Here is a 112,671-nt window from a genome sequence, read left to right on the forward strand (position 1 = left end):
AAGGCGCTCAGCTCGTTCATTTCCTCGATGGACATGTCGCCGAAGGCCGTCTCGACGAAGGCGGTGCGCCGGGGCAGCGTGCGCGCCACCAGGGCGCGGCCGGCGGCGGTGAGCGCGACATTGGTCAGCCGGTTGTCGGCCGCGTCGGTATGGCGCTCGACCCAGCCTTCCTGCTCGATGGTCTTGATCTGGCGCGTGAGCGCGGCCGGATCCATGCGCAGGTCGCGCGCCAGCTGCTTCTGCGAGCGCTCCCCCGACTGGTGCAGGTTCAGCAGTATGCGCCAGCGCGGCATGGACAAGCCTATTCTGGCCTCGAAGGCGGCCATCAGCGCGCGGTAGGTCCGCCCCAGCTGCTGTATGGCGCGGAGCTGCGGGATCTCGTTCATGTCTTGGCGAGCGGCGCGCCGGACTCGGCGGACTGCCGCTGGGCAAGCCGTATGGCCGGCACCCGGTAGACCAGGACCATTCCCAGGCATGCCGCCACCAGGGCCGACGCCAGGCCCATGTGCACGGCCGCCACCAGGGATTCCCTGGCCTGTTCGATCAGGTTGTCGGCGGCCAGGCCCAGCTGCTGCGCGCGCAGGGAGAACTGCGCCTGCGTGGCGCTGTTCATCAGGACCTGCGGGTCTTGCAGATCGGCGAGCCAGGCGGTGCCCGCGTCCCGCGCAAAGCGGGCCCGCACGGCGTAGGCATAATGATGGTTCACCAGCATGCCCATGATGGCGGTGCCCAGCATCCCGCCTATCATGCGCACCGAATGCATGAGCGCGGTGGAGATCCCCAGCAAGGTGCGCCCCGCGGTTTCCTGGGCGAACACCGTCAGGTTGGGCATGAGGCAGCCCATGCCGGAGCCGGCCAGCACCATCCACAGCAGCATCAGCCAGCGCGAGGTGTGCCGGTCCATCAGGACGAAGCCCAGGCAGGCGGCGACCAGCAGCACGAAGCCCACATACAGCATGTGGTTGGGGCGGGACAGGCGCACGACGACGCGCCCGTTGATGATGCTGCCCACCGTGATGCACACCACCATGGGCGTGATCAGCAGGCCGACCGATTGCGGATCCAGGCCGAAACCGCCTTGCAGCAGCAAGGGGATGTAGAACAGCAGGCCGAACATGACGAAGCCCAGGCACAACCCCAGCACGAACATGGCGGTCAGCGCCTTGTTGCGGAACATGTCGGGCGGCAGCAGCGGCTGTTCGCTGCGGCGCTCCCAGTAGACCAGCGCGGGCAGGAGCAGCAGCACGCCCGCCGCCATCAGGAGGGCGGCCAGGCCGGCGCCCCGCATCGGCGCCAGCTGCACGGCGAGCTGCATTGCGGTCAGCACGCCGACCAGCAGCAAGGCGCCCAGCCAGTCCAGGCGCACCGGCCGGCCCGGCATCTGCCGTATGCGCGGCAGGAAGCGCCACACGCAATACAGGCTCATCAGGCCGAGCGGGACGTTGATGAAGAACACGGCGCGCCAGCCCAGGTGCTGGGTCATGAAGCCGCCCAGCGTGGGCCCGAAGGCATTGGCGACCCCGAACGCCGAGCTGAGCAGTATCTGCCAGCGGAACCGGGCGTGCGTGTCGGGGAACAAGTCCGGGACCGAGGCGAAGGCCGTGCCGATGAGCATGCCGCCCCCGATGCCCTGCAAGGCCCGCGCCAGCACGACCTGCTGCATGCTGTCGGCCAGGCCGCAAAGCGCGGACGCGGAGGTGAAGATGACGATGGAGGCGATGACGAAGGGCTTCCTGCCGTAGTAGTCGCCCAGCCGGCCGAAGATGGGGATGGTGATGACCGACATGAGCAGGTAGGCCGTGGCCACCCAGGCGTAGAATTCGAAGCCGTTCAGTTCGGCGGCGATGGTGGGCAGCGCCGTGCCGACGACGGTCTGGTCGATGGCGACCATCATGACCACGAAACAGATGCCCAGCATGGCGAGCAGGGACTGCCTGACCGTAAGAACGCGCCCTGCCCCGTCTGCTGGATTCTGCTTCGCCGCCGTCATGTGATTCCTTGGACCTATCAATCATTGATAGATCAATTATTTTATCCGAGCGGCGGCCGGCGATCAAGCGAGGCGGGCGCAAAGCCGGGCCCCGACAGCAAAACAGGCACTCCGGAGAGTGCCTGCGCCAAGCCCGCCGGAAGCCGGGCCCCGCAAGAGGCCCGGCCCCGGGCCGGAATCAGCCGCGGTTGTCGGGGACGTCGCGCGTTTGCGCGCCCGAGTACAGCTGGCGGGGACGGCCGATCTTGTAGTCGGGATCGGACAGCATTTCGCTCCATTGGGCGATCCAGCCCACCGTGCGGGCCAGCGCGAAGATGGCGGTGAACAGCGAGGTGGGGATGCCGATGGCGCGTTGCACGATGCCGGAGTAGAAATCGACGTTGGGGTACAGCTTGCGGTCGACGAAATACTGGTCTTCGAGCGCGATGCGCTCCAGTTCCATGGCGAGCTTGAACAGCGGGTCGTTTTCCAGACCGAGCGCGGACAGGACTTCCTTGCAGGTCTCCTGCATGAGCTTGGCGCGCGGGTCGTAGTTCTTGTAGACGCGATGGCCGAAGCCCATCAGGCGCACGCCGGAATTCTTGTCCTTGACCTTTTCCATGAACTCGCCGACCTTGGCGATGCCGCCGTTGGCTTGCAGGTCTTCGAGCATCTGCAGGCAGGCCTCGTTGGCGCCGCCGTGCGCCGGGCCCCACAGGCAGCCCACGCCGGCCGCGATGGCCGCGAAGGGATTGGTGCCCGACGAGCCGCAAAGGCGGACGGTGGAGGTGGAGGCGTTCTGTTCGTGATCGGCATGCAGGATGAAGATGCGGTCGAGCGCGCGCTCGACGACTTCATTGACCTGGTATTCCTCGCAAGGCGTGGCGAACATCATGCGCAGGAAGTTGCCCGTGTAGGACAGGTTGTTCTGCGGGTAGATGAACGGCTGGCCCTGCGAATACTTGTACGCCATCGCGACCATGGTCGGCATCTTGGCGATCAGGCGCATCGCCGACACGTGGCGGTGATGCGGATTGGTGATGTCGGTGGAGTCGTGATAGAACGCGGACATGGCGCCCACCAGCCCGGTCAGCACGGCCATGGGATGCGCGTCGCGGCGGAAGCCGCGCAGGAAATACTGCATCTGGTCGTGCACCATGGTGTGGTGCGTGATGGTGTAGTCGAATTCGGCCTTCTGCGCCTGGTTGGGCAGCTCGCCGTTCAGGATCAGGTAGCAGATATCCAGGAAGTCGCACTTGCGCGCGAGCTGCTCGATGGGATAGCCGCGATAAAGGAGCTCGCCCTTGTCGCCATCGATGTAAGTGATGCCGGATTCGCAGGACGCCGTGGACAGAAAGCCCGGGTCGTAGGTGAACATGCCGCTCTGGCCGTAGAGCTTGCGGATATCGATGACATCAGGACCGACGGTCCCCTGGTACACCGGGAACTCGATCGAAGGGCTACCGTCCGAGAACGATAGCGTTGCTTTTTTATCTGACAGTTGCATCACAATTTTCCTTAAAAATTACAGCTTTCGCATTTGCGCGACCAGCCTGCGAATGTCGGGCGTGTCGTACACGCCCGAGGGCTCGCTTCGTGCCAGCAAAACATCAAGCAAGTCGTTATCGCCCATTTCAAACAGCAGAGACAAGGCGGAAACATCCACGTCGGTTAATTCGGCTTCGTATTGATCCAGGAACCTGGTGATGATCAGGTCATTTTCGAGCAGCCCGCGCCGCGCACGCCAACGCAGGCGGGCACGCTCCAGTTCTGACAGCTTTCTCATCCACGGGATCCTATACGGTGCGGCGCACCAGCAGTTCCTTGATCTTGCCGATCGCGAGCGACGGATTCAGCCCCTTGGGACAGACATCCGTACAGTTCATGATGGTGTGGCAGCGGAACAGGCGATAGGGATCTTCCAGGTTGTCCAGGCGCGCGCCCGTGGCTTCGTCGCGGCTGTCGGCGATGAAGCGGTAGGCCTGCAGCAGGCCGGCCGGGCCGACGAACTTGTCGGGGTTCCACCAGAAGGACGGGCAGGACGTCGAGCAGCAGGCGCACAGAATGCATTCGTACAGGCCGTCCAGCTCCTCGCGGGCCTCGGGGGTCTGCAGGCGCTCTTTCTCGGGCGGCGGCTGGTCGTTGATCAGGTAGGGCTTGACCGAATGGTATTGGTTGAAGAAGTGCGTCATGTCGACGATGAGATCGCGCACCACGGGCAGGCCGGGCAGCGGCCGCAGGACGATGGGCTCTTTCAGGTCGAGCAGGTTGGTCGTGCAGGCCAGGCCGTTCTTGCCGTTGATGTTCATGGCGTCGGAACCGCACACGCCTTCGCGGCAGGAGCGGCGGATCGCCAGGCTGTCGTCGACGTCGTTCTTGATGCGCAGGATGGCGTCCAGCAGCATCTTGTCGGTCGGCTGGAGCTCGACCTCGAGCTTCTGCATGTAGGGACGCTCGTCCTTGTCGGGGTCGTAGCGGTAGATTTCAAACTTGACGATACGTTTTTGAGTCATTTCGATATCCTGCTTAGAAAGTCCGCGCTTTGGGCGGGAAGCTTTCTACGGTCAAAGGCTTCATGGTCACGGGCTTGTACTCGAGGCGGCTGCCTTCCGAGAACCACAAGGTATGGCGCAGCCAGTTCTCGTCGTCGCGCTCGGGGTGGTCGCTGAGCGCATGCGCGCCGCGGCTCTCGGTGCGGTTGGCCGCCGACTTGGTGGTCGCGCGGGCGACTTCGATCATGTTGGAGATTTCCAGCGCCTCGATGCGGGCCGTGTTGAATACCTTGGACTTGTCCTTGAAATAGATGTGATCGACTTGCGGCGCGATGCTTTCGATGGCGTCCACGCCCTTGGCGAGGAGGTCCAGCGTGCGGAATACGCCGCAGTGGTGCTGCATGGCCACGCGAATGGCGTTGCCGACGTCTTGCGCCTTTTCGCCCGAAGTACGGGATTCCAGGCGATTGACGCGGTCGAGCGAGAAGTCGATGGCCGATTCCGGAATGGGCTGGTGCGCGTGCTGGCGTTCGGGGTGGGCGTTGACGATGAAGTTGCCCGCCGAACGGCCGAAGACGATGAGATCGAGCAGCGAGTTCGTGCCCAGGCGGTTGGCGCCGTGGACCGAGGTGGCCGCGCATTCGCCGATGGCGAACAGCCCGTTGACGATCTTGCTTTCGCCGCCCTTGGTGCTGATGACCTGGCCGTACACGTTGGTGGGGACGCCGCCCATCTGGTAGTGGATGGTGGGCACGACCGGGATCGGATCCTTGATGGGATCGACGTTGGCGAACTTGATGGCGATTTCGCGGATGGACGGCAGGCGCTTCTGGATGGTTTCCGCGCCCAGGTGGTCGAGCTTGAGCACCACGTAGCTGCCGTCGCCGCAACCGCGGCCTTCCTTGATTTCCTGGTCCATGGAGCGCGAGACGAAGTCGCGCGGCGCCAGGTCCTTCAGGGTGGGGGCGTAGCGTTCCATGAAGCGCTCGCCGTCCTTGTTCAGCAGGATGCCGCCCTCGCCGCGCACGCCCTCGGTGATGAGCACGCCCGCGCCGGCCACGCCGGTGGGGTGGAATTGCCAGAATTCCATGTCTTGCAGCGGAATGCCGGCGCGCGCGGCCATGCCCAGGCCGTCGCCGGTGTTGATGAAGGCGTTGGTGGACGCGGCCCAGATGCGGCCCGCCCCGCCGGTGGCCAGCACGGTCTGCTTGGCTTCCAGGACGTAGATTTCGCCCGTTTCCATTTCGAGGGCCGTCACGCCCAGGACGTCGCCGGCTTCGTTGCGCAGCAGGTCGAGCGCCATCCATTCGACGAAGAATTGCGTGCGGGCGGCGACGTTGCGCTGGTAGAGCGTGTGCAGCATGGCATGGCCGGTGCGGTCGGCCGCGGCACAGGCGCGCTGCACGGGCTTTTCGCCGAAATTGGCGGTGTGGCCGCCAAAGGGACGCTGGTAGATGGTGCCGTCGGGGTTGCGGTCGAAGGGCATGCCGAAGTGTTCGAGCTCGTACACGGCGTTGGGCGCTTCGCGGCACATGAATTCGATGGCGTCCTGGTCGCCCAGCCAGTCGGAACCCTTGACGGTGTCATACATGTGCCAGTACCAGTTGTCTTCGCTCATGTTGCCCAGCGATGCGCTGACGCCGCCCTGGGCGGCCACGGTATGCGAGCGGGTCGGGAAGACTTTGGACAGCACGGCGACCGACAGGCCGGCCTGGGCGAGTTGCAGCGAGCAACGCATGCCGGCTCCGCCGGCGCCTACGACCACCACATCGAACTGGCGGCGCGGTATGGAATTTTTGACAGCAGCCACGGCTTATAAGCTCCAGAGAATTTTTGCGAAATAGACGACGGTGGCCACCAGCCACAGGATGGTCAGTACCTGGAGGAAGAGCCGCAGGCCGACACTGTGGATGTAGTCCATCCAGATGTCGCGGACGCCGATCCAGGCATGCCACACCAGCGAGAAGAAGGCCAGCGTAGCCAGCATCTGCCCCACGGGAAGCCCCACCCACGTGAAGGTGAACAGGCGGCGCCAGCTGTCGAAGTTGATTTCGGACGTGAACAGGATGCCGACCAGCAGCACGATGGTGTAGACGGCCATGATGATCGCGGTGACGCGCTGCACGATGAAATCGACCGTGCCATAGTGCGCGCCCACAACCAGACGCTTGGTACCGATACGCTCTTGAGTCGACATTACCACACCCCAAACAGTTTAAGACCAAAAACCACGGTCAGAGCCAGGCTGACCCCCAGCACGATGCCGGCCGACTTCTGGGCGGAGTGCTTGTCCATGCCGATGTGCAGGTCCAGGACCAGATAGCGGATGCCGGCACAGAAATGATGCAGATAGCCCCAGATGAGCGCCAGCAGCACCAGCTTGCACAAGGGATTCGACACCCAGGCCTGTATGCCGGCGTAGGTTTCGGCCGAGGTCACGCTGAGCGCGAACAGCGGCACGATGACCAGCGGCAGACAGAGGAACAGTAGCGCGCCGCTGATGCGATGCAGAATGGAGGTTTTGCCGGCGAGCGGCAGGCGGTAGCTGAGGATCTGCGGTACGCTGATATTGCGAAACTGCGGACGCGGCTTTGAAGCTGAATCGGACATGATGGCCTCGAGTTAAAACAAAATAATTTATTGCAAAGCGCTACGCGCATTTTCGCCGATTTGATGCGCATGTATCAAATCGGCGAAAAGCCGAGCTAATTCAAGCTGTTTCGATAGTGGAAGCGTTCTGTTACATAGACTCCCCTGCGCACTTCCATGGGCCGATCGCCATAGGTGAAGGACACGCGCTCGACCTGCAGCAGCGCGCTTCCGGTTTCAACCTGCAACAATTCGGCCTGTTCCGGCGAGGCCGGCACCGCCTTGATTTTTTCGTCGGCGCGCACCATGCTGACCCCGAATTCGGTCTCGAACAGGGCGTACAGCGGCCCCCGGTAGCGCGCCAGGGATTCCGCCGTCAGGCCCCGGAAGACGGCGCCGGGCAGCCAGATGTCGTCGAGTATGGTCGGGGCCTGGTCGAAGGACAGCACGCGGCGCAGGTTCACGACGGCTTCGGCGCTGCGCAGTTCGAGCAGCGCGGCGACGTCGGCCGGCGCCTTGACGCGGCGGCAGTCCAGGATGCGGCTGCCCGAGGCCACCGGCTTGCCGTCGTCGGGCGTCAGGCGCAGGAAACGGAAGCGGACCTTGGCCTCGTGGTGGGTGGCGACGAACGTGCCCTTGCCCTGGCGCCGGATCAGCAGGTTTTCGGCGGCGAGTTCGTCGATGGCCTTGCGCACCGTGCCCTGGCTGACCTGGAAGCGCGCCGCCAGTTCGAGCTCGCTGGGTATGGCTTCGCCCGGCTTCCATTCGCCGCGGTCCAGGCTCTGCAGGAGCAACCCCTTGATCTGCTGGTACAACGGGCTGAACGCCGCGCTGCCGGCAGAACGATCAGGCAGGGCGCCACGATCAGTTGAAGGGGTATCAGACATATCGGTAGGGTTATGGCCAGGCTGTAAATCGCGTAAACCCCCCATTTTCGCACGCTTGGGCGCTTCTGTCTAACACTCTTCTGTCTTATATAAGATATAAGACAATTGACTTCGAGGCCGTTTTTCGCTACTCTTTGCGGCTATGTCCGCATGGCATTTGGCTGCGCCAAACCCAGGGCGGTCCACACGGGCCGGCGCCGCGTCCACGCGGCGCGCGCGCATCGGCGCAAAGGCGTCAAAAGAGAATTACACTGTTTGTCGTAGCTATTCACACGACACCGGATCCGGTGTCCATCCGTTTATTCAAAACCCTGGAGATTGTTCATGTCCAAACCCGCCATGCGTGTCGCTGTCACCGGCGCAGCCGGCCAAATCGGTTATGCCTTGCTGTTTCGCATCGCCTCCGGCGAAATGCTGGGCAAAGACCAGCCCGTCATCCTGCAACTGCTTGAAATCCCCGACGAAAAAGCGCAAAAAGCGCTCAAGGGCGTGATGATGGAGCTCGACGACTGCGCCTTCCCGCTGCTGGCCGGCATGACGGCGCACAGCGACCCGCGCGACGCCTTCAAGGATGCGGACGTCGCCCTGCTGGTCGGCGCCCGCCCCCGCGGCCCCGGCATGGAACGCAAGGATCTCCTGCACGTCAACGCCCAGATCTTCACGGCCCAGGGCAAGGCGCTGAACGACGTCGCCAGCCGCAACGTGAAGGTGCTGGTGGTCGGCAACCCCGCCAACACCAACGCCTACATCGCCATGAAGTCGGCGCCCGACCTGCCCGCCAAGAACTTCACCGCCATGCTGCGCCTGGACCACAACCGCGCCCTGTCCCAGCTGGCCGCCAAGTCGGGCAAGCCGGTGGCCGACATCGAGAAACTCATCGTCTGGGGCAACCATTCCCCCACCATGTACCCCGACATCCGCTTCGCGACGGTCGGCGGTGAAAGCCTGGCCGGCCTGATCAACGACGACGCCTGGAACCGCGACACCTTCATCCCGACCGTCGGCAAGCGCGGCGCCGCCATCATCGAAGCGCGCGGCCTGTCGTCGGCGGCCTCCGCCGCCAATGCGGCCATCGACCACGTCCGCGACTGGGTGCTGGGCTCCAACGGCAAGTGGGTCACCATGGGCGTGCCCTCCGACGGCTCCTACGGCATCCCCGAAGGCATCCTCTACGGCGTGCCCGTCATCACGGAAAACGGCGAGTACAAGCGCGTCGAAGGCCTGGAAATCGACGCCTTCTCGCGCGAGCGCATGGACTTCACCCTGAAAGAGCTCCTGGAAGAGCGCGACGGCGTGAAGGACCTTTTGAAGTAAACCAGCAGCCGCATGCAAGCAAGGCCCTCCAAAGGGCCTTGCTTTTGACCCGTACCCAGCAGGAGCCCCCATGACCCGTCCCGCATCCCCCGGCGCCTTGTTCCGCCAGGCCCTGAAAGAAGAACAACCCTTGCAAATCGTCGGCGCCATCAACGCCAACCACGCCCTGCTCGCCAAGCGCGCCGGGTATCGCGCCATCTATCTGTCGGGCGGCGGCGTGGCGGCGGGCTCGCTCGGCCTGCCGGACCTGGGCATCAATACGCTCGACGACGTCCTCACCGACATCCGCCGCATCACCGACGTCTGCGACGTGCCCCTGGTGGTCGACATCGACACCGGCTTCGGGCCCTCCGCCTTCAACATCGCCCGCACGATCAAAAGCCTGATCAAGTTCGGCGCGGCCGCCTGCCACATCGAGGACCAGGTCGGCGCCAAGCGCTGCGGCCACCGTCCGGGCAAGGAAATCGTCACGGCCGGCGAAATGGTCGACCGCGTCAAGGCCGCGGCCGACGCGCGCACCGACAGCGACTTCTTCATCATCGCCCGCACCGACGCGATCGCCGTGGAAGGCGTGGACGCCGCCCTGGAACGCGCGGCCGCCTGCGTGGCAGCGGGCGCCGACGCCGTCTTCCCGGAAGCCTCGTACGACCTCGCCACCTACGAGCGCTTCACCAAGGCCCTGAACGTGCCTATCCTCGCCAACATCACCGAATTCGGCAAGACGCCCCTGTTCTCGGTCCAGGAACTGGGCGGCGCGGGCGTGGGCATGGTGCTCTATCCGCTGTCCGCTTTCCGCGCCATGAACAAGGCCGCCGAAACCGTGTACCAGGCCATACGCCGGGACGGCCACCAGAAGAACGTGGTCGACCTGATGCAAACCCGGGACGAGCTGTACGACCGGATCGGCTACCATGAATTCGAGTCCCGGCTCGACGCGCTGTTCCAGCAAGGCAAGGCTAAGTAAACCACCTTTTTCAGGAGTAGAGACATGGCCACACGCACGCCAAAAGCAAGCAAGACCGAAGCAAGCCAGACCGACGCGAGCCAGACCGCGAGCGCGGCGGCGCCCAAGCCCAAGAAATCCGTCGCGCTGTCGGGCGTGGTGGCGGGCAACACCGCCCTGTGCACGGTCGGCCGCAGCGGCAACGACCTGCACTACCGCGGCTACGACATCCTCGACATCGCCGACACCTGCGAATTCGAGGAAGTCGCGCACCTGCTCGTCCATGGCAAGCTGCCGAACAAGTCCGAGCTGGCCGCGTACAAGGAAAAGCTGCGCCGCTTGCGCGGCCTGCCCGCGCAGCTGCAGGCCGCGCTCGAGGCCCTGCCCGCCGCGAGCCACCCCATGGACGTCATGCGGACCGCGGTTTCCGTGCTGGGCTGCGTCCTTCCCGAGAAAGACGACCACAACATCCCCGACGCCCGCGACATCGCCGACCGCCTGATGGCCAATCTGGGCTCGGCCCTGCTGTACTGGTACCACTACAGCCACAACGGGCACTACATCGACGTCCAGACCGACGACGACAGCATAGGCGGCCACTTCCTGCACCTGCTGCACGGCCAGAAGCCCAGCGACGACTGGGTGCGCGCCATGCACACCTCGCTCATCCTGTACGCCGAGCACGAGTTCAATGCGTCCACCTTCGCCTGCCGCGTCATCGCCGGCACGGGCTCCGACATGTACTCGGCCATCGCGGGGGGCATAGGCGCCTTGCGCGGGCCCAAGCACGGCGGCGCCAACGAGGTCGCCTTCGAAGTGCAGAAGCGCTACGACACGCCCGACCAGGCCGAGGCCGACATCCGCCGCCGCGTCGAGAACAAGGAGGTCGTCATCGGCTTCGGGCATCCGGTGTACACGGTCTCCGACCCGCGCAACAAGGTCATCAAGGAAGTCGCCCGCAAGCTGTCCAAGAAGCAGGGCAGCATGAAGATGTTCGACATCGCCGAACGGCTGGAAGCCGTCATGTGGGACGCCAAGAAAATGTTCCCCAACCTGGACTGGTTCTCGGCCGTGTCCTACCACATGATGGGCGTGCCCACCGCCATGTTCACGCCGCTGTTCGTCATCGCGCGCACGGCCGGCTGGTCGGCGCACATCATCGAGCAGCGCATCGACAACAAGATCATCCGGCCCACCGCCAACTACGTCGGCCCGGAAGACCAGAAGTTCGTCCCGCTGTCCAAGCGCTGATCTTTTTTTCTTTCCCGGATGCCATGAACACTGCACACCGCAAACCCCTGCCCGGCACCCGTCTGGACTACTTCGACGCCCGCGAGGCGGTCGACGCCATCCAGCCGGGCGCCTATGCCAAGCTGCCCTATACGTCGCGCGTCCTGGCCGAGAACCTGGTGCGCCGCTGCGAGCCCGCCATACTGGCCGATTCGCTGCGGCAGCTGATCGAGCGCAAGCGCGAACTGGACTTCCCCTGGTTCCCGGCGCGGGTGGTGTGCCACGACATCCTGGGCCAGACGGCGCTGGTCGACCTGGCGGGCCTGCGCGACGCCATCGCCGCCAAGGGCGGCGACCCCGCCAAGGTCAACCCGGTGGTCCCCACCCAGCTCATCGTCGACCACTCCCTGGCGGTGGAGTACGGGGGCTACGACAAGGACGCCTTCGCCAAGAACCGGGCCATCGAAGACCGCCGCAACGATGACCGCTTCCATTTCATCGACTGGACCAAAAAGGCGTTCGAGAACGTCGACGTCATTCCGCCCGGCAACGGCATCATGCACCAGATCAACCTGGAGCGGATGTCGCCCGTGGTCCACGCCATCGACGGCGTGGCCTTCCCCGACACGCTGGTCGGCACCGACAGCCACACGCCGCACGTCGACGCGCTGGGCGTCATCGCCGTCGGCGTGGGCGGCCTGGAAGCCGAAAGCGTCATGCTGGGCCGCGCCTCCTGGATGCGGCTGCCCGACATCATCGGCGTGGAGCTCACCGGCAGGCTGCGGCCGGGCGTCACCGCCACCGACCTGGTGCTGGCCCTGACCGAATTCCTGCGCAACGAAAAAGTCGTTTCGTCCTATCTGGAGTTCTACGGCGAAGGCGCGGCGCGCCTGACGCTGGGCGACCGCGCCACCATCTCGAACATGACGCCCGAATACGGCGCGACGGCGGCCATGTTCTACATCGACCGGCAGACCATCGACTACCTGAAGCTCACCGGGCGGGACGACGAACAGGTCAAGCTGGTGGAAACCTACGCCAGAACGGCGGGCCTGTGGGCCGACAGCCTGCAGACGGCCGAATACGAGCGCGTGCTGAAGTTCGATCTTTCCACCGTGGTGCGCAACATCGCCGGCCCGTCCAACCCGCATCGCCGGGTGCCGACCAGCGAACTGGCCGCGCGCGGCATATCGGGCGAGGTCCAGAACGAAGCCGGGCTCATGCCCGACGGCGCGGTCATCATCGCCGCCATCACCAGCTGTACCAACACCAGCAACCCGCGCAACGTCATCGCCGCGGGATTGCTGGCGCGCAACGCCAACGCCCGCGGGCTGGCGCGCAAGCCCTGGGTCAAGACCTCCCTGGCGCCCGGCTCCAAGGCCGTGCAGCTCTACCTCGAAGACGCCAGACTGCTGCCGGAACTCGAAGCCCTGGGCTTTGGCATCGTCGGCTTCGCCTGCACCACCTGCAACGGCATGAGCGGCGCGCTGGATCCCGCCATCCAGAAGGAAATCATCGACCGCGACCTGTACGCCACCGCCGTGCTGTCCGGCAACCGGAACTTCGACGGGCGCATCCACCCCTATGCCAAGCAGGCCTTCCTGGCTTCGCCGCCCCTGGTGGTGGCCTACGCCATCGCCGGCACCATCCGTTTCGACATCGAGAAAGACGTCCTGGGCACCGACCGGCAGGGCAATCCCGTCACGCTGAAGGACATCTGGCCCACCGACGAGGAAATCGACGCCATCGTCGCCGCCAGCGTCAAGCCCGAACAGTTCCGCAGCGTCTACGAACCCATGTTCGCCCCCTCCAAGGGCGGCGGCGCGCCGATCAGTCCGCTCTACGACTGGCGCCCCATGAGCACCTACATCCGCCGCCCGCCCTACTGGGAAGGCGCGCTGGCCGGCGAACGCGCGCTCAAGGGCATGCGCCCCCTGGCCATATTGGGCGACAACATCACGACCGACCACCTCTCGCCCTCGAACGCCATCCTGCCCGACAGCGCGGCGGGCGAATACCTGGCCAGGATGGGCCTGCCCGAAGAGGACTTCAACTCCTACGCCACGCACCGCGGCGACCACCTGACGGCGCAGCGCGCCACCTTCGCCAACCCCAAGCTGCTGAACGAGATGGTGCGCGAGAACGGCCGGGTGAAGCAGGGCTCGCTGGCCCGCATCGAACCCGAAGGCAAGGTCGCGCGCATGTGGGAGGCCATCGAAACCTACATGGAACGCAAGCAGCCGCTGATCATCGTGGCGGGCGCCGACTACGGCCAGGGCTCCTCGCGCGATTGGGCGGCCAAGGGCGTGCGCCTGGCGGGGGTGGAGGCCATCGTGGCCGAGGGCTTCGAGCGCATCCACCGCACCAACCTCGTGGGCATGGGCGTGCTGCCGCTGGAGTTCCAGCCCGGCACCGACCGCAAGACCCTGGCGCTGGACGGCACCGAGACCTACGACGTCATCGGCAAGCCCACGCCGCGCGCCACGCTCACCCTGGTCATCAACCGCCGCAGCGGCGAACGCGTCGAGGTCCCCGTGACCTGTCGACTGGACACCGCCGAGGAAGTCTCCATCTACGATGCGGGCGGCGTGCTGCAGCGCTTCGCCCAGGACTTCCTCGAATCGGCGAACGCCGTCTGAAGCACAGGAGCATCCATGGCCCACTTACCGCAGATCAAGATCCCCGCCACCTACATGCGGGGCGGCACGAGCAAAGGCGTGTTCTTCCACCTGCCCGACCTCCCGGCCGCCGCGCAGGCGCCGGGCCCGGCCCGCGACGCCCTGCTGCTGAGGGTGATCGGCAGCCCCGACCCCTACGGCAAGCAGACCGACGGCATGGGCGGGGCCACGTCCAGCACCAGCAAGACCGTGATCATCGCCAAGAGCAGCCGGCCGGACCACGACGTCGACTACCTTTTCGGCCAGGTGTCCATCGACCAGCCCTTCGTCGACTGGAGCGGCAATTGCGGCAACCTGACGGCCGCCGTGGGCCCCTTCGCCATCAGCCATGGCCTGATCGACGCCGCGCGCATCCCGGAAAACGGCATCGCCACCATCCGGATCTGGCAGGCGAACATCGGCAAGACCATCGTCGCCCACGTGCCCGTCACGCAGGGCGCCGTGCAGGAAACCGGCGATTTCGAGCTGGACGGCGTCACCTTTCCGGCCGCCGAGATCCAGGTCGAATTCATGGACCCGGCGGCCGATGAAGACGGCGGCGGCGGGTCCATGTTCCCCACCGGCAACCTGGTCGACGAGCTGGACGTTCCCGGCGTCGGCCGCCTGAAGGCCACCCTGATCAACGCCGGCATCCCCACGATCTTCGTCGACGCGGCCGCCATCGGCTACGACGGCACCGAACTCCAGGACGCCATCAACGGCGACGCCAAGGCGCTCGCCATGTTCGAGGCCATCCGCGCGCACGGCGCGCTGCGCATGGGCCTCATCCAGCACCTCGGCGAGGCCGCCCAGCGCCAGCACACGCCCAAAGTGGCGTTCGTGGCGCCGCCCGCCGGCTACGTCGCCTCCAGCGGCAAGCAAGTCGCCCAGGGCGACGTCGACCTGCTGGTGCGGGCGCTGTCCATGGGCAAGCTGCACCACGCCATGATGGGCACGGCGGCGGTGGCCATCGGCACGGCGGCCGCGATTCCCGGCACGCTGGTCAACCAGGCCGCCGGCGGCGGCGAACGGCGGTCCGTGCGTTTCGGCCACCCTTCCGGCACCCTGCGGGTCGGCGCCGAGGCCCGGCTCGAGAACGGCGAATGGGTCGTCACCAAGGCCATCATGAGCCGCAGCGCCCGCGTGCTGATGGAAGGATGGGTGCGGGTGCCGGGCGGGTCGTTCTAGGAATGCCGCCCATGTTCGACGCCTTTCTGTTTTACGCCCTGCCCTTCTCCTTCACGCTGCTGGTGGCCTGCGCGCTGGCCTCCATCGTTTCGCTGGCCGTGCTGGTGCTGTTCCGGCTGCGCGAAACCAACCAGGCGCTGCGGCACCCCTATCTGGACCAGCGGCCCTGGGAACGCTATCCGCTTTCCATCAAGGCCGCCATCTTGCTGGACTATTTCCTGCGCCTGGCTTTCCCGAAAAGCGGTTTCTGGATCGCCGGCCAGGCCAATCATCTGCTGCGCCACGTGCGGCCGGCCGACGTCCCCACCCGCATCAAGTGGCCGCTCGTCGGCCTGTGGGCGGGCTGCTTCGTCGGGCTCGCGGCCATGGTGGTCTTGTGGATCATCGTGTTGATCACCCTGGAGTAATGCCTTCATGAGCCGCGCAATACAGCACAATACCGCCGAACGGCGCTTCGAATGGCAGGAAGACGGCACACTGAGCGTGCTGGACTACGAACTGCAAAACGGCGTGATGACCATCACCCACACCGGCGTGCCGGAGTCCGTGGGCGGGCGCGGGATCGCCGGCGACCTGACCCGGGCGGCGCTGGACACGGCCCGCGCGAACGGATGGCTGGTGCGCCCCGTCTGCTCCTACGCCGCCGCCTACATCGGCAGGCATGAAAAATACCAGGACCTGCTGGCCTGATGCCCGGTTTCTGATTGTCTGATTTAAGTCTTATATAAGATATAAGACATTTGCCTCCGAGAGCGCTCCCGACTACAATGGAGCCATACACTCCTCTTTACCCAAACTAGACCCAAGGGCAAGCAAAATGCTGGATACCTATCGCCAACACGTTGCCGAGCGCGCTGCGTCCGGCATCCCTCCCCTTCCGCTGTCCGCGCAGCAAACGGCCGATCTCATCGAACTGATCAAGGCGCCGCCCGCGGGCGAGGAAGCCTTCCTGCTCGAATTGCTCACCCACCGGGTCCCCGCCGGCGTCGACGACGCCGCCAAGGTCAAGGCCTCCTACCTGGCCGCCGTCGCCCACGGCAAGGAAACCTGTGTCCTCATCGACCGCAAGCGCGCCACCGAGCTGCTCGGCACCATGCTGGGCGGCTACAACATCGGCCCCCTGATCGAACTGCTGGACGACGCGGAACTGGGCCCCGTCGCGGCCGACGCCCTCAAGAACACGCTGCTCGTCTTCGACGCCTTCCACGACATCAAGGAAAAGTCCGACAAGGGCAACGCCAACGCGCGGGCCATCCTGCAAAGCTGGGCCGACGCCGAATGGTTCACCAGCCGCCCCGAAGTGCCCGCCAGCATGGTGCTGACGGTGTTCAAGGTCACCGGCGAAACCAACACCGACGACCTCTCGCCCGCGCCCGACGCCTGGAGCCGCCCCGACATCCCCCTGCACGCGCTGGCCATGCTCAAGAACCCGCGCGAGGGCATCGAACCCGACGAGCCCGGCAAGATCGGCCCCATCAAGTTCATCGAGCGCCTGAAGGAAAAAGGCCATCTGGTGGCCTACGTCGGCGACGTGGTCGGCACCGGCTCCTCGCGCAAGTCCGCCACCAATTCGGTGCTCTGGCACACCGGCGAAGACATCCCCTACGTGCCCAACAAGCGCTTCGGCGGCGTCTGCCTGGGCGGCAAGATCGCCCCCATCTTCTACAACACCATGGAAGACGCCGGCGCCCTGCCCATCGAGCTCGACGTCTCGCAAATGGACATGGGCGACGTCATCGAACTGCGCCCCTACGAAGGCAAGGCCCTGAAAGACGGCAAGGTCATCGCCGAATTCCAGGTCAAGTCCGACGTGCTGTTCGACGAAGCCCGCGCCGGCGGCCGCATCCCGCTGATCATCGGCCGCGGCCTCACGGCCAAGGCGCGCGAAGCGCTGGGGCTGCCGCCCTCCACGCAGTTCCGCCTGCCGCAGAACCCCGCCGACTCGGGCAAGGGCTACACCCTGGCCCAGAAGATGGTCGGCCGCGCCTGCGGCCTGCCCGAAGGCAAGGGCGTGCGCCCGGGCACCTACTGCGAACCGCGCATGACCTCCGTGGGCAGCCAGGACACCACCGGCCCCATGACGCGCGACGAACTCAAAGACCTGGCCTGCCTGGGCTTCTCGGCCGACCTGGTCATGCAGTCGTTCTGCCACACGGCCGCCTATCCCAAGCCCGTGGACGTCAAGACCCACCACACGCTGCCTGAGTTCATCAGCACACGCGGCGGCATCTCGCTGCGCCCCGGCGACGGCGTGATCCACAGCTGGCTCAACCGCATGCTGCTGCCGGACACGGTCGGCACGGGCGGGGATTCCCACACGCGCTTCCCCATCGGCATCAGCTTCCCCGCCGGCTCCGGCCTGGTCGCCTTCGCCGCGGCCACCGGCGTCATGCCGCTCGACATGCCCGAATCGGTGCTGGTGCGCTTCAAGGGCAAGCTGCAGCCCGGCGTCACCCTGCGCGACCTGGTCAACGCCATCCCGCTGTACGCCATCAAGCAAGGCCTGCTCACGGTCGAAAAGCAGGGCAAGAAGAACGTGTTCTCGGGCCGCATCCTTGAAATCGAAGGCCTGCCCGATCTCAAGGTCGAACAGGCTTTCGAACTGTCCGACGCCTCCGCCGAACGCTCGGCGGCCGGCTGCACGGTGCGCTTGAACAAAGAGCCCATCATCGAATACATCAACAGCAACATCGTGATGCTGAAGTGGATGATCGCCAACGGCTACGAAGACGAGCGCTCGCTGGCCCGCCGCATCAAGGCCATGGAAGCCTGGCTGGCCGATCCCAAGCTGCTGGAGCCGGACGCCGACGCCGAATACGCGGCCGTCATCGAAATCGACCTGGCCGACATCCACGAACCCATCGTGGCCTGCCCGAACGACCCCGACGACGTCAAGACGCTGTCCGACGTGGCCGGCGTCAAGATCGACGAAGTCTTCATCGGCAGCTGCATGACCAACATCGGCCACTTCCGCGCCGCGTCCAAGCTGCTCGAAGGCAAGCGCGACATTCCCGCCAAGCTCTGGGTGGCGCCGCCCACCAAGATGGACGCCCGCCAGCTGACCGAGGAAGGCCACTACGGCGTGTTCGGCACCGCCGGCGCGCGCACGGAAATGCCCGGCTGCTCGCTGTGCATGGGCAACCAGGCGCAGGTCCGCGAAGGCGCGACGGTCATGTCGACCAGCACCCGCAACTTCCCCAACCGCCTTGGCAAGAACACCAATGTGTACCTGGGTTCCGCCGAGCTGGCGGCCATCTGCTCACGGCTGGGCCGCATCCCCACCCGCGAGGAATACATGGCCGACATGGGCGTCATCAACCAGAGCGGCGATCAAATCTATCAGTACCTGAACTTCGACCAGATCGAGGAATACAAGGAAATCGCGGACTCCGTCGGCGTCTGACCCTTCCTTCGCAGCAACAAGAATCCCGGCAGCGCCGGGATTTTTGTTGCGTGGCATGCCCATGGGCCGATTGCACTCCCGCGCCCGGGGCCGGGAATCAGAAGCTATAGCTGACGCCTACGTAAAGGCTGGGGAACACGCGCAGCTTCTTGGCCTTGTCGTGGATGTCGTCGTATTGCTTGTCGATGGCTTGCTGGGCATCGGGGCCCAGCTTGGCGCGCACCGAGTCGCTGACGTCGAAGGAAGTCTTGGGCTTGCCCAGGTACACCCCGGCATCGACAACGAAGCCCCAGGGGATCCTGGAGGGGCGCAAGGAAGGGCGCGCAGAAGGGTTTCAAGAAGGCCGTCAGGAGGGGCGCCAAGAAGGCTTCTGGGAAGGCCGTCAGGAAGGCATTGCTCAGGGCTTGCGACAAGGCGAACTGTCTGGCCGAGCGGCGCGGCGGCATCCATCTGGTATTTCGGGGCGGGACGGCTACGGCGGCCGGCAGGACCGTGCCGCCAATCGACTCATGGGCTCCCGCGCGAACAGCCTGACGCTTTTCTCCCCCCATCGCCCCGGAAACAGTCCTAAAATAGGCTCAGACACGCCATGGCCGCTCAGCGCCGGCGCCCGCGCAACCATTTTCTGGAGCTCATATGACGCACAATACGTTCAATAGCCTGCAACAGTTCAAGGTGGGGCGCAAGACGGCCCGGTTCTACTCCCTGCCCGCTTTGGGCGCTGCGCTGGGCGTCGACGTGCAGCGGCTCCCCGTCTCGATCCGCATCGTGCTCGAATCCGTATTGCGCAACTACGATGGCAAAAAGATCACCGAGAAGCACATCAAGCAGCTGGCCGGCTGGAAGCCGCGGGCCAAGCGCAACAGCGAGATCCCCTTCGTGGTCGCGCGTGTCGTGCTGCAAGACTTCACGGGCGTTCCCCTGCTGGCCGACATCGCCGCCATGCGCTCGGTAGCCGGCAAGATGGGCAAGGATCCCAAGCGCATCGAGCCCCTGGTGCCGGTGGATCTGGTGGTGGACCACTCCGTGATGGTCGACTACTTCGGCAGCAACGAAGCGCTGGGCCTGAACATGAAGCTCGAATTCCAGCGCAACCAGGAACGCTACCAATTCATGAAATGGGGCATGCAGGCCTTCGATACCTTCGGCGTGGTCCCGCCGGGCTTCGGCATCGTCCACCAGGTCAATCTCGAGCACCTTGCGCGCGGCGTGCACTATGACGCGGCCAACAACCTCTATTACCCCGACACCCTGGTCGGCACCGACAGCCACACCACCATGATCAACGGCATCGGCGTGGTCGGCTGGGGCGTGGGCGGCATCGAAGCGGAAGCGGGCATGCTGGGCCAGCCGGTGTACATCCTGACGCCCGACGTCGTGGGCGTCGAGCTCAAGGGGGAATTGCGGGGCGGCGTCACCGCCACCGACCTGGTGCTGACGCTGACCGAGCTGCTGCGCAAGAACAAGGTCGTGGGCAAGTTCGTCGAATTCTGCGGGCCGGGCACGTCCAGCCTGTCGGTCACCGACCGCGCCACCATCGGCAACATGGCGCCGGAATACGGCGCCACCATGGGCTTCTTCCCGGTCGACGACCGCACCATCGAATACTTCCAGGGCACCGGCCGCTCGGAAGCCGAAATCGCCGCGCTGAAATCCTATTTCAAGGCTCAGGGCATGTACGGCATTCCCAACGCCGGCGACATCAGCTACTCGCAGCTGATCACCCTGGACCTGTCCTCGGTCACGCCTTCCCTGGCCGGCCCCAAGCGCCCCCAGGACCGCATCGAACTCGGCGAGGTCAAGGCCACCTTCACCCGACTGTTCTCCGAGCAGTCCACGTCCGGCTTCAACCAGCCGCCCGAAAAACTCCGGCAAACCTTCACGACCAGCGCGGGCACGCCCGTGCGCAACGGCGACATCCTCATCGCCGCCATCACCTCCTGCACCAACACGTCCAACCCCAGCGTCCTGCTGGCGGCCGGCCTGATGGCCAAGAAAGCGGTCCAGGCCGGCCTGACCGTGCCCAAGCACATCAAGACCTCGCTGGCGCCGGGGTCGCGCGTCGTCACCAACTATCTCGCCAAGACGGGACTGCTGCCGTATCTCGAACAACTGGGATTCAACGTGGCGGCCTATGGCTGTACGACTTGCATCGGCAACGCCGGCGACCTGACGCCCGACCTGAACGAAGCCATCATCCAGAACGGGCTGGTCTGCGCGGCCGTGCTGTCCGGCAACCGCAACTTCGAGGCGCGCATCCACCCCAACATCAAGGCCAACTTCCTGGCCTCGCCGCCCCTGGTGCTGGCCTACGCGCTGGCGGGCACCGTGCTGCGCGACCTCATGACCGAGCCCGTCGGCCGCGGCAAGGACGGCGACGTCTGGCTGGGCGACATCTGGCCCAGCAACGCCGAGGTGCGGGCGCTCATGCACGAAGCCATGGACCCTGAAACCTTCCGCCGCAACTACGCCGAAATCAAGACCAATCCCGGCGAACTGTGGAACAACATCACGGGCGTCCAGGGCGACGTCTATACCTGGCCGCCGTCCACCTACATTGCCGAACCGCCCTTCTTCGAGGGCTTCGACATGCATCCGGCCCCCATGCCGATGGTGCGCGGCGCCCGCGCGCTGGCCATATTCGGCGACTCGGTCACCACCGACCACATATCCCCCGCGGGCTCCATCAAGGAAAGCTCGCCGGCCGGCCAGTGGCTCAAGGCGCACGGGGTCATGAAACAGGATTTCAACAGCTACGGCTCGCGCCGCGGCAACCACGAGATCATGATGCGCGGCACCTTCGCCAACGTGCGCATCAAGAACCTGATGATTCCGCCGCTGCCCGACGGCAGCCGCTACGAGGGCGGCGAGACCCTGCTCCAGCCCACCGGCGAAAGGCTCTCGATCTACGATGCCGCCATGCGCTACATTGCCCAGGGCGTGCCCACCATCGTCTTCGCCGGCGAGGAATACGGCACGGGCTCTTCGCGCGACTGGGCGGCCAAGGGCACGCAGCTGCTCGGCGTCAAGGCCGTGGTCGCGCGCAGCTTCGAGCGCATCCACCGCAGCAACCTGGTGGGCATGGGCGTGCTGCCCCTGCAGTTCAAGGGCGCCGACAGCGTCGAGACCCTGGGCATCACCGGCGAGGAAACCTACGACATCTCCGGCATCGAGAACAGCATCCGGCCGCAGCAGGACATCACCCTGACCATACATCGCAAGGACGGCAGTTCGCAGCAGGTCACCATGCTGCTGCGCATCGACACCGCCACCGAGGTCGATTACTACCGCCACGGCGGCATCCTGCCGTACGTGCTGCGCGAGCTGCTTGCCGCCTGACGAGCCATAAAACCGCCGGGGCGGTACACTAGGGCCTGCGGGCGCCGAATGGTGGCCATCCACCTTCCGGCGCCAGCGGGCTCTAGTCGTATCAGCCCCGGCCGTATCATTGACTGTTTCACTTCGTATTATTCATATGCCCGATTCAACGCCCTCACGTCTGCCACGCGATGCTCAACGCCTACTGGCCCTTGCCGAAGGGCTCGCCCGTTCCGGCAGCCAGATGGAGGACAGCTATTGGCAAAACCTTCTAGGCAACCAGCTCAAGAAAATCCTGCTGGGCAAAAAGAACCGGTCGATAGAAACCGCCCTGGATACCGTGCTGGACGGCGACATCGACGTCTATGAAACCCTGGTCGAACACGCGGAAACCCATTCGGAATCCCTGGTGATCGAAGCCGACGGCGCCGAGTACGACGTATTGCTGTTCACGGCCCCCATCGTGGCCTGGACACGCTATCAATTGCCCGGCGGCAAGCTCACGCCCAAGCAGCGGCGCGCGCTCGTCGAACAGCTGCTGCGGCACATCGCCGCCCCCGGCGCGCAGATCGCCGTGGCGCCGGCGCTGGCCAGCTTCGACCAACTGCCGCAATCCTTCCAGGAAACCCGGCAATGGACGCAACAGCTGGCCAGGCAGGCGCTCGGCCTGGCGTCCGACACTCTCAGCGTGCGCAAACCCGCGGACACCGACAACATCCTGGCGGACGTCCGCTTCCTGGCCGGCGCGCTCGTCGTGCCCAAGGGCGCCCCGCTGTTCCGCTGGCAAACCATGCACGACGACGGCGCCTTCATCAGCCGCGATGAATGCCACCGCGACTGGCTGGCCGGCTGCGCCGACATCCTTGCCGACATGTTCACGGGCTGCCAGACCGAATACCTGCTTCCCGACGCGTTCTACATCAATTGCCGCGAAGCCGACAAACGCATCCGGCCCTACGCGCTCAGGGCGGCGGTCACCTGGCTCCAGACGGCCGCCCACATTCCGCCGCAGGAACTGCGGGCCGTCATCGTGGGCTGCGGCGAACGCAACACCGAAGAATACCGCATAGGCTTCAGCTCCAAACGCGACGACGAGGTCATCTACGGCTGCATCTGGCCCGTGCTGAGCAAAGAAGAAGCCACGATCGAAAGCGCCGACGTCGAGCACGTCGACCTCCCCGGCGAAATCGTCGCCCTGCTGAAGGAAATGGGCGTCTCCGACATCCGGCGGCTGGCCGGCATCTACCCGGTCGACTTCTGCGACGATTGCGGCGCCCCGTATTTTCCCAATTCCCTGGGCTCCATGATGCACCCCGAACTCCCCGAGGAAACCGACCTGAGTCCGCAGCACTTCCATTGATGCGGGCGTTTTCCTTCGACATTTTCTGCCGCGTCGTCGACAACTTCGGCGACATCGGCGTGTGCTGGCGGCTGGCGCGGCGGCTGGCCGGCATGCCGGCCGGGCATCGCGTCCGCCTGTGGGTGGACGACCTGGCCGGCTTCGCCCGCATCCAGCCGGGCGTGGACGCCGGCGCCGCCGGCCAGCGCATCGGCCGGGTGGAAATCGTTCACTGGACCGCGGCGCCGCCCGCGCTCGCGCCGGGAGAGGTCGTCATCGAGGCATTCGCCTGCCACCCGCCGCCGGCCTTCGTGGCGCGCATGGCGCAGCGCGGCAGCCTGTGGATCAACCTGGAATACCTGAGCGCGGAGAGCTGGGTCGAATCCTGCCACACCGTGCCCTCGCCCCAGCCCACGGGCGTGCGCAAGGTGTTTTTCTTTCCCGGCTTTACGCCGGGCACAGGGGGCTTGCTGCGGGAAAGCGGCTTGCTCGAAACGCGGGACGATTGGCTGGCGGACCCCGGCCGGCGCCGGGAGCTGCTGCGCGCCCTGGGCGTGCCGGCGGAATTCCGGGAACGCATCGGGCAAGGCGCCCGGCAGGTGCTGCTGTTCAGCTATCCCGATGCGCCCGCGCTCGGCTTGGTCCAGAGCCTGGGCGCCCTGGAAACACAGTCGCTCGTCCTGGTCCCGTCCGGAGTCTGCCCGGGCTTGCGCCGCGCCTGGCACGGCAAGGTCCTGGTCCATGAATTCCCCTTCCTGGACCAGGACGGATTCGACCGCGTGCTGTGGAGCAGCGACCTGAATTGCGTGCGCGGCGAAGACTCCCTGGTGCGCGCGCTCTGGGCCGGCAAGCCCTTGCTTTGGCACATCTACCCGCAAGCGGACGGCGCCCATCTGGCCAAGCTGGACGCCTTTCTGGAACGCTCACCCTTTGCGGCCGTGGTCAAGCGCTGCCATCGGGCCTGGAACCAGCCGGACCCCGGCATCGCGGCCGACGCGCTGGCGCTCGCCCTGCAGCCGGAGAATTTCTCCGCATGGGCCCGGTCAAGCGCGCAGTGGTGCCGCTCGCTGGCGCGGCAAGCCGATCTGGCGGAGTCTTTGGCGGCATTCTGCGAACGGGAGCTAGGCTGACCGCAACGCCGGCGCCGGCGCCGGCGGCACGCCTCAGCGAGGGTCTTGCGAAAAGGTTAAAATAGCAGGCTTTGTAAGTCATGCTCCGGCCCGGCAGTGGCGCATCTGGCGGAGCACCTAGAACCCCCCGGAGTTTTTTATCTATGAAAACCGCACAAGAATTGCGTGTCGGCAACGTTGTCATGGTCGGCAACGACCCCCTGGTAGTCCAGAAAGCTGAATACAACAAGTCCGGCCGCAATGCCGCCGTCGTCAAGCTGAAGTTCAAGAACCTGCTCACCGCCTCCGGCAGCGAAGCCGTATACAAGGCCGATGAGAAGTTCGAAGTCGTCATGCTCGACAACAAGGAATGCACTTATTCCTATTTCGCCGACCCCATGTATGTCTTCATGGATGAAGAGTACAACCAGTACGAAGTCGAAGCCGAAAGCATGGGCGACGCCTTGAACTATCTGGAAGAAGGCATGACGGTCGAGGTCGTGTTCTACGAAGGGCGCGCCATCTCGGTCGCCCTGCCGACCATCGTCGTGCGCGAAATCACCTACACCGAACCCGCCGTCAAGGGCGATACTTCGGGCAAGGTGCTCAAGCCGGCGAAGATCAACACCGGCATGGAAGTCGCGGTGCCCCTGTTCTGCAACATCGGCGACAAGATCGAGATCGACACCCGCACCGGCGAATACCGCAGCCGGGTGATGTAAGCCTGCGGCCGCATGTAAAAAACCTGCCTGCGCCGACACACGGCGCAGGCAGGTTTTTTTTGGCGTGGAATCGCCGGGTGGCCGGCCGCCGCGCCGGCCAAGGGACGCTATTGCAGCCTGTCGTCGTCCAGGAATTCGGGTATGGGCATGACGGCGATGCCTTCGTTGGCCAGCGCTTCGCGCTCGGCGGGGGTGGCCGTGCCGCGGATGGGACGTTCGTCGGCTTCGCCTTCGTGCATGCGGCGCGCTTCTTCGGCAAAGCGCACGCCGACGTTTTCGGTGTTGCGTATCATTTCCCGCATTTGCCGCAAGATTTCGGCCTGCAGCTTGGCCATCCGGGCCAGGGCGGGCGCGGCCACCGGCGCGGCGCCGGGCTGGGCCGGTGCGGCGGTGGGGGCGGTGTCGGCGGCCCGGATATGGCTGACGTTGAGCCTGGGCGCCGACAGCTTCTTGCTGATGGCGGTGCTGTTGCACACGGGACAGCTCAGCAGGCCGCCGGCCCGCTGGGAGTCGTAGCTTTCGGCGGAGCTGAACCAGCCTTCAAAGACGTGGTCCCGCTCGCATTGGAGGTCGAAGACTTTGAGTGACATAACTGCACTATGGGGGCTTTCGGCGGGAATTTCAATGGCCGCGGGTGTTGTTTGATTGCTTGCGTGGCTGGTCGATGGTCGTCGCCTGGTACTTAGACTCTAAAACGGACTGTTTGTTGCGTTGTCGGGTCGTTTTATGGGTTCTGGAGTGGCCTGGTTGTTGTGCCGTTGCTGCTGAGTTCTTGACGCGGCCTGCCAGTCCTCCACCCTTATTCCAGCCTCGGAACGGCATCCAGCAAGCGGCGGGTCTCGGCCCGCCGCGGCGACATCAGCACCGTCTCCGCGAGCCCTTCCTCGATGATCGCCCCTCCATGCATGATGGCGATGCGATCCGCCAGATACTCGACCACGCCGAAATTGTGCGTGATGAAAAGATAGGCGATGTTCAGCTCCCTCTGGAGGTCCTGCAGCAAATCCAGGATCTGCGCCTGCACGGACACGTCCAGCGCCGACGTCGGCTCGTCGCAAATCAGCACCGAGGGCTCCACCGCCAGTGCGCGAGCGATCGCCACGCGCTGGCGCTGGCCGCCCGAGAACTCGTGCGGATAGCGCTCCACCGTGTTGGCGGGCAGGCCCACCCGATCGATCAAGGAACGGATCAGATTCCTTCGCTGCGTGCGCGAGCGCTCGGGCCGCAACGCCGCCACCCCCTCCTCCAGGATGTCGCCCACCATCATCCGCGGATCCAGCGAGGCATAGGGGTCCTGGAAGACGATTTGCATCGAGCGCCGGATGCGGCGCAAGCGCGCGCCCCGGGCGGACAGTACGTCCTCGCCCTCCAGCGTGGCCCGTCCGCCCACGACCGCCTGCTTGCCCAGCAGCCGGATCAAGGCCTTGGCCGTCGTCGTCTTGCCGCAGCCCGATTCGCCCAGCAAGGCCAGGGTTTCGCCCGCGCGCAGGTCGAAGGATACGTCCCGGACGATGGGGACCGGTTCGGCCGGCCGGCGCAACAGCCCTTTCCTGGCCGAATAGGCGACCGACAGCCCTTGCACCGACAGTATCGGGGCGCCGCCGGAACGCGCCGGGCGCGGCGCCGGCGCGTCGGCCTGGACGCCGGGACGCGCCGCCGTCAGCGGCCGGCCGCGCTTGGCGAATGTCGGTATGGCGGCCAGCAGCTGGCGCGCATAGGGATGCCGCGGCGCGGCGAAGAAGCCGGCGGCGTCCTGGGTTTCGACGATCTCGCCGGCTTTCATCAAGGCGACGTAGTCGGCCACGTTCTTCACCACGGCCAGGTCGTGGGTGATCAGCATGACGGCCAGGCCCATCTCCTTCTGGATGTCGGCCAGCAGCGTCAGGATCTGCGCCTGCACCGTGACGTCCAGGGCCGTGGTCGGCTCGTCCGCGATGAGCAGCTTCGGCCCGGCCGCCAGGGCGATGGCGATCATGATGCGCTGCTTCTGGCCGCCCGAGAACTGGAAGGGATAGTCGCCCAGCCGCTTCTCGGCATCGGCGATGCCCACCCGCCGCAGCCACCAGGCCGCCTTCTCGTCCAGCTCCCTGCCGCGAACGCCGGTGTGCGCCCGGATCACTTCAGTCAGCTGCCGGCCCACCGTCATGACCGGATTCAGGCTGGTGGAAGGCTCCTGGAAAATGATGCCGACCTGCCCGCCCCGCACGCTGCGCATGCCCCGCTCGGTCAGGCCGTTCAATTCAGTCCCGCCCAGGAACACGCGCCCCGAGGCGATGCTGCCCGCATCCGGAAGCAGGCGCAGCAGCGCCAGCGCGGTCATGCTCTTGCCGCAGCCCGACTCCCCGACCAGCGCGAAAGTCCGGCCGCGCTCTATGGCCAGGGCCAGCGACTTGACGGCGAGGCTCACGCTCGCCTCGCCGGCTATCCTGACCGACAGGTCTTCGACCCTGAGCACGGTGTCCCCCTGCGCCGCGACGCCGCCGTATGCCGTCATGATCCGGACTCCTTGCCGGCGCCCGCGGCCTGCGCCGCGGCCGTCCGCTTCATGAGGTTCACCGGACGGAAGCGCCGGCTGCGGGGATCGAAGGCGTTCTGCACGGCATCCGCGAAAATATTGGCCGACAGCACCAGCGCCAGCAGGAAGACGAAAGCGCCCAGCAGATTCCACCAGATCATGGGGTCGCGCGACATTTCCAGGCGCGCCGCATCGATCATGGTGCCGAAGGAAGGCGTGCTGGGGTCCACGCCTATGCCCAGATAGGACAGCACGGCCTCGTACAGCACCAGGCCCGAAAATTCGAGCACCAGGGTGATGAGGACGATGTGCATGACATTGGGCAGCAGGTGGCGGCGCATGATGCGCCAGTGCCCCACGCCGAACGCCTGGGCCGCCTGCACGTACTCGAGCTCGCGTAGCTTCAGGGTTTCGGCCCGCAGCAGCCGGCACAGCCCGGCCCAGCCGGTCAGGCCCAGTATCAGGCAAAGCATGAACAGCCTGAGGTCGGCGCGCGCTGCAACGGTGGAGAACAGGTCGGGATTGTTGTCGATGAACACCTGCATCATCAATACGCAGGCCGCGATCAGCAGCACGCCGGGGATCGACGTCAGCGTGGTGTAGACATACTGTATGGCGTCGTCCACCCAGCCCTTGAAATAGCCCGCCGCGATGCCGAAAATCAAGGCGGGCGGCAGCATGGCGACCGTCGTCAGCGAACCGATCACCATGGCCGTCCGTATGCTCTTGAGGCACTGGCGCAGGACGTCGTTGCCCGTGCGGTCGGTGCCCAGCACATGGTAGTCGCCCCCGACCGACAAGGCCACGCAGGCCAGCACGGCCAGCAGGCTGAAGGTCAGCCACATGGGCCTCCAAGGCATCTCGGTCCGCCCCGTCCACCACGCGCGCGCGGCCTCGCCCCACCCGGCCCGCCCCGGCCGCTGGAACGCCGTCAGCAGCAATGCGGCGGCCAGCGCCAGCCCGGCGCCGGCCGCGCCGCCCTTCAGCGACCGCGCCAGGATGTCGGCCGGCCGGTCGGATTCGTCAGCCAGGGACCGGCCCGCGTGCTTCAGCCGGGGAAAATCGCGCACCGGCTCGCCGTCGACCAATATGGTCTCCTTGGAGAACTGCCTCAGGGCCAGCGGCGCGGAATAGGTGTTCTCGCGCTGGGAGAACTGGGTCAGCGCCAGCAGATCGTCCAGCGCCGAGCGCAGGACGGGGGAATAGACCGGGCCCTGGGCCTGCGCAACGGCGGCGCCCGGCATGGGCGGCAGCAAAGGGCGATAGTGCACCGAGTCCAGCAGCGCGACCAGCACGAAAAAGCACAGCAGGACGGCCGCGCACATCGCCGACGGAGTGCGCGCGATGCTTTTCCAGGTCTGGCGCAGCGAGGCCGAGCGCCGCACCCGCCAGACGTAGGCCAGCACCGCCGCCAGCAGCCCGAAAAGAAAGAGATCGGTCCAGAGGAAGACGAATTCAGGCATGGCAGACCCTAATCAAACCGGACCCGCGGGTCCGCCAGCGTGTAGGAGATATCGGCCAGTATCAGCCCGACGATATACAGCGCCGACCCCAGGAAGACCATGGCGCGCACGATGGAGAAGTCCTGCGCGTTGATCGCGTCTATCGTGTAGCTGCCCAGGCCCGGGATGCCGAAGAAGGACTCCGAGATCAGGCTGCCCATGAACAGCAGCGGAATGGCCGAAACCGTGCCCGTGAGAATGGGCAGCATGGCGTTGCGCAATACGTGGCGGAACAGCACCACGCGTTCGGCCAGCCCCTTGGCCCGGGCGGTCCGCACGTAGTCCTTCCCGGCCTCTTCCAGAAACAGCGTGCGATAGAAACGCGCCTGCGCGCCCAGGCCCGAAATGATGCCGACCGCCACGGGCAGCGCCAGGAAGCGCACGCTGCTCCAGCCCTCGATGTAGCCCGAATACGGCACCCAGCGCAGCATCTTGGCGAACAGCCACTGGCCGGCGATGATGTAGAACAGGCTGGAAATGGACAGCAGCACCACGCACAGCACCACGCCGGCGAAATCCAGGCGGCTTCCCTTGAAGAACACCAGCAGCAGGGAAAACGCGATGCTCACCGACAGGCCCAGAACGAAGGTGGGCAGCGCCAGCGCCAGGCTGGGCCCCATGCGCGCAGCGATTTCGTGCCCGATGTCGCGCCCCTCGTCGGAGAACCCGAAATCGAAGCGCAGCAGCGGAACCGACCTGGCGTAGAAGATCGTGTCGGTCCAGACCCGCGGGCCTTCCGCCTCGGTGTTGACGAACAAAGGCCTGTCGTAGCCGCGTTCCGCCTTCCAGCGCTCGATGGCGGCTTCGCTTACGCGCTGCCCGCCTATCGACAGCCTGGCCATGTCGTCGGGCGTGTTCACGGCGAAAAAAAGCACGAAGGTCAGGAGATTCACCCCGATCAGTATCAGCACGCCGTACAGCAGGCGGCGGATGATGTAGCGCGTCATGCCCTTCCCCCTTCATCGGCCCGCGCCAGCGCGGTGGCCCGGTCGCGGCGCCGCGCCGCGCGCCAGGCCGCCGCCGCGCCGGCCGCCAGCGCCAGCCCGGCCAGCCACAAAGGCCACCACCCGGGCGCGTTCCATTCCTGTATTTTCGCGGCCCGCAATTGCGGATCGATACGGTAGTACTGCAATGTGTTGCGCACCATCTGGGTGGGCTTGGCATTGCCGACCCAGGCCTGGTACGCGCCCCCCGATTTCGGGAAATAGCCGAACATCCATGGGGCGTCGGCCTGGACGAGGGCGACCATTTCGTGGATCAACGCTTCCTTTTCCGGGCCGTCGTCGAGATAGCGCATTTTCTCGAACAGGCGGTCGAACTCCGGATTCCGGTAGTTGGACGCGTTCTCCCCGCCATTCACGGCCTTGGCGTTCGGGCCATACAGCAGGAACAGGAAGTTTTCCGCATCGGGGTAGTCGGCGACCCAGCCCCACATGTACATCTGGGCGCTGCCATTGCGCATCTTGTCCTGGAAGCGGTTGTAGTCGGTGGCGCGCACCTCGAGCTGGACGTCGATCGCGGCCAGCTGGCGCCGCATCCAGTCCAGCATGGCGCTGGACCCCATGCCTCCCGCCGAATCGAAGTACAGGATCAGCGGATTGCCGGTGCGCGCATCCCGGCCGTCGGGATAGCCGGCTTCCCGCAGCAGCCGGCGGGCGTCGTCGAGCGGCTTGCGCGCGACGCGCCCGTCCTCGATCGAATAGATGTGGGGGTTGTATCCCTCGGGAGGCTCCCGATAGCCCAACACCCCCGGCGGCACGGGCCCGTACGCCACCTGCGCCTCGTCGTTCTGGAAGATCGATACGAACTGCTCCCAGTCGAAGGCGATGCTCAGCGCGAGCCTGAGCTTGCGGTTCTTTTCCTGCTGTTCGGGCGTATCGCCCTTCCCCACCACCGGATCCAGCCAATTGAAGCCCAGATAGAACATCTGCGCCTCGGTGGCGCTGCGTATCTGCAGGCCGTGATCCTGGTACAGCGCGGCTTTTTCGGCCGAATCGCCGGCGGCGACCCGCATGGCCACGCCGTAGTCGCCCCGGTCCACTTGCGGGATGTCGTAATAGCCCTGCAGGAACTTGCCCATCAGCGGCACGCTTTCCTTTTCCAGCGTGAATTCGATGCGGTCGATGAAAGGCGTCGGCTTGCCGCAGTCGTCGAGCAGGCCCATCCGGCGGTCCTCCGGGCTGCCTTCGCAAGGATAGGGCTCGCCCCGGAAATAAGGGTTGCGCTGCAAGACGTGCCTGCGATTCTTGATGGACTCCACGAGCATGTACGGCCCGGTGCCCACCGGCCAGGTGTTCAGGGACAGATCGTGCTCGGCCATGCCGGGCTGGTGGTAGAAGCGGTCGGCTTCCCAGGGCACGGGCGCGGTGAAGGTCATGGCCAGCCAGTACTTGAACTGAGGGTATTTGCCGATGACCTTGATGCGCAAAGTGTGCGGATCCAGTGCCTGGACGCCTTCGAGATCATGCGGGCGCAAATCCAGCCACGGCCGGAAGGCGCCCGGCGGGCCATCGTTTTCCGCCTTGTCGAGCGCTTTGAGGCGGTCGCCGAATTCCTTCATGCCGACCACGTGCTCGGCCATGATGCCATAGATGGGCGACACCACCCGCGGGCTGGCCAGGCGCTTGAAGGCGTAGACGTAGTCGGCGGCCTGCAGTTCCCGCGTACCGGTGTGCTCGAAGCTGCCGATATCGAATTTGCCTTTCAAGGCGTCGGCGCCGATGGGCCAGTAGACGTGCCTGCCTTCGCCGTCGAGCGCAAAAGCCGGATGGGGCTGGAACCGGATGCCCGGCCGGATGCGGATGTCGTACACGCTGTAGGCCACCTGCTCGCCCGCCACGTCGTCGGGCAGGCGCCGGCCGTCGCGGTCGAAATAGGCGGGAGGATCCAGGCCGGCCGCGGCGCGCGGGATGAGGCGGTATGGGCGGGCCAGGTAGTGGTAGCCGTACAGCGGTTCGTAGATGGAATAGGTGAACGGCGTTTCATCGCCCGAGTACGAACTGGCGGGGTCGAGATATTTGGGAGACCTTTGCGTAAAGGCCGTGTACAAGGTGTTTTCGGTCTCGCCGCCCCGCGCGTAGGGGCTGTTCACCGGATCGCGCGAGCAGCCCGCAAGCATGCCGAGCGCCAGCAGGCCGGCAAGCCCCAGGCCGCGCAGGGCGCGGGCGGTCAGCACTTTTGCTTCTGCCAGCATTGGTAGCGCCAGACCCAGGGGGCGACGGGGTCGGAATCCTTCCACAATCCGATGCGGCTGCGCCTGGCCTGTTCCTGGAGCGCCGGCAATTCGGGGTCGCGCATGAATTTTTGCCGGCCCTCCATATTGGCCCATGCCATGCCGCCGGCCACTTGCCGCCGGTTGGCCGTCATGCCGTCGCCGGTGGGGACGTCGCATACGTGGCGTTCATAGCGGTCTTTCTCGAAGCAGTGCAGGGTGAGGGTCTTGCCGGCGATGAGAGCCGCCAGCGCGTCTTTGGAGGCCTGGGCGAACGGCTGGCCAGGCCGCTGCCGGTCTTTGGTGACTTCGGGCGCGTCGATGCTCGCCATGCGGATGCGGCGCTGTTTGCCGTCCACCAGGATGGTGAAGGTGTCGCCGTCGGCCACCTGGACGACGCGCCCGGTGAGGGTGTGGGCTTGCTCGTTCGAGGCGTTTTGGGTGGCGGAGCGCGCTTCGACCCGGGGGTCGAGCGCGTCCAGGGACGCGAGGCCGGCGGCCAGCAGGACGCCGGCCGCGAGCAGCCAGCGGCCGAGGCGCCGCGACATGGCGGCATCGATCAGGCTGCGTAGCGCGACGTTCAAGGCTCTGTTCACGTGCCCCCCCATAAAATCAGGCTCAGGCGCTGATTATAGGGGCAGGCCGCGGCCAGGTGAATGAGCGCGGAATGCCCGGGCCCTCGCCGGGAGGCGACGCCCCCTTAGGAATCGCCGCCCCAGGCGCGCTCGAACATGCTGTTCAGCGCATTGGGCCCGGAAACCAGCCCATACACGCGCCCGCTCCCGCTGAACCGGCTTTGCACGAAGGCCTCGGCCAGGGTCTCCGGCGAATGCCGACGCATCAGCCCGGCCTGTACCAGCAGCACGATTTCTTCGGCGACATGCCTGGCGGCGGCTTCCAGATCGATCCGGGACGCGCCCAGCAGGACCCGCAAAGCCTGCAGCCGCGACCGCAGCGGATCGTCTTGCGCGCATGCCGCTTCCAGATCGCCGAAAAACAGCGCCGCCGATTCCGGCTCGCGCCGGATGGCGCGCAGGACATCGAGGCACATGACATTGCCCGAGCCTTCCCAGATCGAATTGACCGGCGCCTCGCGGTAGAGCCGGGCCAGCGGACCTTCTTCCATGTAGCCGTTCCCGCCCAGGACTTCCATGCACTCGGCAATGGCTTCCACGCCGCGCTTGCAGACCCAGAATTTCGCGGCCGGCGTCAGTATTCGCCGGTAGGCCTGTTCCAGCGGATCGTCCGCGCCGTCGCAAGCCTGCGCCAGCCGCAGCGCCAGCAGCGTCGCGGCTTCGCTTTCCAGGCACAGATCCATCAGGACGCTCTGCATCAAGGGCTGGCCGATGAGCGTCTGGCCGAAGGCGACACGATGGCGCGCATGGCGCATGGCCCGCACCAGCGCCTGCCGCAGCAGCGCCGCGCTGCCCAGCACGCAATCCAGGCGCGTATAGGAAGCCATTTCCAGCAGTATGGACAGCCCCCGGCCTTCCTCGCCCACCAGGACGCCCGAGGCGTCCTGGAATTCCACCTCGGCGCTGGCATTCGAGCGGTTGCCCAGCTTGTCTTTCAGGCGCATGACCATGACGGCATTGCGGCCGCCGTCCTCCAGCCAGCGCGGCACGTAGAAACAGGACAAGCCCGCCGGGCTGCGAGCCAGGACCAGGTGCGCGTCCGAGGACGGGGACGACAGAAACCATTTATGGCCACGCAGGCGATAGCGCTCGCCGCACCCGCCTTCCGCCACGGGCTCGGCCTGCGTCAGGTTGCTGCGCAAGTCCGAGCCGCCCTGCTTCTCGGTCAGGCCCATGCCGACCATCATGCAGGTCTTTTCCGGCAAGGGCAGGTCGCGCTCATCGTACCGGGTCGAATACAGCAGGGGCGCGATCGAATCGAACCAGGGCTCGCGCGCGAGGATGGGGACGGCGGCGTAGGTCATGGTGGTGGGGCAAAGCGAGCCCGCTTCGACCTGCCCGTGCATCAGGTAAGCAACCGCCCTGGCGACGTGCGCGCCTTTTGCCGGCGCGGCCCATGGCCCGGAATGCATGCCTTGCAGGAAGGCCATGCGCATGAAACGATGCCAGGCCGGATGGAAGTGGATGCGATCGACGCGGTTGCCCCGCGGGTCGTGGGTTTCCAGGCGGGGCGGGTGGCGGTCCGCGTCGTGAGCGAGGGCGAAGCCGGCGCGGCGCCCCAGTCTTTCGCCGTAGTGGAACAGCGTTGCGTCGTACTGCCCGGCGGATTTCGCGACCCATTCTTTCAGGACCGGGTCGGTGGAATACAGGTTGTAGTCGCCCAGTTCGGGGGTCTGGTTGATGACTTCATGCGTGGTCCATACCATGGCGCACCTCGCGACGGCCGGCGGCGCCAGGGCCGTGCGGCTCGTGTGGGCTTTGGAGATCCTGGCGTGCATGACTTCCGATGCGTTCATGATACCAGCACGGCTCGTCGATTGTCGCGGCGCGTTCGGGCTTGCCGCGCGGCCCGCCATCCCAGCGCTCCCGGCCCGCCGACTCCCCGTGTATCATCCACCTGAACCACCATCGAGGAAAAAATGTCTCCCCGCGTGCAAACCATCGTCGCATCCCTGATCCTGCTCATCGGCGTGGGCGCCGGAGCATTCGGCGCCCACGGCCTCAAGCAGCATGTCGGGCCCGACATGCTGGCGACCTGGCAAACCGCCGTTCTGTATCAGCTCGTGCACGGCCTGGGCCTGCTGGCCCTGGCCGTGCTGCATGAACGCCGCCGCTCCGCCCTCCTGCGCGGCGCCGGGCTCGTCATGCTGGTCGGCATCCTCATATTCAGCGGCAGCCTCTATGCGCTGGTGCTGACCGGCCACAAATGGCTGGGCGCCGTCACGCCCATCGGCGGCGTCGCCTTTCTGCTCGCCTGGGGCATGACCGCGCTGGCCGCCTACCGGCAGCAACAATGACGGACCGCCGGCGGAACTAGGCGATCCGCGGCACCCGCGCCCACCGGGCATCGGCGCCGGACGATCTTGCGCGCCATATGTAGTTAAACTACAATTATCAGCTACAGTCCGGCAAACAGGAGCCCACGCCATGGCCATCCACCCCGCCGTCCAGGCCGTCACCCAGCGCATCATCGCCCGCAGCGCCGACACCCGCGGCCGTTACCTGCAGCGCAGCCGCGCCGCCTATGGCGGCAAAGTCGAGCGCGGGCATCTGGCCTGCGCCAATTTCGCGCATGCCCTCGCCGCCATGGCGGACGACGAAAAAGCGCGCCTCAAGCAGCGGTCCCGGCCCAACCTCGCCATCGTATCGGCCTACAACGACATGCTGTCCGCCCACCAGCCGCTGGGCGCCTATCCGGCCTGGATCAAGCAAGCGGCCTTCGCCGCCGGCGGCACCGCGCAATTCGCGGGCGGCGTGCCGGCCATGTGCGACGGCATCACCCAGGGGCGGCCCGGCATGGAGCTCAGCCTGTTCTCGCGCGACGTCATCGCCATGTCGACGGCAATCGCCCTGAGCCATCCAATGTTCGATGCCGGCGTCTTCCTGGGCGTCTGCGACAAGATCGTTCCGGGCATGCTGATCGGGGCGCTCAGCTTCGGCCACCTGCCCGCCGTCTTCGTCCCGGCCGGCCCCATGCCCACCGGCATCTCCAATACCGAAAAATCGCTGCTGCGGCAGCGCCACGCGCAAAGCCGGGCCGGGGATGAAGAACTGCTCGACTCCGAAATGCGTTCCTACCACGGGCCCGGCACCTGCACGTTCTACGGCACCGCCAATTCCAACCAGATGCTCATGGAAATCATGGGGCTGCACCTGCCGGGCAGCGCCTTCGTGCCGCCCAACACGGCCCTGCGCGAAGCGCTGACCCGGGCCGCGGCGCGGCGCGCCCTCCAGATCACGGCGCAGGGCGAGGAGTTCACGCCGGTGGCGGAAGTGATCGACGAGAAAGCCATCGTCAACGGCATCGTCGGCCTGCTGGCCACGGGCGGGTCCACCAACCACACCCTGCACCTGGTCGCCGTCGCCCGGGCAGCCGGCATCGTCATCAACTGGGACGATTTCTCGGACTTGTCGGCGGCGGTTCCGCTGCTGGCGCGCATCTATCCCAACGGCGGTGCGGACGTCAACCACTTCCAGGCGGCCGGCGGCATGCCGGTGGTGATCGCGGAGCTGCTCGGCGCCGGCCTGCTGCACGGCGATGTCCGCAGCGTCGCCGGCCCGGGCCTGGAACGCTATACCCGGGTGCCCTGCCTCGAGGGCGGCGCGCTGGCCTGGCGCGAAGGGCCGGCGCACTCCCTGGACCCCGACGTCATCCGGCCCGTCGCCCGGCCTTTCAGCCCCGATGGAGGCCTGAAGCGCCTGCAGGGCAATCTGGGCAGGGCAGTGGTCAAGGTTTCCGCGGTGGCCCCGGAACACCGGGTCATCCAGGCGCCGGCGCGCGTCTTCGACAGCCAGGACGCCCTGCTGCAGGCATACAATGAAGGCAGCTTGGCCTCGGATTTCGTGGCGGTCGTCCGCTACCAGGGTCCGAAGGCCAACGGCATGCCGGAACTGCACAAGCTGACGCCCGTGCTGTCCGTGCTGCAGGACCGCGGCCTGAAGGTGGCCCTGCTGACCGACGGGCGCATGTCGGGCGCATCGGGCAAGGTGCCCGCCGCCATCCATGCCGCCCCGGAAGCGCTGGCGGGCGGCCCGCTGGCGTATGTGCGGGACGGGGACACGATCCGCATCGACACGCTCGCGGGCCGGCTGGACGTGCTGGCGCCGGACGGCTGGCTCGACAGGCCCTTGGCCGGCGCCGGGGCCGAAGCGGCGCAGGCCGGCCTGGGACGGGAATTGTTCTACGGCGCCCGCCGGCATGCCACCGGCGCGGAATCGGGCGCAAGCATTTTCGGCCATCCGGATTGGCTCTGACCACCCAGGGCCTGTCAACGTCAAGAGGTAGACCGCATGAACGCAAGAGAACTGCTGGAACAAAGCCCTGTGATGCCCGTCATCGTCATCCAGGACATCGACACCGCCGTCGACCTGGCGCGCGCCCTGGTGGACGGCGGCGTGCGCAGCCTGGAAATCACGCTGCGATCCGACGCCGCCCTGGAGGCGATCAGGCTCATCAGCCAGGCGGTGCCCGAGGCGCTGGTCGGCGTGGGCACGGTGCGCAGCGCGCGCCAGCTGGAATCGGCCATCAACGCGGGCGCGCGCTTCGGCGTCAGCCCCGGTTTCACGCCCGACATCGCGCGGGCCGCCCGGCAAACCGGCATCCCCTTCCTGCCGGGCGTCGCAACCGCTACGGAAGCCATGCTGGCCGCCGACGAAGGCTGCACCGCGCAAAAGCTGTTTCCCGCGCAGGCCGTCGGCGGCACGGCCTTGCTCAAGGCGCTGTACGGTCCGCTGCCGGACATCGTCTTCTGCCCCACCGGCGGCATCAACGCGGCCAATGCGCGCAGCTATCTGGACCTGCCGAACGTGAAATGCGTAGGGGGCTCCTGGCTCACGCCCGAGGCCGCGGTGGCGGGGCGGCAATGGGGCGCCATCACCGAACTGGCGCGGCAAGCCTGCGCCTTGTAGGGCGGCGCCGGGCCGGCGTCAGCCCGCGGCGGGCGGCAGGCGGTACACGGCCGGCGGCCGCCCGCCGCCGAGCGCCGCCAGCAGGTTGTCCACCGCCAGCACGGACATGGCCAGGCGTGTTTCGTGCGTGGCCGAGCCCACGTGCGGCAAGGGCAGCACCTTGGGGTGGGTGCGCAGGGGCGAGTCCGGCGGCAGGGGCTCGACGTCGAACACGTCCAGGCCGGCCGCCCGCAAACGGCCGCCGTCCAGCGCCCGCAGCAGCGCCTCCTCCTGCACGATGGGGCCGCGCGCGCCGTTGACCAGGATGGCGCCCGGTTTCATCAGCGCGAATTCGCGCGGCCCGATCAGGCCCTGGGTTTGCGGCGTCAGCGGCAGCACCAGCGCCACGAAATCCGACCGGGCCAGCAGTTCGTCCAGGGCCGCGGCCCGGGCCGCCCCTTCGGGCAGGCCGCTGTCCACCGGTCGGCGGGTGTGATAGAGCACGGGCATGCCGAAGCCCAGCGCCGCGCGCCGGGCCAGGGCGTGGCCGATGCGACCATAGCCGACGATGCCCAGGGTCTTGCCGTGGACGTCCCAGCCGAAGAGGTCGTCGCCCACGCTCTCGGTCCAGCGGCCGTCGCGCACGTGGCAGGCCAGCTCGACCAGGCGGCGGCTGGTGCCCAGGATGAGCGCGAACAAGAGATCCGCCACGGTTTCGGTCAGCACGCCGGGGGTATGGCACAGGACGATGCCGCGCCGCGCCAGCGCATCCAGCTCGAACTTGTCGACGCCCACCGAGATGCTGGAAATCACCTCCAGGCGCGGGGCTTGCGCCAGCATGGCCGCGTCGACGGGGTAGCTGGACCCGATCATGCCCTGCGCTTCCGGGAGCGCATCGAAAAAAGCCCGCCGCTGTTCCGGCAGGCGCGGATTGGCCTCGACGACCTCGTGTTCGCGGCGGATGCGCTCCAGCTGCTCGGGCGGCAACTGCCGGTAAACCAGCACCTTCTTGCGGCTCATCAGCGGTCTCCCAGTTCTTGCCGGGTGGGCAGGCCTTCGGTGTCGCCCAGCACCTGCACCGCGCGGGCCCCTATCCAGGCCCCGCGCTCGACCGCGGCCCGCAGGCTCTTGCCTTCGAGCAACGCGCTGATGACGCCCGCCGCGAAGCCATCGCCGGCGCCCACGGTGTCGATGACTTGCTCGACCGGAAACCCGGCCACGTAGCCCGATTGGCCGGCCGCATCGAAATACGCGCCCGCGGCGCCCAGCTTGACCACGACGATGGCGGCGCCGCGATTCCGATAGAAGCGCGCGATGTCCTGGGGCGATTCGAGCCCCGTCAACAGCCGCCCTTCCTCCAGGCCCGGGAACACCCAGTCGGCAAGGAACGCCAGGGCGTTGACGCCTTCGCGCATGGCGTCGGTCGAGGCCCAGAGACTGGGCCTGAGATTGGGATCGAAGGAAATCGTTCCGCCGGCGTCCTTCATGATTTCCATGGTCCTGCGGGCCACCTGGTAACAGTTCGCCGAAATCGCCGGAAAGACGCCGGTGCCATGCAGATGCCGGGCGCCGCGCAGCCATGCCTCGTCGATGTCGCCCGGCTGCATCAGGCTGGCCGCCGAGCCCTTGCGATGGTATTCCACCGGCGGATCGCTGCCGTCGGTCACCCGCCCCTTGAACTGCATGCCCGTGCGCTGGGAGGCATCGCACACGACATGCGAGCAGTCTATGCCTTCCTTGCGCATCGTATCGAGCAGGTAGCGGCCCATGGAATCCGACCCGAGCCGGCTCGCCCATCCGACCTTCAGGCCCAGCCGCGCCAGGCCGATGGCGACGTTGGTTTCCGCCCCCGCCGTGCGCTTGTGGAACAGCATGGCTTGCTCCAGGGGGCCGGGCTGGTCGGCCACGAGCATCATCATCGCTTCGCCGAAGGTTATGACGTCCAAGACATGGTTCACAGCTGATGCTCCAGTTCACGCAAGCCCCGCACCGCCGCCCGAGTCACCCCGAGCAGGTCCTCGCCGGCCAGGGGGTACTCGATGGCCGCGGGCAGCGGCCGGGGCATGGCGCGCATGATCGCGCGCCAGGGCGCGGCCGAGTCCTGCAGCGGCACGGCGACCCAGCGGCCGGGCTGCCGCTGCACGCCTTTGCAGTGCACGTAGCGGACACGGTGGGCGAATTCGCGGGCGGCCTGCATGGGGCATTCGCCCACCCAGTGCCAGTTGCCGATGTCGAAGGTCATGCCGAGATCGAGCCCCTCCGCATCGGCCGCCTGGTAGAAGCGGCCGAGCGCGTGCAGCGTTCCCGCGTCCACCGTCTGGTCGTTCTCGATCAGCAGTTCGACGTCGCTCGCGTCCAGCCTGTTCGACAGCGCCGCGAGGCCGGCGGCGGATTGCGCGGAAAACGCGCCGATGGACATCTTCAGCACCGTTGCGCCCAGCGCGCCGGCATAGTCCAGGGCCGCATCCAGGGCGGCGCGGTCCAGGTCGCCGCCGGCGCGCCACAGCATGTCGGGGCAGGAATAGACGCAGCGCAGCCCCGTATCGCGCACGACGGCGGCCAGCTCGGCGCATTCGCCCGGCTCGCCCCGCAGCAGCTCGGCCCGGATTTCGACGCCGTCGGCGCCCGCCTGGTGGCACAGGCGGGCGAACCACGGCTGGCCGTGCCGCCTGACCTCGTGCGCGCCGAACGATGAAAGAGAAATGAAAATCGACATGATGGTGTGCGCCGCCTGCCCAGCGGCACTTTAGTGATTGAGAATCTGGCCCAGGAAAGCGCGCGTCTTTTCATGCTGGGGATTGCCGAAGAATTCCTCCGGCCGCGCCTGCTCGATGATCTTGCCGTCGGCCATGAATATCACCCTGTCGGCCACGCTGCGCGCAAAGCCCATTTCGTGGGTCACGCAAAGCATGGTCATGCCGTCTTCGGCAAGGCCTATCATGGTGTCCAGCACCTCTTTCACCATTTCGGGGTCCAGCGCCGACGTGGGCTCGTCGAACAGCATGATCTTGGGCGTCATGCACAATGCCCGCGCGATGGCGACGCGCTGCTGCTGCCCGCCGGACAGCTGGCTGGGGTACTTGTGCGCCTGGTCGGCGATGCGCACCCGCGTCAGATATTTCATGGCCAGGGCTTCCGCGTCGGCCTTGCTCGCCTTGCGCGAGCGCATGGGCGCCAGCATGCAGTTCTGCAAAACGGTCATGTGCGGGAAAAGATTGAACTGCTGGAACACCATGCCGACTTCCTGGCGCACGGCATCGATATTGCCGGCCCCGGCGGTCAAGTCTATGCCGTCGACCACGATGCGCCCCTGCTGCACTTTCTCCAGCGCATTGATGCAGCGGATCAGCGTCGACTTGCCCGAGCCGGAAGGGCCGCAGATGACGATGCGCTCGCCCGAAGAGACTTTCAGGTCGATGTCCGTCAGCACGTGGAATTTGTCATACCACTTGTTCAGCCCTTGGATCTCGATGATCGTTCCACCCGCCTGGGCGGAACGACCGCCTCGATCGACAACAGCCGGATTCTGTCTGTCTGTCATGTTCGATCGCTATGGAATCAGGATTTCTTCAGTTCGGGCAGCGGCGTGCCCAGCCATTTTTCGAACAGCTTGCTGAATTCGCCGTTCTGGATGTTCTTCGCGACGGCCTCGTTCACCGCTTTCAGGGTGTTGGGCTCGCCCGGACGCATGGCGACGGCCATTTCCTGCTGCAAGAGCACGAACTTGTTCTCGAAGCGGTTGGGCGCGCGCTGCGAGATCTGCGCGGCGACCGTGGTGGAGCAGCCGATGGCGTCGACCTGGCCGGAAAGCAGCGCCTGCATGGCCGAGGCGTCGTCGTCGAAGCGGCGGATGTTGGCGTCCTTGGGCGCCACCTTGGTCACCGCGATGTCCTGGGTGCTGGCGCGCGCCACGCCGATGCGCAGCCCGGAGAGGTCCTCGGGCTTTCCGATCTTCCTGTCCTTGCCGCCGAACATCACGATCTGGGCGGCCGAATAGGGATCGGAGAACTGGACCTGCTTGGCGCGCTCGGGCGTGATGGCCAGGGACGCCACCAGCATGTCGACCTTGTTGGTCAGCAGGAAGGGAATGCGGTTCGGGCCGGTGACCGGCACGATGTTGACCTTGACGCCCAGGTCCTTGGCCAGCTGCTTGGCCACGTCGGCGTCGTAGCCGTCGGGCTTGTTCTGGGCGTTCAAGATGCCGTAAGGCGGAAAATCGACCAGCATGCCGACGGTCAGTTCGCCTTTCTGTTTGACGTCGTCTATGGTCTCGGCCGCCGACGGCGCCGCGCCCAGCGTCAAGGCCGCGCAGCCGGCCAGCAAAGCCGCTCCCGCGATTTTCTTCACATTCTCGAGTACAAACATTTTTGCGTCTCCAAATAGGAATAGAGTGGATCAAACACCGGAGAAACCGGGCGGGTCGTCGCCGCCCGGTTTCGTTACCGCGCTAGCGATAAAGCGAGTTTCCGTTCGAGCCTGGCCGCCAGGAGCGACAAGGGCCAGCACAACACGAAATAAATGACGGCGACGACCGAGAACACCAGCATGGGCTGGAACGTGGCGTTGTTGATGATCTGCCCCGCCCGGGTGAGTTCGGTGAAGCCGATGATGGCGGCAAGCGACGTGCCCTTCACGATCTGGACCATATAGCCGACCGTGGGCGGCACGGCGATCTTCATGGCCTGCGGCAGCACCACGTCGCGCATCTTGTCGCGGTAGGACAGGCCCAGGGCTTCGGCGGCCTCCCATTGCCCGCGCGGGATGGCTTCGATGCAGCCACGCCAGATCTCGCCCAGGAACGCGCCGCTGTTCAAGGTCAGGGCGATCGCGGCCGCCAGCCATGGGTTGATGTCCAGGCCCAGGACCGGCGCGCCGAAGAACACCAGGAACAGCTGCAGCAGCAGCGGGGTTCCCCGGAACAGCTGGATGAAGCCCATGGACAGGCTGCGCGCGGCGGCGCTGTCGGAAGTGCGCGCCAGCGCGACGATCAGCCCGACGATGCCGCCGCCGATGAAGGCCATGACGGACAGGACGATGGTCCACTGCGCGGCTTCGAGTATGAACCAGAAATCGGAATAGCCAAATGTACGCATCATCGACGGTCCGGATAATTGAGGCCCCACTGGAACACCAGCCGAAACACATAGGAAAATGCCAGCGTCAAGGCCAGGTATATGCCCGTGATGACGATGTAGATTTCAAAGCTGCGGAAGGTCTCGGACTGCAGGTTGGCTGCCACCGACGTGAGGTCGTCGGCCGAAATGACCGACACCACGCTGGATGCCAGCATGAGCAGGATGAACTGGCTGGTGAGCGCCGGATAGATGGCGCGCAAGGCCGGCTTGAGCACGACGAAGCGGAAGATTTCCACCCGGGACAGGTTCAATGCGTGGCCGGCTTCGATCTGGCCCTTGGGTATGGACTCTATGCCCGCCCTGACGATTTCCGTGGCATAGGCCCCCAGATTGAACACCATGGCGATCAGCGCCGCCATGTACGGCGACCATCTGATGCCCACCGCCGGCAAGGCGAAGAAAAAGAAGAAGAGCTGGATCAGGAACGGCGTGTTGCGGATGACTTCGATGTAGACATTGATGAGCCAGCGCAGCGGCGCGGGGCCGGCGGTCTTGCCCCAGGCGCACAGTATGGCGACGGCCAAGCCGAGCACCATCGCCGTGAAGGACAGCTGGATGGTCATCCAGGTGCCGCGCAGCAGCAGGGGCCATGCCTCGAAAACCGGACCAAATTGAAATGAATAATTCACTTTGTTTGAACCCACGGTATCGCTGACGGTAAAAGCATACCGCGCAGCCTGAACATACTGCAGCTTTTCCTATGAAACCGGTTTCAGCTTACGGTCAAAGTTGGTCGAATTATATCAGCAGTTTTTCATGTCATATTTTTTCCGCGTTCGCGGGCGCCGGCGCAAAGCCCTGGCGGGCGTCAGCCCGGCGCAAGCGCGGCGGCCGCGCGGCTGCGCGTGGAGCCGCGCGCGGCCAGCGTGCCGGGCAGCAGGATGGTGCGCGCCGGCGCCGTCAGGCCGTCCAGCCGCTGCAGCAGGCAGCGCGCGGCCAGGCGGCCGATCTGCTCGGTGGGCTGGGACACCGCGCTGACGCCCGGCCCGACGAAGGGCGCCCAGGGCGCGTCGTCGATGCCGATCAAGCCTATGTCCTCGCCCAGCTTCCAGCCCAGCGCCGCGACGGCGGCGATCAGGCGCAAGGTGACGACCGCGTTGTTGGAGACCACCGCGGGAAGGCCGCGGGCATTGGCCCGCAGGGCCTGCAGGCGCTGCATGAGCGCGGCTTCGTCGGCGGGACCGCACTCGAAGCTGTCGCCCCGCAGCGCCGGGCCGCGCGCCTGGATGAAGGCCTCGTAGGCCCGCGCGCGCTGGATGCGGGAACTGACCTGCCCGAGCGGTTCGGACACCAGCAGGAAATCCCGGTAGCCGGCGGAGATCAGGTGGTTCATGCACAGATCGATGGCGTGGGGGTTGTCGAGCGACACGAAATCGACGTCCAGCCCCTGGTGCATGCGGTCCACCAGCACCACGGGCCGCCCCTGGCCGGCGGTTTCCAGCACGGCGCCCGCATCGTGCCCCATGGTGTTGAGTATGAAGCCTTCGACCTTGTAGGAGGACAAGGCCTGTATCCCGGCGCTTTCCCGCTCGCTTTCATTGCCCAGGTTGAACAGCATGACCAGGTAGCCGGCCTCGCGGCAGGCCAGTTCCGCCCCGCTCAGCACGGCCACCGAATAGGGGTTGGTGATGTCGGCCACCACCAGCCCGATCAGCCGGGAACGGCCGCGCTTGAGCGCCTGGGCCATGGGGCTGGGCTTGTAGCCCAGTTCCTTCACGGCCGCCTCCACCCGCTTGGCGATGGCCGGCGTCAACAAGGTGTCTCGGTGATTCAGGAAGCGCGACACCGTCGCCTTGGATACGCCCGCATGCCGGGCCACGTCGGCGATGGTGCTGCGTTGGGGGGTCTTGGGCATGGAATTTGTTGGCGCGGGGCGCGTTGAAAAAGCACAATCGGATTGTAGCCAGCTATCGCCCCGCGGGCAGCCGGCTTTACAAGGCGGCCGACAAGTAGCCTAATTGCACAAACGGGCTGCGCGGCGGACCATGCGGCGCGGCCTGAACAGGAACGGTCAAATGGCGTGCACCCCTCCCTTCGACATCGTTTTTTTCGGCGGCACCGGCGACCTGGCGCTGCGCAAGCTCGTCCCCGCCTTGTACCAGGCCCACAAGGCGGGGCTGCTGGACGCCGACGGGCGCATCTTCGCCCTGGGCCGCGAACCGCAAAGCCTCGAAGGCTATCTGCGCACGCTGGAAGAGCGGGTCAGGCCCGGGCTGGGCGCCGATTTCGACGCCGGATCGTGGGCCGGCTTTTGCGGCCGGATCCGGTTTCGGCAGCTGGACGCCGATCAGCAGGCGGACTACGCCGAACTGCTCGATGCGCTGGGCGGCGACCCCGGGCGCATCACCGTCTGCTACCTGGCCACCGCCCCGCGGCTTTTCATCACGATATGCGAAAACCTTGCCCGCATCGGGATGAACCACCCCAATGTCCGCCTCGTGCTCGAAAAGCCGCTGGGGCATGACCTGGCCTCCTCCAACGCCATCAATGCCGCGGTGGGCGCATGCTTCGCCGAGAACCAGATCTACCGCATCGACCATTACCTGGGCAAGGAATCCGTCCAGAATCTGCTGGCCATACGCTTTGGCAACACGCTGTTCGAACCGCTGTGGCGGCGGGAATGGATAGACCACATACAGATCACCATCGCCGAGGAGCTCGGGGTCGAGGAAAGAGGCGATTTCTACGACCAGACCGGCGCGCTGCGCGACATGCTGCAAAGCCATCTGCTGCAGCTGCTTTGCATGGTCGCCATGGAACCGCCTTCCAGCCTGGCGGAAGAGGCCGTGCGCAATGAAAAACTCAAGGTCCTGAAATCGCTCAAGCCCTTCAGCGATGAAGACGTCCCGGCCAAGACGGTGCGCGGGCAATACCGCGGCGGCGCCATACGCGGCGCGCCCGTGCCCGGCTACCGCGATGAGCCCCATGTGGCGCCCGACAGCAACACCGAAACCTTCGTGGCCCTGCAGGCCGAAGTCGTGAACTGGCGCTGGGCCGGCGTCCCCTTCTTCCTGCGCACGGGCAAGCGCATGCAGGAAAGAGTGGCCGAGATCGTCATCCAATTCCGCCCCGTTCCCCATGCCCTGTTCCATACGCCCTTCAGCCAGCAATCGGCGAACAAGCTCGTGATCCGGCTCCAGCCCACCGAAAGCATACGCCTGCATTTCCTGGCGAAGGAGCCGGGAGACGCCATGAACCTGCAGTCGGCCTATTTGAATCTCGATTTCCACACTCTGTTCAAGGCCAGGCGCGCGGACGCCTACGAGCGGCTGCTGCTGGACGTCATCCATGGGCGGCTCGCCCTGTTCATGCGCCGCGACGAACAGGCGCAAGCCTGGATCTGGGTGGAACCGATACTGGCCTGCTGGGACAGGCACGGCATCGCGCCCAAGCCCTACATCGCCGGCAGCTGGGGGCCCGCCGCCTCCAGCGGCCTGCTGTCCAGGGCCGGCGTGGTCTGGCATGAGGAAAACTGACATGTGGCATGAATACCCGGACGCGCCGTCCTGCATAGAAGCGCTGGCCGGCCATATCGTTTCGGCCCTGCGGCGCGACATCGCCGCGGGCCGGCAAGCCGGCCTTGCGGTCTCGGGCGGGCGCTCGCCCATCGCCTTGTTCGACGCGCTGAGCCAGGCCGAGCTGGACTGGGAGTTCGTCACCGTCACCCTGGTCGACGAGCGCTATCTGCCGCCCACCCACGCCGACAGCAATGAACGCCTGGTGCGCAAGCATCTGCTGCGCAACCGGGCCGCCGCCGCCGGCTTCCTGGGCCTGGCCCATCCGCCCGAAGGCATGCAGGCGAACCTGCAGCGCGCCAACCGGCAGAAACATCGCATTACACTGGCCGTGCTGGGAATGGGCGAAGATGGGCACACGGCGTCGCTGTTTCCGGGCGCGCCGCAGCTGGGCCGGGCGCTGGACGGCGCGCGCGGCGACCGCTACGTGCACGTGTCGCCGCCCAAGGCGCCCTATGAACGCATCAGCATGAGCTTGAACGCGCTCATGCGCGCAGGCGGCCTGGCGCTGTACATCAGCGGGCCGGCGAAGCGCCGCGTGTACGAAACGGCCGCCGCGCAAGCCGCCACCCCCGCCCTGCCCGTCAGCTATCTGATCGCCCAACAGGAGGTACCCCTCGATGTTTACTGGCACCCATGACCGCCCGCAGCACCTCATCGCCGACATCGGCGGCACGAACGCGCGCTTCGCGCTGTGCTCCGGCCCCGCGTCGGTGGCACGCATCGCGGCCTGGCCGGTCAACCATTTTTCGTCCCTGCGCGAAGCCATAGAGCACTATCTGGACGAATGCGGCCGGCCCGAGATCGCGGGCGCCGTCATCGGCATCGCCAACCCGGTGCTGGGCGACCGCATACAAATGACCAATTTCAACTGGTCGTTCTCCATCGAAGACCTGCGCCGCAAGCTGCGCCTGGACGCCCTGCACGTCATCAACGACTTCACCGCCCTGGCGCTGGCGCTGCCCCATCTGGCGGAGAACGAGCTGCGGCGGGTCGGCGGCGGCGCAAGCGCGCCGCGCACGCCGCTGGGCGTCATCGGCCCCGGCACGGGCCTGGGCGTTTCCGCCCTCATTCCCACCCCGCACGGCCCATGGCTGCCGCTGGCGGCGGAAGGCGGCCACGTCAGCTTCGCGGCGTGCAACGACCTGGAGCAGCGGCTATGGGAACATGCGCGCGCGGAGTTCGGCCACGTCTCGATGGAAAGATTGCTGTCGGGCGCCGGCCTGCAGTTCATCCACCGCTGCCTGAGCCTGGAGCAAGGCCTGCAGCCGCAGGCGCTGGGCCCGGCCGACATCAGCTTCCTGGCCATCTCGGACAAGGACCCCACATGCCGCCGGGCGCTCGACGCCTTCTGCGCCATACTCGGCACCGCGGCCAGCGACCTGGCCGTGACCCTGGGCGCGCGCGGCGGCATCTACCTGGGCGGCGGCATCATCCCCAAGCTCGGGGAATACTTCCTGACGTCGCCGTTCCGCGCGCGTTTCAATGACAAGGGCCGGTTTTCGGACTATCTTTCCGCCATTCCCGTTTTCATCATCGATGCAGCCTACCCGGGACTGACCGGAGCCGCCGCCTACCTGGAACGACTCGAACATGACCAAATCACTGCCGGCACGGATAGCGCAAGACCTGGCCACGCTCAGCGCGGCGGAGCGCAAAGTCGGCCAGCTGCTGCTCGACCGGACGCATGACGTCGCCCATGCGGCCCTGGGCGACGTGGCCCGCCTGGCCGGCGTCAGCGAACCCACCGTCATCCGCTTCTGCCGCAGCATGGGCTACAAGGGCTGGCCCGACTTCAAGATCCAGTTCGCCGCCGGCCTCATGACGGGCGTCCCCTACGTGCATTCCTCGCTGAACGCCGACGACGGCGCGGGCGTGCTGGCGGCCAAGGTCATGGACAACGCGGTATCCGCCCTGCTGCGCGCGCGCAACGACATTCAGGCCGGCCAGGTGGACGCCGCCATCGGCCTGATCAGCCGGGCGCGGCGCGTGGAGTTCTACGGGGTGGGAAATTCCGGCATCGTGGCGCAAGACGCGCAGCACAAATTCTTCCGCTTCGACCTGGCCACCGCCGCGTATTCCGACAGCCATGTGCAATTGATGGCGGCTTCGCTGCTCGGGCCGTCCGACGTGCTGGTGGCCATCTCGCATTCCGGCCGCTCGCGCGAAATCCTGGACGCCGTCAGGCTCGCGCGCAGGAACCGCTGCCCCGTCGTGGCCATCACGGCAAGCGGCACGCCCCTGGCCGACCTGGCCGGCGTGCTGCTGCGCGCCGACACCCAGGAGGACACCGAGCTCTACAGCCCCATGATCTCGCGCCTGGTCCATCTGGCGCTCATCGACGTCCTCGCCCTGGGCGTGGCGCTCAAGCGCGGCAAAGAGGCCAGCCGGAGCCTGGAGAAAACCAAGAAAAGCCTGCGCAACAGGCGCTCCAGTCTTTGAATCAGGAACTTTTCATTCTGATTTTTTTGGTATCTTGTTGACTTAAACCGTCTTCCTCCTTAGAATCGGCCAAAATAATATATAGATGGAACAAAAAGTTCCTTTTATTACAAAACAAAAACCAAAGAGCAATCGAATTGCCGCCCGATGAGAGGAGACAAACCAGGGTCGCAGTCCTGGGCCTCTCGCCTATTCAAAATGGACCAAAGAGAGAGACTCATGAAAAAGACCGCATTCATCCTTGGCACGCTTGGGCTGGCCCTGGTCTCCACCCCGCCCGCGCTGGCGGACTACACCGGGCCCAAGCTCAAGTTCCGCCTGGCCCATACTGCGCCTCCGGGCAACCACATCACCATGGCTTACCAGAAGTTCGCCGACCTGGTGAAGGAAAAGTCGGATGGGAAAATGCAGGTGCAGGTGTTCCCGGCGGCCATCCTGGGCAGCGACCGGGTGCTGATCGAAGGGGCCCAAAAGGGCACGCTGGAAATCGGCGTAAGCTCCACCCCCAACCTGGCCAATTTTTCGCCGCTGTACGCCGTCTTCGATCTGCCGTACATCACGTCGCCCAAATTCCAGCAGAATCTCTACAAATCCATCGACCCGGGCGGCGAGCTCAACACGTATTTCAAGAAGGTCGCGAACGACATCGGCATGGAACCCGTGATGTATGCCGAATACGGGTACCGCAATTTCGTTTCGGTGAACCGGCCGCTCAAGAAGGCCGCCGACCTGAAAGGGATGAAGATGCGGACCACCGATTCGCCGGTGGAGGTGGACGTGGCCAAGGCGCTGGGCACCAACCCGGCCCCCATCGCCTGGGGCGAGGTCTATACGGCGCTGCAGCAAGGCACCATCGATGCCCAGGGCAACACCTTCCCGCATTTGTTCGGCGCCAAGCACAACGAAGTCCTCAAATACGCCATCACCTCGAATCACAACTACGGCATGCAGGTCGCGATGGCCAACAAGAAATGGTGGGACGGCCTGGCTCCCGAGTCGCAGGCGGTGATACGCGAAGCGGCGGCCGAAGCACTGGCCATGCAACGCACGAAGTTCTATCCGGAAAATGAAAAGGCGGCGCGCAAGGCTTTCGTGGACGGCGGCATTTCGATTCATGAGACGACCGACGACGAAATAGCCGATTTCAAGAAAACAACCAAGCCGGTGTTCGACGCCCACGCGGCCAAGCTGCCGCCGGAGCTGGTCAAGATGGTTCAGGATACCCAACGATAAGCGCACACAAGGGGCCGGACATGACGCCTATGCAGACCAATCCCAATGCGCCGGCCCTGGTCCTCGGCGCCGATGCGCCGGCCGACCCGGTCCGGCCTTCCGGGCCCGCGGCCCCCAGGCAGAAATGGCTGAACAACCTGGAAAAGCCGCTGCTCGTCGTCGGCCTGATCGTGATGATCCTGCTCATCAACTATCAGACCCTGTTCCGCTATTCCATCAGCAATCTCTCCCAGGCACTGGACGACCCGTTCTGGGTGTCCGTCCTGGGCCGCTTCTTCGACCAGAAGGATATCGGCGCCGCATTGCAACACGTTTCCGGATGGGCGGTATGGACGGAAGAGCTTTCACGCTATCTGTTCATCTGGATTTCTTATCTCGCGGTCCCGGTCGCCATACTGGCGCGCAGCAACATACGCGTCGACGTCCTCTTCCTGAAGCTCAGCCCGCGCCACCAAAGCATCGTGTGGATCATGACCGGCACCTACGCGATGATACTGGTCGGGCTGCTGGCCGCCATGGGCGCCGACCACGTCGCCATGCAGATTGCAATGCCGCAAACCACGCCGGCCTTGCAAATCAAATATTTCATTCCTTATCTCATTCTGCCGATCGGCTTCTCGCTGATGGCTTTGCGCACGCTGCAGGACATGTGGAACGAAGCCCGCCACATGCCGCTGCCCGACGTTCTCGCAGGCATCGCCCTGGCCGGCGTTTCTTTTGCGCCCGTCATGCTCCGAGACGACTGGAGCGCGACCGGCCTGCTCTTCACCTACTTCATCCTGTTCCTGATGCTGGGCGTGCCCATCGCTTTCTCACTGGGCCTCTCCACTCTGGCCGCCATCGTGGGCGCGGGCACGCTGCCCGTGGCCTATCTGGCCCAGATCGCCTTCGTTTCCATCGATTCATTCCCGATCATGGCGATTCCCTTCTTCATCGCCGCGGGCATCTTCATGGGCGCGGGCGGGCTCTCGAAACGCCTGCTGGCCGTGGGCGACGAACTCGTGGGTTCGCTTCCCGGCGGCATGGCCCTGGCCAGCATCATGACCTGCATGTTCTTCGCCGCGATCAGCGGCTCGGGCCCGGCCACCGTCGCGGCGATCGGCACGATCACCATACCCGCCATGATCGCGCGCGGATACGACAAATACTTCGCCGCGGCGGTGGTCGCATCGGCCGGGGCGATCGGCGTCATCATTCCGCCAAGCAACCCCTTCGTGATCTACGGCGTGGCCGGCCAAGTCTCGGTGGGCAAGCTGTTCATGGCCGGCATCATTCCCGGCGTCATCATGGGCGTGGGCCTGATGATCGTGGCTTACATGATCTCCAAAAAGAAGGGCTGGCACGGCGAAAAGCGCAAACGCTCGCCGGCCACCCTGCTATGGGCCTGCTGGGACGCCAAATGGGCGCTGCTGGTGCCGGTGATCGTTCTGGGCGGTATCTACGGCGGCATCATGACGCCCACGGAGGCCGCCGCGGTCGCGGCCCTGTACGGCCTGGTGGTCGGCCTCTGGATCTACCGCGAAATGTCATGGAAGAGCTTGTATCAAAGCTGCATCGAATCATCGCTGACGTCTTCCATCGTCATCGTCCTGATGGCCATGGCCACGATGTTCGGAAACATCATGACCATAGAACAGATACCGGACACCATCGCCACGGCCATTCTCAGCATCTCCGAGAACAAAATCGTCATCCTGCTGCTCATCAACGTCTTCCTGCTATGGATAGGCGTATTCATGGAAGCGCTCGCGGCCATCGTGATCCTGACGCCCATCCTGCTGCCTCTGGTACTGAAGCTGGGCGTCGACCCCGTGCACTTCGGCGTCATCATGGTCATGAACCTGGCAATCGGCTTCATCACGCCGCCTGTGGGCGTGAACCTGTTCGTGGCAAGCAGCATCGCGCAAACCGGCATCGGCAGAATCGCCGTGGCCGCATGGCCGTTCCTGATTTCCATGCTGATCGTCCTGATGGTCGTCACCTATGTTCCCGAGGTCTCGCTCTGGCTGGGCTGAAGGCCGAACTCCGTGTACGCGGGCGCGCCGGCGTCCGCCCGCAACGGCGGGCGCCGGTTCAGGGCGTCCCATGAAGGCCACAGCGCCACGGCATTTGGTTCGGGCACAATCCCTGACATAATAGGGTCCCCGCCTTGATGCCGTAGCGCGCCACCACATGCACAGCCACACCCGCCCCGACCCCCGACTTCTGCAATTCATACGCGCCCTGCCGAAAGCCGAACTCCACCTTCACATCGAGGGCACGCTGGAGCCGGAGCTGATGTTCGAGCTGGCCCGCCGCAACGGCATCGAACTGCCGTATCCGACGGTGGAAGCGCTGCGCGCCGCTTACCGGTTCGATGATCTGCAGTCCTTTCTGGACCTGTATTACGCAGGCGCGGGCGTGCTGATCCAGGAGGCGGATTTCTACGACATGACCATGGCCTACCTGCGCCGCGCCCAGCGCGACGGCATCGTGCATGCGGAAATCATGTTCGACCCGCAGACCCACACCGCCCGCGGCGTTCCCATGGAAACGGTATTCGCCGGCATCGGCCGCGCCTTGCGCGACGCCCGCGATACCCTGGGCGTCAGCGGCTACCTGCTATTGAGCTTCTTGCGGCACCTTCCGGAAGCCGATGCCTTTTCCACCTTGGAGCAAGCCCTGCCGCTGCGCGACCGGTACCAGGACATCTGGATGGGAATAGGGCTGGATTCCGCCGAAAAAGGCAACCCGCCGGAAAAATTCGCGCGGGTTTTCGCCCGCTGCCGCGAGCTGGGGTTCCGCCTGGTAGCCCATGCCGGGGAAGAGGGCCCCGCGGCCTACGTGCGCGACGCCCTGGATATCCTGCGGGTGGAACGCATAGACCACGGCGTCAGAAGCGAAGAAGACCCGGACCTGATGCGGCGGCTGGCGCAGGAAAAGGTGCCCCTCACCGTATGCCCCTTGTCCAACCTGCGGCTTTGCGTCTTTCCCTCGCTGGAAGACCATAACCTCGCCCGCATGCTGCGCCAGGGCCTGATGGTCACCGTGAATTCGGACGACCCCGCTTATTTCGGCGGCTACCTGGCCGACAACTACCTGGCCTGCGCCGAATCCTTGGGCCTGGACGAAGCGGAACTCGCCACCCTGGCCGGCAACAGCATCCGTGCGTCTTTCCTGCCGCCGGAGCAGAAAGCGCAATGGCTGGCGCGCCTGCCGGCGACGGCGTGAAAAAAGCCCACCTTGCGGTGGGCTTTTCTACTGCATCAAGGCCGTATTACAGGACCTGGATGGATTTGGCTTGCGGGCCCTTCTGGCCTTCCGAGGCGACGAAGGAAACGCGCTGGTTTTCTTCGAGCGACTTGAAGCCCGTGCCGAGAATATCGGTGTGGTGGGCGAAGAGGTCCTTGCCACCGGACTCAGGCTTGATGAAGCCGTAGCCTTTTTCGTTGTTGAACCATTTGACAATACCGGTTTCAGTTTGCATTTTTGCAATCCCTATAAAAATTGAGCGACATGCCCTTAAGGAAGACTGTCAAGGTGTAGAGATTTGAGCAAAAAAGTACTGAGGTACTGAATTTGTACTAACTTCAACGAACTTGAAAATCTAGATTGCCATGCTATAGATAAGGCACCGGCAAGTCAACTACATATTCGGGTATATTCAATGGATTGTGCCTTTTTTTGTATCGTGACGTGACACGCTCCTTCATGCATCGCCCACCGCCCATGCTGCCCAGGTCTTTCTACGACCGCGACACGGTCGTCGTGGCCCAGGCCCTGCTGGGCAAGCTGCTGGTCCACCGCGTCGAAGAAACGCCCCGGGTCGGGCGCATCGTCGAGGTCGAAGCCTATCTGGGGCCGCAAGACCTGGCCGCCCATTCGTCCAAGGGCCTGACCCCCCGCACCCGGGCCATGTTCGGCCCGCCGGGCCACGCCTATGTCTATCTGATCTACGGCATGCATCACTGCATGAACGTCGTCACCGGCGCCCCGGGCACCGGCACCGCGGTGCTGCTGCGCGCGCTCGAGCCCGTGGCCAACCTGGCGGCGCCCGCCAATGGCCCGGGGCGTTTGTGCAAGGCCATGGGCATAGACAAGTCCCACTATGGGCACGATCTGTGCAGCGAGGACTTCTACATCGCCGAAGCGGACGACGCCTCGCCCATCACCATCGTGACCCGGCCGCGCATCGGCGTGGACTACGCCGGCGAGTGGGCGGCCCGGCCGCTGCGGTTCTATATAGAAGGCAATCCCCACGTCTCCAGGAAGTAGTTTGCCGGTCGCCATGACAAGAAAAAAAAACCGTGTTATAGTTACGCCTCTTTCACAGCGGCTGTAGCTCAGTTGGATAGAGTACTTGGCTACGAACCAAGGGGTCGTGGGTTCGAATCCTGCCAGCCGCGCCAAAATTCACTAGTGTTTTCAGCTAGTCAAAACCGCCTAGGGGTGTAATCCCTAGGCGGTTTTTCTTTGCGTGCGTCAGAGCTGCTCCGCAAGATCGATCGGAGGGATCAAGGCGCGCGCCCCAAACCTAGTACAAGCAGTACAAACAATGTATCTTCATGTAAAATAACCCTTCTCGGTATATCTAGAAGGCGTTCGCGGGAATATCCTAGCTGTTCGCATTGCATGCCTGGTTCGTTGCGGCACACATCCGCAAAACAGGAAAAATCCTATACCAAAATGATGCAAGAACTCTCTCGTGACCTTCAGAACGTAGCGCCGCTCGGCTTCATCGTGCTGGATAAAAATCATATGCTGTACTTCACGAACAGCTACATGGTCACCCAAACCGGCATCCCCAACGAAAACGCCATCGGCCGGGCGCCCGCGGCCGTCTACCACGGCATGGATCCCGCCGTCCTGGACGCCACGCTGCGCCTTTGCGGCCGCCTCGCCGGCAAGCCCGTGATCGCCGACGACGCCCACACCCGCCTGGAAATTCACGTGCGCGCCGCCGGCGAAGCGCCGCGCATCCTGCATGGGCTGCTGTACTTTTCCTTCGTCGACACCGACGACGGCCACCCGTACTACGCCCTGTTCTTCTGCGAATTCCAGCCCCGCAACGGCAGCCCTTTCCACCAGGGTTTCAGCCGGGCGCTGCAAGAACTTCGACAGACCCGCATAGACCAGCAACGGCTGCTTGCCGAGCTCGAGCGCGCCAACGACCAATTGCTGCGTTCCGACAAGCTGGCCAGCATCGGGCAGCTGGCCGCGGGCGTCGCCCATGAAATCAACAACCCGGTCGGCTACGTTTTTTCCAATCTCAAGACGCTGGCCAGCTACGTCCGCGACCTCATCAAAATCGTCGATACCGTCGAAGACCTGGACAACCTGGAAGAAATACGCAGGCTCAAGCAGAACCTGGATTATCAATACATACGCAACGACGTCGAGGCCTTGATCCAGGAATCCGAGGAAGGCATCGGGCGCATCAAGCGCATCATTTCCTCGCTCCAGGATTTCTCGCACATCGAGACCAACGGCTTCAGCGCGGTGGACCTGCACCAGGGCATAGAATCCACGCTCAGCATCGCCGGCAACGAAATCCGCCAGAAGGCCGTCATCGTCAAGGAATACGGGCAATTGCCGCCCGTCGAATGCGACATCTCCCAGATCAAGCAGGTCGTGCTGAACCTGGTCATCAATGCCGCGCAATCGATCGACGGCACGGGCGTCATCACCATCCGGACGGGAACGCAAGGAAGCGAAGCCTGGCTGGAAGTCGAAGACACCGGCCAGGGCATAGACGAAGCCTTTTCGCAACGCATCTTCGAACCGTTCTTCACCACCAAGCCCGTGGGCCAGGGCACCGGCCTGGGCCTGGCGCTGTCGAACAGCATCGTCCAGAAGCACCAGGGACGCATAGAAGTATCCAGCCGGCTTGGCGAGGGCTCGCGCTTTCGAGTCTGGCTACCCATCAAGCAGCCGACGGCCAAGGAGCCCTCCGATGCGGTCTGAACAGCCCGAGGCGCAGCACGGCGCGACCTTGCTCCTGGTCGACGACGACCCCTACATCACGAAAAGCATCAAACGGGCGCTGTACCGCAAACCCTATCGCGTGCTGACGGCCGACGGCGGCGCGGCGGCCCTGTCGCTGATGGAAACCCATGACGTGGACCTGGTGATTTCCGACGTGCGCATGCCCGCCATGGACGGCGCGACGCTGCTCGTCGAGATCCGGCGCCGCTGGCCCGACTGCATACGCATGCTGCTCACCGGCCACGTCGACATCGCCGCGACCATCCAGGCCATCAACGACGGCCACATCTACCGCTACATCACCAAGCCCTGGGACGACGCCGAACTCCTCTGCATCATCGAGCAGAGCCTGGCCCACCGCGACGCCGAGCAAGACCGCGAACGCCTGCGCAAGCTGGCGCACGAGCAGAACGAGGCCCTGCAGCGGCTGAACGAAACCCTGGAAGCGCGGGTGCGGGAGCGCACCGCCGAACTCTCGCACGCCACGGCGCTGCTGGACAAGGCCTATTCCGACCTGCAGCACAGCTACGTGACGGCCACCGAGGTCTTTTCCTCGCTCATCAACCAGCGCCTGCCGAGAAGCCGGCAGACCAACCGGAAGGTCATCGAGCTGGTCCGGCGCTTCTGCGAGCTGCGCGACATGGATGCCAAAGAGCGCCAGGACCTCGAAATGGCCGCCGCCCTGTACAACATCGGCAAGCTCACGTGGCGGGACGAGATGATCGCCCTGCCCCTGGACAAGCTCGAAAGCGCGCAAACGGCGCAATACCGGCAGTACCCCCGCATCGGCGAAAACCTGCTGACGGCGCTCGAGCCCGCGCAGCGCGCGGCGCAAATCATCTACCACCACCAGGAGCGCTGGGACGGCATGGGCTTCCCGGAACGCCTGTACGGCGAAGCCATCCCGTGGGGGGCCCGGCTCCTGAAGCTGGCCGTCGACTACATCGAGATGCAGATGGGCATGATCATGGCCCGCCCGCTCGCGCCGGAAGAGGCCCTGGACATCATGAAGATGAATCGCGGCGCCCTGTACGACCCCGCGCTCTTCGACGAATTCCTGGCCTTCACGACCCGGGAAGAGCACGATGCCGAGCCCGACGACGCCGACGTCCTGGAACTCGCCTCCATCAGCCTGGTGCCGGGCATGATCATTGCCAGGAACTTGTATTCCGCCGAAGGGACGCTGCTGCTCAGCAAAGGCAAGCTGATCAGCGAGCGGCTGATTGAAAAACTGCGCAACTTCGAGAACAATGCGGGTGTCCGCTACACCTTCCATGTCAAGCGGCCGGAGCAGGACTCCATTACGTGAACATATTGCCTCCTTCTTGCCGGCGCAACGGGGACGCTCGCTCGCTGCGCCTTCCGGGCGTGCAGCACCTGCTGCTGCAGGTGATCTCCATCGCCCTCGTCGCCATGGCCCTGGGCGCCTGGGCGGGGCACTGGACGCACGCGCGCTCGGGCGTCGAGTCGGATGCGCTGCTGGTCTCCCCCGTCTTTGCCGGCGCTCTTTTCGCCTGCGGCTGCCTGCTCTGCCTGGCCTGGATCAAGCCGGCGGCCTCCACCGCGCTCGGCGCCGTCTCGCTCGCGCTCATACTGGTATTCAGGGGCGTGCCCGAATGGGCCGCCCTTTGGCCGCTGGGGCGGCCGCAGGCCGCCGACCTCGGCAGCCTGCTGGCCGTCGCGGGCTCCGCCCTGGCCGCCTGGATGCCGTCCCGGGCCGAAACGCCGGCGGCCTCGGCGCGGTCCAGTCTCATCGTCGTCATTCTGGGCTCGGCGGCGACCGCCCTGGCCTTCTGCTTCCTGCTCGCCGGCACGCGCGGCAAGCCCCACGACGGCATATTCAGCCTGCTGCCGGAGCTCTTCTTCCTGGCGGGCCTGCTCATCACGTTTCTGTTCACCGCCAGCCTGAATCTGACGCGCATCGCCCAGAACCAGTCCCTGCGCCTGCGCGACTACGCCCTGCGCGATCCTCTCACCGGCCTGCCCAACCGCCGCGTGCTTGAAAAGCGGCTCCGCGCCGCATGCGAACAGGCGCGCAAGGACAAGACCGGCGTGGCCGTCGTCTTTCTCGACCTGGACGGAATCGAGTTCATCAACAACTCGCTGGGCCACGCCATCGGCGACAAGCTCCTGATCCGCGCCTCGCAGCGCATGCAGCAGCTGGTGGGCGGCAAAGGCGTGGTCGCGCACCTTACCAGCGACGAGTTCGTCGTGCTGCTCACCGGCATGCGGCAGCCCGAAGTCGAACAATTCACCCGGGAACTGATACAGGCGCTGGCGCAGCCGTATTTCGTCGAGCACGGCGGGCTGCGCGCCAGCGCGAGCGCCGGCATACGGGTGTCGGACGGCGACGTCGACGACCCCCTGGAACTGATCCGGGAAGCCGACCTGGCCATGCTCCGGGCCAAGCAGGAAGGCCGGAACACCTGGCATCTGTACACCCGGGACATGAGCGCCGCCATCGCCAAGCGCCTGGCGCTGCGCAACGACCTGCAGCAAGCCATGGATACCGAGGCGCTGGAACTGCACTACCAGCCCATCGTCGACGGCCACACCTGCCGCGTCGTGAGTGTCGAAAGCCTGCTGCGCTGGCGCCATCCCGAGCGCGGGCTCATACAGCCCTCGCAGTTCATTCCCCTGGCCGAGGAAACCGGCCAGATCATACGCCTGACGGAATGGGCGCTGGCCACGGCCTGCCAGGCCAGCCATGCGCTGCGCAAGCACGGCCTGCTGGACGTGCGCGTCGTCGTCAATATTTCGCCCTTGTACTTCCAGCGCGCCGACTTCGTCCAGAGCATACGCCGCGCGCTGCAAGAAGCCGGCCTGCCCGGCACCGCCCTGGAAATAGAAATCACCGAAAGCCTGCTGCTGGCCAACAAGGAAGAGGCCGTGACCAAGCTGGCGGAATTGCGCGAACTCGGCCTGTACACTTCGATCGACGACTTCGGCACCGGCTATTCCAGCCTCAATTACCTGAAGAACCTGCCGGTCGACAAAATCAAGATAGACCGCAGCTTCGTCACCGACATCGTGACGGACGCCGCCGACGCCGCGATTTCGCAAGGCATCATCTCGATGGCGCATCACCTGGGGCTCAAGGTGGTGGCCGAAGGGATAGAAACCGAAGCCCAGCTGGCTTTCCTGAAGCGCAACCACTGCGACGAATTCCAGGGCTATCTGCTGGCCCGCCCGGCGCCCATGGAGGCGCTGATCGCCAGCCTCAGCGCCGGCAATTGCCGCATCGCGCTTCCGGGCATGCCCGACGCGCCGACGTCCGATCGCGTGCTGCTGCTCATCGACGACGAAAGAAACGTCCTGAACGCCCTGGTCCGCCTGCTGCGCCGCGACGGCTACCAGATATTCACCGCCACCAATCCGGCGGACGCCTTCAACATCCTGGCCACGCACGACGTCCAGGTCGTGGTGTGCGACCAGCGCATGCCGGAAATGAACGGCACGGAATTCTTCAGCAAGGTCAAGGACCTTTACCCCAACACCGTGCGGATGATTCTTTCCGGCTACACCGAGCTCAAGTCCGTCACCGACGCCATCAACCGCGGCGCCATCTACAAATACCTGACCAAGCCCTGGGACGACGAGAAGCTGCGCAGCGACGTGCAGCAGGCATTCAAGGACCGCAAGGCCGGCGCCGACCTAAGAGGCCACAGCCCCTGCGGAGCCTGACCTCGCGTCTTCTTCGATGCGGCCGTCCACCAGGGTGATCCTGCGGTCGCACACGGCCGACAGGCGCGGGTCGTGGGTGACCAGCAGCACGGCGCAGCCGTATTCGCGGTTGAACTTGCGGAACAGCTCAAACACCGAGGCCGCCGTGCGGGTGTCCAGATTTCCCGTCGGCTCGTCCGCCAGCAGCAGCGCCGGACGCGTGATCAGCGCCCGGGCGATGGCCACGCGCTGCTGCTGGCCGCCGGACAATTCCCCCGGCTTCTTGTGCGCGTAGTCCGCAAGCCCGACCTCCGCCAGCAGCGCGCGGGCGCGTTCGCGGTCCGCCGCGGCGGGCCTGCCCTTGGCCACCATGACGGGCATCAGCACGTTCTCGAGCGCGTCGAACGCCTGTATGAGATGATGGAACTGGAACACGAAGCCGATGCTCACGCCGCGCAAGGCCGTGCGGTCGGCGTCGTCCATGTCGCGCGTGGGCCGGCCCAGGAGATACAGCTCGCCCGCGGTCGGCTGGTCCAGCAGCCCGATCATGTTCAGCAAGGTACTCTTGCCCGAACCGGACGGCCCGACCAGCGCCGCGAAATCATGGCGCCCTATCTCCAGGTCCAGCCCATGCAGGACTTCCGTCTCGTTGGGCCGGCCGACGTTATAGGACTTGCGCAGCCCTTCCAGCCTCAGCACCGCCTGGTCAGACATAGCGTATGGCCTCCACCGGATGCAGCCGCGAAGCGCGCCAGGCCGGCGCCGCGGCCGCCAGCACCCCCGTCGCGGTCGCGGCGAACATGGTCAGGGGAATCAGCGCGGTCGACAAAGGAATGTAGAACAGCCTGGGGCCGAACGTGTTGAATCCCCATACCAGGAAGCTGCCCACCATGATGCCGCCGGCCGATCCGGCCAGCCCCAGCACGCCTCCCTGCAGCAGGAAGATCCTGAGCACCTGCCCGCGGCGCGTGCCCATCGCCCGCAATATCCCGATCTCGCGCGTGCGCTGGGTGACGCTGACGGCCAGCACGCTTGCAATGCCGAAAGCCACCGACACCGCCACGAAGAAGCTGACCATGCTGGTCGCGATGCGCTGCGACGTCAACGCATTGACCAGCTGCGCATTGGTTTCGATCCAGCTCTCCGCCTTCAGGCCGGTCAGCCGCGCGATCCGCCGCGCGGCGACGTCCGCCGAGAACAGATCGGAGACGGTCAGGTCGATCAGCGTCACGCCGCCCGGAATATTCAGCAGGGCCTGCGCCTGCTTCATGTCGATATAGACGTAGCGCAGATCCAGCTCGCGCACCCCCAGCTGGAAGATGCCCTTGATCGTCACCACCGCGCTGCCCCCTTCGGGCGTGTCCAGGCGCAGCTTGCTGCCCAGCGTCGCGCCGAGCTCGTCCGCCAGCAGGCGCCCGACGACCGCGTCGCCCGCCGACACGCTGAAGCGCCCGGCGACCATGTGTTCGCCGATACGGATGATGCGCTCATAGCGGGGCGGGTCGACGCCCATCAGCGATATGGCTTTGCGGACGTCGCCGCGGCGGACGTACGCCGGCCCCGACACGACCGGCGAAACGGCCAACACTTCGGGCAAGGTGTCCAGGGCGTCCCGGAACTGCAGCCAGTTGTTGATCGAACGCAGCCGCTGCGGGCGCTTGTCTTCCAGCAGCAGGCTGCGCGCGCCCTCCGGCGCGGGCGCCGGCCGATTGACCTCTTCTTCGGGCTCGACCCGTATATGGGACTGGGTGCCCAGCGTGCGGTCGATGACGTTCGCCTGCAAGCCGTTGATCAGCGTGGTCACGAACACGATGACCGCCACGCCCACCGTGACGCCGACCAGGATCATGAGCGTCTGGGATCGGCCCTGGCGGAGGAATCTCAGCGCGACGAGTGCTTCGAGCCACATGTGCCGCGTCCCGCCGTCACTGGAACATCGCCGAGACGTCCCCGTCCGGCGGACGCGCCGCGGGCGGCGCAAGATCCGTGACCCGCACCCGCGTGCCCGGCTCCACGTCGTTGCGGTTGAGCACCAGGTCGCCGGCGCGCAGGCCGCTCGTCACCTCCGTCATGACCAGGCCTTTCAGGCCCAGCGCGACGGGCACGCGCTCGACGATTCCGTTGCGCACGGCCATCGCCACCGCCGTCCGTCCCCGGGATTCGAACAGGCTGTCGTTGGGCACGGCGATCGCGTTTTCGCGCCGGCCCGTCGAGATGGTCGCCGTCACCGTCAAGTCGTCGCGCAGATAAGGCGGCGGCGCTTCGATGTCCAGGCGGACGTCGACCGTGCCGCGCATGGGATCCACGCTGGGGGCGATGCGCTTGACGGTGGCGCGGAAGCTGTCGTCCGGGTAGGCGTCGGCGATGCAGACGGCGCTCTGGCCGACCCTCAGGACACCCAGGTTGCGCTCGTCCAGCGGCACCAGGACCTCGACGCCGCCATCGCGCGCCAGTTCGAACAGAACCTGGCCCGGCTGGACCAGATCGCCGGCCTCGACCGCCTTGACCAGGACCGTGCCGTCGAAGCCGGCGCGCAGGACCGTCTTGGACAGCGCCGCGTCGGCGGCCGCCAGGCGCTCGCGCAGCACGGCTTCCTCGGTGCCGCCCGGCGCCAGCCGGGCCGCTTCGAGCCGCGCCTGTTCTTCGTCGGCCAGGGCGGTGGCCAAGGCATTGGCCGCCTGCTCCTGGGCTTCACGCGGGATCGCCTGCGAAGCCGCCAGAACCTTGCGCCGGTCGGCCTCGCGCCGGGCCTGGGCGAGCTGGGCCTCGGCCTGCCGCAGCCGCGCCTGCGCCTGCGGCCACCTGGCCCGCCGCAATTGATCCAGCTCGGACAGGGCCTCGCTGCGGCGCGCCTGGAATTCGTCGGAACGCAGCGTCAGCAGCACATCGCCGGCCTTGACGCGCTGGCCTTCTTCGACCCGCCGCTCCGCCACCACGCCGGTGATCTCGGAACCGACCTGGGCGCGCGCCACGGAAACCACCCGGCCCGTCGCAACCACATTGCGCAGCAGCGTCGTGGCCGACAGGCGATACGCCGGAAGCACCGGCCCCTGCCAGTGCCGGTATCCCAGCACGGCCAGGACGGCCAGCACCCCGGCCAGCATCAGCCACCGACTCGTTCGCTTCATCCGGAGCATCTGGCATTCATGTGTCAACAAGGTCAATCGGTCAGTATACGAGGTTTCGGGGCTACACTTGGCAAGCCGTCATCACGCCCGTCCCCGGATCCATGCCTCAGCACCGCACCGCGTTTCCCTACGATTACGCGCTCATCGAAAGCGTGATATCCGAATACCTGCCGCGGTGGCGCGCCGACCGCTACGACGCCGTCGTGGCCATCGCGCGCGGCGGCCTCGTGCCGGCCACCATGATCGCCACCGAGCTCTCCCTGCCGCTGCACGCGGTGGCCTATGCGCGCGGCCCGCGCCGGGTCTCCTGGTACACCGTCGAACGGCCCCGGCCGCCCTGCCGCGTGCTGCTGGTCGAAGACATCGCCGGCCGCGGCACGACCTTGTCGGACAGCGTCGATTTCCTGCGCGGCCAGGGCTATGAGCTGCGGGTCTTCACCCTGGCCCACGATGCCGAATCGAGGATCCGGCCCGACTTCGGCCCGGCGGTCCCGGACGGCTGCCGCGCCTGGTTTCCCTGGGAGCGCCATTCGATCACCGACGCCTTCGAGGCCACCTTCAACCAGCCGCGCCGGCCCGAATACGAATACGCCTCGTGGGCGATAGACCTGGACGGCGTGCTGCTGATGGACCTGCCCGAAGAGCGCTACGCCATGGCGTTGCAGGACACGCTGGCGGAACGCGATCTGCTGCCCCTGAGCAAGACGCTGCCCGCCCTGGACCTCGCGCAAAGCACCATCATCACCGGGCGCCCCGAGCAGGATCGCGCGCGAACCCGGGCCTGGCTGGACCGCCACGGCTTCATGGGCCCGCTGATCATGCGCGACGATTCCCGGCACAGCGCCGCCCAGACGCCGCTGCACAAGGCGGAGGCCATCCTGGCGCGCCGGCACACCCATTTCATCGAGAGCGACCCGGTGCAGGCGCTGGCCATCGCCCGGCGCGCGAGACTGGCGCGCATCATCTGGTGGAACGGGGGCGACGCCGTCATGGTCCACGCGCACGCCGTCGACGCTTTGAAGTTCGTTTGATGTCGATGGTGGATTTTCTCTGAACAATACGTTACTTTTGCGCTCGTCCGCCCATAAAAAAGATACAGGAGCCTCCAATTGCCCAAACCGTCCCAAATCACCTGCGTCGAGGATTTCCGGCTGCTTGCCCGCCGCCGCGTGCCCCGGATGTTCTACGATTACGCCGACTCGGGCTCCTGGACCGAAGGCACCTACCGCGCCAACGAGGCCGACTTCCATAAATTGAAGCTGCGCCAGCGGGTCGCGGTGGACATCGAGAAACGCAGCCTGCGCAGCACCATGATCGGCCAGGACGTGGCCATGCCGGTCGCCATCGCGCCGACCGGGCTGACCGGCATGCAGCATGCCGACGGCGAGATCCTGGGTGCCAAGGCGGCCGAGAAATTCGGCATTCCCTTCACCTTGTCCACCATGAGCATCTGCTCCATCGAGGACATCGCGGCGCACACGCACAAGCCGTTCTGGTTCCAGCTGTACGTCATGCGCGACCGCGACTTCATCGAGCGGCTGATCGACCGCGCGAAAGCGGCGAACTGCTCGGCCCTGGTCCTCACGCTCGACCTGCAGGTGCTCGGCCAGCGCCACAAGGACATCAAGAACGGCTTGTCCACCCCGCCCCGGCCCACGCTGGCCAATCTCATCAACCTGGCCACCAAGCCGCGCTGGTGCCTGAACATGCTGGGCACCAAGCGCCGCAGCTTCGGCAATATCGTCGGCCACGCCAAGGGCGTCGGCGACCTGTCCTCCCTTTCCTCCTGGACCGCCGAGCAGTTCGACCCCAGCCTGAGCTGGAAGGACATGGAATGGATCAAGAACCGCTGGGGCGGAAAAATCATCGTGAAAGGCATCATGGACCCCGAAGACGCGCGCCTGGCGGTGGAATCGGGCGCGGACGCCCTGATCGTCTCGAACCACGGCGGCCGCCAGCTCGACGGCGCGCCTTCGTCGATCTCCGCCGTGCCCGCCATCGCGCATGCGGTGGGCAAGGAAATCGAGGTCTGGATGGACGGCGGCATCCGGTCGGGGCAGGATGTCCTGAAGGCCATCGCCCTGGGCGCGAAGGGCACGATGATAGGCCGTTCCTTCCTGTACGCGCTGGGCGCCATGGGGGAAGCGGGCGTTACGCGCTGCCTGCAGATGATCGCGAACGAAATGGACATCACCATGGGGTTTTGCGGCCGCAACGACATCCGCAACGTCGACCGGTCGATTCTCTTGAACCCGGAGATCTTCGACTAGGGCTTGCCGCCGGAACCCCGCCCGTCAGCGCGCGGGGTCCGTCACCTCCCTGGACAGCCGGGCGCGATTCTCCTCGACGCGAGCCAAGGGCTCCACCACTTGCATGGTCTGCAGGCTGCGCGTCGTCAACAGCTGGTACTGCCGGGTGCCGTAAGACTTCTGCTCGATCTCCGCGTCCGACAGCTCGCGCAGCACGCGCGCCGGCGCGCCCACCACCAGGCTGCGGGGCGGGATCGCCATGCCCGCCTTGACGAAAGCCATGGCCGCCACGATGCTGCATTCGCCCACGACGGCCTGATCCATCACCACCGCGTTCATGCCCACCAGCGCATTGCGGCCGATGGTGCAGCCATGCAGCACCGCGGCATGGCCGATGTGCCCGTCCTCCTCAACGATGGTGTCGTTTTCCGCCACGCCATGAATCACGCAGGCGTCCTGCACATTCGAACCGCGCCGCAGCTCGATGCGGCCGAAATCGCCGCGCAGGCTGGCGAGCGGCCCCACGTACACCCCCGCCCCCACGATCACGTCGCCGATCAATACCGCCGTGGGATGCACATAAGCGCCCGGATCGACGACCGGGGTGATTCCGTTGATTGCATAGACCTTCAACATCTCGTCTCCATGAAATATTAGTTGGACGGCAAGGGCCCGTACTCCGCGGGCACCCATTCATAGCGCTCGCCCGCATGGCGGACATGGCCTATGCCGGGGAAAGGCAGGTGTGCGCCGGCGATCCAGTATTTCTGCTTGACCGCGTCGGCCAGCACCTGGCGCCGGCTGGCGACCGCCTGCTGAGGATCGGTGTCGAACTCGATGGTCACTTCGGGCCTGGCGAACTGCACCGCATGGCTGTGTATGACATCGCCCCACACCAGCATCGCCTGGCCGCCGGAAGAAAACAGATAGCCGCCGTGACCCGGCGTGTGCCCGCGCAGCGGCACGGCTTCCACCCCCGGCAGCAGGCGCTCGCCGGCCTTGAAGCGCTGCAGCTTGCCCGCCGCCCGATAGGGCGCCACCGCCTCTTGCGCCATCTTGAAGAACGGCTGGGCGTCCCGGGGCGCCTGCGCGGCGATGTCGGTATTGAGCCAGAAGGCGGCCTCGTCCTCGGCCACGTGCAGGGTGGCGTTGGGAAACGCCGGCCCGCCATTCGCGCCGACCAGGCCACAGGCATGATCGCCATGCAGATGGGTCAGCAGAACCGCATCCACCTGCGCCGCGCTGTATCCCGCTGCCTCGATGTTGCGCGACACCGCCCCCAGCGCGGGACCGAAACAGCTCGCGGCGCCGGCGTCCACCAGGATCAGGTGCTTGCCGGTATGGACCAGGTAGGCGTTCACCGCCGTCTGCACGCCCTGTTGCGAGACCGGCACGAAGCCCTGTTCGAGCAGGCGGCCGATCTCTTCGATGCTTGCGCCCTTCAAGAGATCCACGCCCAGCGGGATGCTGCCGTCGTACAAGGCGGTGACTTCGAAGCCGCCGAGCATCATGCGGTAGTAGCCAGGCGCCTGGGCGGCCTGCATGGCGGGCGCCTGGGCGAGCGCCGCGGAACCGCCCGCGCACAATGCGCCCGCCAGGATCGCCGCGGCCAGGCCGCTACTGCGGCGCCATGCGGAAAAAGAGGTGTTCATGAGGAAACGCATGCCAGGGGCCCTCCAATGAATGGGTCGATGGAATGCCCACGATTCTATCGTGACTATAATCATCCAGACGCCTTTTTCTCACGGAGACCGACATGCCGCTCAAATCGCTGCTCGGCGTCCTGGCGCTGAGCCTGCTTGCAGGCCCCGCCTGGGCGCACCATGGCTGGAGCGCCTACGACACCGACAAGGCCATGAAACTGGAAGCCCCGCTGACCGCGCTGCGGTATCGCAACCCGCACGCCCAGGTGACGATCCAGCATCAGGGGCGTGACTGGGAGGTCATTCTGGCGCCCACCCGCCGCATGGAAACGCGCGGCCTGCCCAAGGGGGCCCTGCAGAAAGGCAAGGTGGTGACCATCGAAGGCTATCCCCGCCGCGACGGCACGCCCGAGATCCGCGCGGAACGCATCACCGTCGATGGCAAGACCGTCGAATTGCGCTGATGCATCGCGGCCGGCTTGCGCGTTCGGCTAGGCGGGCTCCATGAACATCGCCCAATGGGCGGCATGGCTGGAGCATTCCCCGCTCGGCGAATGGATGCGCGCGTCGGGCGCCGCCTATCCCGCCGTCAACCTGGTTCATCTGGCCGGCCTGGTTCTGCTGCTGGGCCCGATGCTGCTGCTGGACCTGCGCCTTCTGGGCGTGGCCCGCAAGTTCCCGCTGCCTGAGGTCTCGGCGCTGCTGACGCCGCTGGCGGCCGGCGGGCTCGCCCTGCTGCTCGCCAGCGGCGTGCTGCTGTTCGCCGCGGATGCCGGCCCGTTGCTGGACAATCCCCTTTTCCCCATCAAGCTGGCGTGCATTGCGCTGGGCGCCGCCAACGCCCTGCTGTTCCGGGCGCTGTGGTCCGGCCGCCTCGGCGGCTGGGACGCGTCCGCTCCGCGCCTGGGCCGCCTGCAGGCGGCGGCCTCGCTCATGCTATGGATAGCGGCGGGCGTCTTCGGGCGCTTGCTGGCGTACTTCTAGCCTCCGCACCCGCCCGGCAACCCGGCATACCATTTGCTGGCCGCCTCCAGTCAACCGTACTGTGAGGACCGGAAATGACCATAGCGCAAACGACAGCCGGCAGCGCCCTGGCCGGCAGAGCCGCCGCCAAAGAAGCCGTGGACCTTGCCATGCCCATGATAGAACGAGGAATCGCCTCCCGGCGCATCGGCGAAAGCGGCTTCCTGCACATCGTCATCATGGACCCCGCCCTGCATCCCCAGGACTGCCGCTTCGAACAAGCCATTCTCTACGAACACTCCGTGGGCGACCGCGACGCCTGGGACGCCGACTACGCGCAGTATGCCCGCGAAAAAGCGCGCGTCTGCTGGCGCGCCCAGCGCAACGGCCACGAATTGCGCTACATCGCTCCCCAGTTGCTGCGCCCCACCGACACCGGCGTCTGGGGCGGCATATGGCACGAGGGCATCGCCGTGGGCGTCAGCGGCGCCGACCCCTGGTTCGACGAAGCGATCGGCACCAGCATCGCGAGCCTGTTGCGCGCCATCGCCAAAAAGAAAGCCCTGCAGACTCCCGAACGCCTGCAGCTGGGCGAACACGACGGAACCCGGCCGCACTCGCTCCCGCTGATCTGAATGATGGCGCTCGTCAAAAAATACGCCCGCGGCATCCGCGCCCCCGGCTTCGGATCCTCGGGCCAGCGCGAAATCGCCTCCACCATATGGGACGTGGTCTGGCGCTTCCGCCGGCGCACCGCGGCCGCGCTGGCCCTGCTGGTCGCCGCCAAAGTGTTCGCCCTGCTGGTGCCGGTCGCCCTGAAGAACATCATAGACGGGCTGGGCGCCGCGCCCGGCGCACTGTCCCTGCCCGTCTTCCTGCTGCTGGCCTATGCCTTGCTGCGCTTTCTGTCGGGCCTGTTCACCGAACTGCGCGACATGGCCTTCGCCAGGGTGGCGGCCACGGCGGTCGCGGATTTCACCGTAAGGGTGTTCGACCATCTGCACCATCTGGGCGCGCGCTTCCACGGCGGCCAGCAGACGGGGGCGTTCGCGCGCGACGTCTCGCGGGGAACGGCGGGCATAGGCTTTCTGCTGGGCACCGCGCTGTTCACCGTGCTGCCGACGGTGATCGAGATCGTGTCCATCGTCATCATCCTGCTTTCGGCCTATGCCATGGGATTCGCCGGCGTGCTGGCTTTGACCTTCATCGCCTACACCGTCTATACGATCGTGTTCACGGAAAGGCGGATCCGCCATCAGCGCGCCCTGAACGAGCTGGATTCCGCCGCCAGCGGCCACCTGGTCGACAGCCTGACGAATTACGAAACCGTGAAGCTGTACACCAGCGAGCAGGCGGAATCGCAGCGCCTGGCCGGCATCATGAACCGCTGGATCGACGTCGGCCTGGACAACCAGAAGGCGCTGTCCATTCTGCATGTGGGGCAGAGCGCGATCATCGCCGGAGGCGTCGCCACCGTCATGCTGATGGCGGGCCAGGACGTCGTCAACGGGACCCTGACGGTGGGCGACCTGGTGCTGATCAACGCCTACGTCATACAGGTGTGCCTGCCGCTCAACACGCTGGGCCTGGTCTTCCGCCAGACCCGCGAAGCCCTGATCAACGCCGAGCGCATGTCCAATCTGCTGCGCCTGCCGACGGAAACGGAGGCGACCGACGACCTGCCCCCGCTGCGGGTCGAGGGCGGGGCCGTCAGCTTCGACAAGGTCGATTTCGCCTATGAGCCCGCCCGGCGCATCCTGCACGACGTCAGCTTTCGCATCGAGCCGGCCCAGCAGGTCGCCGTGGTCGGCGGCAGCGGGTCGGGGAAATCGACGCTGGCGCGCCTGCTGCTGCGCCTCTACGACGCCGACCGCGGCACCATCTCCATAGACGGCCAGGACGTGCGCGCCGTCACCCAGGCCAGCCTGCGGGCCGCCATCGGCGTGGTGCCGCAGGAATCCCTGCTGTTCAACAACACCATTTTCTACAACATCGCTTACGGCCGGCCGGGGGCGAGCGTGGCCCAGGTGATAGACGCCGCCAAGGCCGCCCGCATCCACGACCTGATAGAAAGCCTGCCCGCCCAGTACGACACCTCGGTCGGCGAGCGGGGCGTCAAGCTGTCGGGCGGCGAGCGCCAGCGCATCGCCATCGCGCGGGCCTTTCTCAAGAACCCGCCCATCCTCGTGCTCGATGAAGCCACCTCGGCGCTGGACACGAGGACGGAACGGGCCATTCAGCAGGAGCTGAAACAGCTGTCGCGCGGGCGCAGCACGCTGATCATCGCGCACCGCCTGTCCACCATCGTCGATGCCGACCAGATCCTGGTCATGGACCATGGCCGCATCGTCGAGCGCGGCACGCACCAGGAATTGCTGCGCATGCGGGGCCAGTACGCCCAGATGTGGCAGCTGCAGCTGCAGCAGGAGGCGCTGGACCAGACCGGCGCCCGCCTCAGCGCCCAGCCGATCAACCTGGTGGCCCTGGTGGCCGGCGTGATCGATTCGCTGCGGGCCGCCATCGACGCGCGCGGCATCGTGCTCTATACCTCGATCCGCGCCGACGCCGCGCGCGTGACGGGCGATCCGGCCGCGCTGCAGCGGCTGCTCGCGGAAATGCTGGAGAACGCCATCGCCTTCACGCCGCCCGACGGACGCATCGCGATAGGCCTGGAGCGCCAGGGCGGCGACGTCGCCGTGGCCATCACCGACGGCCGCCTGACGCATCGCGCCGAAGAGGCCGCCGCCCCGCCCGGGGAGGCCGAAGCGCCCCTGCCCGTGGTGATGGGCGAGGCCGAGGTGGAGCTGCTCGATCCGCTGCGCGCCAGCGCCCTGATGGAGCAGATGGGCGGGCGCTTCGAGACGCAACCCACCGCGGACGGCTCCGGGCTGGCGTTCATTCTGCGCATGCCTTTGCGCGCCGTCGTGGACCAGGCGCCCCGCCCCCTGCCCCAGCCCGCGATTCCCGAGCCGCTCAAGGGCCTGAACATCTACGTCGTGGACGATTTGCAGGAAGCGCGCATGCTGCTTGGGGAGTCCCTGGAGGACCATGGCGCCCGGACGGTGCGATTCGCATCGGGCGAAACGGCGATCGAGGCGCTGAACGAGCAAACGCAGGACCGCTGGCCGGACGTGCTGATCTGCGACATTTCCCTGGGAGAGATAGACGGCTACCAGGTGATGGGCAGGATCCGGCAACTGGAGGAAAAGCGCAGCGTGCCGCTTTCCCGCCGCCTGCCCGCCATCGCGCTTTCCGGGCATTCCGCCAACGAAGACCGGCTTTATGCATTGCTGGCGGGCTTCCAGGTCTATATGACCAAGCCGGTGGACCCGCGCGAGCTGGTCGCCACGGTCCTCGCCCTGACCCGCGGCAGGGGGCGCCCGCCGCCCGCTTGATGTCCATGCCCCGAGGCATGGAAACCGGCATGACTTTCACACATGGAGGTGTATATGAACGGCAAGGCGATTTCACCCTCGATTTCGGAATGGCCCGGAGACGCCCGGGAAGCGGCGCAACTGGTCGTCGACCAATACGGCGAGCCCGATGAAGTGAGCGCAAGCCAGGTCGTCTGGCACAAGCCGGGCCCCTGGAAGCGCATCGTCGCCACGCGCGAGGTGCACGATCACAACTTCCCCGCCCCGCACCTGGATTCGGTCGAATCCGTGATCGACTACCGCTTCCCCGCCGACAAGGCGCGGGACGCCTACCTGTTCGACGGCAGCGTCGTCATCGACCGGACCAGGGGAGAAGTGTCCGCGCGCTGCCATGACGAGCAGGCGAATTTTCTGGCGCTGAACCTCATGCATGACATCGCGACCGGCGCCAAGACCATGCGGCAGGCGCGCGACTACTACGCCAAGGAGTTTCTGGACTACCGCCGCAAAAAGCCCACGCCCTACATGGAGAAACTGCGCTTCACGCCGCCCCGGGGCGGCACGGCGGATCCGGACGAACGCGCGCTGACCGACGAGGCGCTGCAGCGGGCGGTCGACGAAGGCAAGCGCGGCGGCTGACCATGTCTTCCTCGCCCTCACCGTCTTGCGTACCCGCGCCCGACCCGGCGGCGGACCTTGCGGCGGCGCTCAGCCCGCTCGTCGTGGTGTCGCCGCATTATGACGATGCCGTCTTCAGCTGCGGAGACTTGTTGTCCGCCGTGCCGGGCAGCACCGTCATCACCGTCTGCACCGGGCAGCCCCAGGATCCGGGCATGCTGACCGACTGGGATCGCCGCTGCGGATTTTCCTGCGCCGAGCAGGCCATGCGCGAGCGCGCCCTGGAAAACGGCAAGGCCCTGGACGCCCTGCGGGCCGCCGGCGTGGACCTGGGCTTCCTGGATAGCCAGTACGCGCAGCAGCCCCGCTGCGGGCCGGATTTCCTGAGCGACACGCTGGCGTCCATGATCGCGCAGGCCCAGCCCGCCGCCGTCTTCTTTCCCCTGGGCCTGTTCCACGAGGACCACCTGCGCGTATCGAACGCCTCGATGACGCTATGCCACCGCTTCGCGTCCATCCAGTGGTTCGCCTACGAAGACATTCCCTACAGCCAGCGGCCGGAATGGGTCGTCCGGCGGCTGGCCGAGCTGCTGGACCGGGGCGTCGCCGCCACGCCGCTGGACCCCGGCCGGCTGCCGCAAGCCAAGGCTCGCGCGGTCGCGGCCTACCGCAGCCAGTTCCGCGGCCTGGGCTACGAAGACGGCGGGCCGGTGCTGCGGCAGCGCGAGCGGTACTGGCGGCTGCATTGCAATATGGAATTCCTATGAACCGCGACGCCCCGGGCCGCGAAACGCGCGTGAGCGTGGTCGTGCTGACGCACAACCGCCGCGAAGAACTGTGCCGCAGCCTGGACCGCCTGCTTGCGCTGCCCGACCGCGCGCCCATCATCGTGGTCGACAATGCCGGCGCCGACGGCACCGCGCAATGCCTGGCCCAGCGCTACCCGGGCGTGTCCCTGGTCCGGTCGGAGCGCAATCTGGGGGCGGCCGGCCGCAACCTGGGCGTCGAGCGGGTGCGCACGCCCTATGTGGCCTTCTGCGACGACGACACCTGGTGGGCCGCGGGCTCGCTGCGCAAGGCGGCGGACCTGCTCGACGCCCGGCCGGACATCGCCGTCCTGAACGCGCGCATCGTCGTCGGCCCGGACGAGCGGCCGGACCCGGCCTGCGAGGCCATGGCGGCCAGCCCGCTGGAGCACGTGCCGGGCATCGGCCCCATGCTGACGGGCTTCATGGCCGGCGCCAACGTCATGCGCGCCAGCGCCTACCGGAAGGCGGGCGGCTACTGGCCGCCTTTCTTCATCGGCGGCGAAGAGGCGCTGCTGGCCATGGACATCCTGGATGCGGGCGGCCGCATCGTCTACGCGCCCGAACTCCTGGTCCATCACTGGCCTTCGCTCGCGCGGGACAGCGGACTGCGGCGCAGGCTGATCGCGCGCAACGCGGTCTGGACGGCGTGGCTCAGGCTGCCCTGGCCCATGGCCTTGCGGCGCAGCGCCCCGCTCCTCTTCGGCCGCGCCCTGTTCGACGCGCTGGGAGGCTGGGACCTGGTGCAGAAGAACCGGCGCGTCCTGCGCCCCGAAACCTGCGCCCTGCTGGAACGCGTGCGGCGGCACGAGGCCTCACAGGCCCGTCGACGGCAATAGGCCGGCGGGCACAAGGCTTGCTTCAACCGGACGCCGGACGCATCGCCTGTGGAAGCGTCCTCTTTCAAAGGGTTCCGTATGAAGGTCGTCGTCATTGGATCGGGCTACGTTGGCCTGGTCACCGGGTGCTGTCTCGCGGAAGCGGGCAATCAAGTGGTTTGCGTCGATCACGACGCCGGCAAGGTCGCGGCCTTGCGCGCGGGGCGGCTGCCGTTCCATGAACCGGGGCTGGACGAACTGCTCGCCGCGCAGCTGCAGGCCGGCCGGCTGAGCTTCGAAACCAGCATCGCCCGCGCCATGCGGCACGCCGCCGTCGCCTTCCTGGCCGTGGGCACGCCTTCGCAGACCAACGGGAGCGCCAATCTGGAGAACCTGCTGCACTGCGTGCATGAGCTGGCGGACACGGCATTCGAAGACTGCGTCATCGTCGTCAAATCCACCGTGCCCATCGGCACGGGCGACCATATCGAGAAACTGCTGAACGCCAAGCACGGCGCGGCCGCCGGCCAGCCCCGGGTGCGCGTCGCGTCCAATCCGGAATTCCTGGCCGAGGGCCGGGCCATCCGCGACTTCCGGCATCCCAGCCGCATCGTCGTCGGGGCCAATGACGAAGGCTCGGCCCAGGCGCTGGCCGAACTGTATGCGCCCTTCGTCGAGCGAGGCGCAAGCCTGATGTTCATGGATCGACGCAGCGCCGAGTTCGCCAAATACGCATGCAACGCCATGCTGGCCGCGCGGATATCGATGGTCAACGAACTGGCCGGGCTCGCCGGCAGCCTGGGCGCCGGCATGGAGGCCGTCTGCCGCGTGCTGAAAAGCGACCCGCGCATCGGCGCGGGCTATCTGCAGCCCGGGGCAGGCTACGGCGGCTCCTGCCTGCCCAAAGACTTGCGCGCCCTGATCCGCAGCGCCCAGGAAGCGGGCGAGCCGGCCTACATGCTGCGCAGCGTCCAGCGGGTGAACCGCCTGCAGGGACGCAAGCTGTTCGATGCCATCCGGGACCATTTCGGCGGCGGGCTGCGCCAAAGACGCATCGCGATATGGGGCCTTTCCTTCAAGCCGGGAACGGACGACGTGCGATCGGCGCCCAGTCTCGCGCTCATTCACGCGCTGCTGGGCGCCGGCGCCACGGTGTCGGCCTATGATCCCGTGGCGATGAACGCCGCGCGGGCCGCGCTGGGCGACACCGCCACGGTCTTCGGCGAATCGGCCCTGAACGTTTGCGAGGAAGCGGACGCGCTGGTGCTGATGACGGAATGGGAGGAATTCAAGGCGCCGGATTTCGAAGCCGTGGCGGCCCGGCTGCGCGGCGGCGTGGTGTTCGACGCCCGCGGCATCTATCGGCCCGGCCTGCTGCGGCGCCATGGCTTGCAATGCCATCGGCTGGGAGAACGGCCGGCAGGCCTGCAGGCGGGCAAGGCCGTCCGCGCGCCGCTTGCGCCGAATCCCCAGGCCGAGCCTCGCACGCCGGGCTAGGGTCCGTCAGCGTCAAAAGGCGGCCTGCTTCGTCACTCCGCTTCGTCAATCCGGGCGCCTGCCGGTCAGATCCGCCAGCAGGCGTTCCCAGTCCGCCACGAAACGGCCGATGCCGAAGCGTTCGCGGGCCGTGCGCTGGGCGGCCGCGCCCCATTTGCGCGCCAGGCCCGCATCGGCCAGCAGCTGGCGCGAGACGTCCAGCAGGGCCGAGGGGCGATTGTCCACGTAGCCATTGACGCCGTTCTCGATGACGTGCGGCAGCTCGGTGGCGGCGATGCCCAGCACCGGCAGGCCCGCCATCATCGCTTCCACCAGCGACAGTCCCAGGCTGGCGTATCGGATCGGCGTGAAAAAAAACCGGTAGCGGGCCATGAAGGCCGGCACCTCCAGGTTGGGCACCTCGCCCTTGCCGCCCTTCAGGGTTTCGGAGCCCATGCCGATGAGGTCCAGCGGCATGCGGGCCTGCGCCCACTCATAGATGTCCGCCCCGACACGGCGCCCGCGGGAACCGAGATTGTTGATGACCACGATGCCGCGCTCCAGCTCGCCGATGTAATGGACGCCCGGCGCTTCCGGCACGCCGTGCTCGATGACCGCGACCGGCATGTCGCCGGCGTCCCACATCAAGGCGTTGTAGTGCGTGACGTGCACCAGCACGCCCCGGTCGTGCCGGAACACATGGCGCGTGTCGGTGGGATGGGGTTCGGGCGGATTGTGCTCGATGTAGACGCTGGGCAGCTTGCGCTGGGACGGGCTCAGCAACTGCCGGCTGTCATGTTCGAAGACCGGCCGGGACTGGTAGATGACGCAATCGAACTGCTGTTCCCGCAATTGCTCGGCCGGCACCATGCTCACATTGCTCCCCCACGGTATCTTGGGGCCCAGCGCCGCGTAGCCGGGCCGGTTGCCGGGCATGACCGGGACGATGAAGCGATGCGGCAGCTGCGTCAGGGAATACAGGTAGTTGCCGTGCACGTGCCAGGTCAGGATGCGCAAGGTGTCGGTCATGGGCGGCCTCCCGAGTTCAGGCGCCTGGCCGCTTCGGCCACCACGCGGTCGACCTGCACGCCCAGGGCGCAGGGATGCCCGATGGGGCACTCATCGTAAGCGCAGGGCCGGCAGGCCATGGGGGTATGCAGCACGGTATGGCGGCTCGCATCCAGGGGCGCCCACCTGGCCACGTCGCTGCCCGAGGCAATGACGACACTGGGCAGATGCACGCCGGCCGCCACGTGCGAGATGCCCGTGTCGTTGCACACCAGCAGCCGCCCGCGCCGCAGCAGGGCGGCCAGGGCGCCCAGCGAAGTCCGCCCGCACAAGTCCACGCCGCGCGGGCCCAGGGCGTCTTTCAGGCTGCGCGCCAACGGCGCCTCGTCCTTGCTGCCGGTGATGGCGATCTGCCATCCCGCATCGGCCAGCGCCGCGGCCACCCGGGCATAGCGCTCGAGCGGCCAGCGGCGCGAGGCCAGCCTGGCCCCGGGGTGCACGAACACCGTCCGGTCCAGGGCCAGGCCCGAGCCGACCGCCACGGCATCGGCCTCCGCCTCGTCCGATGCGCCGAGCGGAAACTCCAGGCTGTCGTCGGCCGCGTCCACGCCGATGTGCCCAAGCAGGGCGAGATAGCGGTGGATCTCGTGCAGATGATCGGGCCAGGGCAGCAGGCGCCCCGGCACGGCCTGTTCCGCGTCCGGCACGAAGCCCGCCCACTGCGCGGGCGCCATCGCCCGCACGATGTCGTTGGAGCGCCGCCCGCTGCCATGCATCTGCAGCACCAGGTCGAAGGCCCGCGCGCGCATGTCGCGGTAGAACGCGGGCAAGGCGGCGGCGCGCACCGGCTGCTCCGGAAACGCCGCATCGCCGGGAAAGATCGCCAGCTCGTCCAGATACTGCGGAAAACGCCGCAGCACCGGCGCCGCGCTGTCCAGGCCCACCAAGGTGATGCGGGCTCGCGGCAGCCTGGCGCGCAGCGCGCGCAGCGCCGGGACGGCGCACAGCATGTCTCCCAGGTTCAAGGCCCGGAACACGGCGACCCTGCCGATGTCTGCCCCCCAGTCCAGGGGAGCGGTCTCGCGCGCATCCATCATGTCTTTTCTACGAGATAGCTTCCTATGAACAAGGCGTCCAGGGGCGAGGTCCAGAACGATTCCAGGGCGTCCCGGGGGCTGCACACCACGGGCTCGCCGCGCGTGTTGAAGGACGTGTTCACCAGGACGGGCACGCCCGTTCTTGCCTCGAACTCCGTCAGCATGCCGTGCAGCAAAGGGTGCTGCTGCGCATTGACGGTCTGCACGCGCGCCGTGCCGTCCGTATGGCGCACGGCCGGTATCAGGTCCGCCTTGTCCGGCAGCACGTCGAACACGAACAGCATGAAAGGCGCTTCGATCCGGCCCTTCCCCCGGCTGTCGAACCATAGATGCGCGCGCTCTTCGAGCACCACCGGCGCGACCGGCCGGAAGTCCTCCCGGTCCTTGAGCTCGTTCAGGCGGGCCTGCATGGCGCTGTTCCGGGGCGAGGCCAGGATGGAACGCGCGCCCAGCGCCCTGGGACCGAACTCCATGCGGCCCTGGAACCAGCCGATGACCTTCTCGTCCGCGAGCAGCTCCGCCGCGCTCTCCGCCACATTGGAGAGCTTGCGGTGCTTGACGCCGGAACGGGTCAGGAATCCGCCGATCTCCTCGTCGCCATAGCCGGGCCCCAGATAAGCATGGTCCATGACCCACCGCCGGCTTCCGGGCTCACGCTCGTGCCGGTCCATCCACAAGGCGGCGCCCAGCGCGGTGCCCGCATCCCCGGCGGCGGGCTGCACCCAGACGCCGTCGAACGGCCCCTGGTCGGCAAGGCGCGCGTTCAGCACGCAATTCAAGGCCACTCCGCCCGCCATGCAAAGATGGCGCGCCTGCGTCCGCCCATGCAGCCAGCGCGCCATCTCCAGAACGGTTTCTTCCAATACCTTCTGCAGGGAATGCGCGATATCCATGTGCCGGGGCAGGAACTCCGTGCCGCGCAGCCGCGCCGGCCCGAAGACCTCTTCCCAGTTGCAGGGATGCACGCTGTAGCCGCCTTCGCCGTCGTAGCGCAAGACGCGGCGGAACTCGTCGACGTAGGCCGGCTTGCCGTAGGACGCCAGCGCCATGACTTTGTATTCGTCGGAGGAATGCAGGAAGCCCAGGTACCGGGTCACGTCTTCGTACAACAGCCCGAGCGAATGCGGCAGCAGCACTTGCCGGATGCGCTCGTAGCGGCCGCCGGAGAAATGCCCATAGCTGGTCGTGGTCCGTTCGCCCCGGCCGTCCATGGTCAGGACCGCGGCTTCTTCGTAGGGCGCCGCCAGGAAGGCGCTGGCTTCGTGGCAAAGATGATGCTCCAGGAAGCGCCAGCGCTCCAGGACATGCTGCAAGGTATCGGAGCGGAAGCGGTCCTGCAGGTGATGCGGCACGCCGCCGATCAGCTGGCGCGGCGCATTCACGATGTAAGAAAGAAACAGGCCGTCCCAGGGCGACCCCGGCCCCTTCCAGTTTGCCGAGGGCTCCAGCGGCAGCTCGATGCGGCCGTCGGGCGCGATGCCGTCCTCGAGCAGCGCCGGATCGAAGGCATAGACGATGCGGTCGACGTCCGCCAGCCCGCAGCCCGCCTGGGACAGGCAATAGTCGATGGCATGATAGGGCAGCTGCCAGGTGGAGAACGGCACGGGGCGCTTGCCGTGCTTGATGCGCGTGAAGCGCTCTTCTTCCACGGCGGCCAGTACGTCGCCGTCGCGCACGATGGCGGCGGAACAGTCGTGGAAGGTTGCGTTGATGCCCAGAGTCAGCATGCGGTATTCTCCAGTTCAGACAGCCCCGGCGGCTCGGAGGCATTGGGGGCGCTTGCCGCCAGCAGTTCCAGCACCGCCGCGCACACCGTGGCGGGCGGCACCTTGCGCAGGCAGTCGTGATGCCCCTCGGGGCATACGCTGCGATAGCAATACTTGCAGGGCACGTCGTGGAACAGCACCCGGCTCGGCACCATCCAGGGCGTATGCTGCGGGTTGGTCAATGCATACAGGTCGACCACGGGCGTGCCCAGCGCGGCGGCCAGGTGCACCGGCCCGGAATTGTTGGACAGCAGCAGCGCCGCGTCCTCGATCAGGCAGGCGAGCTCGCCCAGGCTCAGCAGCCCGGCAAGATCGATGATGGGCACGGCGCCCGCGCACATGCGCCTTATGCCGTCCGTCAGCGCCTGCTCGGATGCGCCGCCCGTCAGCACCACGGTCCCGGCGCGCCCGCCCAGCATGCTCAAGGCCTCGGCAAAGCATTCGGGCGGATAGCGGCGCGAAGGCGCCGTCGCGCCGCAATGGGATACGATCCAGGCGCCGCCCGGCGCCAGCCCATGCGCCCGCAGCTTGGCGCGCACGCCCAGCCTGTCGCCGTCGCGCGTCGCGAAGACCAGCCTGGGGTCCTTGCAGACAGCCCCCACCCGCTCGACCAGATCGAGCTGGCGGCGCGTTTCATGCCGCGTCTGCTGATGAGGCTCGGTCTCCGGCTGCCAGTCCGACAGCAGGCGATAGGGATTCTCCCGGCAATGCGCCAGCACGCGCGGAATGCCGGCCAGCCGGCACATCAGCGCGGCGGGCAAGGGGCTTTGGCTGTAGACCGTGAAAATCACCGCCGCATCGAAGTCCGCCGCGCGCAATGCGCGCAGCATGCGCGCCTCGCCGTCCGGGTCGTCCACCTCGTTCTTCACCCAGGGCGCATCGTAGGCGATGACCTCGTCCACGTCCGGCAGGAAGGGCGCCAGCGCCGCGCCGGCTGGCGAGGCCAGCAAAGCGATGCGGCGCCCGGGACAGGCCTGCTTCAAGGCGCGTATCGCCGGGGTGGTCATGAGGACGTCGCCCAGGTTGTCCAGCCGGATGCACAGAATCTTGCGCAGCCCGCTCCAGCTCGATGAGGGACTCATGCGCGAGCCCCTTCGGCCGGCTCGAACGAGGCCGCCACGATGCGGCTCGCCGCCGCCAGGTCGGGCGCCCGGCGATGCGGCACGCGCCATTCGCCCGGTTTCCATTCGGTCTCGTTGCCGTTGTCGATCAGCACGGTACGGCAGCCGGCGCGGCGGCCGGCCTCGATGTCGTCCAGGATGTCGCCCACGAACCAAGAGCGGCCCAGGTCGATGCGATGCCGCTCGGCCGCGGCCAGCAGCAGGCCGGGCGCCGGCTTGCGGCAGGCGCAGGAAACGGCATAGGCCGGCAAGGCGCCGCCCGGCAGGTGCGGGCAGTAATGGAAGCCGGCCAGCGCCGCGCCCTCTTCCTCGAACATCCGGGCCAGCCGTCGCCGCACCGCCCGCAGCGCCTCCGCGCCGAACATGCCCAGCGCGATGCCGGGCTGGTTGGTGATGATGATCAGCGGCAGGCCCAGGACCGCCAGCCTGGCCACGCCTTCGCGCGCGCCCGGCGCGAACGCCATGCGCGCGGGGTCCACGTTGTAGGGGATGTCTTGCAGCACGGTCCCGTCCTTGTCCAGGAACACCGCCGGCCTCAAGGCCATGATGTTTCCTTCATGGGCAGCACCATGACCTCGGGTATGACCGTCTGCGGCGGCTGGGTCAGCACGAACTTCACGGCCCGGGCGACATTGTGGGGGTCCTGCAGCAGCTCGACGTCGATGTCCGGAAACCGGTCGAGCAGGAAGGGCGTGCGCATGCCTCCGGCAATCACCGCCGACACCTTGACGCCCGTGCCGCGCAATTCGGCGTGCAAGGCGTGCGTCAGGCCCATCAGCCCCCACTTGCTGGCGTGATACGCGCTGGCGTTCGGCCATGCGCGGCGCGCCGCCGTCGAGGCGATGTTCACGATATGCCCGCCCGGCGCCAGGTGCGCCAGCCCGTGCTTGGCCAGTAGGAAGGGGCCGGTGAGATTGGTCGCCATGACGCGGTGCCAGTCTTCCGTCCTCATTTCGCGTATGCCTATCGTGACGTCGACGCCCGCATTGTTGATGATGGCGTCCAGGCGGCCGAACCGGGAAACGACGTTTTCCAGGCTGTCGATGACGGCCTGTTCGTTGCCGACATCCATGGTGAACGCTTGCGCCTTGCCGCCGCCACGGCCGATCTCGTCGGCCACCGCGTGAGAAGAGGCTTCATTGATGTCGACGACCGCCACATGGGCTCCGTCGCGCGCCAGCGTGTCGCAGATGGCGGCGCCCAGCCCGCTGCCCCCTCCCGTCACCAGCACCACGCGCCCGGCAAGGCTCTCGTAATCGTAAGCGTCCATTATCACTCCACATGTATGACATCGGCGGACGACGGACGGCAAGCCGGACGAATCCGGCACGCGCCGCCGCCATTTCATGAAGTGACAGGCAAACCGCGTGCCCGGGCACAACTACGAATTGAACTCGCGCGCATGCCGGCGAGAATCAGAATGAACCAATAGGCAAAGGCGTCAACGAGCTCCGGATTCATTATGGCCCCGGCTACCGGGTATATTTCCAGCGCCGCGGCAACATGATCGTCATCCTGCTGTGCGGCGGTGATAAAAGCTCACAATCGCGCGACATCAAGACTGCGCTGCGCCTTGCCGCAGAATGGAACGAATCGCCATGACTCTGAAACTCACCGCTCTACATCGCTCATGCGCTAGGCGTCATCGCCCGCGCTAAAGGCATGGCGCAAATTTCCAGCCAAACGGGCCTGTCGCGCGAACAGCTGTACCGTTCGTTCAGCGTCCGCGGAAACCCGACACTGCGCACGACCTTGGCCGTGATGAAAGCTCTGGGGATCGAGCTTTCAGTCAAGCCTGTCTCCACCCGCTGAAGCAAGCCTTCGGCATGGGCACCCTACCCGCTTTCACAACAATGATGAAATTTGCGGCTCAAGGCTTTTCGCTGAAATGCCGTTCGAACAGGGCGACGGTCCTGGCGAGGTTCTCCGGCGTGCCGGTGCCGTGGTGCGCCGCGCAGCGCGCATGCGGCATCAAGGCATGGACGGCGTCCAGATATTCGTAAAGCATGTCGTCGGCGGCGCAAGTCAGCAGGGTCGGGACCGGCACCAAAGGCAGCCGGGCGCGCTTGTCGTGGCCCAGCGCGGCCCGATACGACAAATGGAAACTGCGCGCCGCCTTGAGAACCTCGACCACCTTGTCATGCAGGGTGTCGGCATCGGGCAAGCCGGTGGGCCGGCGGTGCGCCTTGTCCTTGCGGTACCACGGCCAAAAAAGATACGCGTCCCGCACGAACGACCAGATCTGGAGCAATTGGCTGCCGTTCTGGTCGATGCTGATGCCCGGCACATAGTGCTCGAGCAGCTCGGCCTGCTCTTCCGGGGCATACAAGCCAATGCCATCCAGCACCAAAGAACGCACCCGCCCAGGCTGGGAGATGGCAATTTCGCTGGCGATGCTTGCCCCCGTATGCGTGCCGTACAAATCGAACCGGCCGATTCCCAGCGTGTCGAGCGCACGCAAATGCGCATCCGCCAATGCGGCGAGGGTCACGGCGTCGCCCGCGGGAGCGGAGGAATCGCCATTGCCCAGGGTGTCCGTGGCAATGACATGCCGGAACTTGCCGAACTCCCGCAGCAAGGGTTCGAGCATCAAGGAGGAACCGGGAGAAGCATGGATCAGCAGCAGCGGCGGCGTGCCGGCCATGCGCCGGCCGGCCTCGCGGTAATGCACCTGCCCTTCCGCGATATCGATGAATCCTCGGCGGATGCGCGCGCCCGACGAAACCATTGCCCGCATCACAACCCCAGCTCGCGCGCAATGAGATTCCGCTGCAATTCGCTGCTGCCTTCGCCGAAGGTGTACAGGCCCGCGTCACGCCACATGCGCTGCATATCGCTTTCCATCGAGTATCCGGCACTGGCCATGATCTGCATGCCGTTGCGCGTGACGAACTGGAAAGTTTCAGTTGCGGCCAGCTTAGCCTGCGCCGCCTCCAGACGGCACGGGCGCTCGGTCGCGATCAGCCAGGAGAGCTCGCGCAGCGCCAGGCGGGCCAGATTGACGCGCAGCTGCATGTCGGCGATCTTGTGCTGGATGGCTTGAAAGGACCCGATCGGCTTGCCGAACTGCATGCGCTCTTTTGCATACGCCACGACGAGGTCGACGGCTTTCTGCGCCTGCCCGATGGCATTCGCCGCCTGGCCGGCACGGCTGTAATGCAGCGTCGACATCGTATGCTTGAAGCCTTCGCCCGCCACGCCCATCAGCGCCTTGCCGCTGACTTCGACCTCATCGAAGCCGATATCCCAGGAAGGCATGCAGTTGTGCCCCACCTTCGCCAGTTGCGTCATGCTGATGCCGGGCGTGCCGCGGTCGACCAGAAACATGGAAACGCCTTTGGCGCCTTTGCTTCCCGGCTCGGTACGGCAGGCGACGACCAGATAATCGGCCGCATCGGCATTGCTGATCCAGGTCTTGCGGCCATTGATGACCCAGCCGCTTCCGGTCCGGCGCGCCGAGGCAATGATGGCGCCCGCGTCGGTTCCCGCCTGGGACTCGGTCAGCGCCAGCGCAAAACGGACCTCGCCCCGGATCAGGCGGGGAAGCAGATCGCGCTTCTGTTCGTCCGTGCCGTATTTGAGCAAGGACATCCCGCCAAAGCCGACGGTCGTGCCAAAAAGCGTGGCGGCGATCCCCGCATGATAAGCAAGGCGCTCATTGACCAGCGCCACGGTCCGCCAGTCCTTGCCCAGCCCGCCCCATTCTTCGGGAAACGGAATGGCGAACAGGCCCAGCCGCCCCATGAAGGGCAGCAAGCGCCAAGGTGTCTCGTGCCGCTCGTCCGCCTCGCGCAAGGCCTCGGGGGGAAATTCGCGCGCCATCATGCGGTCGATGGAGTCCAGCAGCGCGCGGTCTTCTTCGGGAATTTCAAAATCAATCATGGTTTTTCAGGGTCGATGACTAGATCGGCGTCAATTGGCCGGCAAGTTCCGCTTTCAGGACTTTGCCAATCGAGTTGCGGGGGAACTCCCGCACAAAGAAGATTTCCCGGGGAACCTTGTAAGGCGCCAAGGCATCGCGGCAGAGCGCGATGAGCGCGCCGGGGTCCACCGGTTCCTTGGGGATCACGAACGCCGCTATTTCTTCATTGAACTGACGGGAAGGCCAGCCGACCACCGCCGCTTCCTGGACCGCGGGGTGGCCCGTCAGCACCGCTTCGATTTCCTGGGGATAGATATTCACCCCTCCCCGGATGATCATGTCTTTGGCGCGCCCCTTGAGGAAGAGATACCCCTCCTCGTTCATCGCGCCGAGGTCGCCGGGATAGAACCAGCCGTCGCGAAATACTTCCGCGCTGGCTTCGGCGTCGCCGTAAAAGCCTTCGGCCATTCCATTGCTGCGATACCGGATGCGCCCGATGGCGCCGGCGGGAACGGGCTCATGCCGCTCGTCGACGACCGAAACCTCCACCCCGAAGGCGGGCCGGCCGACCGAATCCATGTAGCGCAGCTGGTCGGCGGGCGTCAACACGGAAATGCCGCCGCCTTCCGTCGACGCGTAGTACTCATAAAAATTGGGGCATATTTTTTCGCGGATCTGGACACGCTCCTCGGCCGCCAAAGCCGAACCGGACGACACGAGCGTTCTCAGCCGGCGCAGGGGCGCCAGCGTTTCAGCGTCGAAGTCCAGCAAGCGGCGCAACAGAGTGGGCACCAGGAACAAGAGGCTGCCCTGGGTTCTGGCCACTTCGCCTACCAGCTCTTCCGGCGCATAAGGCGGCGGGCAAAGCACGACGGTTCCCCCTGCGTACAGGATGGACAGCGTGAAGGTGCGGCCGCCGCCGAAATACAAAGGGGTCGCGTTCACGTAGCGCTCGCGGCTGCCGAAACCGAGATCCGCCCACTGCGTATAAAACCGGCTGATCAAGCGCTGGTGAGACAGCAAGGGCCCCTTGGGACGGCCCGTCGTGCCCGACGACAACGACATCACCAGGCCGCGGTCGCCATCGGGAAAAGGCGCCACGGGCCGCGCATTGCGAACGGCATCGAGCCAGCCGCCGTCGGTTTCCTGGCATGCCTGCCCTTCGAAAGCCTGCCCGGGCTCCACCATGACGAGCGAGGCGCCGAAGTGTTTGCTGACGGCCTGCTTTTCAAATGTCTTCCAGCGGCAGTCCACGGGCAGCACGATGCAACCCGCCCGCGCCACGGCGAAGATCATCAAGACATGCTCGATCGTGTCTTTCAGCGCCAGCCCCACGACCGAGCCCGGCGCCAGGCCGCGCATTTGCAGCCAGGCGGCGCGGCTCTGGACCGCCTGGTCCAGGCTGCGATAGTCCAGCGACCGGTCGCCCTGAATCAGGGCGATGTGGGTCGGCCGCTGGCGGCCGTGAAGTGCGATTTGATCCGCAATATTCTGGATTCTGGTACTCATTGCCGGGCGCCTTGCTCCAATCCGTATATGCGCAGCACGTTGTCGCGCAGAAGTTTCCTCTTAGACGCCGGGCGCAACTCCAGCGCTTCGATTTCCTCGCGCGTGCGTTCAAAGTCGAGCACCGGAAAATCCGTGCCGAAAATGACCTTGTCCTGCCCAAAAGTGTTGATGTAATGCACAAAGGACGCGGGCCAGTATTTCGGGCTGTGCGCATCGGTGCCGATGTAGACGTTGGGATGCTTCCAGGCCATGGCGATCATCTCGTCGGTCCAGGGGATGCCGACATGGATGCCGATGAGCTTGAGCTCGGGGAAATCGCATGCCACCGCGTCCAGCGCAATCGGACGGCCGACGCTGCGCAAGCGGTAATTGGGGTCATAGAGCATGGACTGCCCGACCTGAAGCTGCACCGGAACGTCGAGCTCCACGCACTTCGCATAAAAGGGATACCACTTGGCATGGTCGGGCGCCAGCTCGAACCAGTGCGGGTAAAAATGGGCGCCGATGAAACCGTACTCCTTGACGCCCTTTTCCAGCATGCGCACGCCCGCCATGCCCTCGGTGGGATCCAGGCCCGCCAGGCCCGAGAAACGGTCGGGGTACCGGTTGACCGCCTCCGCCACCATTTCATAGGGAATGTGATAAGCGGCACGATGCTGATAGGGGCCGTTCTTGGCGGCGACGAGAAACGAACGCTCGATGCCCGCCGCGTCCATCCGGCGCAGCATGTCTTCGTGGGTGAGGCCTTGCAGTATTTCGTCGCTGACCTTCATCTTCCCGCCGTAAAAGGCATCGCGAGGAGGCCGGATGGCTTTGACTTCAGGCGTCCAAATATTGACGACGGCATCTATGGCCTGGATGTCGTAACTCATGTAATTTCCTTGCAGATTGAGGAGCGAACGGCGCAAAGCCGCTCGCAGCCGAGCATCCGCCCGTGGCAGACGAGACGGTGTGAAGGACGCCCGGCAAGCCGGGGACTTGCCGGCGCCCCGGGGACACGGACCGCAGCGCGGCCGCGGTGCCTGCGCCGGGCGTCAGTCGATCTTTGCGGCTTTGACCGCCTCCGCCCAGCGCGCTATTTCGGTCTTGATCATTTCCGCATAGGCCTCGGGCGAAAGCGGCGCGGGCTCCATGCCGCCTTGCTGCAGGCGGGCGACGATTTCGGGCATCTTCAGAATGGCGGTGACTTCCCGATTGAGCTTCTGGACGATGTCCTTGGGCGTGCCGGCCGGCGCCATCAATCCGTACCAGCCGTTGACCTCGAAACCGGGCAGCGTTTCCGCGACCGCGGGGACGTCCGGCAGCACACTGGACCGCTGCAGCGTGCTGACGGCCAGAGGCCGCAGCTTGCCTTCCTGGATCAAGCCCATGGCGCCGCTGAGATTGACGAAAGCCGAGGACAGCTGCCCGCCCAGGATATCGGTCTGGATGTTTGCGGAACCGCGATACGGCACATGGACCATTTCCACATTGCCCGCGTTTGCAAGCATGGAACCGGCCAAATGCGTATTGCTGCCGACCCCCACCGAACCATACGAGACCTTTCCGGGATTGGCCTTGGCATAGGCGACGAATTCGGCCAGGTTCTTTGCGGGAAAGTCGCTGCGCACGACCAGCACGGCGGGCCCCGAGGCAATCAATGTAATCGGCTCGAAGTCCTTGACGGGGTCGTACGGCGGCTTGGGATTGAGGGACGGCGCAATGGCGATGGGATTGAGATGCGAGAAAAAGAGCGTGTACCCGTCGGGTTTTGCCCTAGCCACGAAAGAGGCGCCGATCGTGCCGCTGGCCCCCGACTTGTTTTCAATGACGACCGCTTGGCCGAGCCGGGTGCTGAGTTCTTGCGCGATGGGACGGATGAAACTGTCGGAAGGCCCGCCGGCAGCCCAGGGATTGATGATCGTCACCGTTCGGGACGGATACGCATCGGCGGCCAGCGCGGCGCCGGGCAGGCACGCGGCAACGCTGAGGGCCAGTGCGGAGCGTTTCAAGAACCGGGAAATGAAATCCAAAAATGGCACAGCGGCCTCCATCGATGAAATGAATGACAGAACGCTTTCGCGAACATGGGTTTTCTGTATATAATTCGTATAGTGAATAGCTATCTCGCTTAATGAATAATGGTATACACCCTGTTTTTGGGTGTCAAGTTTTCTGTCGGGGGAATACGTGCCCAAAAAAAACCAAGCGCGGCAAATTGCGGAACCAGCAAGCGAAGCGGAAGGCAAGCCGGCCGACTCGGTGCCGCAAGCCAAAGAAGCCCCCGGCAAAGATCCCCACTTCGTCACCGCGCTGGCCCGAGGCCTTGAAATACTTCGCTGTTTCAATGCGGAACGCCAGGATCTGGGCGCCACTGAAATCGCGCAGCTGACGGGGTTGCCGCAGCCCACCGTCTGGCGCCTTTGCAAGACTCTTTCCTTGCTGGGCTATCTGGTTCCAGGGCGAACCCCCGATCGCCTGCAGGTCGGCGCCGGCGTGCTGATGCTGGGCCACGCCGCCATCACCCATGGCGGCCTGCCGACCGCGGCGCTGGTGCCAATGAAGGAATTCGCCAAGCAGCTGGGCATATCGGTCACGCTCGGTGAACGGCACAACAATGACATGGTGATCATCCAGCGCATCGCCGCGCCCAGCATCCTGCACCTCAAGATGCACATAGGCTCGTCGCTCGAACTGGGCGATTCATCGATGGGGTGGGCGTGGCTGGCCGCACAGCCCGAAGACATCCGCCAGCAGGCGATCAAGGGGCTGCGCAAGCACTATGGCGCGCGCTGGCCGGAAATCTCCGGCAAGCTCGACGAGGCGTTCGAGGAATACGCGCGTTACGGCTACGTGCACAATTTCGCGAAATCGCACCGGGACGTCAACGCGATCGGCGTGCCGGTCATGGCGCCCTACGGCAATCGGACGCTGGCCTTGACCTGCGGCGGCGCGAAATCATCGTTCCCGCCGTCCATGCTGATCAAGGAATGCGCGCCGGCAATGATCGAATTGGCCCGGAAAATCGCGCCTTTGCTGCTCCTGAAGCCGGAGAACGGTTGAAAGTTCCGGGATCCAGAAGGAAACTGAAGGACAAAACACCGCGTGAGAGAAGCAAGAGCCCTGCCAAATTGACCGTGAATCGGCCTGTCGACCGACGATGCCGCCGCATGAGCATCGCCATAGGCACTAACGTGCTCCGGCTCTTGATGCGCGACAATGAGGCCCAGCGCGCCGGGGCGGTTCGGATCGTGCAGGCGGCCGCGGAAGGGAGCGCTCAAGCCTTCTTCGGCAAAACGGTCATCTCGACGCCGCCAGTTGCCGGCTTGCATCCTTGAGCGCGCTTTGCACCATTTCCTCGATGCTGGGGTGGTAGTACGGCATCGCGAGCAGGCTTTCGACCGTCTCGCCGCGCTGGACGGCCCATGCGAGCAAATGGGCCAGATGTTCGCCACGCGCGGCGAGCAGGCCGGCGCCGAGCAGGCGCCCATTACCGCGATCGGCATAGATGCGCACGAGATTGCCTTCGGCGCCCATGACGCGCGAGCGTCCATTGGCGGCGCCCTCGGCGGAACCGATGACCGTTCGGTCGAGGTCCAGCGTATCGTAGGCTTGGCCGACCGTCGCGATGTCGGGGTCGCTGAACACGATCGCCAGCGGCGTACGGCGCGGCGGAAGATCGCCATGGGGCCGGCCGCCAAGGAATTGCGCCGCCGCGCGCGCGGCGATCAGCCCTTCGTCCACGGCTTCGTGCATCAGCGGCCGAATGGCACTGGCATCGCCGGCGAGGAAGACGGCGGACGAGCCGGCTCGCAAGGCATGCGCATCCAGCACGGGTTGCCCGCGCGCGTCGAGCGGCACGCCCGCCATCTGAAGGTCCAGGCCTTCGACGTTGGGGCGGCGGCCCAGCGCGGCCAGGACGGCGTCCACCTGCGCCGTCTCGCCGCCGCTGCGCAGCTCGATGGCTTGCTGGCGCGGCATCGTCTCGACGGGCCGCCCGAGCCACATCGTCATCTCGTTGCCGAAGCGCTCGATGGCGCGCGCGCCGATCCGGGGGTCGGTGATGCCGGCGGGCAAGGACTTCATGTCGCCGGCGACGACGCGCACCCCGAGGCGAGACAGCGCCAGCCCCATCTCCAGCCCGATAGCTCCCAGGCCGAGCATGCCGACGCTCCCGGGCAGGGTATCGAGATCAAACAGGCTATCGGTAGTGAGCAGCCTGTCGCCGAGCGCGGCGAGAGCCTGCGGCACCACCGGACGGGAGCCGGTGGCGACGACGAAAGCCCGCGCCCGGATGGACCTGCCGTCGACGTCCACGGTCCCGGGGCCGGTGAAGCGGGCCGTCCCCATGACAAGCCGGTCCCCCGCGACGTCGCGGGTGCGCTTGGCGGTGTTGCCGGCGAGCAGGTCGCGCGTCATGCGGGCATGGCGCCATAGGTCGCCGGGCGTCGCCGCGCCCGCCGGCGCGGCCGCGCCTTTCAGCATCGCTTGCAGGCTGGCCCACTGGTGGCCCGCATGCAGCGCCGCCTTGGACGGCATGCAGCCAACCCGAGCGCAGGTGGTCCCCAAGGGGCCGTGATCGATCAGGACGGCGGACAGGCCCTGGCGGCGCAATTCGCTGAATGCCGTGAGGCCCGCGGTGCCTGCTCCGATGACGGCGGCGTCGACGGTGATGGGTGATGACATGCTAGGGACTCTCTTTCATTGGCGTTCGAATCGACGGCCGCTCGCGCGGAGGATCGCGGCGCCGCAGTTGCCGGGCGCCGCATGGCGCAGCCTCAGCTCCCCGCCGGCAGCGCGCTGGCGGCGAATTCGTTGAAGGCGGCCACGGCATTGGCCGCATACATTGCCGAGGGGCCGCCTCCCATGTAGACCGCCACCCCCAGGGTCTCGTGCACTTCGGCTTCGGTCGCGCCCAGACGAACCAGGGCCTTGGCATGAAAGCCGATGCAGCCGTCGCAGCGCGTCGCCACGCCGATCGCCAACGCAATGAGTTCCTTGGTCTTGGCGTCCAGCGCGCCATCGGCGATCGCGGCCCTGCCCATTTCGGAAAAACTCTTCATCACCTGCGGAACACCCGTTCGCAGCGGGGCGAGATTGGAGGTGATCTGCTTCGTCAGATCGCTGTAGCACGTCGTCGTCATTAGGCCTTCCTAGTCATGTGAGCGGTCGCGGCGCCGGCCGGCCGCCTGCAGGCAACCCACCAGCCGGCGACGGTGTAGATCAGTATGGTCGAACCCACCAGGCCGGCGCCGAACACCAGGGCGATCAGGAACCAGTCGGCCGGCCCGGCGGCATCGGTGAAGCCCGAAGACGACACCTTCGCCATCAGGACCAGGGCGAGCGCCCCGCCGATGACGCCCAGCGCCTCGGAGCGCACCAAGCGGCGCGAGACGAGGCCTTTTTCGCGCACCAGCAGCACGGCGAAGGCGGCCAGGCCCAGGACGGCGACGGCCAGCAGAATCCAGAGCAAAGGGCCGAGCATCTCTTGGAAAACCGCCAGCAGGATGAAGGGATCAAGTTCTTTCATGGCATTTTCTCCTTAGGCGCGGCCGCGCAGCATGCTGATGTAGGTGGGCTTGAGCGCCATGGTCTTCATGACCCAGCTGACCCACAGCTCCTCCAGCGGTGCGATGACGCCCGGGAAGGACGGCACCAGGTTGTTCTGGTAGTCGAATTCCACCAGCATGGCGCGGCCCAGCCGCGTAATCAGCGGGCACGAGGTGTAGCCGGTGTAGAGCGCATCGGAGGTCTTGCCCGCGATCTCGGCGACGATGTGGTCGACCGCCACCGGCACCTGCCACTTCACGCTCGCGGCGGTCTTGCCCTTGGGCACGCCGGCGATGTCGCCTACGCCGAAGACATTGCGGTAACGCACGTGGCGCAGCGTGCCCTTGTCGACCTCCATCCAGCCTTCAGCGGCCCAGGGACCGGATTGCCAGGGCAGCGGGCTGTTGCGGATGGGCTCGGGCGCGCGCATCGGGGGAATGACGTGGATGAAGTCGTAGCCCTGTTCCTCGGTTCCCGCCGGCGTGCTGAACGTGGCGATGCGTTTGCCCGGGTCGATGGCCTTGAGCACGCGCTCGTAGTTCACCTGGATGCCGCGCTCCTGGAACAGCATGCGCACCTTCTCCGAGACGATGGGGACGCTGAACAGGACCTTGTTGTTCGAGTTGTATACGACCTCCGCCTTGCTGCGCCGGCCGCGCCGGCTCAGGTAGTCGTCCGTGATGAAGGTGTACTTCAGCGGCGCGCCCGCACACTTCATCTCGGTGTTGGGGCGCAGGAAGACGCCCCGGCCGCCCTTGTCCGCGAAGGCCGACATGGCCTGCCACGTGGCCTCGGCTTTGGCCGGGCTGTGGTAGATGCTGCCGATGCCGTCCCGGCCGATCAGGTCCTCGCTCATGCCTTCGATCAGGCCGTACTCCAGCCTCATGCCGGTGGCGACGACGAGAAAGTCGTACGCATGAGCCTTGCCGCTTTCCGTGACGACCTTCTTGCCTTCGGGGTCGAACTCGGCGACCCGTTCCTGCACCAGCTCGACGCCCGCCGGCACGTATTCAGCGGTGGAGGAAACTACGTAGCCCGCCGGCTTGATGCCCGAGCCCACCAGCGTGAAGCCTGGTTGGTAGAAGTGCTCTTTGCGCGCGTCGATCAGCGTGATCTTCGCGCCGTCCAGCGCTTCCGACAGGCGTGATGCCGCCGCGAGCCCGGCGGCGCCCGCGCCGGCAATGACGATGCGGGCCGTGGTCTTGACCTTGTTCGCAGCATTGGCAACGCCTGGCGCAAGCGCGATGCCCGCGGCGCCGGTTGAATTGTTGACCCATCGGGCCGTCTCCTTCGGTATGGTTCTTGTGGTGTTTCATGGTCTCGTATCCGTTCATTTCGGGGCGCAGTAGATTTCCCAGAGCATGCGCATGATGCGCACGACGTTGTCGTTGGCCAGCCGGTAGTAGACGAACTTGCCCTCCTTTTCGGTTTCGACCAGCCCCTCCGTTCGCAGCACAGCCAGTTGCTGCGACAAGGTGGGTTGGCGGATGCCGGTGACCGCTTCCAGTTCGCCCACGTTATGGCGAGCGGTCGCGATCTGGCACAGAAGCATCAAGCGGTCTTCGTTGGCAAGAGCCTTGAGCAATGCACATGCTTCGCCAGCGCGTTCGCGCAATTGCTCGGGTGCTTGCAAATCGCCCTTGTTGAACGATGACATCGTGGTTCTCTCTGTCATATGCATGAAGAAATTATAATATATAAATAAATAAATTGTTATATGGAGACATCCCTGGAATCCAATGGTTTCTGAATCGGCCGTCCGCGTGCCGCCCATGCCGGCTTTCAAGGCCTGCTCGTATGGGTTGCGGCAAGGCACCAGGCGCAGAGCGCCCAGCCATGCGGCGATGGAAGAGCCTGGGAACATGCGGCGATGGAAGCGCCAGGGAATTTCGATCGTGGGGAAGCGCCGAAGCGCCTGAATGCGCTGGTTCCCCGATAGCGGGGAAGATCCGGGTATTTGTAGGCATCGTGAATCCCGCGTTGCGCGGGTACCTACAAAAATACCTACATAGAAAAACCCGCCAAAGCCATGTTTTTACATGATTTTTGGCGGGTTGTGTTCGTTATGATCAGATAACGATGCCAGTATCTGGCGGAGACGGAGGGATTCGAACCCTCGATACGGGTATAAGCCGTATGCTCCCTTAGCAGGGGAGTACCTTCAACCTCTCGGCCACGTCTCCGAAAACAGGCCGCCATTCTAGCATGATAATTTTGCTTGTGCTGGCGGCGGGCTCGCCATGGGCGAAAACGTCGATCATACCAGGATCGGCGCCCGCCCCGTCAGCGTGTTCAGGCCTGCTGGGTCTTGTCCTGGTCCAGCTCGAACGCCTTGTGCAGGGCGCGTACCGCCAGTTCCATGTACTTGTCGTTGATGATGACGGACGTCTTGATTTCGCTGGTGCTGATCATCTGGATGTTGATGCCCTCTTCCGCCAGCGTGCGGAACATCAGGCTGGCGACCCCGACGTGGCTGCGCATGCCGATGCCGACGATGGACACCTTGCACACCTTGTCGTCGGAAATGATTTCCGTGGCGCCCACGGCCGGGCCGATCTGGTTCTTGAGCAGGTCCTGCGTGCGCAGGAAATCGTTCCGGTTGACGGTGAAGGAGAAGTCCGTCGTGCCCTTGACCGACTGGTTCTGCAGGATCATGTCGACGTCTATGTTGGCGGCGGCGACCGGGCCGAGTATGGAATAGGCCACGCCCGGGGTGTCGGGCACGGAAAGCAGGGTGAACTTGGCCTCGTCACGGCTGAAGGCAATGCCCGAAACAACGGCGGATTCCATTTTTTGATCTTCCTCGAAAGTAATTAGGGTGCCCGAAACCATTTCTTCTTCGAGCGGAATCAGGGGGTCGGTGAGCGACGACAGCACGCGCACGGGGACATGGTATTTTCCGGCGAACTCGACCGAGCGGATCTGCAGCACCTTGGACCCCAGGGAGGCCATTTCCAGCATTTCCTCGAACGACACGACGGTCATGCGCCGCGCTTCGGGCACGACGCGCGGGTCGGTGGTGTAGACGCCGTCGACGTCGGTGTAGATCAGGCATTCGTCGGCCTTCAGCGCCGCGGCGATGGCGACCGCCGAGGTGTCCGAGCCGCCGCGCCCCAAGGTGGTGATGTTCCCGTCTTCGTCCACGCCCTGGAAGCCCGTGACGATGACCACGCGGCCGGCGTCGAGGTCGGCCTTCACGCGGGTTTCGTCTATGGACCGGATGCGCGCTTTGGTGAAGGACGAGTCGGTGCGCACGGGCACTTGCCAGCCCGCATAGCTGCGCGCGGCGACGCCTTGCGACATCAGGGCCATGGCCAGCAATGCGCTGCTGGCCTGTTCGCCCGTCGCGGCCAGCATGTCGAGTTCGCGGGTGTCGGGCTGCGGCGTGATTTCCTTGGCCAGGCCCAGCAGCCGGTTGGTTTCGCCCGACATGGCCGAAGGGACCACGACCACCTGATGGCCGGCTGCATGCCATTTGGCCACGCGCCGCGCCACGTTCTGGATGCGCTCTACCGAGCCCATGGACGTACCGCCGTATTTGTGAACAATCAGGGACATCATTTACTCTGTGTCAAAAAGGCGCGCCGCTACTCCCGCGCGCCGGATTATGTCGCTTTCAGGACCGATTCGCATTCGCCGGGCAGCAATACCCAGTCCGCCAAGGCAAAGCGGTCTATTTTACCGTTTTTCACAAAAGCCGCCAGGCGGCGCCAACGCGCCCGCGGCGGGCGGCGCGGGCGCGCCGGCCGGTTCGAGACAGACCCGGCCCCGCAGGCAGCATATCCAGGCATCGCCGTGCCTGAGGCGCATGCGCCGGTCGTGCCCCAGGGCGTGCAGCCCGCGCAGCTGGCGCATGAGCTCCTGCAATCGGGCGTCGGTGGGCATGCGTTTGCCCAGCAGCGCCAGCCAGTGCCTCAGCACCAAGGCCTGGCGCGGCGGCGACAGCGCGCGCCAGGCGGACAGGGAAAAGCTGAGCCGGTCGGCGGAAGGCTCCAGGCCGGCGAAGTCCTGCGCCGCCACGTCGGACAGGATCTGCCTGGCCTCGGCGCTCTGGCGCGCATGCCGCAGCAGGTTGCCCTTCCAGCCCGGCCAGCGCGCATTCAGTTCCGGCACCAGGCGTTCGCGCAGGGCCGCGCGCGTGTACTGGTCGTCGGCGTTGGTGGGGTCGACGACCGGCGCCCAGCCGCTGGCCTGGGTGAACAGCGCGGCCTGCTCCAGGATGGCGGCGCGATCCTGCTGCAGCCATGGCCGCACATAGCACAGGCCGTCGCGTTCGTTCGCGGCGGCCATGGCCGCCATGCCGGCGGGGCCGGCGCCGCGCAGCAGCCGCAGCAGCACGGTTTCGGCCTGGTCGTCGCCATGGTGGGCCAGCAGGATGTGCCGGAGCCCGGCCAGGCGGGCCAATTCCACGAAGGCCCGGTAGCGCGCGTCGCGGGCGGCCGACTCCATGCCGTCGCCGCGCCCCAGCGCCACCTGCGCGCGGTATCCGTGGCAGGGCACCCGGAGCATCAGGGCCAGGTCATGCACCCGCGCCTGCCAGTCGTCCGCGGGCGCCTGCAAGCCGTGATGCACGTGAAAGAAATGCAGTTCCAGCCGATGGCGGCGGGCGTGGAGGGCCGCGTGCACCGCCAGCATGGCGGAATCGGCGCCGCCGCTCAGGCCCACCGCGATCCGCCGCGGCGGATCGGGCAGCCCGGACAGCGCAAGGCCGATGGCCCGCGACAGGACGGGCGAGCCGAAGTCAGTCCAGAACGCCTGGGCGAGCATCCCGGGCGCGTCAGCGCGCGTCTTGGAAGCGGCCGTAGGACATCAGGCGCTGCAGCCGCTGTTCGATGAGTTCGTCCGGCGCCATGCCGGCGACCTGGCGCAGGGAATCGGCCAGCGCGCGCTTGAGCTGCCGCGCCATCAAGACCGGATCCCGGTGGGCGCCGCCCACGGGTTCGTTGACGATGCGGTCGATCAGGCCGAGCTCCTTGAGGCGCGGCGCGGTGATGCCCAGCGCCTCGGCGGCGATGGAGGCCTTGTCGACGCTGCGCCACAGGATGGAGGCGCAGCCTTCGGGCGAGATCACCGCGTAAGTGGCGTACTGCAGCATCATGACCACGTCGCCCACGGCGATGGCCAGCGCCCCGCCCGAGCCGCCCTCCCCGATGATGGTGGCAATGATGGGCACGCGCAATTCGGCCATGGCGTACAGGTTGTGGCCGATGGCCTCGGACTGCCCGCGCTCTTCCGCGCCGACGCCCGGATACGCTCCCGGCGTGTCCACGAAGGTGAACACCGGCAGCTGGAATTTCTCGGCCAGGCGCATCAGGCGCAGCGCCTTGCGGTAGCCTTCCGGGCGCGGCATGCCGAAATTGCGCATCGCGCGCTCTTTGGTGTCGCGCCCCTTCTGGTGGCCGATGACCATGCAGGGCGTGCCGTCGAAGCGCGCCAGGCCGCCTACGATGGACTGGTCGTCGGCATACATGCGGTCGCCGTGCAGTTCGTGGAAATCGGTGAAGATTTCGCGGACGTAGTCCAGCGTGTAGGGCCGCTGCGGGTGGCGCGCCACCAGGGCGGTCTGCCAGGGCGTCAGCTTGGCGTAGATGCTTTTGGCCAGGGCCTGGTTCTTTTGCTGCAAGCTCCCGACCTCTTCGGAGATGTCCACCGCGGAATCGGTTTGCACGAAGCGCAGTTCCTCGATCTTGTTTTCGAGTTCGGCCAGGGGTTGTTCGAATTCCAGGAAGGTATTACGCATAAGAGCTTGTTTTCCAGAGTAGAGCATTCGCTTTGTCAGTATTGCACGGCGGCGGGATCCAGGCTGCGCCACAAATACCAGGTTGCGACGGTGCGCCACGGCGCCCACGCCTGGGCGACTTCCCGGGCCTCGAACCGCGAAACAGGCTCGCCACTGAAGTAGTGTAGCGAAATCGCCTTGAGCAGGCCGGCGTCGTCCAGGGGCAGGACGTCGGGCCGCCGCAGGTTGAAGATCAGGAACATTTCCGCCGTCCAGCGGCCGATGCCGCGAATGGCGCACAGATCGGCGATCACGGCTTCGTCGTCCATGGACACCCACTGAGAGGGCCGCACCTTCTTGTCGGCGAAGTGCAGGGCCAGATCGAGCACGTAATCGGCCTTGCGCTTGGACAGCCCCAGCAGCTTGACGTCGGTTTCCGCCAGGGCCAGCACCGCGCGCGGCGTGGGATTGCGCCCGCAGGCATCGGTGAAGCGCTGCCACATGGCCTCGGCCGACTTGACCGAGATCTGGTGGCCGACCAGGGCCCGGGCCAGGGTGATGAAAGGCGTGGTGGAAGGCCCCAGCCATTCGGACTGATGCTGAGGAATCACCTTGCGCAGGATGCGGTCGCGGCCCATCAATTCGGCCGAGGCTTCATCCCAGAACGCGGGTTTGTCGTGTACCGTCGCTGAACTCACTGTCATTCCCCCCGATCAGGCCCGGCGCCATTGCGTCGCGCCGCCGGCCTTGTCTTCGAGTTCGATGCCCGCGGCCTGCAGTTCGTTGCGGATGCGGTCGGCCTCGGCGAAATTGCGCGCTTTCTTGGCGTCGGCACGGGCGGAAATCAAGGCCTCGATGCGTTCGGCGGACAGGCCGGCGACCGGCTTGCCGGCCGGCTGATAGCGGCTGGGCGACTGCAGATAGCGGGCGGGATCGGCCTGCAGCAGGCCCAGCAGGCCCGCCAGCGCGCGCATGAGCCCGGACGCCTTGCCGGAGCCGCCGCGGTTGGCTTCGGAGGCCAGTTCAAACAGGGCCGCCACCGCCCCCGACGAGTTGAAGTCATCGTTCATGGCGTCCCGGAAGGCCTGGGCCGACGGGTGGCTCCAGTCGATGTCGACCGGTTCGGCCGGAACGTTGGCCAGGGTCTGGTATAGCCGGTCGAGCGAATTCTGCGCGTCCAGCAGGTTCTCGGGCGCGTAGTTCTGCACGCTGCGATAGTGGTTGCGCACGATGAAGAAACGCAGCATTTCGGCTTCGCGCGGGTTGGCCTCATAGTTTGCCTGGCCGTCCGGCAGATCGGGATCCAGCGCGATGGTCTGGCGGATGCTGCGGAAATTGCCCAGGGACTTGGACATCTTGTCGGCATCGACCATGAGCGGGCCGCAATGCATCCATATCGATGCCAGCTTCCCGCCGAAAGCGCCTTCGGTCTGGGCGATTTCGTTTTCGTGGTGCGGGAACTTGAGGTCGGGGCCGCCGCCGTGGATGTCCAGGGGCAGGCCCAGCAGCGCCCGGCTCATGGCCGAGCATTCGATGTGCCAGCCGGGGCGCCCGACGCCGTAGGGCGATTCCCACTTGGACTCGGGCGGTTCGTCGGCCTTGGCCGCCTTCCAGAGCACGAAGTCGAGCGGGTCGCGCTTGCCCGCCGCCACCGCCACCCGTTCGCCGGCGCGCAGGTCGTCCAGCGATTTGCCCGACAGCTTGCCGTAGCCTTCGAAGCCCCGCACGGAGTAGTTCACGTCGCCGTCTTCGGACCGGTAGGCCAGGCCGTTTTCCTCGAGCTTCCGGATGATGCCCAGCATGTCGCCGACGTGCTCCGTGGCCTTGGGCTCGAAATCGGGCGGCGCCACGCCCAGCGCGCGCTCGTCGGCGTGCATGGCGTCGATGTAGAAGGCGGTGACCTCGCCCAGGCGGCGCCCGGTCTCGACGGCGCGGCGTATGATTTTGTCGTCGATGTCGGTGATGTTGCGCACATAGCTGACCTGGTAGCCGCTGGCCCGCAGCCAGCGCTGGACCACGTCGAAGCTGACCAGCATCCGCGCATGCCCGAGGTGGCAGAAATCGTAGACCGTCATGCCGCATACATACATGCGGACCTTGCCGGGCTCTGCGGTTTTCAAGGGCTCTTTGGCGCGCGAAAGGGTGTTATAAATGTGCAGCATGTGCGGGCGGGCTTCTTGTCGGTAAATATTTATGTCGGTAAATCAAAGGGCGGCCTGAACGGGGCGGCCCGCATGGGGTAAACTCGGCGCGGGCCCGGCAGGCAAGGCTAAAATGGTGGTCGATAAGTATAGCAAGCGGGCCGGCCGAACGCAGGCAGGCCCCTGCCCTGCCAATTTTTTATAGGCGCATAGCCGTGTTTCGAATTTCTTGTCCCGTATTGGTGATCGTGCTTGCAACGACCGGGCCGGCAAACACAGCCGTGGCACAGGCGCGTACGCCCGCCCTGGCGCCCAACGCCGATCTTACCTCCTCCGTACAGGCCGGTCCAGGCCCGGCCGGCTTCATCCCGGCCGCCGCCGCAAAGCCCGTCCCCGCGGACGAGGCCCCGCTGTTCAAGGACGAAGCCCCGCCCGAAGGCGGCTGGAAAGGCCTGGCCCGGCTGCTGGAGGCCGCCACGCCGGACATCGACACCAGCATCCCGCTGACCGCCTCCCAGATCACCGACCGCATCTCGCAGATGCTCGACCAGGGCCGCAACCAGGAAGCGCTCGAAGCCATCGAAAAGCGCCGCGCCCAGCTGGCCCGGCAGAACACGCTGGGCGCCGACGTCCAGCTGCTGTTCCTGCACGGCCGGGCGCTCTCGGCCCTGGGCCGCCGCGCGGAAGCGATCGCCGTCTACCAGGACATGACCACGCTCTACCCCGAGCTGCCCGAGCCCTGGAACAACCTGGCGGCGGAATACGTCAAGCAGGGCAGGCTCGAGCTGGCCCGCGACGCCCTCTCCATGGCGCTGGCGGCCAATCCCGGCTATGCGGCGGCGCAAGCCAACATGGGCGAGGTCCAGCTCATGCTGGCCCGCCAGTCGTTCCAGGAAGCGGCCAGAATGGGCGCGCAGGGCGCCAAGGCCCGGGCGCAGAAGGCCGACGCCCTGCTCAAGCAATGATCACCCATCCATCCAAGGCAATAGAAACCCATGCGCATCTTTTCATTTCCAAGCCGCGGGATCCATCCGGGACTGCGTGCGTTCAGCCTCGCTTGCGCGGCTTCCCTGGCGATGATCCTGGGAAACACGGCGTTTGCCGCCACATCCACTTCCAAAGAAGGTAAAACCATGAGCACAACTCCCCGCGTCAACCTGCAGACCAACCAGGGCGCCATCCTGATCGAACTCGACGCCGAAAAAGCGCCGAAGACCGTCGAAAACTTCCTGACCTACGTCCGGGAAGGCTTCTACGACGGCACGATCTTCCATCGGGTCATCAACAACTTCATGATCCAGGGCGGCGGTTTCGAGGCGGGCATGAAGCAAAAGCAAACCCATGCCCCCGTCGAAAACGAAGCCAACAACGGCCTGAAGAACAATCGCTACACGCTGGCCATGGCCCGCACCGCCGATCCGCATTCCGCCACCGCGCAGTTCTTCATCAACGTGGCCGACAACGACTTCCTGAACTTCACCGCGCCCACGCCCAACGGCTGGGGCTATGCCGTCTTCGGCAAGGTCGTCGAAGGCACGGAAATCGTCGACAAGATCAAGACCGTGAAAACCGGCAACAAGGGCTTCCATCAAGACGTCCCGACCGACGACGTCGTCATCGAAAAAGCCACGGTCGTTGACTGAAATCCCGCTGACGGGCCGTGTCTGGATCGCGTCGGACATCCACCTGGGGCCCGGCACGCCGGCAACGGCCGCCGCCTTCTACCGCTTTCTGGACCAGGCCCGGGCGCAAGCCGACGTCCTGGTCCTGTGCGGCGACATCTTCGACGTCTGGATCGGCGATGACTACGCCCTGGATGCTCCGCCGGAATGGCTGGCCACCGCGTTGGCCAAGTTCCGCCAGGCGGCCGGCGCCCTGCAGCTATGGCTGGGGCGCGGCAACCGCGATTTCCTGATCGGGCCGGCCCTGGCCGACCACATCGGCGCCCGCTTGCTGCCCGACCCCGTCATACTCCGCACGGACGCCGGCCGGCTGCTGCTGGCCCATGGCGACCAGTACTGCACCGCCGACCGCTCCTACCAGCGCTTCCGCCGGATCGTGCGCTCGCCCGCCGTGCAAGCCGCCTTCCTGAAGCTGGGGCTGGGCCTGCGCCGGGCCATCGCCGACCGCGCGCGCCGGCGCAGCATGCAGGCCAACCGCGACAAGCCGGCCGGCATCATGGACGTGGAAAACGACGCCGTCCGCAGGGCCTTCCGGCAAGCGGGCGTGCGCCTGCTGGTCCATGGGCACACGCATCGGCCCGCCGTCCACCGGCTGGACCTGGACGGGCAGCCGCACACGCGCATCGTCCTGCCCGATTGGGACTACGACCATGCGCCCGAGCCGCGGGGCGGCTGGCTGCAAATCGATGCGGCGGGTCCGGCCCTGCATCAGGCGCCGAAATAAAGCGTCAGTAAAGCGCCAGCCGGGCCCGCGGCCCATTCAGCGCATGGCCAGCCACAGGAACACGACGCCGCCCAGCGCGATCCGGTACCACGCGAAAGGCCGATAGGTGCGCCGCGAAACGAAGCGCAGCACGGCGCGCACCACCAGCAGCGCGCTGAAGAAGGCAGCGGCGAAGCCGACGGCGATGGCGGTCAGCTGCGTGTCGTTCAGCGCGGCGCCGTTGCGGTACAGGTCGTACACGGTGGCGGCCAGCATGGTCGGCATGGCCAGGAAAAAAGAAAATTCGGTGGCGGTCTTGCGCTGTATGCCGGCGATCATGCCGCTGATGATGGTGGCTCCGGAACGGGAAGTGCCCGGCACCATGGCAAGACACTGCGCAAACCCCACCACCAGCGCCTGCTTCCAGGTAATTTCCTCCAGCGAGCGCGCCGTCGCGGTCTGGGACGACACGCTGTCGTCGGTCTGCGCCACGGCGCCCGCGCGCCGCCCGCCCGACGGCTCTTTGGCATACTGCGGCTTGCGCTCGACCCAGAGCATGATCAGCCCGCCCGCCACCAGGGTGAACACGAACACGGCGGGGCTGTGGAACAGGGCCTTGATGTGCTTGATCATGACGGCACCGATGACCGCCGCCGGCAGGAAGGCGATCAGCAGGTTGCGCATGAACAGCACTTCGCTGCGCTCGCCCCGCAAGGCGCCGGTCAGCAACTGCCAGAGCCGGGCGCGGAAGATCCATATGACGGCCAGGATGGAGCCGAACTGGATGACGACCTCGAACACCTTGTCGTCGCTGGATGAAAAATCGATCCAGTCGCCGATGATCAGAAGATGCGCGGTGCTGGAGACGGGAATGAATTCCGTGAGGCCTTCGATGAGCCCCAGGCACAGGGCTTTGAACAGAAACCAGTTGCTTTCAGTCATGCTTGCTCGTTGTGGTGGTCGTCGGCCGGTTCCAGGCTGCGCTCTATGCGCACCATGGCGATGCGGCGGCCGTCCAGCCTCAGGACCGTGAATCGGAAGACGGCGCGGCCGTGGCGCAGCTCGCAGCTGTCGCCCGGGCGGGGCAGCTGCCCGAAGCGTTCCAGCAGATAGCCGGCAAGGGTCGAATAGCCCTCGTCGTCGTCCACCAGCCCGTCGGTGTTGAGCAGGAGTTCCAGATGGTGCAGGTCGGCGGCGCCGTCGGCGCGCCAGCTGTTCTCGCCTTCCGCCACGATGTCGGGGGTTTCGTCTTCGTCGGGGAATTCGCCGGCTATGGCCTCGAAGACGTCTATGGGCGTGACCACGCCCTCGATGGTGCCGAACTCGTCGGTGACCAGCACCAGCTGCCCGCGCGAACGCTTGAGCGTGTCCATGAGCTTGAGCACGCCGATGGAGTCATGCACCACGATGGGATCGCGCAGGCGCGACAGGCGGATGGAGCCGTTGGAGATGAGATCGGCGATCATTTCCTTGGCCCGGCCTATGCCGATGACCTCGTCGAGCGACCCGCGGCAGACCGGGAAGAAGCTGTGCGGCGCCTTGGAGATCTGCTCGCGCAGCGTGGCCGCATCGTCGTCCAGGTTGATCCAGGACACGTCGTTGCGCGGGGTCATGATGGAATGGATGCTGCGGTCGGCCAGCGACAACACGCCGCTGACCATGTAACGCTCCTCGTCCTCGAACACCTGGGCGGGCGCTTCGGCCTCCGCCGCCGATTCAGGCTCGGGCCCGGCCAGCGGGCGCATGCCCAGCATGCGCAGGACCCCTTCGGCGGTCCGCTCGCGCAGCGGCCGCCCGGCCTCCAGGCGCCGCATGTTGCGGCGCGTCAGCTGATTCAGGGTTTCGATCAGGACCGAGAAGGTGATGGCCGCGTACAGATAGCCCTTGGGCACGGCGAAGCCGAAACCTTCGGCCAGCAGCGAAAAGCCGATGGTGAGCAGAAAGCCCAGGCACAGGATGACGACCGTGGGATGGGCGTTCACGAAGCGGGTCAGCGGCTTGGAGGCCACCAGCATGAGGCCGATGGCGATGGCCACCGCCAGCATCATGATTTCCAGGTGGTCGACCATGCCGACCGCCGTGATGACCGCATCCAGCGAGAACACCGCGTCCAGGATCACGATCTGGACCACGATGACCCAGAAGCCGGCGTGCATGGCGGCGCCGCTCGCATGGGCTTTGCGCCCTTCCACGCGCTCGTGCAGTTCCAGGGTGCCCTTGAAGAGCAGGAAGAAGCCCCCGATGATGAGTATCAGGTCGCGCCCGGAGAACTCCAGCGGCCCGACCGAGAACAGCGGCGCCGTGAGCTTGATGAGCCAGGACATGACGGACAGCAGGCCCAGCCGCATCAGCAGGGCCAGCGACAGGCCCATGACCCTGGCCCGGTCCCTTTGCGCGGGCGGAAGTTTCTCCACCAGAATGGCGATGAAGATCAGATTGTCTATGCCCAGGACGATCTCGAGGATCACCAGGGTAAGCAAGCCGACCCAGGCGGAGGGGTCCAGCATCCACTCCATCGGTCAATGGCTCCGTAAAATCGGTTCAGCCCTGAAGATAGCCGAGCATCTGGGGAAAGATCTTGGGCGTGGCGGCCAGCACGCTGCCGCTTTTCATCCAGCCCTGCTCGCCGTCGAAGTCGGCGATCAGCCCGCCGGCCTCCAGGATGAGCAGGCCGCCGGCGGCGAGGTCCCAGGGCTTGAGCTTGACCCCGCAAAAGCCGTCCAGGCGCCCGCTGGCCACATAAGCCAGGTCCAGGACGGTGGAGCCCAGGCGCCGGGCCGCGGCGCATTCGGACAGCAGGCCCGAGAACCTGGCCTGGGCCGTGGCCACGAACGCCGACCCGGGGATGTGGGCGCCCAGGATGGCATCAGGATAGCGCCGCAGGCCCGAGACGCGGACGCGCCGGTCGTTCAGGAAGGCACCGCCCCCCCGGCTGGCCGTGAACAGTTCGTTGCGGTTGGGATCGTAGATGACCGCCTGGGTGACCTGGCCGCGCTGCGCCAGCGCGATCGAAATCGCGTAGATCGGCAGGCCGTGGATGAAATTGGTGGTGCCGTCCAGCGGGTCGACGATCCACTGGAATTCCGGGACCTCGCCTTCGGCCTGGCCGGGCGCCGGATGCACGCCGGATTCTTCGCACAGGAAGCCGTGGTCGGGATAGGCGCTGCGCAGGACGTCGACGATGGCGTCTTCGGCAGCCTGGTCCACTTCCGTGACATAATCGTTGGGCCCTTTGCGCCCGACCTGCAGGCGTTCCAGGTCGAGGCTGGCGCGATTGATGATGGCGCCGGCACGGCGAGCCGCCTTGATGGCGGTATTTAGCATCGGGTGCATAAGATTCCGTAATTAGTCAAAGTCTGCCATTGCGGCGCGGGCCTTGCGCTCGAACCGGGCCCCGGTCCGCATCGGCCGCGATAAACCCGCTGTTTAGGCAGTATAAACTCACCATTTTAAATGACTCAGAAGTTTTCCTCCGAACCTCCCGACTCTTTCGCCCGCGTGCGCTTCATCATGGTGCAGCCCAGCCACCCCGGCAACGTGGGCGCCGCGGCCCGCGCCATCAAGACCATGGGCTTCCATGACCTGTGCCTGGTGGCGCCGCGCTTTCCCGACGTCCTGACGCAGCCCGAAGCGCAGTCGCTTGCCAGCGGCGCCACCGACGTGCTGGCCGCCGTGCGGATCTTCCCCCGGCTCGAAGACGCCCTCGCCTGCACCACGCTCGCCTTCGCGCTGACCGCCCGCGCACGCGTGCTGGGCCCGCCGCCCTGCGACATTCGCGAGGCGGGCCAAGCCGCCAGCGGCCATCTGAGCCGGCCCGGAGCCCGGGTCGCCGTCGTTCTGGGCACGGAAAGGTCCGGGCTGACGAATGAGGACATTGCGCTATGCCAGCGCATCTGCCACATTCCCGCCAATCCCGAATACAGTTCGCTGAACGTCGCGCAAGCGCTGCAGCTGGCCGCCTGGGAAATGCGCTATGCGCTGGCGCAGGCGGCGTCCCTGCCGCTGATGCCGACCACGGAGGGCCGGCACGACCAGGGCAACGAGCCGGCCGGCAACGAAAAAATCCAGGCCTTCCTGGCCCACTGGGAGGAGGCGATCACCGAGGTCGGCTTCCTGGACCCGGCCCACCCGAAGAAGCTGGTTCCGCGCATGCGCCATATGTTCAGCCGCAACGCCATGACCAACGACGAGGTCGACATGATGCGCGGCCTGTGCACCGCCATGATCAAGGCGGCGCGCAGGGAAGGCTGAGGAAGGCGGCCCGGCCTCAGGCCGGGACGAGCGCCAGCCCGGTCAGGCGCGACAATTCCTGGATGCCGGCGCCGGATGCGTCGTCCAGCAGGATGACCTTGCCGTCCTTGAGCTCGAACACGGCCAGGTCGGTGTAGACGCGGGTGACGCAGGCCACCCCGGTGAGCGGGTAGGTGCAGCGTTCCACGAGCTTGCTTTCGCCCTCGCGGGTGAGCAGGTCCATGAGCACATAGACCGATTTGGCGCCGATGGCCAGGTCCATGGCGCCGCCGACGGCGGGTATGGCGTCGGGCGCCCCCGTATGCCAGTTGGCCAGGTCGCCCGTGCGCGAGACCTGGAACGCGCCCAGCACGCAGATGTCCAGGTGGCCGCCGCGCATCATCCCGAAGGAATCGGCATGGTGGAAATAGGCGCCGCCCGGCAGCAGCGTCACGGGCTGTTTGCCGGCGTTGATGAGGTCCGGGTCTTCGGCGCCGGGTTCGGGGGCCGGGCCCATGCCGATGACACCGTTCTCGCTGTGCAGAATGATCTCGCGGCCTGCGGGAAGATAGTTCGCGACCTTGGTGGGAAGCCCGATGCCGAGGTTCACCACGCTGCCTTCGGGGATGTCCTGGGCGACGCGCGCGGCCATTTGTTCACGTGTCAATCGATTCATTTTTGAGCTCCCAGTGCCACCACGCGCTGCACGAACAGGCCCGGCGTGACGATCGCTTCGGGGTCCAGCTCGCCCAGTTCCACGATGCTGTCGACCTGCGCGACCGCCACCTTCGAGGCCGTTGCCATGATGGGGCCGAAATTGCGCGCCGTCTTGCGGTAGACCAGGTTGCCCCAGCGGTCGGCCTTGTGCGCTTTGATCAGCGCATAGTCCGCGTGCAGGGGATATTCCAGGATGTAGTCGCGGCCGTCGATGTGGCGGGTTTCCTTGCCTTCGGCCAGCGGCGTGCCGACCGCCGTGGGCGTATAGAAGCCGCCGATGCCCGCCCCCGCCGCGCGGATGCGTTCCGCCAGGTTGCCTTGGGGAACGAGCTCGAGTTCGATCTTGCCGGCCCGGTACAAGCCGTCGAACACGTGGGAATCCGTCTGGCGCGGAAAAGAGCAGATGATCTTGCGTACCCGGCCGGCCGCCAGCAGCGCGGCCAGGCCGGTGTCGCCGTTGCCCGCGTTATTGTTGACCACGACCAGGTCCTTGGCGCCCTGGTCCAGCAAGGCGTCGATCAGTTCCGTCGGCTGGCCCGCCATGCCGAACCCGCCGATCATGACGGTGGCGCCGTCGGGGACGTCCGCCAGCGCCGCGCGCACACTTTCAAAAATCTTCGAGATCATTTCATACCTGCTTTTACCGCTAATCATCTGTCAAAGAAGTGCCGGCGCGTCGTTTCCGGCGCGCCGGCGAACCGCCACCGCGCGGCGATCGATCAGTCGACCGTTGCGCCGGATGCCTTGACGACCTTGGCCCAGCTTTCCACTTCGGACTTGATGAAGTCGCCGAATTCGGCGGGCGTGGTCTTGGCGGGCACGGCGCCCAGTTCGGCCATGCGCTTCTGGACGTCGGGCTTGGCCAGCGCTTCCAGGATCACCGCGTTGAGCTTGTTCACGACTGCGTCGGGCGTGCCCTTGGGCGCGATCACGCCGAACCACGAGGACACGTCGAAGCTGGGGAAGCCGGATTCCTGCATGGTGGGCAGGTCGGGCGCGGTCTTGGAGCGATCGGCCGTGGTCACGGCCAGGGCCCGCAGCTTGCCCGCCTCGACGTGCGGCCAGGCCGACGGCATGTTGTCGAACATGTAGTCCACTTGGCCGCCGATCAGGTCCGTCATGGCGGGAGAGCTGCCCTTGTAGGGAATGTGGGTCACGTCGACCTGGGCCACCTGTTTGAAGAGTTCGCCCGCCATGTGTATGGAAGTGCCGCTGCCCGACGACGCGAAATTGAGCTTGCCGGGATTGGACTTGGCGTAATCGACCAGTTCCTTCACGCTTTTTGCCGGCACCTTGGGGTTGACGACCAGCACGTTGGGCACGCGCACCGCCAGGGCCACGGGGGTGAAGTCCTTGACCAGATCGAACCGCAGGTTCTTGTACAGCGTCTGGTTGATGGCGCTGGTGACGGCGACCATGTAGAGGGTGTAGCCGTCGGGTTCCGCGCGCGCGACCATTTCGGACGCGATGTTGCTGCCGGCGCCCGGGCGGTTCTCGACCACCACCGGCTGGCCCAGGGCGTCGCCGATTTCCTTGCCCAGTATGCGCGCGACGACGTCGGTCGTGCCGCCCGCGGAAAAACCCACCACCATGCGAATGGCATGGTCCGGATAGGCGGCCGATGCGGCCGCTGAAACACCCAGTGTGGCGGCCAGCAGGCAGGTGCCCGCCAGAGCTTTGATCTTTGATCCTGCTTTGAATTCGATTGGCATATGAATTCTCCTTAGTATGTCCGTCTTATGGACGGTTTATAATGGACTCCGCTATTCTGCTGGATATTTTGCTGTTTTCAAACCAAGAAGTACACACCGTGGACACTTTCCCCGATGAAAACGCCAATTCGGGCCCCCGCACGCTGCGGCGCGGCCTGCAGGTTCTGCGCTGTCTGCAGGAAAACGCGCAAACCGGGCTGAGCGTCACCCAGCTGGCAAGAATCACCGGCCTGCAGCGCCCCACCATCTACCGCCTGCTCAGCGCGCTGATCGAAGACGGTTTCGCCAGAAGCATCCCGGGCACGAAGCGTTTCATGGCCGCTGGCGCCCCGTCGCCGTCGACGGCGCAGCGCGACCCGCGCATCGAGCTCGCCCTGCCGGCCATGCAGAAGCTGGCCGCCATCACGGGGGACGCGGTTTTCCTGGTAGTGCAGGACAAGCACGAATCCATCAGCCTCTGGCGGGAAATCGGCCCCTATCCGGTACAGATTCTGGCAACCTTCGCCGGCAAGCGCCAGCCGCTGGGGGTGGGCTCGGGCGGACTGGCGCTGCTGGCCCGGCTGGATGACGAATCGGTTGAGGAGATCATCGCGCTGAACAGCAAGGTCCTCGAGCAATACGGGGGGATGTCGCCGCGGGAGATGCGCCAGCTGGTGCAAAACACCCGGACGCGCGGGTATTCCGTGGTGGGAAATTACGCGGTGCGCGGGGCGCTGGGCGTGGGTTGCGCTTTGTGCGACGGCAAGGGGAAGCCGCTGCTGGCCATCAGCGTGACGGCCATCACGGAACGCATGCCGGCAAGCCGCCAGCGCGAGATCGCCGGCCTCATACAGGAAGGCCTGCGGGGCATCGCGGACAAGCTTTGATCGGCGGCCGCGCCGGCCCGGCGGGCGCTGGCCCGGCGCGGCCGCCGGGCCAGCGCCGCGTCAAAGCGACCTGCCGGTGATCAGGCGCACCAGCACCATGATGATGGCGATGACGATCAGCAGATGGATGAAACCGCCAAGCGTGTAGGAAGTGACCAGGCCCAGCAGCCACAGGACGATCAGGACAACGGCGATGGTATAGAGCATGTCGGCTCCTTTTATGTAAAAAAACCGGCGCTTGTATTATTTACTGGCTTCGTGGCCGACCACGCCGCCCACCGCCGCGCCGCCCAGCGTGCCCAGCGTGCTGCCGCCGGTCAGCACGGCGCCGCCCACGGCACCGACACCGGCGCCTATGGCCGTGTTCCTGCCTTGGCGAGACATTCCTCCACATGCGGCCAGGCTCAAAGAAACGGCCAACAGCAATGTGCCCGCAGCAATTCGTTTTGTCGTTTTCATATCAAACCCCTATCTAAATTTGGACGCACATCACGGCGTGCATGTGCTTGCCTGCCTATAGCAAACGGCGTACCCGCAACAATCAGACACGGGTTCGACCGACCTTGGCACGCCGCTTGCTCACTCAAGCCGTGAAGGCCAGGTGGCTGGTCATCTCAGGAGATCACTTATGAAAAAGCTTCTTGCCGCAACCTTATGCTCGCTCTGCACCGCCGCCGTTCCCGCCGCATTCGCGCAAACCACGGCACCCGCGCCCACCAATCCCACGGCGCCCGGCAGCCCGGCCGTTCCCGGCAGCCCTGCGAGCCCGGCGACACCGCCCGCCGCCCCCGGCGCCACGCCGCCCGCAGGCAGCGCGGCTGCGCCTGCCGCCGAGGCAAAGGAATCCATCACCGGCTTGAGCGTGAAGAAGAAGATCATGGGCAAAACCGTGGTCAATGAGAACGATGAAAAGATCGGGGAAATCAATGACGTCGTCCTGGCCGCCGACGGCAAGGCGATTTATTTCATCGTCGGCGCGGGCGGTTTCCTGGGCATGGGTGAGCGCGACGTGGCCATCCCGTTCAAGGAAATCAATCAGACCGGCGACAAGCTGGTGCTTTCCGGCTACACCAAAGACCAGTTGAAGGCGCTGCCCAAAGTAGAAGTGGCTGGATAAGGCGCATCACTTCCGGACGGGGCCCGCGCGCGGGCCCCTCCGCCTCCACAGGAGCCCACCATGACGCAAGCAGACACCGCCCCGGAAAAGAACAGCACGCCTTTTCCGACATCCAAGGACAACCCCCGGGACGAAAAACTGGACTCCGCGCTCGAAGATACGTTCCCCGCCAGCGATCCGGTTTCCGTGTCCACCGCCAAACCCGAGCCTCCCAACGGCTCGCACGCAAAAAACCAGGGACCAGACTCCGCCAAGGAGCAGGAAGCCGTTCCCGAAGAGAGCACGCTGGATGAAGCCATCAAGGAAAGCTTCCCGGCCAGCGATCCCGTATCGGTGAGCACCGAGAAACCGGACGATACGCAATCCTGAATGGCGTCCCACGAATCCAGCAAGGACGCACGCCGGGCCGAGGTGTACGTCCTGTCCGCGCGCGGCAGCGAGCCCGAACACGAGCGAGCCGTGCACGAGGAACTGGCGCGGCGCATCGCCGCCCTGCTCGGCGCCCGCTACGGCGGCCGGTACGACGCCGCCGCGCCGCCCGCCGGCCGCGCCTACGCCGGCCGCGCCTACGCCGGCCGCGCCTATTTCGTGCCCAGCGACACCATCGTCGGCCTGGCAAACGCGCGCCAATTGAAGCTGGCGTCCGAACACGATCTGTTCGGCGGCATCGTCCCGCATCCCTTCGTCGCCACCAAAGCCATCACGCATGCCGTGCTGCGCGAGGACAGCAGGACGCCGGCGGGCTGGTCGCGCCGGTTCGGCGACGAAGTCCGCGACAGCGTCCTGTCCGGGTATTCGGCGTTCACGCTGGACGACGCCCTGGAGGCGGGCGAAGCGCTGCTGTCGGCCGGTCCGGTGCGCATCAAGCCGGTGCTGGCCACCGCGGGCCGCGGCCAGATACTGGTCGAGTCGCGCGGCGAGCTCCTGGCCGCGCTGGAACGGCAGCAAGGCGGCCTGCTGGAAACCCACGGCCTGGTCCTGGAAGAACATCTGGAGGATGTCAAGACGTACAGCGTGGGCCGGGTCGCGGTCGGCGGCCTGGTGGCGAGCTATGTCGGCACGCAAAGCCTGACGCGCGACAACCACGGCGAGCTGGTGTATGGCGGCTCCACGCTCACCGTGGCGCGCGGCGAGTTCGAGGCGCTGCTCCTGCTGGCGCTCAGCGAGGAGGAGCGCCTGGCCATCGCCAAGGCCAGGCGCTACGACGAAGCGGCGACGCGATGTTTTGCGGGATTCACGGCTTCGCGCCGCAACTACGACATCGCCGGCGGCTCCAGCCGCAAGGGTGAAATCCGCTGCGGGGTCCTGGAGCAATCGTGGCGCATCGGCGGCGCGAGCGCGGCGGAAATCATGGCGCTGCAAGCCTTCGCGGCGGACCGCGACTGCAAGGCGCTGCGCGCGCAAACCCTGGAAATCTTCGGGACGCACGAAGCGCCCGAAGGCGCCCAGAAGCTGTTCCAGGGCGTCGATCCGGACATCGGTCTCATCAGCAAATATGTAAGAGTGCAAGCTTATGGGAACTAGCAGCACGAGCATCGAAATCCTGGTGGAGGAAGAACGCCTTGCCGGCACCTTCCTCGCGCCGGAAACCAAGGTTCCGGGCGTCCTGTTCGTGCACGGATGGGGCGGCAGCCAGGAACGCGACCTGGACCGGGCGCGCGGCATCGCCGGCCTGGGCTGCGTATGCCTGACCTTCGATCTGCGCGGTCACGAGAAGGGCTCGGCGCGGCAGCAGACGGTCACGCGCGAGGAAAACCTGCGCGACATCATTTCCGCCTACGACCTGCTGGCTCGGCACCCCTCCATCGACCCGCGCTCGATCGCGGTGGTGGGCACGAGCTACGGCGCCTACCTCTCCACCATCCTGACCACGCTGCGGCCGGTGAAGTGGCTGTCGCTGAGAGTCCCTTCGCTCTATCGCGACACGGACTGGGAGACTCCGAAAAGGCAGCTGAACCGCCAGGATCTCGCGGTCTACCGCAAGGCGCCGGTCAGCCCGGAGGAAAACCGCGCCCTGGCCGCATGCACCGCGTTCCGCGGCGACGTCCTGCTGGTCGAATCCGAGCATGACCACTTGGTGCCGCATGCCACGATCATGAGCTACCGCGCCGCTTTCCGGAATTCTCACTCCCTGACGCATCGCGTGGTCGACGGCGCCGACCACGCCTTGAGCACCAAGATCTGCCAGCAGGCGTATACCTCGATACTCGTGGGCTGGATCACCGAGATGGTGGTGGGCGCGCGGGTCGGAGGCAGGCCGGGAATCTCGTAGTAATCTATAGGCTTTCCCGACTCGCGCCCCAAGCCCGCGACATGATCCCTTTTTCGATACTCGATCTTTCTCCCATCGCCGAAGGCGGCACGGCCGCCCGTTCGTTCCAGAACACGCTCGACCTCGCCCGGCACGGCGAGCGCTGGGGCTACCGGCGCTTCTGGATGGCCGAGCACCACGGCATGCCGGGAATCGCCAGCGCGGCCACCTCCATCCTGATCGCGCACGTTGCGGCCGGCACCTCCAGCATCCGCGTCGGCGCGGGCGGCATCATGCTGCCCAACCACTCTCCCCTGATGATCGCGGAGCAATTCGGCACGCTGGAGTCCCTGTATCCGGGCCGCATCGATCTGGGGCTGGGCCGCGCGCCCGGTTCGGACCAGGCCACCGCGCGCGCCTTGCGGCGCAATCTCGCGTCCGATCCCGAAGAATTCCCCCGCGACGTCGTCGAGCTCATGGACTTCATGTCCGACGAACCCCGCCAGACGGTCATGGCGGTTCCGGGCAAGGGCCTGAACGTGCCCATCTGGATACTCGGGTCCAGCCTCTTCGGCGCGCAGCTGGCGGCCGCCCTGGGGCTGCCCTACGCGTTCGCGTCCCATTTCGCTCCCCAGCAAATGATGCACGCCATCCAGCTGTACCGCGCCGGCTTCAAGCCTTCGGCCCGCCTGGACCGGCCCTAC

Annotated in this window: 110 protein-coding genes and 2 tRNA genes (2 of these 112 cut by a window edge); 51 read left to right on the plus strand and 61 right to left on the minus strand. The window is 66.1% G+C overall.

Annotated features, from left to right (window positions below; all coding sequences use genetic code 11):
• The 9 genes from H0A72_RS03790 to H0A72_RS03830 all read right to left on the minus strand — a co-directional run.
• Positions 1-386 carry the 5' portion of a MarR family winged helix-turn-helix transcriptional regulator gene (locus H0A72_RS03790; RefSeq protein WP_180153736.1) on the minus strand. Its footprint begins 37 nt before the window's first position, so 386 of the gene's 423 nt are visible here — the first part of the coding sequence; the start codon lies at positions 384-386; its stop codon lies beyond the left edge, outside the window.
• Positions 383-1,990: an MFS transporter gene (locus H0A72_RS03795; RefSeq protein ID WP_246436764.1), complete on the minus strand. Its 1,608-nt coding sequence runs from the start codon at positions 1,988-1,990 to the stop codon at positions 383-385. Before H0A72_RS03795 ends, H0A72_RS03790 begins: the two co-directional genes overlap by 4 nt.
• Positions 1,991-2,168: 178 nt before the next feature.
• Positions 2,169-3,476: a citrate synthase gene (gltA, locus tag H0A72_RS03800; RefSeq protein WP_180153737.1), complete on the minus strand. Its 1,308-nt coding sequence runs from the start codon at positions 3,474-3,476 to the stop codon at positions 2,169-2,171.
• Between the two features lie 18 nt (positions 3,477-3,494).
• Complete coding sequence (locus tag H0A72_RS03805) at positions 3,495-3,755, minus strand: FAD assembly factor SdhE (RefSeq protein WP_180153738.1); 261 nt, start codon at positions 3,753-3,755, stop codon at positions 3,495-3,497.
• A 10-nt stretch (positions 3,756-3,765) separates the two neighbouring features.
• Positions 3,766-4,482, minus strand: coding sequence for a succinate dehydrogenase iron-sulfur subunit (locus H0A72_RS03810; RefSeq protein ID WP_180153739.1), 717 nt, complete (start codon positions 4,480-4,482; stop codon positions 3,766-3,768).
• A gap of 13 nt (positions 4,483-4,495) precedes the next feature.
• Positions 4,496-6,271, minus strand: a complete 1,776-nt coding sequence (gene sdhA / locus H0A72_RS03815; protein WP_180153740.1) for a succinate dehydrogenase flavoprotein subunit — start codon at positions 6,269-6,271, stop codon at positions 4,496-4,498.
• A gap of 3 nt (positions 6,272-6,274) precedes the next feature.
• Complete coding sequence (gene sdhD / locus H0A72_RS03820; protein WP_180153741.1) at positions 6,275-6,658, minus strand: succinate dehydrogenase, hydrophobic membrane anchor protein; 384 nt, start codon at positions 6,656-6,658, stop codon at positions 6,275-6,277.
• Positions 6,658-7,071 (minus strand): succinate dehydrogenase, cytochrome b556 subunit, encoded by a 414-nt coding sequence (sdhC, locus tag H0A72_RS03825; protein WP_180153742.1) that lies wholly within the window; start codon positions 7,069-7,071, stop codon positions 6,658-6,660. Before sdhC ends, sdhD begins: the two co-directional genes overlap by 1 nt.
• A gap of 95 nt (positions 7,072-7,166) precedes the next feature.
• Complete coding sequence (locus tag H0A72_RS03830) at positions 7,167-7,937, minus strand: GntR family transcriptional regulator (RefSeq protein WP_180153743.1); 771 nt, start codon at positions 7,935-7,937, stop codon at positions 7,167-7,169.
• 324 nt (positions 7,938-8,261) lie between these two features.
• Here H0A72_RS03830 and H0A72_RS03835 point away from each other — a divergent pair, with 324 nt between their 5' ends.
• The 8 genes from H0A72_RS03835 (at position 8,262) to acnB (ending at position 18,672) form a co-directional block, all read left to right on the plus strand.
• Positions 8,262-9,251: a malate dehydrogenase gene (locus H0A72_RS03835; RefSeq protein WP_180153744.1), complete on the plus strand. Its 990-nt coding sequence runs from the start codon at positions 8,262-8,264 to the stop codon at positions 9,249-9,251.
• Positions 9,252-9,321: 70 nt separating this feature from the next.
• Positions 9,322-10,215, plus strand: a complete 894-nt coding sequence (gene prpB / locus H0A72_RS03840) for a methylisocitrate lyase (RefSeq protein ID WP_180153745.1) — start codon at positions 9,322-9,324, stop codon at positions 10,213-10,215.
• A gap of 24 nt (positions 10,216-10,239) precedes the next feature.
• Entirely contained in the window at positions 10,240-11,445 is a 1,206-nt protein-coding gene (gene prpC / locus H0A72_RS03845) for a bifunctional 2-methylcitrate synthase/citrate synthase (RefSeq protein WP_180153746.1), read from the plus strand.
• 23 nt (positions 11,446-11,468) lie between these two features.
• On the plus strand, positions 11,469-14,063 hold the full coding sequence (acnD, locus tag H0A72_RS03850; protein WP_180153747.1) for a Fe/S-dependent 2-methylisocitrate dehydratase AcnD: 2,595 nt from the start codon (positions 11,469-11,471) through the stop codon (positions 14,061-14,063).
• Positions 14,064-14,078: 15 nt separating this feature from the next.
• A complete protein-coding gene (gene prpF, locus H0A72_RS03855; RefSeq protein ID WP_180153748.1) occupies positions 14,079-15,269 on the plus strand; it encodes a 2-methylaconitate cis-trans isomerase PrpF in 1,191 nt (396 codons plus the stop codon).
• Between the two features lie 11 nt (positions 15,270-15,280).
• Positions 15,281-15,676, plus strand: a complete 396-nt coding sequence (locus H0A72_RS03860; RefSeq protein WP_180153749.1) for a hypothetical protein — start codon at positions 15,281-15,283, stop codon at positions 15,674-15,676.
• A 7-nt stretch (positions 15,677-15,683) separates the two neighbouring features.
• Complete coding sequence (locus H0A72_RS03865; protein WP_180153750.1) at positions 15,684-15,959, plus strand: GNAT family N-acetyltransferase; 276 nt, start codon at positions 15,684-15,686, stop codon at positions 15,957-15,959.
• A gap of 127 nt (positions 15,960-16,086) precedes the next feature.
• Positions 16,087-18,672, plus strand: coding sequence for a bifunctional aconitate hydratase 2/2-methylisocitrate dehydratase (acnB, locus tag H0A72_RS03870; RefSeq protein WP_180153751.1), 2,586 nt, complete (start codon positions 16,087-16,089; stop codon positions 18,670-18,672).
• A 97-nt stretch (positions 18,673-18,769) separates the two neighbouring features.
• Here acnB and H0A72_RS03875 read toward each other — a convergent pair whose 3' ends face one another.
• Entirely contained in the window at positions 18,770-18,985 is a 216-nt protein-coding gene (locus H0A72_RS03875; RefSeq protein WP_180153752.1) for a hypothetical protein, read from the minus strand.
• A 323-nt stretch (positions 18,986-19,308) separates the two neighbouring features.
• Here H0A72_RS03875 and acnA point away from each other — a divergent pair, with 323 nt between their 5' ends.
• The 4 genes from acnA to efp all read left to right on the plus strand — a co-directional run bounded on the left by acnA (position 19,309) and on the right by efp (position 25,160).
• Positions 19,309-22,011: an aconitate hydratase AcnA gene (gene acnA / locus H0A72_RS03880; protein WP_180153753.1), complete on the plus strand. Its 2,703-nt coding sequence runs from the start codon at positions 19,309-19,311 to the stop codon at positions 22,009-22,011.
• A gap of 136 nt (positions 22,012-22,147) precedes the next feature.
• Complete coding sequence (locus H0A72_RS03885; protein ID WP_180153754.1) at positions 22,148-23,350, plus strand: DUF2863 family protein; 1,203 nt, start codon at positions 22,148-22,150, stop codon at positions 23,348-23,350.
• Entirely contained in the window at positions 23,350-24,459 is a 1,110-nt protein-coding gene (earP, locus tag H0A72_RS03890; protein WP_180153755.1) for an elongation factor P maturation arginine rhamnosyltransferase EarP, read from the plus strand. Before H0A72_RS03885 ends, earP begins: the two co-directional genes overlap by 1 nt.
• Positions 24,460-24,602: 143 nt before the next feature.
• Complete coding sequence (gene efp / locus H0A72_RS03895; protein ID WP_180153756.1) at positions 24,603-25,160, plus strand: elongation factor P; 558 nt, start codon at positions 24,603-24,605, stop codon at positions 25,158-25,160.
• Between the two features lie 107 nt (positions 25,161-25,267).
• On the opposite strand, the gene H0A72_RS03900 is transcribed toward efp, so the two are convergent.
• The 7 genes from H0A72_RS03900 to H0A72_RS03930 all read right to left on the minus strand — a co-directional run bounded on the left by H0A72_RS03900 (position 25,268) and on the right by H0A72_RS03930 (position 34,729).
• The gene (locus H0A72_RS03900) at positions 25,268-25,750 is read right to left on the minus strand and encodes a DUF1178 family protein (RefSeq protein ID WP_180153757.1); all 483 of its coding nucleotides are present in this window, start codon (positions 25,748-25,750) and stop codon (positions 25,268-25,270) included.
• 209 nt (positions 25,751-25,959) lie between these two features.
• A complete protein-coding gene (locus H0A72_RS03905; RefSeq protein WP_180153758.1) occupies positions 25,960-27,654 on the minus strand; it encodes an ABC transporter ATP-binding protein in 1,695 nt (564 codons plus the stop codon).
• The gene (locus H0A72_RS03910; RefSeq protein WP_180153759.1) at positions 27,651-29,138 is read right to left on the minus strand and encodes an ABC transporter permease; all 1,488 of its coding nucleotides are present in this window, start codon (positions 29,136-29,138) and stop codon (positions 27,651-27,653) included. Before H0A72_RS03910 ends, H0A72_RS03905 begins: the two co-directional genes overlap by 4 nt.
• Positions 29,139-29,146: 8 nt before the next feature.
• The gene (locus tag H0A72_RS03915) at positions 29,147-30,124 is read right to left on the minus strand and encodes an ABC transporter permease (protein ID WP_180153760.1); all 978 of its coding nucleotides are present in this window, start codon (positions 30,122-30,124) and stop codon (positions 29,147-29,149) included.
• Positions 30,121-32,370: an ABC transporter substrate-binding protein gene (locus H0A72_RS03920; RefSeq protein ID WP_425502464.1), complete on the minus strand. Its 2,250-nt coding sequence runs from the start codon at positions 32,368-32,370 to the stop codon at positions 30,121-30,123. Before H0A72_RS03920 ends, H0A72_RS03915 begins: the two co-directional genes overlap by 4 nt.
• Positions 32,346-32,984 carry a thermonuclease family protein gene (locus H0A72_RS03925; RefSeq protein ID WP_343060088.1) on the minus strand — a complete coding sequence of 213 codons (639 nt, stop codon included), beginning with the start codon at positions 32,982-32,984 and terminating at the stop codon, positions 32,346-32,348. Before H0A72_RS03925 ends, H0A72_RS03920 begins: the two co-directional genes overlap by 25 nt.
• A 104-nt stretch (positions 32,985-33,088) precedes the next feature.
• Positions 33,089-34,729 carry an isovaleryl-CoA dehydrogenase gene (locus H0A72_RS03930; RefSeq protein WP_180154024.1) on the minus strand — a complete coding sequence of 547 codons (1,641 nt, stop codon included), beginning with the start codon at positions 34,727-34,729 and terminating at the stop codon, positions 33,089-33,091.
• A gap of 213 nt (positions 34,730-34,942) precedes the next feature.
• Here H0A72_RS03930 and H0A72_RS03935 point away from each other — a divergent pair, with 213 nt between their 5' ends.
• From H0A72_RS03935 to eda, 3 genes are all read left to right on the plus strand, one after another.
• Positions 34,943-35,320 (plus strand): DUF423 domain-containing protein, encoded by a 378-nt coding sequence (locus tag H0A72_RS03935; RefSeq protein ID WP_180153762.1) that lies wholly within the window; start codon positions 34,943-34,945, stop codon positions 35,318-35,320.
• 130 nt (positions 35,321-35,450) lie between these two features.
• Complete coding sequence (gene edd, locus H0A72_RS03940; protein WP_180153763.1) at positions 35,451-37,277, plus strand: phosphogluconate dehydratase; 1,827 nt, start codon at positions 35,451-35,453, stop codon at positions 37,275-37,277.
• A gap of 36 nt (positions 37,278-37,313) precedes the next feature.
• Positions 37,314-37,931, plus strand: coding sequence for a bifunctional 4-hydroxy-2-oxoglutarate aldolase/2-dehydro-3-deoxy-phosphogluconate aldolase (eda, locus tag H0A72_RS03945; RefSeq protein WP_180153764.1), 618 nt, complete (start codon positions 37,314-37,316; stop codon positions 37,929-37,931).
• An 18-nt stretch (positions 37,932-37,949) separates the two neighbouring features.
• Here the strand turns inward: eda and H0A72_RS03950 are convergent, their stop codons facing one another.
• From H0A72_RS03950 to H0A72_RS03985, 8 genes are all read right to left on the minus strand, one after another.
• Positions 37,950-38,930, minus strand: a complete 981-nt coding sequence (locus H0A72_RS03950; protein ID WP_180153765.1) for a 2-hydroxyacid dehydrogenase — start codon at positions 38,928-38,930, stop codon at positions 37,950-37,952.
• Complete coding sequence (locus tag H0A72_RS03955) at positions 38,930-39,868, minus strand: PfkB family carbohydrate kinase (RefSeq protein WP_180153766.1); 939 nt, start codon at positions 39,866-39,868, stop codon at positions 38,930-38,932. The genes H0A72_RS03950 and H0A72_RS03955 overlap by 1 nt, the downstream gene beginning before the upstream one ends.
• The gene (locus tag H0A72_RS03960) at positions 39,865-40,626 is read right to left on the minus strand and encodes a sugar phosphate isomerase/epimerase family protein (protein ID WP_180153767.1); all 762 of its coding nucleotides are present in this window, start codon (positions 40,624-40,626) and stop codon (positions 39,865-39,867) included. The genes H0A72_RS03955 and H0A72_RS03960 overlap by 4 nt, the downstream gene beginning before the upstream one ends.
• A 30-nt stretch (positions 40,627-40,656) precedes the next feature.
• Positions 40,657-41,451, minus strand: a complete 795-nt coding sequence (locus H0A72_RS03965; RefSeq protein WP_180153768.1) for an amino acid ABC transporter ATP-binding protein — start codon at positions 41,449-41,451, stop codon at positions 40,657-40,659.
• 17 nt (positions 41,452-41,468) lie between these two features.
• Positions 41,469-42,275 carry a transporter substrate-binding domain-containing protein gene (locus tag H0A72_RS03970; RefSeq protein WP_180153769.1) on the minus strand — a complete coding sequence of 269 codons (807 nt, stop codon included), beginning with the start codon at positions 42,273-42,275 and terminating at the stop codon, positions 41,469-41,471.
• 74 nt (positions 42,276-42,349) lie between these two features.
• A complete protein-coding gene (locus H0A72_RS03975) occupies positions 42,350-43,003 on the minus strand; it encodes an amino acid ABC transporter permease (protein ID WP_180154025.1) in 654 nt (217 codons plus the stop codon).
• On the minus strand, positions 43,003-43,674 hold the full coding sequence (locus H0A72_RS03980; RefSeq protein ID WP_180153770.1) for an ABC transporter permease subunit: 672 nt from the start codon (positions 43,672-43,674) through the stop codon (positions 43,003-43,005). Before H0A72_RS03980 ends, H0A72_RS03975 begins: the two co-directional genes overlap by 1 nt.
• 179 nt (positions 43,675-43,853) lie before the next feature.
• Complete coding sequence (locus H0A72_RS03985; protein WP_180153771.1) at positions 43,854-44,900, minus strand: LacI family DNA-binding transcriptional regulator; 1,047 nt, start codon at positions 44,898-44,900, stop codon at positions 43,854-43,856.
• A gap of 160 nt (positions 44,901-45,060) precedes the next feature.
• On the opposite strand from H0A72_RS03985, the gene zwf reads away from it, so the two are divergent.
• The 7 genes from zwf to H0A72_RS04020 all read left to right on the plus strand — a co-directional run bounded on the left by zwf (position 45,061) and on the right by H0A72_RS04020 (position 53,445).
• Positions 45,061-46,521: a glucose-6-phosphate dehydrogenase gene (gene zwf, locus H0A72_RS03990; RefSeq protein ID WP_180153772.1), complete on the plus strand. Its 1,461-nt coding sequence runs from the start codon at positions 45,061-45,063 to the stop codon at positions 46,519-46,521.
• A 1-nt stretch (position 46,522) separates the two neighbouring features.
• Positions 46,523-47,200, plus strand: a complete 678-nt coding sequence (gene pgl, locus H0A72_RS03995) for a 6-phosphogluconolactonase (RefSeq protein ID WP_180153773.1) — start codon at positions 46,523-46,525, stop codon at positions 47,198-47,200.
• A complete protein-coding gene (locus tag H0A72_RS04000) occupies positions 47,181-48,251 on the plus strand; it encodes a glucokinase (protein WP_180153774.1) in 1,071 nt (356 codons plus the stop codon). Before pgl ends, H0A72_RS04000 begins: the two co-directional genes overlap by 20 nt.
• On the plus strand, positions 48,154-49,002 hold the full coding sequence (locus tag H0A72_RS04005) for an SIS domain-containing protein (RefSeq protein WP_246436765.1): 849 nt from the start codon (positions 48,154-48,156) through the stop codon (positions 49,000-49,002). Before H0A72_RS04000 ends, H0A72_RS04005 begins: the two co-directional genes overlap by 98 nt.
• A gap of 219 nt (positions 49,003-49,221) precedes the next feature.
• On the plus strand, positions 49,222-50,235 hold the full coding sequence (locus H0A72_RS04010; RefSeq protein WP_180153775.1) for a TRAP transporter substrate-binding protein: 1,014 nt from the start codon (positions 49,222-49,224) through the stop codon (positions 50,233-50,235).
• A gap of 20 nt (positions 50,236-50,255) precedes the next feature.
• Complete coding sequence (locus H0A72_RS04015; protein WP_246436766.1) at positions 50,256-52,250, plus strand: TRAP transporter large permease; 1,995 nt, start codon at positions 50,256-50,258, stop codon at positions 52,248-52,250.
• 157 nt (positions 52,251-52,407) lie between these two features.
• The gene (locus H0A72_RS04020) at positions 52,408-53,445 is read left to right on the plus strand and encodes an adenosine deaminase (protein ID WP_180153776.1); all 1,038 of its coding nucleotides are present in this window, start codon (positions 52,408-52,410) and stop codon (positions 53,443-53,445) included.
• Between the two features lie 46 nt (positions 53,446-53,491).
• Here H0A72_RS04020 and H0A72_RS04025 read toward each other — a convergent pair whose 3' ends face one another.
• Positions 53,492-53,701 carry a cold-shock protein gene (locus H0A72_RS04025; RefSeq protein WP_180153777.1) on the minus strand — a complete coding sequence of 70 codons (210 nt, stop codon included), beginning with the start codon at positions 53,699-53,701 and terminating at the stop codon, positions 53,492-53,494.
• Positions 53,702-53,925: 224 nt separating this feature from the next.
• Here H0A72_RS04025 and H0A72_RS04030 point away from each other — a divergent pair, with 224 nt between their 5' ends.
• From H0A72_RS04030 to H0A72_RS04050, 5 genes are all read left to right on the plus strand, one after another.
• Positions 53,926-54,489, plus strand: coding sequence for a DNA-3-methyladenine glycosylase (locus H0A72_RS04030; protein ID WP_218953158.1), 564 nt, complete (start codon positions 53,926-53,928; stop codon positions 54,487-54,489).
• A gap of 57 nt (positions 54,490-54,546) precedes the next feature.
• Positions 54,547-54,623: transfer RNA gene (locus H0A72_RS04035), tRNA-Arg, on the plus strand.
• A gap of 277 nt (positions 54,624-54,900) precedes the next feature.
• Positions 54,901-56,178 carry an ATP-binding protein gene (locus H0A72_RS04040; RefSeq protein WP_218953159.1) on the plus strand — a complete coding sequence of 426 codons (1,278 nt, stop codon included), beginning with the start codon at positions 54,901-54,903 and terminating at the stop codon, positions 56,176-56,178.
• The gene (gene nosR / locus H0A72_RS04045; RefSeq protein ID WP_180153778.1) at positions 56,168-57,508 is read left to right on the plus strand and encodes a response regulator c-di-GMP phosphodiesterase, NosR family; all 1,341 of its coding nucleotides are present in this window, start codon (positions 56,168-56,170) and stop codon (positions 57,506-57,508) included. Before H0A72_RS04040 ends, nosR begins: the two co-directional genes overlap by 11 nt.
• Positions 57,505-59,883, plus strand: a complete 2,379-nt coding sequence (locus tag H0A72_RS04050; protein WP_180153779.1) for an EAL domain-containing protein — start codon at positions 57,505-57,507, stop codon at positions 59,881-59,883. Before nosR ends, H0A72_RS04050 begins: the two co-directional genes overlap by 4 nt.
• On the opposite strand, the gene H0A72_RS04055 is transcribed toward H0A72_RS04050, so the two are convergent.
• The 3 genes from H0A72_RS04055 to H0A72_RS04065 are packed head-to-tail and all read right to left on the minus strand — an operon-like array spanning position 59,854 to position 62,990.
• Complete coding sequence (locus tag H0A72_RS04055; RefSeq protein WP_180153780.1) at positions 59,854-60,576, minus strand: ABC transporter ATP-binding protein; 723 nt, start codon at positions 60,574-60,576, stop codon at positions 59,854-59,856. The genes H0A72_RS04050 and H0A72_RS04055 overlap by 30 nt on opposite strands.
• Complete coding sequence (locus H0A72_RS04060; protein ID WP_218953160.1) at positions 60,569-61,771, minus strand: ABC transporter permease; 1,203 nt, start codon at positions 61,769-61,771, stop codon at positions 60,569-60,571. The genes H0A72_RS04055 and H0A72_RS04060 overlap by 8 nt, the downstream gene beginning before the upstream one ends.
• Positions 61,772-61,787: 16 nt before the next feature.
• Positions 61,788-62,990: an efflux RND transporter periplasmic adaptor subunit gene (locus tag H0A72_RS04065; RefSeq protein ID WP_218953161.1), complete on the minus strand. Its 1,203-nt coding sequence runs from the start codon at positions 62,988-62,990 to the stop codon at positions 61,788-61,790.
• Between the two features lie 101 nt (positions 62,991-63,091).
• On the opposite strand from H0A72_RS04065, the gene H0A72_RS04070 reads away from it, so the two are divergent.
• Both H0A72_RS04070 and H0A72_RS04075 read left to right on the plus strand, forming a co-directional pair.
• Positions 63,092-64,021 carry a phosphoribosyltransferase gene (locus tag H0A72_RS04070; RefSeq protein ID WP_180153782.1) on the plus strand — a complete coding sequence of 310 codons (930 nt, stop codon included), beginning with the start codon at positions 63,092-63,094 and terminating at the stop codon, positions 64,019-64,021.
• Positions 64,022-64,099: 78 nt separating this feature from the next.
• On the plus strand, positions 64,100-65,260 hold the full coding sequence (locus H0A72_RS04075; protein ID WP_180153783.1) for an alpha-hydroxy acid oxidase: 1,161 nt from the start codon (positions 64,100-64,102) through the stop codon (positions 65,258-65,260).
• Between the two features lie 24 nt (positions 65,261-65,284).
• Here H0A72_RS04075 and H0A72_RS04080 read toward each other — a convergent pair whose 3' ends face one another.
• Positions 65,285-65,875 carry a phenylacetic acid degradation protein PaaY gene (locus H0A72_RS04080; RefSeq protein WP_180153784.1) on the minus strand — a complete coding sequence of 197 codons (591 nt, stop codon included), beginning with the start codon at positions 65,873-65,875 and terminating at the stop codon, positions 65,285-65,287.
• Positions 65,876-65,892: 17 nt separating this feature from the next.
• Complete coding sequence (locus tag H0A72_RS04085) at positions 65,893-66,891, minus strand: MBL fold metallo-hydrolase (protein ID WP_180153785.1); 999 nt, start codon at positions 66,889-66,891, stop codon at positions 65,893-65,895.
• A gap of 104 nt (positions 66,892-66,995) precedes the next feature.
• Here H0A72_RS04085 and H0A72_RS04090 point away from each other — a divergent pair, with 104 nt between their 5' ends.
• From H0A72_RS04090 to H0A72_RS04125, 8 genes are all read left to right on the plus strand, one after another.
• Positions 66,996-67,346: a DUF6152 family protein gene (locus H0A72_RS04090; protein WP_180153786.1), complete on the plus strand. Its 351-nt coding sequence runs from the start codon at positions 66,996-66,998 to the stop codon at positions 67,344-67,346.
• A gap of 40 nt (positions 67,347-67,386) precedes the next feature.
• Complete coding sequence (locus H0A72_RS04095) at positions 67,387-67,866, plus strand: DUF6644 family protein (RefSeq protein ID WP_180153787.1); 480 nt, start codon at positions 67,387-67,389, stop codon at positions 67,864-67,866.
• Between the two features lie 74 nt (positions 67,867-67,940).
• On the plus strand, positions 67,941-68,480 hold the full coding sequence (locus H0A72_RS04100) for a hypothetical protein (RefSeq protein ID WP_180153788.1): 540 nt from the start codon (positions 67,941-67,943) through the stop codon (positions 68,478-68,480).
• Entirely contained in the window at positions 68,481-71,240 is a 2,760-nt protein-coding gene (locus H0A72_RS04105) for an ATP-binding cassette domain-containing protein (protein WP_246436767.1), read from the plus strand.
• Positions 71,241-71,294: 54 nt separating this feature from the next.
• Entirely contained in the window at positions 71,295-71,858 is a 564-nt protein-coding gene (locus tag H0A72_RS04110; RefSeq protein ID WP_180153789.1) for a hypothetical protein, read from the plus strand.
• A 2-nt stretch (positions 71,859-71,860) separates the two neighbouring features.
• Positions 71,861-72,604 (plus strand): PIG-L deacetylase family protein, encoded by a 744-nt coding sequence (locus H0A72_RS04115; RefSeq protein ID WP_180153790.1) that lies wholly within the window; start codon positions 71,861-71,863, stop codon positions 72,602-72,604.
• The gene (locus H0A72_RS04120; protein WP_180153791.1) at positions 72,601-73,482 is read left to right on the plus strand and encodes a glycosyltransferase family 2 protein; all 882 of its coding nucleotides are present in this window, start codon (positions 72,601-72,603) and stop codon (positions 73,480-73,482) included. The genes H0A72_RS04115 and H0A72_RS04120 overlap by 4 nt, the downstream gene beginning before the upstream one ends.
• A 78-nt stretch (positions 73,483-73,560) precedes the next feature.
• Positions 73,561-74,958 (plus strand): UDP-glucose dehydrogenase family protein, encoded by a 1,398-nt coding sequence (locus H0A72_RS04125; protein ID WP_180153792.1) that lies wholly within the window; start codon positions 73,561-73,563, stop codon positions 74,956-74,958.
• 45 nt (positions 74,959-75,003) lie between these two features.
• Here the strand turns inward: H0A72_RS04125 and H0A72_RS04130 are convergent, their stop codons facing one another.
• Genes H0A72_RS04130 through H0A72_RS04155 form a run of 6 tightly spaced genes read right to left on the minus strand, consistent with a single transcriptional unit; the run spans position 75,004 to position 81,199 of the window.
• Positions 75,004-75,966 (minus strand): glycosyltransferase, encoded by a 963-nt coding sequence (locus H0A72_RS04130; protein WP_180153793.1) that lies wholly within the window; start codon positions 75,964-75,966, stop codon positions 75,004-75,006.
• Entirely contained in the window at positions 75,963-77,042 is a 1,080-nt protein-coding gene (locus H0A72_RS04135) for a glycosyltransferase family 9 protein (protein WP_246436768.1), read from the minus strand. The genes H0A72_RS04130 and H0A72_RS04135 overlap by 4 nt, the downstream gene beginning before the upstream one ends.
• A complete protein-coding gene (locus H0A72_RS04140; RefSeq protein WP_180153794.1) occupies positions 77,039-78,769 on the minus strand; it encodes a carbamoyltransferase family protein in 1,731 nt (576 codons plus the stop codon). The genes H0A72_RS04135 and H0A72_RS04140 overlap by 4 nt, the downstream gene beginning before the upstream one ends.
• Complete coding sequence (locus H0A72_RS04145) at positions 78,763-79,890, minus strand: glycosyltransferase family 9 protein (RefSeq protein WP_180153795.1); 1,128 nt, start codon at positions 79,888-79,890, stop codon at positions 78,763-78,765. The genes H0A72_RS04140 and H0A72_RS04145 overlap by 7 nt, the downstream gene beginning before the upstream one ends.
• Positions 79,887-80,474 carry a D-glycero-alpha-D-manno-heptose-1,7-bisphosphate 7-phosphatase gene (locus H0A72_RS04150; protein WP_180153796.1) on the minus strand — a complete coding sequence of 196 codons (588 nt, stop codon included), beginning with the start codon at positions 80,472-80,474 and terminating at the stop codon, positions 79,887-79,889. Before H0A72_RS04150 ends, H0A72_RS04145 begins: the two co-directional genes overlap by 4 nt.
• Entirely contained in the window at positions 80,465-81,199 is a 735-nt protein-coding gene (locus tag H0A72_RS04155) for an SDR family oxidoreductase (protein ID WP_180153797.1), read from the minus strand. The genes H0A72_RS04150 and H0A72_RS04155 overlap by 10 nt, the downstream gene beginning before the upstream one ends.
• 185 nt (positions 81,200-81,384) lie before the next feature.
• Between H0A72_RS04155 and H0A72_RS04160 the strand changes: the two genes are divergently transcribed.
• Positions 81,385-81,531, plus strand: a complete 147-nt coding sequence (locus H0A72_RS04160; RefSeq protein ID WP_425502471.1) for a type II toxin-antitoxin system RelE/ParE family toxin — start codon at positions 81,385-81,387, stop codon at positions 81,529-81,531.
• A gap of 21 nt (positions 81,532-81,552) precedes the next feature.
• Complete coding sequence (locus H0A72_RS04165; RefSeq protein ID WP_180154034.1) at positions 81,553-81,741, plus strand: addiction module antidote protein; 189 nt, start codon at positions 81,553-81,555, stop codon at positions 81,739-81,741.
• Between the two features lie 58 nt (positions 81,742-81,799).
• Here the strand turns inward: H0A72_RS04165 and H0A72_RS04170 are convergent, their stop codons facing one another.
• From H0A72_RS04170 to H0A72_RS04190, 5 genes are all read right to left on the minus strand, one after another.
• Positions 81,800-82,666, minus strand: a complete 867-nt coding sequence (locus H0A72_RS04170) for an alpha/beta fold hydrolase (protein WP_180153798.1) — start codon at positions 82,664-82,666, stop codon at positions 81,800-81,802.
• Positions 82,666-83,811, minus strand: a complete 1,146-nt coding sequence (locus tag H0A72_RS04175; protein ID WP_180153799.1) for an acyl-CoA dehydrogenase family protein — start codon at positions 83,809-83,811, stop codon at positions 82,666-82,668. Before H0A72_RS04175 ends, H0A72_RS04170 begins: the two co-directional genes overlap by 1 nt.
• 19 nt (positions 83,812-83,830) lie before the next feature.
• The gene (locus H0A72_RS04180; RefSeq protein WP_180153800.1) at positions 83,831-85,300 is read right to left on the minus strand and encodes a class I adenylate-forming enzyme family protein; all 1,470 of its coding nucleotides are present in this window, start codon (positions 85,298-85,300) and stop codon (positions 83,831-83,833) included.
• Positions 85,297-86,172, minus strand: coding sequence for an amidohydrolase family protein (locus H0A72_RS04185; protein WP_180153801.1), 876 nt, complete (start codon positions 86,170-86,172; stop codon positions 85,297-85,299). Before H0A72_RS04185 ends, H0A72_RS04180 begins: the two co-directional genes overlap by 4 nt.
• Before the next feature lie 162 nt (positions 86,173-86,334).
• Positions 86,335-87,291: a Bug family tripartite tricarboxylate transporter substrate binding protein gene (locus tag H0A72_RS04190; RefSeq protein ID WP_180153802.1), complete on the minus strand. Its 957-nt coding sequence runs from the start codon at positions 87,289-87,291 to the stop codon at positions 86,335-86,337.
• A gap of 178 nt (positions 87,292-87,469) precedes the next feature.
• On the opposite strand from H0A72_RS04190, the gene H0A72_RS04195 reads away from it, so the two are divergent.
• Together H0A72_RS04195 and H0A72_RS04200 are read left to right on the plus strand one after the other, a co-directional pair.
• Positions 87,470-88,342, plus strand: coding sequence for a helix-turn-helix domain-containing protein (locus H0A72_RS04195; protein ID WP_180153803.1), 873 nt, complete (start codon positions 87,470-87,472; stop codon positions 88,340-88,342).
• A gap of 107 nt (positions 88,343-88,449) precedes the next feature.
• On the plus strand, positions 88,450-88,617 hold the full coding sequence (locus tag H0A72_RS04200) for a PIN domain-containing protein (RefSeq protein ID WP_180153804.1): 168 nt from the start codon (positions 88,450-88,452) through the stop codon (positions 88,615-88,617).
• On the opposite strand, the gene H0A72_RS04205 is transcribed toward H0A72_RS04200, so the two are convergent.
• The 11 genes from H0A72_RS04205 to cysS form a co-directional block, all read right to left on the minus strand.
• A complete protein-coding gene (locus H0A72_RS04205) occupies positions 88,580-89,965 on the minus strand; it encodes a dihydrolipoyl dehydrogenase (RefSeq protein ID WP_180153805.1) in 1,386 nt (461 codons plus the stop codon). The two genes, H0A72_RS04200 and H0A72_RS04205, sit on opposite strands and share 38 nt — an antisense overlap.
• 92 nt (positions 89,966-90,057) lie before the next feature.
• On the minus strand, positions 90,058-90,423 hold the full coding sequence (locus tag H0A72_RS04210) for a carboxymuconolactone decarboxylase family protein (RefSeq protein WP_180153806.1): 366 nt from the start codon (positions 90,421-90,423) through the stop codon (positions 90,058-90,060).
• On the minus strand, positions 90,423-90,809 hold the full coding sequence (locus H0A72_RS04215; protein ID WP_180153807.1) for a DUF5368 domain-containing protein: 387 nt from the start codon (positions 90,807-90,809) through the stop codon (positions 90,423-90,425). Before H0A72_RS04215 ends, H0A72_RS04210 begins: the two co-directional genes overlap by 1 nt.
• A 12-nt stretch (positions 90,810-90,821) precedes the next feature.
• On the minus strand, positions 90,822-92,126 hold the full coding sequence (locus H0A72_RS04220) for an FAD-dependent oxidoreductase (protein WP_180154035.1): 1,305 nt from the start codon (positions 92,124-92,126) through the stop codon (positions 90,822-90,824).
• A 33-nt stretch (positions 92,127-92,159) separates the two neighbouring features.
• Positions 92,160-92,486, minus strand: a complete 327-nt coding sequence (locus H0A72_RS04225; protein WP_180154036.1) for an ArsR/SmtB family transcription factor — start codon at positions 92,484-92,486, stop codon at positions 92,160-92,162.
• 433 nt (positions 92,487-92,919) lie between these two features.
• Positions 92,920-93,012: transfer RNA gene (locus H0A72_RS04230), tRNA-Ser, on the minus strand.
• A 109-nt stretch (positions 93,013-93,121) separates the two neighbouring features.
• Positions 93,122-94,387 (minus strand): aspartate kinase, encoded by a 1,266-nt coding sequence (locus tag H0A72_RS04235; RefSeq protein WP_180154037.1) that lies wholly within the window; start codon positions 94,385-94,387, stop codon positions 93,122-93,124.
• A gap of 120 nt (positions 94,388-94,507) precedes the next feature.
• Complete coding sequence (gene tilS, locus H0A72_RS04240; RefSeq protein WP_180153808.1) at positions 94,508-95,596, minus strand: tRNA lysidine(34) synthetase TilS; 1,089 nt, start codon at positions 95,594-95,596, stop codon at positions 94,508-94,510.
• Positions 95,597-95,606: 10 nt separating this feature from the next.
• Positions 95,607-96,569 carry an acetyl-CoA carboxylase carboxyltransferase subunit alpha gene (locus tag H0A72_RS04245; protein ID WP_180153809.1) on the minus strand — a complete coding sequence of 321 codons (963 nt, stop codon included), beginning with the start codon at positions 96,567-96,569 and terminating at the stop codon, positions 95,607-95,609.
• 35 nt (positions 96,570-96,604) lie between these two features.
• Entirely contained in the window at positions 96,605-97,246 is a 642-nt protein-coding gene (locus H0A72_RS04250; RefSeq protein WP_180153810.1) for a DNA-3-methyladenine glycosylase 2 family protein, read from the minus strand.
• Positions 97,247-97,261: 15 nt separating this feature from the next.
• Positions 97,262-98,710 carry a cysteine--tRNA ligase gene (cysS, locus tag H0A72_RS04255; protein ID WP_180153811.1) on the minus strand — a complete coding sequence of 483 codons (1,449 nt, stop codon included), beginning with the start codon at positions 98,708-98,710 and terminating at the stop codon, positions 97,262-97,264.
• A gap of 260 nt (positions 98,711-98,970) precedes the next feature.
• On the opposite strand from cysS, the gene H0A72_RS04260 reads away from it, so the two are divergent.
• The 3 genes from H0A72_RS04260 (at position 98,971) to H0A72_RS04270 (ending at position 101,095) form a co-directional block, all read left to right on the plus strand.
• Positions 98,971-99,654 carry a tetratricopeptide repeat protein gene (locus H0A72_RS04260; RefSeq protein WP_343060090.1) on the plus strand — a complete coding sequence of 228 codons (684 nt, stop codon included), beginning with the start codon at positions 98,971-98,973 and terminating at the stop codon, positions 99,652-99,654.
• A gap of 168 nt (positions 99,655-99,822) precedes the next feature.
• Positions 99,823-100,332 (plus strand): peptidylprolyl isomerase, encoded by a 510-nt coding sequence (locus H0A72_RS04265; protein WP_180153812.1) that lies wholly within the window; start codon positions 99,823-99,825, stop codon positions 100,330-100,332.
• The gene (locus H0A72_RS04270; RefSeq protein ID WP_180153813.1) at positions 100,325-101,095 is read left to right on the plus strand and encodes a UDP-2,3-diacylglucosamine diphosphatase; all 771 of its coding nucleotides are present in this window, start codon (positions 100,325-100,327) and stop codon (positions 101,093-101,095) included. Before H0A72_RS04265 ends, H0A72_RS04270 begins: the two co-directional genes overlap by 8 nt.
• Before the next feature lie 36 nt (positions 101,096-101,131).
• On the opposite strand, the gene H0A72_RS04275 is transcribed toward H0A72_RS04270, so the two are convergent.
• From H0A72_RS04275 to H0A72_RS04285, 3 genes are read right to left on the minus strand one after another with little or no spacing between them, the layout of a single operon-like run.
• Positions 101,132-102,016, minus strand: coding sequence for an undecaprenyl-diphosphate phosphatase (locus H0A72_RS04275; RefSeq protein WP_180153814.1), 885 nt, complete (start codon positions 102,014-102,016; stop codon positions 101,132-101,134).
• Positions 102,013-103,590, minus strand: a complete 1,578-nt coding sequence (locus H0A72_RS04280; protein WP_180153815.1) for a TerC family protein — start codon at positions 103,588-103,590, stop codon at positions 102,013-102,015. Before H0A72_RS04280 ends, H0A72_RS04275 begins: the two co-directional genes overlap by 4 nt.
• A gap of 25 nt (positions 103,591-103,615) precedes the next feature.
• Positions 103,616-104,407 (minus strand): inositol monophosphatase family protein, encoded by a 792-nt coding sequence (locus H0A72_RS04285; RefSeq protein ID WP_180153816.1) that lies wholly within the window; start codon positions 104,405-104,407, stop codon positions 103,616-103,618.
• 177 nt (positions 104,408-104,584) lie between these two features.
• Between H0A72_RS04285 and H0A72_RS04290 the strand changes: the two genes are divergently transcribed.
• Positions 104,585-105,325 carry an RNA methyltransferase gene (locus tag H0A72_RS04290; RefSeq protein ID WP_180154039.1) on the plus strand — a complete coding sequence of 247 codons (741 nt, stop codon included), beginning with the start codon at positions 104,585-104,587 and terminating at the stop codon, positions 105,323-105,325.
• 16 nt (positions 105,326-105,341) lie between these two features.
• Here the strand turns inward: H0A72_RS04290 and H0A72_RS04295 are convergent, their stop codons facing one another.
• The 3 genes from H0A72_RS04295 to H0A72_RS04305 form a co-directional block, all read right to left on the minus strand.
• Positions 105,342-105,980 carry a 3-oxoacid CoA-transferase subunit B gene (locus H0A72_RS04295; protein WP_180153817.1) on the minus strand — a complete coding sequence of 213 codons (639 nt, stop codon included), beginning with the start codon at positions 105,978-105,980 and terminating at the stop codon, positions 105,342-105,344.
• Positions 105,977-106,648 carry a 3-oxoacid CoA-transferase subunit A gene (locus tag H0A72_RS04300; RefSeq protein WP_180153818.1) on the minus strand — a complete coding sequence of 224 codons (672 nt, stop codon included), beginning with the start codon at positions 106,646-106,648 and terminating at the stop codon, positions 105,977-105,979. The genes H0A72_RS04295 and H0A72_RS04300 overlap by 4 nt, the downstream gene beginning before the upstream one ends.
• Positions 106,649-106,740: 92 nt before the next feature.
• Complete coding sequence (locus H0A72_RS04305; RefSeq protein ID WP_180153819.1) at positions 106,741-107,733, minus strand: Bug family tripartite tricarboxylate transporter substrate binding protein; 993 nt, start codon at positions 107,731-107,733, stop codon at positions 106,741-106,743.
• A 98-nt stretch (positions 107,734-107,831) separates the two neighbouring features.
• Here H0A72_RS04305 and H0A72_RS04310 point away from each other — a divergent pair, with 98 nt between their 5' ends.
• Positions 107,832-108,599 carry an IclR family transcriptional regulator gene (locus H0A72_RS04310; protein WP_343060091.1) on the plus strand — a complete coding sequence of 256 codons (768 nt, stop codon included), beginning with the start codon at positions 107,832-107,834 and terminating at the stop codon, positions 108,597-108,599.
• Positions 108,600-108,659: 60 nt separating this feature from the next.
• On the opposite strand, the gene H0A72_RS04315 is transcribed toward H0A72_RS04310, so the two are convergent.
• A complete protein-coding gene (locus H0A72_RS04315; protein WP_180153821.1) occupies positions 108,660-108,806 on the minus strand; it encodes a lmo0937 family membrane protein in 147 nt (48 codons plus the stop codon).
• A 36-nt stretch (positions 108,807-108,842) separates the two neighbouring features.
• The gene (locus H0A72_RS04320) at positions 108,843-109,058 is read right to left on the minus strand and encodes a glycine zipper 2TM domain-containing protein (protein ID WP_180153822.1); all 216 of its coding nucleotides are present in this window, start codon (positions 109,056-109,058) and stop codon (positions 108,843-108,845) included.
• Positions 109,059-109,227: 169 nt separating this feature from the next.
• Between H0A72_RS04320 and H0A72_RS04325 the strand changes: the two genes are divergently transcribed.
• The 5 genes in view from H0A72_RS04325 to H0A72_RS04345 are tightly spaced (at most 60 nt apart) and all read left to right on the plus strand, a layout consistent with a single transcriptional unit that may run on beyond the window.
• On the plus strand, positions 109,228-109,716 hold the full coding sequence (locus H0A72_RS04325) for a PRC-barrel domain-containing protein (protein ID WP_180153823.1): 489 nt from the start codon (positions 109,228-109,230) through the stop codon (positions 109,714-109,716).
• A 60-nt stretch (positions 109,717-109,776) separates the two neighbouring features.
• Entirely contained in the window at positions 109,777-110,085 is a 309-nt protein-coding gene (locus H0A72_RS04330; protein WP_180153824.1) for a hypothetical protein, read from the plus strand.
• The gene (locus H0A72_RS04335) at positions 110,086-111,240 is read left to right on the plus strand and encodes a DUF3182 family protein (protein WP_180153825.1); all 1,155 of its coding nucleotides are present in this window, start codon (positions 110,086-110,088) and stop codon (positions 111,238-111,240) included. It abuts the gene before it with no gap.
• Positions 111,230-111,988 carry an alpha/beta hydrolase family protein gene (locus H0A72_RS04340; protein WP_180153826.1) on the plus strand — a complete coding sequence of 253 codons (759 nt, stop codon included), beginning with the start codon at positions 111,230-111,232 and terminating at the stop codon, positions 111,986-111,988. The genes H0A72_RS04335 and H0A72_RS04340 overlap by 11 nt, the downstream gene beginning before the upstream one ends.
• 41 nt (positions 111,989-112,029) lie before the next feature.
• Positions 112,030-112,671 carry the 5' portion of an LLM class flavin-dependent oxidoreductase gene (locus tag H0A72_RS04345; RefSeq protein ID WP_180153827.1) on the plus strand. The gene runs 345 nt beyond the window's last position, so the window shows 642 of its 987 coding nt (coding positions 1-642); the start codon lies at positions 112,030-112,032; its stop codon lies beyond the right edge, outside the window.

Source organism: Parapusillimonas granuli (assembly GCF_013416525.1).
Classification (GTDB): domain Bacteria; phylum Pseudomonadota; class Gammaproteobacteria; order Burkholderiales; family Burkholderiaceae_B; genus Parapusillimonas; species Parapusillimonas granuli.

Bases quoted from the DNA above. Each gene is read 5' to 3' on its own strand.
- H0A72_RS03795 (WP_246436764.1), bottom strand. From the start codon at position 1,990: ATGACGGCGGCGAAGCAGAATCCAGCAGACGGGGCAGGGCGCGTTCTT.
- gltA (WP_180153737.1), bottom strand. From the start codon at position 3,476: ATGCAACTGTCAGATAAAAAAGCAACGCTATCGTTCTCGGACGGTAGC.
- H0A72_RS03805 (WP_180153738.1), bottom strand. From the start codon at position 3,755: ATGAGAAAGCTGTCAGAACTGGAGCGTGCCCGCCTGCGTTGGCGTGCG.
- H0A72_RS03810 (WP_180153739.1), bottom strand. From the start codon at position 4,482: ATGACTCAAAAACGTATCGTCAAGTTTGAAATCTACCGCTACGACCCC.
- sdhD (WP_180153741.1), bottom strand. From the start codon at position 6,658: ATGTCGACTCAAGAGCGTATCGGTACCAAGCGTCTGGTTGTGGGCGCG.
- sdhC (WP_180153742.1), bottom strand. From the start codon at position 7,071: ATGTCCGATTCAGCTTCAAAGCCGCGTCCGCAGTTTCGCAATATCAGC.
- H0A72_RS03830 (WP_180153743.1), bottom strand. From the start codon at position 7,937: ATGTCTGATACCCCTTCAACTGATCGTGGCGCCCTGCCTGATCGTTCT.
- H0A72_RS03835 (WP_180153744.1), top strand. From the start codon at position 8,262: ATGTCCAAACCCGCCATGCGTGTCGCTGTCACCGGCGCAGCCGGCCAA.
- prpB (WP_180153745.1), top strand. From the start codon at position 9,322: ATGACCCGTCCCGCATCCCCCGGCGCCTTGTTCCGCCAGGCCCTGAAA.
- prpC (WP_180153746.1), top strand. From the start codon at position 10,240: ATGGCCACACGCACGCCAAAAGCAAGCAAGACCGAAGCAAGCCAGACC.
- acnD (WP_180153747.1), top strand. From the start codon at position 11,469: ATGAACACTGCACACCGCAAACCCCTGCCCGGCACCCGTCTGGACTAC.
- prpF (WP_180153748.1), top strand. From the start codon at position 14,079: ATGGCCCACTTACCGCAGATCAAGATCCCCGCCACCTACATGCGGGGC.
- H0A72_RS03860 (WP_180153749.1), top strand. From the start codon at position 15,281: ATGTTCGACGCCTTTCTGTTTTACGCCCTGCCCTTCTCCTTCACGCTG.
- H0A72_RS03865 (WP_180153750.1), top strand. From the start codon at position 15,684: ATGAGCCGCGCAATACAGCACAATACCGCCGAACGGCGCTTCGAATGG.
- acnB (WP_180153751.1), top strand. From the start codon at position 16,087: ATGCTGGATACCTATCGCCAACACGTTGCCGAGCGCGCTGCGTCCGGC.
- acnA (WP_180153753.1), top strand. From the start codon at position 19,309: ATGACGCACAATACGTTCAATAGCCTGCAACAGTTCAAGGTGGGGCGC.
- H0A72_RS03885 (WP_180153754.1), top strand. From the start codon at position 22,148: ATGCCCGATTCAACGCCCTCACGTCTGCCACGCGATGCTCAACGCCTA.
- earP (WP_180153755.1), top strand. From the start codon at position 23,350: ATGCGGGCGTTTTCCTTCGACATTTTCTGCCGCGTCGTCGACAACTTC.
- efp (WP_180153756.1), top strand. From the start codon at position 24,603: ATGAAAACCGCACAAGAATTGCGTGTCGGCAACGTTGTCATGGTCGGC.
- H0A72_RS03900 (WP_180153757.1), bottom strand. From the start codon at position 25,750: ATGTCACTCAAAGTCTTCGACCTCCAATGCGAGCGGGACCACGTCTTT.
- H0A72_RS03905 (WP_180153758.1), bottom strand. From the start codon at position 27,654: ATGACGGCATACGGCGGCGTCGCGGCGCAGGGGGACACCGTGCTCAGG.
- H0A72_RS03910 (WP_180153759.1), bottom strand. From the start codon at position 29,138: ATGCCTGAATTCGTCTTCCTCTGGACCGATCTCTTTCTTTTCGGGCTG.
- H0A72_RS03915 (WP_180153760.1), bottom strand. From the start codon at position 30,124: ATGACGCGCTACATCATCCGCCGCCTGCTGTACGGCGTGCTGATACTG.
- H0A72_RS03920 (WP_425502464.1), bottom strand. From the start codon at position 32,370: ATGCTGGCAGAAGCAAAAGTGCTGACCGCCCGCGCCCTGCGCGGCCTG.
- H0A72_RS03930 (WP_180154024.1), bottom strand. From the start codon at position 34,729: ATGGTATGGACCACGCATGAAGTCATCAACCAGACCCCCGAACTGGGC.
- H0A72_RS03935 (WP_180153762.1), top strand. From the start codon at position 34,943: ATGTCTCCCCGCGTGCAAACCATCGTCGCATCCCTGATCCTGCTCATC.
- edd (WP_180153763.1), top strand. From the start codon at position 35,451: ATGGCCATCCACCCCGCCGTCCAGGCCGTCACCCAGCGCATCATCGCC.
- eda (WP_180153764.1), top strand. From the start codon at position 37,314: ATGAACGCAAGAGAACTGCTGGAACAAAGCCCTGTGATGCCCGTCATC.
- H0A72_RS03950 (WP_180153765.1), bottom strand. From the start codon at position 38,930: ATGAGCCGCAAGAAGGTGCTGGTTTACCGGCAGTTGCCGCCCGAGCAG.
- H0A72_RS03960 (WP_180153767.1), bottom strand. From the start codon at position 40,626: ATGTCGATTTTCATTTCTCTTTCATCGTTCGGCGCGCACGAGGTCAGG.
- H0A72_RS03965 (WP_180153768.1), bottom strand. From the start codon at position 41,451: ATGACAGACAGACAGAATCCGGCTGTTGTCGATCGAGGCGGTCGTTCC.
- H0A72_RS03970 (WP_180153769.1), bottom strand. From the start codon at position 42,275: ATGTTTGTACTCGAGAATGTGAAGAAAATCGCGGGAGCGGCTTTGCTG.
- H0A72_RS03975 (WP_180154025.1), bottom strand. From the start codon at position 43,003: ATGCGTACATTTGGCTATTCCGATTTCTGGTTCATACTCGAAGCCGCG.
- H0A72_RS03985 (WP_180153771.1), bottom strand. From the start codon at position 44,900: ATGCCCAAGACCCCCCAACGCAGCACCATCGCCGACGTGGCCCGGCAT.
- zwf (WP_180153772.1), top strand. From the start codon at position 45,061: ATGGCGTGCACCCCTCCCTTCGACATCGTTTTTTTCGGCGGCACCGGC.
- pgl (WP_180153773.1), top strand. From the start codon at position 46,523: ATGTGGCATGAATACCCGGACGCGCCGTCCTGCATAGAAGCGCTGGCC.
- H0A72_RS04000 (WP_180153774.1), top strand. From the start codon at position 47,181: ATGTTTACTGGCACCCATGACCGCCCGCAGCACCTCATCGCCGACATC.
- H0A72_RS04005 (WP_246436765.1), top strand. From the start codon at position 48,154: ATGACCAAATCACTGCCGGCACGGATAGCGCAAGACCTGGCCACGCTC.
- H0A72_RS04010 (WP_180153775.1), top strand. From the start codon at position 49,222: ATGAAAAAGACCGCATTCATCCTTGGCACGCTTGGGCTGGCCCTGGTC.
- H0A72_RS04015 (WP_246436766.1), top strand. From the start codon at position 50,256: ATGACGCCTATGCAGACCAATCCCAATGCGCCGGCCCTGGTCCTCGGC.
- H0A72_RS04020 (WP_180153776.1), top strand. From the start codon at position 52,408: ATGCACAGCCACACCCGCCCCGACCCCCGACTTCTGCAATTCATACGC.
- H0A72_RS04025 (WP_180153777.1), bottom strand. From the start codon at position 53,701: ATGCAAACTGAAACCGGTATTGTCAAATGGTTCAACAACGAAAAAGGC.
- H0A72_RS04030 (WP_218953158.1), top strand. From the start codon at position 53,926: ATGCATCGCCCACCGCCCATGCTGCCCAGGTCTTTCTACGACCGCGAC.
- H0A72_RS04040 (WP_218953159.1), top strand. From the start codon at position 54,901: ATGATGCAAGAACTCTCTCGTGACCTTCAGAACGTAGCGCCGCTCGGC.
- nosR (WP_180153778.1), top strand. From the start codon at position 56,168: ATGCGGTCTGAACAGCCCGAGGCGCAGCACGGCGCGACCTTGCTCCTG.
- H0A72_RS04055 (WP_180153780.1), bottom strand. From the start codon at position 60,576: ATGTCTGACCAGGCGGTGCTGAGGCTGGAAGGGCTGCGCAAGTCCTAT.
- H0A72_RS04060 (WP_218953160.1), bottom strand. From the start codon at position 61,771: ATGTGGCTCGAAGCACTCGTCGCGCTGAGATTCCTCCGCCAGGGCCGA.
- H0A72_RS04065 (WP_218953161.1), bottom strand. From the start codon at position 62,990: ATGAAGCGAACGAGTCGGTGGCTGATGCTGGCCGGGGTGCTGGCCGTC.
- H0A72_RS04070 (WP_180153782.1), top strand. From the start codon at position 63,092: ATGCCTCAGCACCGCACCGCGTTTCCCTACGATTACGCGCTCATCGAA.
- H0A72_RS04080 (WP_180153784.1), bottom strand. From the start codon at position 65,875: ATGTTGAAGGTCTATGCAATCAACGGAATCACCCCGGTCGTCGATCCG.
- H0A72_RS04085 (WP_180153785.1), bottom strand. From the start codon at position 66,891: ATGAACACCTCTTTTTCCGCATGGCGCCGCAGTAGCGGCCTGGCCGCG.
- H0A72_RS04090 (WP_180153786.1), top strand. From the start codon at position 66,996: ATGCCGCTCAAATCGCTGCTCGGCGTCCTGGCGCTGAGCCTGCTTGCA.
- H0A72_RS04095 (WP_180153787.1), top strand. From the start codon at position 67,387: ATGAACATCGCCCAATGGGCGGCATGGCTGGAGCATTCCCCGCTCGGC.
- H0A72_RS04100 (WP_180153788.1), top strand. From the start codon at position 67,941: ATGACCATAGCGCAAACGACAGCCGGCAGCGCCCTGGCCGGCAGAGCC.
- H0A72_RS04105 (WP_246436767.1), top strand. From the start codon at position 68,481: ATGATGGCGCTCGTCAAAAAATACGCCCGCGGCATCCGCGCCCCCGGC.
- H0A72_RS04110 (WP_180153789.1), top strand. From the start codon at position 71,295: ATGAACGGCAAGGCGATTTCACCCTCGATTTCGGAATGGCCCGGAGAC.
- H0A72_RS04115 (WP_180153790.1), top strand. From the start codon at position 71,861: ATGTCTTCCTCGCCCTCACCGTCTTGCGTACCCGCGCCCGACCCGGCG.
- H0A72_RS04120 (WP_180153791.1), top strand. From the start codon at position 72,601: ATGAACCGCGACGCCCCGGGCCGCGAAACGCGCGTGAGCGTGGTCGTG.
- H0A72_RS04125 (WP_180153792.1), top strand. From the start codon at position 73,561: ATGAAGGTCGTCGTCATTGGATCGGGCTACGTTGGCCTGGTCACCGGG.
- H0A72_RS04130 (WP_180153793.1), bottom strand. From the start codon at position 75,966: ATGACCGACACCTTGCGCATCCTGACCTGGCACGTGCACGGCAACTAC.
- H0A72_RS04135 (WP_246436768.1), bottom strand. From the start codon at position 77,042: ATGATGGATGCGCGCGAGACCGCTCCCCTGGACTGGGGGGCAGACATC.
- H0A72_RS04140 (WP_180153794.1), bottom strand. From the start codon at position 78,769: ATGCTGACTCTGGGCATCAACGCAACCTTCCACGACTGTTCCGCCGCC.
- H0A72_RS04145 (WP_180153795.1), bottom strand. From the start codon at position 79,890: ATGAGTCCCTCATCGAGCTGGAGCGGGCTGCGCAAGATTCTGTGCATC.
- H0A72_RS04150 (WP_180153796.1), bottom strand. From the start codon at position 80,474: ATGGCCTTGAGGCCGGCGGTGTTCCTGGACAAGGACGGGACCGTGCTG.
- H0A72_RS04155 (WP_180153797.1), bottom strand. From the start codon at position 81,199: ATGGACGCTTACGATTACGAGAGCCTTGCCGGGCGCGTGGTGCTGGTG.
- H0A72_RS04170 (WP_180153798.1), bottom strand. From the start codon at position 82,666: ATGCGGGCAATGGTTTCGTCGGGCGCGCGCATCCGCCGAGGATTCATC.
- H0A72_RS04175 (WP_180153799.1), bottom strand. From the start codon at position 83,811: ATGATTGATTTTGAAATTCCCGAAGAAGACCGCGCGCTGCTGGACTCC.
- H0A72_RS04180 (WP_180153800.1), bottom strand. From the start codon at position 85,300: ATGAGTACCAGAATCCAGAATATTGCGGATCAAATCGCACTTCACGGC.
- H0A72_RS04185 (WP_180153801.1), bottom strand. From the start codon at position 86,172: ATGAGTTACGACATCCAGGCCATAGATGCCGTCGTCAATATTTGGACG.
- H0A72_RS04200 (WP_180153804.1), top strand. From the start codon at position 88,450: ATGAGCATCGCCATAGGCACTAACGTGCTCCGGCTCTTGATGCGCGAC.
- H0A72_RS04205 (WP_180153805.1), bottom strand. From the start codon at position 89,965: ATGTCATCACCCATCACCGTCGACGCCGCCGTCATCGGAGCAGGCACC.
- H0A72_RS04210 (WP_180153806.1), bottom strand. From the start codon at position 90,423: ATGACGACGACGTGCTACAGCGATCTGACGAAGCAGATCACCTCCAAT.
- H0A72_RS04215 (WP_180153807.1), bottom strand. From the start codon at position 90,809: ATGAAAGAACTTGATCCCTTCATCCTGCTGGCGGTTTTCCAAGAGATG.
- H0A72_RS04225 (WP_180154036.1), bottom strand. From the start codon at position 92,486: ATGTCATCGTTCAACAAGGGCGATTTGCAAGCACCCGAGCAATTGCGC.
- H0A72_RS04235 (WP_180154037.1), bottom strand. From the start codon at position 94,387: ATGTCCCTGATTGTTCACAAATACGGCGGTACGTCCATGGGCTCGGTA.
- tilS (WP_180153808.1), bottom strand. From the start codon at position 95,596: ATGCTCGCCCAGGCGTTCTGGACTGACTTCGGCTCGCCCGTCCTGTCG.
- H0A72_RS04245 (WP_180153809.1), bottom strand. From the start codon at position 96,569: ATGCGTAATACCTTCCTGGAATTCGAACAACCCCTGGCCGAACTCGAA.
- cysS (WP_180153811.1), bottom strand. From the start codon at position 98,710: ATGCTGCACATTTATAACACCCTTTCGCGCGCCAAAGAGCCCTTGAAA.
- H0A72_RS04265 (WP_180153812.1), top strand. From the start codon at position 99,823: ATGAGCACAACTCCCCGCGTCAACCTGCAGACCAACCAGGGCGCCATC.
- H0A72_RS04275 (WP_180153814.1), bottom strand. From the start codon at position 102,016: ATGACTGAAAGCAACTGGTTTCTGTTCAAAGCCCTGTGCCTGGGGCTC.
- H0A72_RS04280 (WP_180153815.1), bottom strand. From the start codon at position 103,590: ATGGAGTGGATGCTGGACCCCTCCGCCTGGGTCGGCTTGCTTACCCTG.
- H0A72_RS04285 (WP_180153816.1), bottom strand. From the start codon at position 104,407: ATGCACCCGATGCTAAATACCGCCATCAAGGCGGCTCGCCGTGCCGGC.
- H0A72_RS04290 (WP_180154039.1), top strand. From the start codon at position 104,585: ATGGTGCAGCCCAGCCACCCCGGCAACGTGGGCGCCGCGGCCCGCGCC.
- H0A72_RS04295 (WP_180153817.1), bottom strand. From the start codon at position 105,980: ATGAATCGATTGACACGTGAACAAATGGCCGCGCGCGTCGCCCAGGAC.
- H0A72_RS04300 (WP_180153818.1), bottom strand. From the start codon at position 106,648: ATGATCTCGAAGATTTTTGAAAGTGTGCGCGCGGCGCTGGCGGACGTC.
- H0A72_RS04305 (WP_180153819.1), bottom strand. From the start codon at position 107,733: ATGCCAATCGAATTCAAAGCAGGATCAAAGATCAAAGCTCTGGCGGGC.
- H0A72_RS04315 (WP_180153821.1), bottom strand. From the start codon at position 108,806: ATGCTCTATACCATCGCCGTTGTCCTGATCGTCCTGTGGCTGCTGGGC.
- H0A72_RS04320 (WP_180153822.1), bottom strand. From the start codon at position 109,058: ATGAAAACGACAAAACGAATTGCTGCGGGCACATTGCTGTTGGCCGTT.
- H0A72_RS04325 (WP_180153823.1), top strand. From the start codon at position 109,228: ATGAAAAAGCTTCTTGCCGCAACCTTATGCTCGCTCTGCACCGCCGCC.
- H0A72_RS04330 (WP_180153824.1), top strand. From the start codon at position 109,777: ATGACGCAAGCAGACACCGCCCCGGAAAAGAACAGCACGCCTTTTCCG.
- H0A72_RS04335 (WP_180153825.1), top strand. From the start codon at position 110,086: ATGGCGTCCCACGAATCCAGCAAGGACGCACGCCGGGCCGAGGTGTAC.
- H0A72_RS04340 (WP_180153826.1), top strand. From the start codon at position 111,230: ATGGGAACTAGCAGCACGAGCATCGAAATCCTGGTGGAGGAAGAACGC.